Raw genomic sequence first — 106,679 nt, forward strand, 5'->3', positions numbered from 1 at the left:
GCGACGTTTGCGTCGTTGTTCCCAGTCAGTGGTGGCGCATTATAGGGACTTCTGAACGGCTGACAACCCCTAATTTAAAAAAACTTTTCAACCGCGCAAGTTTTCACCAAAAACCACATAATTGAGGATTAAATGCTCAACGCACGTAGTTCTGAGAAGCCTAAACGATGCAATACAGGCAAAAGCGCGTCGGTATCGCTATTTGTTTCTGTTGCATAGGCCAAATCATTTTCCGTGCTCAGCACATTTTCCTGATTAGCAATCAGCCAGGCCACACGACGGGCTATTGCGGCACCCGAATCAACTAAACGAGTCCCTGCGGGTAATACCGCTGCCAGTTCTTCGCGTAGTAAAGGAAAATGCGTACATCCTAGAACCACCGTATCTGGCGGTTCTGCCATCGACAACCAAGGACGCAGTATTTTTTTCAGCGCCGCATGATCAATCTCTTCACCATGCAACTTGGCCTCAGCCAGCTCCACCAGCTCAGCCGAGCCCAGCATTTTGATACTGCAATCTTTCGCAAAATGAGCAATCAAGTCGTGAGTATATGAACGCTGCACCGTCGCTCTCGTCGCTAACAAACCAACAACGCCGTTGCGCGTCAGCTTTGCCGCTGGTTTTATTGCGGGCACAACTCCAACGATAGGGCAGCTGAAGCGTTCGCGTAATGCAGGGAGCGTAATGGTGCTTGCGGTATTACAGGCGATGATAACAATAGAGAGAGGATGACGCTTTTGCACTTCGGCAACGGTTTTAACAACGCGGTCGATAATAAACGCTTCGTCTTTTTCCCCATAGGGGAATCCCTGATTGTCGAATGCATATATATAGTGGAGATCCGGAAGCAAATCACGGATCTCTTGATATACAGATAACCCACCCACGCCGGAGTCAAAAACCAGCGCAGTGGGTTTAGAAGTCGCTACATCATTAGAAGGTGTAGCTACCGGAGAGATAATATTCTCTACCTGCGGTTTGGTAGCCATAAGCCGTTTCATAATCTTTATCTAACAGGTTGGCGATTCTACCACGAACTGTTAGATGAGACGTAACGGGATAAGAGGCTGAAATATCGACGGTGCTGTAGCTTGGCAATACCTGTTGCGTATTGTTGTATTTAGACGTGTTGTTATCGTAACGACGACCATAATATTGATACGAGACATCCATATCGACATTAAACATGGTCCAGTCGAGCTGATATTTAGCCTGTCGTTTGGCACGACGCGCTAGTACTTCATCATTTTTATCATTACGCGGATCTAAATACTGCAATGTGACCTGATGTGTGAAGATCCCAGTATCAACGCTGCCCGTCCACTCGACGCCTTTAATCGTGGCAGAATCGATGTTGTCATAGCTACCCGCATAGGTGACAGGGTCGGAATAATAGGTAATCAGGTTTTCAATTTTGTAATGATACGCAGACAGACGCCAATCAAGTGGTCCAGTCAATCCCTCTAAACCTGCTTCCCACTGCTTCGACTCTTCAGGTTTTAAATTAGGGTTGGAATCAATGCCGAAACGCGTTGAACCAAATTGCTGTCCCAATGACGGAGCCAAGAATCCGGTGCCATAAGATAACGTAGCTCGATAGCCCGGCGTAAACTCCCAGCCCGCAGCCGTTTGCCAAGTACCGTGCCAGCCGAACTGCTCATCCTTGTCTTCGCGACCAGAGGCCTCCAACGTCACATCACCCAGTTTTTGCTGGCCACTTACATATAAACCGGTGTTATCACGTTTATAGGTATCTGACAGGCTGGTATCAGAAGATGTCAGACGCTGCTGTTGCCAATCCACACCCGCACTAATCTGACCATGCTCTAAGCTATAGGTATTACCCCATTGAATATTACGCTGGTCCATATCATCCAGCGTAGTGCCCTCGTGATAACGCCCGTACTCGCTACTGTAGTTATAAGCTTTTACTTTTTGATAGCTGCCCGTTAGCTGGGATGAATAAGCACCAGACAAATAGCGTAGACCCATATCGTAAGTGTGATTGTAGGTTTCGCTTTCATTTGCGCTATAAGCTGGGCTAGAGGGAGGACTGCCAAGGTCATAGTCACTATTGTTGGTATACCCATAACCACGAGCAAAGCCAGAAAACTCGTTGTTAAACTGGTGGTCTATACCGCCCCAGAAAGTCTTGGTGCGATAGCCATCATCATCATGATCGGGTTCGTACGTTGACCCCGGCTGCACGTTAAACCCTTTAGTGCTCTCATACGATCCCGCCAACGTAACCTTGGTGTTATCACTAATTTTCTGACGCACGCTTCCATCGTACTGCTGGAATCCTTTGGAGCCGACGCCAGCATTTATCTGCGCGCCTTCCTTATCGGTTTGCGTGATCACGTTGATAACCCCACCCATCGCCCCCGAGCCATACACGGCAGAACGTGGGCCACGAATATATTCAACGCGTTGAACCAGCGAAATTGGAATTTGATTGAAATCGGCCGTATTCGAAATTCCAGGACGAGCAACAGGAATGCCATCCACCAGCACGAGAACTTGGCTTGCGCTGGTCCCACGGATATACATCGATGCACTCTGCCCCATACCACCATTTTGGGCGATATCGACGCCGGGTAAACGCCGCATTACGTCATTGAGCGTTTTGGCCTGCCAGCGATCGATATCATCTCGAGTAACAATATCTGTAGGCGCTAGCACGGTGGAGACCGGCTGAGGAAAACGAGAAGCGGTGACGATGACATCGTCGTTAGTATTTGCGGATGATGATGAAAGTGTTTCGTTAGAATCTTGCGCCCAGCCAGAGAAAGCCGTGACAGACAAAGCCGCCATCAGCGCATTTTTTTTTATAGTCATAATAAGAGCATCCAAACTGAATTGGCAGGATGCCGCGAGCCGTGGCGTTAATTCGCGAAAACCACGTAAAGCGACGTGTACCGGCAGGTCTTCGGGCTTAGGATTTGTGCATCAATATTCATTGTTGAATACACACCAGGCAATGACTTCCCATCTATGATGACAGTGTCAAAATATCGCCGTGACTTCCCCATACCGCTGCGCGTCAGCTCCGGATTCAAACCGGATTCCCTTTTCACTCTCCACTGGAGACCGGGCCGCCATGCTAAGTGAAAACGTATTCAGGAGTCTAGACTTCTATGATTCGGATGTAGAATAAGTCACAAAGCTGGACATCATCATTCCATCGCCTACAATCGCCCCTCTATTATTATGCTAACGAGAATTGCCATGACACCGAACACGCTGCCAACCGATCAATATGATGCCCAACTCACGGAGAAGATCACCCGACTGGCCAACATGATGACCCCGTTTGCGGCACCGGAGATTGAGGCATTTCGCTCGCCGGCTAGCCACTACCGCATGCGCGCTGAATTCCGCGTTTGGCATGATGAAGGCGATCTCTACCACATCATGTTCGATCAGCAGACCAAACAACGCATTCGCGTCGATCAGTTTCCTGCCGCGAGCGAGCTGATTAACCGTTTGATGAGCGTGATGATGGATGAGCTAAAGCCAAACCACATTCTGCGCTTTAAGTTGTTCCAAATTGACTATCTGTCAACCATGAACAATAAAGTGGTGGTTTCTCTTCTTTATCACCGCAAGCTGGATGATGAATGGAAAGTGGAGGCTGAAGCACTTCGCGATCGCCTGCGTGCACAAGGTTTTGACTTGCAGCTTATTGGCCGAGCAACCAAAACAAAAATCTGTTTCGATCACGACTATGTTGATGAATGCCTACCTGTTGCTGGCCGTGACATGATCTATCGTCAGGTAGAAAACAGCTTTACCCAGCCTAACGCGGCCGTAAACATTAAGATGCTTGAGTGGGCGCTTGACGTTACACAGGATTCCAAAGGCGATCTGCTAGAGTTGTACTGTGGCAACGGCAACTTCTCCTTGGCACTTGCGCGTAACTTTAACCGCGTGCTCGCGACAGAAATTGCTAAACCTTCCGTAGCCGCTGCGCAGTTTAATATTGCGGCCAACCACATCGAGAATGTGCAAATCATTCGCATGGCGGCAGAAGATTTTACTCAGGCGATGAACGGCGTGCGCGAGTTCAAACGTTTGGAAGGTATCGATCTTAAAGGTTATCAGTGCGAAACCATTTTCGTCGATCCACCGCGTAGCGGCTTAGATGACGACACGTTGCGCATGGTTCAGGCGTATCCGCGGATCCTCTATATCTCATGCAACCCTGAAACGCTCAGCGCAAACCTAGAGACGCTGAACGAAACTCATCGGGTCACACGTTTGGCGCTGTTCGACCAGTTCCCGTATACCCATCATATGGAATGCGGCGTGTTGCTGGAAAAACGTGATTAAAAACGATTCAGATTAAAACGCAAAAAGGCAGCCAATGGCTGCCTTTTCTATTTGTATCGTCTATCAGTACGGCTCAGCATCACTCAGGATCGTGGAAGTCTTTTCCGCTATCAACCTCAGCGTTCTTCTTAAACGCCTTGATGCGATAGGCAATCCAGAAAACCAACACAATACACAGGAGGGTTGGCATAAAGTTAGAACCAATTTCTGGATACTCAACGCGAACAATGGCGCTATACATCAGCAAACCAAGCAGAAAACACGAAGAGGAAAGCACCGGCATACCTTCAGGCATAGAACAGTTCAGATATCGCTGATGCAGGCAATACACTGATAAAATCAGAGCCAGCAGGGGAAATACCGAAAATGATACGGCTGAGCTAAACAGTGCGGCAAAAGATCCGCTGATAGAAAGCCCCGCAACCAATGACAGAACCAATGTTCCCACATCCAAACGACTTTTAATCATGACCAACCCTATGCTTTAAATTTATTCCTGAGCCTGCTGCCCTGCATTTTCATGCAAATGCGCAATGTGTGCCTTCTCCTGCTCACGACGGTACCAATAATAAGCGCCCTTGGAAATCATCCGCAACTGCAAAACAAGACGTTCTTCCAACAAACGACGATGTTCCATATCAATATCTAACGCTTCGGCACCCGCGCTAAATACAATAGTCACCATCGCCTCGGCCTGTGCTTCAGTAAAACTGCGCGGCATGTGATTTTCGATTTCAAGGTAATCGGCAAGTTCCGCAATAAAGTGCTGAACCTCACGCTGCACCGCCGCACGGAACGCGGCAGAAGTACCGGAACGTTCCCGCAAAAGCAGGCGAAAAGCATTCGGGTTATTGCCAATAAATTCCATAAAAGTTGCTACTGATGTGCGGATAACGCTGCCACCTTTGGCAATACGTTGACGAGCCTGACGCATTAACTGGCGCAGCATCAGCCCACTTTCATCCACCATCGTTAATCCTAACTCGTCCACGTCACGAAAATGGCGATAGAAAGACGTTGGGGCAATACCAGCTTCACGGGATACTTCACGCAGGCTCAAACTCGCAAAGCTCCGCTCAGCGCTTAGCTGATTGAACGCCGCCTCGATCAGTGAACGACGAGTTCGTTCTTTTTGTTGCGCTCTGACACCCATATTAATATCCGGTTAAATGTAAGTTTCTTTATTCCACCGTCGGCTTTTTTTGATTTTGGCGCGGTAGTTCAGCGCCACTATATCAAACTTTACCCCAACCACGCTTCTATGACCTGTGATATGTATAGCTAGGATGACAAAAACAAGGTGCGTATTGCCATGAAAAGCGTAGGGGTGATTGGGGATGCGCGGTTATTATGTTAAGGTAACGTTGTATTTTTGTATAAGAAAGGCCTACCCTACATGCAACAGCACTATTCTTTTGATGCCATAGTGATTGGCTCAGGCCCCGGTGGTGAAGGCGCCGCCATGGGTCTGGTAAAACAGGGCGCGCGGGTTGCCGTTATAGAACGGCATTTTAGCGTTGGTGGCGGATGTACCCACTGGGGCACCATCCCTTCGAAAGCACTTCGCCACGCCGTTAGCCGCATAATCGAATTTAACCAAAATCCTCTCTACAGCGACAACTCTCGAATTCTTAAATCCACATTCCCTGATATTTTGCGTCATGCAGATAGCGTTATTAATCAGCAAACCCGCATGCGTCAGGGATTCTACGAGCGTAACCATTGCCAATTATTCTCCGGTGACGCCGAGTTTATTGATGCTAACACCCTCAGCGTTAGCTACCCAGACGGCACGCGCGATACCTTAACCGCCGATAACATCATTATCGCCTGTGGTTCACGCCCGTATCATCCGTCTGGCGTCGATTTCAAGCATCCGCGTATTTACGACAGCGACTCCATTCTGCAACTTAACCACGAACCGCAGCACATCATCATTTATGGTGCTGGCGTTATCGGCTGCGAATATGCGTCGATCTTCCGTGGATTAAGCGTGAAAGTGGATTTAGTCAATACCCGCGATCGCCTGCTTGCATTTCTCGATCAAGAAATGTCAGATGCACTCTCTTACCACTTCTGGAATAACGGCGTTGTTATCCGCCACAACGAAGAGTTCGAGCAGATTGAAGGCGTTGAAGATGGCGTCATCATGCATCTTAAATCCGGTAAAAAAGTGAAAGCCGATTGCCTGCTGTACGCCAATGGCCGTACAGGGAATACCGATGCGCTGAAACTGGAAAATGTCGGGCTTGAAGCCGATGGACGTGGCCTTCTGAAGGTCAATAGCATGTACCAAACGGCCATTTCACATATCTACGCCGTGGGTGACGTCATTGGCTATCCAAGTCTAGCTTCTGCGGCTTACGATCAAGGGCGCATCGCTGCTCAGGCCATTATGCAAGGCGAAGCTAACGTACATCTGGTCGAAGATATTCCTACCGGTATTTACACCATTCCTGAAATCAGCTCCGTGGGTAAAACCGAGCAGGAACTGACAGCAATGAAGGTGCCGTATGAGGTGGGCCGCGCACAGTTTAAACATCTGGCGCGCGCGCAAATCGCAGGCATGAGCGTGGGAAGTTTGAAGATCTTATTCCATCGCGAAACCAAACAGATCCTTGGGATCCACTGCTTTGGCGAACGTGCGGCTGAGATCATTCATATCGGCCAAGCGATCATGGAACAGAAAGGAGAAGGTAATACCATCGAGTATTTCGTTAATACCACCTTCAACTATCCAACCATGGCCGAGGCCTACCGCGTTGCTGCGTTAAACGGGCTAAACCGCCTGTTTTAAAGCGTTGCACTGCTGTGCCATGACGCCCTGCATATGCTCGCGGATCGCTTCCGCGAGCTGTTCATAGCGCGCGCGTAGCGGAGAGCCTGGACGATAAACTAACGCGATAGTTCGCTTCGGTTCAGGCTTATAGCATTGCAGATAGCAAATGCCATCGCGTTCACGTTCAGGTGGAACCGCTAATGCTGGCAGCAAAGTAATACCGCTCCCCGCAGCGACCATGTTGCGCAGCGTTTCTAAGCTGGTTGCACGGAAATGCGTATCTTCATCTGCCCCTGCTTGGAAACAGAATCCCATAGCCTGATCGCGCAGACAATGCCCGTCTTCCAGCATTAACAAATACTCACCGGCCAACTCAGACATCGCAATTTTATCTTTGTCTGCCAGAGGATGACCGTTATACACCGCTAGCTTCATAGGCTCATCAAACAATGGCACTTCAATAAATGCCTCGGTTTCTTTGACCAATGCCAGAATCGCACAATCCAATTTGCCGCTATCAAGCTGCGCTAACAATTGGTGGGTTTGCGCTTCATGCAAATACATTTCCAGCTTAGGGAAAGTCTTGTGCAGTGTTGGAATAATCTGTGGCAGTAAATAAGGCGCAACCGTTGGGATTAAGCCGATATGCAGTGGGCCGGACATCGCCTCACCCTGCTGGCTAGCCATCTCTTTAAGTACTTTAACCTCACGCAGAACCGTACGTGCCTGATCGACAAGTAATAATCCGGCTTGGGTGAACAGCACCTTACGGCTGGTACGCTCCAGAAGCATCACACCCAACTCATCTTCCAGCTTACGGATTTGACCACTCAGCGTAGGTTGGCTGACGTGGCATGAGTCGGCGGCGCGACGAAAATGGCGATGTTCAGACAGCGCCACTAGGTATTCTAAATCTCGAATATTCATATTTATCCTCCGAGCCATGATAGCTCATGGCGATAAATAAGATAGCAATGAACGATTAGAACTATCAAGCCTAAGAGTGAATAATGTCCATCAACGAACGGCGACATGCCAACACCAGTGATTTTTAATCTAATAATTAAAGGGTTAATCCATGTTTACTAGCCAAGAAGGTAAGAAAATTCCACAGGTAACTTTCCACACCCGTCAGGGCGACCAGTGGATTGACGTGACTACCGATGACCTGTTCAAAGACAAAACCGTTATCGTGTTTTCTCTGCCGGGCGCATTCACCCCAACCTGTTCATCAAGCCATCTGCCGCGTTATAACGAGCTGGCTCCCGTGTTCCATGAAAAAGGCGTCGACAGCATTCTGTGCGTTTCCGTTAACGACACCTTCGTAATGAATGCGTGGAAAGCTGACCAGAAAGCAGAGCACATCACTTTCGTTCCAGACGGCAACGGTGAATTTACCAAAGGCATGAACATGCTGGTCGAAAAAGCCGATCTCGGCTTTGGCCCACGCTCATGGCGCTATTCCATGCTGGTTCGTAACGGCGTGGTTGAAAAAATGTTTGTTGAACCTAACAAGCCAGGCGACCCGTTTGAAGTATCTGACGCAGATACCATGCTGAAATATTTAGCACCCGATTTCAAAGTGCAGGCTTCGGTTTCCCTGTTTACCAAACCAGGTTGCCCATACTGCGCTAAAGCTAAACAAATGCTGCAAGACCGCGGTATCCAATATGAAGAGATCGTGCTGGGTAAAGACGCGACCACCGTCAGCCTGCGCGCTGTGACTGGTCGAGCGACGGTTCCACAGGTTTACATCGGTGGACAACATATCGGTGGCAGCGATGACTTAGAAGTTTACCTGCAACAGGCATAATCACCTGCAAGTAGTCGTTATTATAAAAAAGTAAGCCAACATTTTGGCGGGCTCGTCCCGCCTTTTTTTCCGATTTCAGGAGATAGCTTCATGAAAGAACTCAATGTTGACGTGGCCGTTATCGGCGGCGGTACAGCAGGTTTAGGCGCCTATCGCGCAGCAAAACTCTCTACGCCAAGCGTTGTCATGATCGAAGGTGGCCCATTTGGCACAACCTGTGCTCGAGTTGGCTGTATGCCTTCCAAATTACTCATTGCCGCGGCAGAAGCCGTGCATCAAATCGAGCGCGCACCCAGTTTTGGCATTCACCCTCAGGGTGAAATAAAAATTGATGGCCGCGAAGTCATGGCTCGCGTTAAACGCGAACGCGACCGCTTCGTGGGTTTTGTGATGGAAGGCGTCATCAGTATTCCTGACAACGACAAAATTCTCGGTTACGCCCGTTTTATCGATGACAATACCCTACAAGTTGACGATCACACTCGTATCGTGGCAAAACGCATCGTTATCGCCACCGGTTCTCGCCCAACATGGCCAGCACCGTGGAACGACCTCGACGATCGCTTAATTATCAATGATGATGTATTCAACTGGGACGATCTACCTGAATCCGTTGCGGTATTTGGCCCCGGCGTTATCGGTTTAGAGATCGGCCAAGCGCTTCATCGTCTCGGCGTGAAAGTGAAAGTCTTTGGCGTCGGTGGTGCCGTAGGGCCCCTCACAGACAGCGATGTACGCGATTATGCTCGCCGCACTTTAGGCGAAGAGTTTTATCTCGATCCCGATGTGAAAGTCGAGATCATGCAACGCGAAGGCGATCGCGTATTTATTCGCTATCAGGATTTAGACGGTAAGCCACAGGAAATCATGGTGGACTACGTGCTGGCGGCCACCGGTCGCCGTCCAAACGTTGATAATCTCGCCATCGAAAATACGTCACTTGAGCTTGATGCACGCGGCGTTCCGGTCGCCGATCGACTGACCATGCAAACCAGCGTGCCGCATATCTTTATCGCTGGTGATGCAAGCAATCAGCTACCGCTGTTACACGAAGCCAGCGATCAGGCTCGAATTGCCGGTGATAATGCGGGTAGCTTCCCAGAAGTGAAGTCGGGACTGCGCCGTAGTTCGATTTCGGTGGTGTTCTCCGATCCGCAAATCGCCATGGTCGGTTCAACCTATCGTGAACTCAGCCAAAAATATGGTGCCTGTGGCTGCTTTGAGGTTGGCGAAGTCTCTTTCGAAAACCAAGGACGCTCTCGCGTTATGCTGCGGAACAAAGGCTTGTTGCATGTTTATGGCGAACAAGGAACGGGCAAATTCCTTGGTGCTGAAATGATGGGGCCGGAAGTTGAGCACATTGCACATCTGCTGGCATGGGCACATCAGCAAGGTATGACCGTCGATCAAATGCTGGATATGCCGTTCTATCATCCTGTAATAGAAGAAGGCTTGCGTACCGCATTGCGTGATTTACAAAGTAAGCTGCGCATCGGCGGCAGTGAAACCGAGCGCTGTATGCGTTGCCCGGGTGAATAACGTCGCGAATAGCTTCGCAAATTTCTCTACAAAACCGGGCATTGCCCGGTTTTTTTGTATAGTGCATTCCTAACTTAATCACTCCCGCTTGCCCCATTTCTTAACTCAGACACACTCACTTTCACTAAAATAATGCGATTGATTTAGTATCAATAACGATACTATTATGGAGGCAGTGTGAAGGAGCTTGGCGATCTTGCTGAAGAGTTACGTACACATTCAACCAACCTGTCTTTTAATGAGCTGGTCAAAGTCTGCATTCTGCTGTTTGGCCCACCGGGGCTGAATAGTGGGAGCCACAAAGTCTTTCATATGCCGTGGCATGGCGACCCCAGAATAAATATTCAGGCCGGCAAAAATGGCAAAGCCAAGATCTATCAAATTAAACAAGTTATTGCGGCAATAGAAAAATTGGAGCAGGCCTATCGTGACAACTCATAATCGCTTTACTGAGCACTATACTTATCGCATTACGTGGTCTGAAGAAGATAACGAATTCGTCGGGTTATGCAGTGAATTCCCGTCGCTGTCATGGTTAGCCGCTACGCGACAGGAGGCTCTAGATGGGATTATGGATCTGGTTTCCAGCGCGGTATCTGACATGTTAAGCAACGGAGAAATTCCGCCCGTAGCGCTGGCAGAGAAAAAATATAGCGGCAAGCTGGTATTACGTCTGGCTCCCGAACAACATCGACGCTTGGCTATTCTCGCCAGTGAAGAAGGCGTAAGTCTCAATCGATATCTATGCGCTAAGCTTTTAGGATAAAAAAACCGGGCATTGCCCGGTTTTTCATTGGTACAACGGCTGAACTAAAGCAGGCGCTGTTTTGCCTCGGCAATCGCCTGAGCGACCTGATGCGGAGAAACGCCACCTTTGGCACTGCGTTTATCCAAACAAGATTGCAGTGACAAAATAGGATAAACGTCATCGCCAATCACGCTGCTGAATTTCTGCAGTTCACTGAGGCTCAACGCTTCCAGAGCTTTACCCTGCTTAATCGCTCCCACCACCGCTTCACCCACAATATGGTGAGCTTCACGGAACGGAACGCCTTTCGCCACAAGGTAATCGGCTAATTCTGTTGCGTTAGCATATCCTTGTTCCGCGGCTTCTTGGCAACGAGGACGCTTCACTTGAATACCATCCAGCACCAGCGCCGCCATATGCAGACAGTCCATCCACGTATCCAGTGCGTCAAATAGGCCTTCTTTATCTTCTTGCATATCTTTGTTGTAGGCCAAAGGCAGGCCTTTCAACGTCATCATCATGCCGGTCAACGCGCCCTGCACGCGGCCACATTTGCCGCGAATCAGTTCTAATGCATCGGGATTTTTCTTCTGTGGCATCAACGATGAACCAGAAGTCACACGATCGGACAGCTCAACAAAGTTCGCTTCACCGCTGTTGAAAAAGATCAGATCTTCCGCAAAGCGCGACAAATGCACCATACCGATAGACGCATTAGAAAGCAGTTCCAATACGTGGTCGCGGTCAGAAACGCTATCCAAACTGTTGCGCGTTGCGCTAGCAAAACCTAGCCATTCCGCCAACTGTTCACGATCGATTGGATAAGCCGTGCCCGCCAAAGCCCCACACCCAAGCGGGCTCACATCCAAACGTTTCAACGTATCGTGCAAACGGCTTTCATCACGCGCTAGCATCTCGGCATACGCCAAACACCAGTGAGCAAAAGTCACGGGCTGGGCGCGTTGAAGATGGGTATAACCCGGCATCACCGCGTCCTGATTAGCTTCAGCCGTTACCACCAGTGCCTGCTGCAACTGCTGAACAGCCAATAACAACTCACCGATCTCATTCTTGCACCAGAGTTTCAGATCCGTGGCAACCTGATCGTTACGGCTACGCCCCGTGTGTAGTTTTTTACCTAAATCACCGACTTTATTAATCAGCTGCGTCTCAACCCAGCTGTGAATATCTTCTGCATCGCTGGCCAAAATCGCCTTAGGGTTTGCCTGAACTTCCTCCAGCAAAACACCTAACGCGTTTTCCAGCTTCTGCTGTTCTTCAACCGTTAAAACATTCACGGTCACCAGCGCCTTCGACCATGCCACCGAGCCGGTAATATCCTGCTCAGCCAATCGGTAATCAAACCGCAGTGAGTCATTAAATTGCTTAAACCGCTGGTCTGCCGCCTGACTGAACCGCCCGCCCCATAGTGCCATGTGATGCTCCGTTGAAATCGTAGTTTTCTTTAAGTACCCCCTCCCAACCTCCCCCTTCACAGGGGGAGGAGCAGAACTTGCTCTATGGCAAATTACAACTCGATCAGCCCCTCCCCTGCGAAGGGGAGGGTTGGGGTGGGGTCTTTCCTTTAATAAAATTATTTCTTCTCGTTCAGCGCACGAATACGTGATGACAACGAGAACAAGCGAATAAAGCCGCCCGCATGGCTGTGATCGTAAACGTCATCTTCGCCGAAGGTAGCAAACTCTTCGTTATACAGGCTGTTGCCAGATTTTTTCTGGATCGCCGTTGCCTGTCCTTTATACAACTTAATCACGACTTCGCCATTAACATCTTTGGCGATAGCGTCAGCGGCAGCCTGAATGGACTCACGCAGCGGCGCAAACCAACGACCATCGTATACAACATAGGACATTTCCTGACCAAGCTGCTCACGCCATTTAAAGCAATCACGATCCAGCACTAACTGCTCTACGCCGCGCAGTGCCGCCATCATAATGGTGCCCCCTGGGGTTTCGTAGCAGCCACGGGATTTGATCCCTACCAGACGGTTTTCCACGATATCAATACGGCCCACACCGTGTTTTGCACCCAAGACATTCAGCGCTTCTAAACAGGCAAACGGGCTCATTTTTTTGCCGTTAACCGCAACTACTTCGCCGTTTTCAACACCAACGGTCACTAATTCAGACTCATTTGGTGCATCCTCAGGGGAATTCGTCCAGACCCAGCAATCTTGGTTAGAGGCATTCCATGGGCTTTCAAGCACGCCGCCTTCGGTAGAAATATGCCAAGCATTGGCATCACGGCTGTAGATTTTTTCCAACGACGCGGTGGTTGGGATATCGCGCACTTTCAGATAATCCAGCAGCGCTTCACGCGAACGCAAATCCCACTCACGCCAAGGGGCAACCACTTTCAGCTGTGGAGCCAACGCGGTATAGGTTGTTTCGAAACGAACCTGATCGTTACCTTTACCGGTTGCACCGTGGCACAGCGCATCCGCTCCGAGTTTCAGGGCGAGTTCAACCTGCGCTTTGGCAATCAGCGGGCGCGCCATTGAGGTTCCCAGCAAATAGGTTCCTTCGTACAGCGCACCGGTTTTCAGCACAGGGTAAACATAATCTTTGATGAATTCTTCACGCAGATCGGCGATATAACAGGCTGAAGCACCAGAGCGCAGCGCTTTTTCTTCCACGCCAACCAAGTCTTCACGCTCTTGGCCGATATCTGCTACGAACGCGATGACTTCGCAGTCGCCGTAGTTTTCTTTCAGCCAAGGAATGATTGCCGACGTATCCAAGCCGCCAGAGTAAGCCAGAACGATTTTGCTGATGCCTTGCGTTGCCATAGTCTTTTCCTTTATCTCAATAACTTAAAATTATTTAGTTAGATTAGGTCGCTATTACCCTAAATTGACTGGTAATTAATTTGCGAGAATTCTGGTGCCTACCGGCACACCATTAAACAATGCCGGAAGTTTCTCGGCATGGCGCCAGCTTGCAATATCAACCGGCCTTCCCAGAGACCGAGCGGCATCAAGCGCAGCGTTTACTTTTACAATCATTCCATCGGTAATAATGCCTTGAACGATTAGTTGCTCTGCTTTGGCAGCCGTCATTTCTTCTATACGTTGCCCTTTACCATCCAGAATACCGCTAACGTCTGACAGCAAAATCAAATCCGCTCCTAAGGTTGCCGCCAATGCGGTAGCAGCCTGATCGGCATTCACATTCATCAATTCGCCTTCTGCGGTGATCCCGACCGAGCTGATAATCGGCAGGTAGCCTGTTGCTAACAGCGTTGTGACCAGCGCCGGTGAACCCGCTTTCGCTTTGCCCACATGACCAAGCTCTTCTGACAACTGGCTCACTTCAACCATATCGCCATCACCCAATGACAAACCTACCGCTGCAATTTTGTGTTTCTTGGCGCAGGCCAGCAGCGTTTTGTTTGCTGTGCCGGCGAGCGCACCGGTGATAATGCCGATCTGATCGGCTGGCGTAACGCGCAGTCCGTTCTTCTTCACTACCGGCAAATTGAGCTGTTTCATCAGATCATCCACCAAACAACCACCGCCATGAACAATCACCAGTGGTCGCTGATGGCTTTGGCGGTAAGCAACTAAAGCCTGAAACAAACGTTGCATCGCCTCTTCACTATCTAGCAGTACGCCACCTAACTTGATGATTAATGGATTATTCATAGCAGTCTCTTTTTAAAGTTAACGTTTGGTCGTTACAGCAATGATTGGGTTTCATTAAATCCAAAGCGAATATTCATGCATTGCACCGCTTGAGCCGCAGCGCCTTTCAGTAAGTTATCTTCGGCAGACACAATAATCAGGTGCTCGCCCTGAAGTGCAAAACCGATGTCGCAGAACGGCGTTCCCGCCACGTTTTTGATCGCCGGAACGCCTTTGTCATAGACGCGAACCAACGGCTTTTCTGCATACGCCTGCTGATAAACAACAGCGACCTGCTCAGCCGTTACACCCGCGGTTAATTTGCAGGTAATCGTGGCCAAAATGCCGCGAGGGAAATTGCCTAAGTGCGGAGTGAAAATCACCGGCGTTCCTAAATGAGTCGCGATTTCAGGCTGATGGCGATGAGTAAAAATGCCATAAGGCTGCAAACTTACTTCGCAAAAACTGGTCGTCATACTGGCTTTACGCCCTGCACCACTGACACCGCTAACGGCGTTGATAACCGGCCATTGGTTTAAATCGAGCAGACCCGCATCAATCAGCGGCTTTAATGCCAGCTGTGACGCTGTGGGATAGCAACCAGGAACGGCCACCAGTTGAGCCTGCTTAATATCTTCAGCACGCCACTCCGCCAATCCGTAAACCGCTTTGTCGAGCCAGTTGGCATGCTGGTGAGTAAATCCATAATAATCTTGGTAAAAACTGGCCTGATTTACCCGATAAGCACCGGACAGATCAAACACCACGCAGCCCATCTGTAAAAACTGAGGGGCGAGGTCATGGCTAACTTCATGCGCCGTAGCAAGAAAAACCACATCAACATCTTTTGCCATTGCCGCCACGTCGCTCATCGGCAACAACGGTAAATCAACAATGCCTTTCAACTGAGGGTGCAAATCAGAAAGCAACTTTCCCGCATCTGCACTTTGCGCTGAAACCGTTAAACCGGTTATGTTCATATGAGGATGGCGCTGCAGATAAGCGGCGAGTTCCGCGCCGGTATAACCGCTGGCTCCTACAATTAACCCGTTTAACGTAGACATGTATCGATTCCACCTTCTTAGTTTTTATGAAAGATTGTTGATCGGAAAAATTACATTTGGCGCTGCTCATCATAACTTTTACGGTTTCATTCGGCGAGCGCTTATTGTATTTTTATTCATAAATAATGCATGAATATTGATACTATCCTAACGAAAGGCTGTCAACAGTGAATATGAAATTACCGCCATTTATTGAGCTGTACCGTGCCCTGATCGCCACTCCATCCATTAGTGCAACGGACAGCGCGCTCGATCAAAGCAATGAAACATTAATCAACTTGCTCGCAGGCTGGTTTAGCGATCTTGGTTTTCGGGTTGAAGTGCAGGCCGTGCCACATACGCGTAACAAATTTAATCTCCTCGCCAGCTATGGTGAGGGAAGTGGCGGGCTGATGCTGGCGGGTCATACGGATACTGTGCCGTTTGATGATGGGCGCTGGACGCGCGATCCTTTCACACTTACCGAGCACGACAATAAGCTTTACGGGCTCGGCACCGCAGACATGAAAGGCTTTTTCGCTTTTATTCTGGATACGCTGCGCGATGTGGATTTGAGCCAGCTCAGCAAGCCGCTTTATATTTTGGCTACCGCCGATGAAGAAACCACCATGGCTGGCGCGCGTTATTTCGCCGCGACGACGCACCTTCGCCCCGACTGCGCCATCATCGGTGAGCCAACCTCACTCAAACCCGTGCGTGCGCACAAAGGACACTTATCAGAAGCGATCCGCATCACAGGACAATCTGGCCACTCCAGCGATCCCTCTCGCGGCGTAAACGCGATCGAACTGATGCATGATTCCATCGGCCATCTGCTGACGCTGCGTAACACGCTAAAAGATCGCTTCCACCACGATGCTTTTACCATTCCATATCCAACCATGAACCTTGGACATATTCACGGCGGCGATGCTCCTAACCGAATCTGCGCCTGCTGCGAATTGCATATGGATATCCGCCCGTTGCCGGGCATGACGCTTAACGATATCGACGAGTTACTCAATCAGGCACTTGCTCCAGTCAGTGAAAAATGGCCGGGCCGTTTAACCATCGAGCACATGCATGTGCCGATCCCTGGATATGAATGCCCAGTCCATGCCCCGCTGGTGCAGGTCATTGAGGGATTATTAGGCGAGCGTGCGGAAGTGGTGAACTATTGCACCGAAGCGCCATTTATTCAGGAAGTTTGTCCTACACTGGTCTTAGGGCCCGGCTCAATCGATCAGGCCCATCAGCCCGATGAATACTTAGCGACGTCGTTCATCCAGCCTACGCGTGATTTGATCGGCCAAGTGGTTAGACATTTTTGTAGATAATCGATGAATTACCGATCCGCGCTTTAATGAATTATTCGCAGTGAAAACGGCGGTGATATCACCCTATCGCCGCCGTTTGCAACGTAACTGTTATTAGAAACGTTAATTCCCGTCACCGTGTAATTAAATTTCAGTTAAATCACCAAATTCATGTCGTTTAGCAATAAATTGTGACAATTGACGTAGACAATGGAACGTGGCTTTATAAAAGAGGCGGTCTACGCCTTTCGGGTGAAAGAAATTTACATATTGGAGGGGTCAGGGGTCTTATGAACGAACAATATTCGGCAATGCGAAGTAACGTCAGTATGCTAGGGAAGCTGCTCGGCGACACCATCAAAGAAGCGCTGGGCGAGAATATCCTAGACCGCGTCGAGACTATCCGTAAATTATCAAAATCCTCACGTGCGGGTAACGATGCAAGCCGTCAGGAACTGTTAACGACGCTACAAAACTTGTCGAATGATGAGCTATTGCCGGTTGCCCGCGCATTTAGCCAATTCCTGAGTCTGACAAATACCGCCGAGCAATATCACAGCATTTCCCCTCATGGCGAAGCGGCAAGCAACCCTGAAGTGATGGCTCAACTCTTCACCCGTTTGAAAAACAACAATCTCAGCGATGAGCAGATCAAAAAAGCCGTAGACGATCTCTCCATTGAGTTAGTCCTCACCGCTCATCCTACTGAAATCACCCGCCGTACCCTGATTCATAAACTGGTTGAGGTTAACAACTGCCTTAGCCAGCTCGATCACAGCGATTTGGCCGATTACGAACGCAATCAAATCATGCGTCGTCTGCGCCAGCTCGTTGCTCAGTCATGGCATACCGATGAAATTCGTAAGAACCGCCCATCCCCAATTGATGAAGCGAAGTGGGGCTATGCCGTGGTGGAAAACAGCCTGTGGGAAGGGGTTCCTGCATTCTTACGCGAGTTTAACGAGCAGCTAGAAAATTCATTGGGTTACCAACTACCGGTTGAAGCTGTTCCCGTGCGTTTCACCGCATGGATGGGCGGCGACCGTGACGGTAACCCGAACGTGACTGCTGACATCACACGCCACGCTTTACTGTTAAGCCGTTGGAAAGCCACCGATCTGTTCCTGCGTGATATCGCCGTGCTGGTTTCTGAACTGTCGATGACAGAATGCACGCCAGAACTGCGTGCTCTGGCCGGTGGTGACGACGTTCAAGAGCCATACCGTGAGCTGATGAAAAAGCTGCGCACGCAGCTGACTGAAACTCAGGTTTATCTGGCCGCTAAAATCAAAGGCGAGCGCGCGACGCGCCCAGACAATCTGCTAGTGAAAAACGTGCAGCTTTGGGAACCACTGTACGCCTGTTACCAATCACTCAAAGCCTGCGGCATGGGTATTATCGCCAATGGCCAGTTGCTGGACACGTTGCGCCGCGTTCACTGCTTCGGCGTGCCGCTAGTGCGCATGGATGTTCGTCAAGAAAGCACTCGCCACTCTGAAGCCTTAGCTGAGCTCACCCGTTATTTAGGCCTCGGCGACTATGAAAGCTGGTCAGAAGCTGACAAACAGGCCTTCTTAGTACGTGAACTCAACTCCAAACGCCCACTGGTTCCACGCCAATGGGAGCCAAGCGCTGAAACTAAAGAAGTCTTTGATACCTGCCGCGTGATCGCGGAGGCACCTCAGGGCTCCATCGCCGCCTATGTTATTTCGATGGCGCGCACCCCTTCCGACGTTCTCGCTGTTCATCTGCTATTGAAAGAAGCAGGCTGCCCTTACGCGTTGCCTGTTGCTCCGCTGTTTGAAACTCTGGATGACTTAAATAATGCCGAAGACGTGATGACTCAGCTGTTGAGCATCGATTGGTATCGCGGCTTTATTCAGGGCAAGCAGATGGTGATGATCGGCTACTCTGACTCAGCAAAAGATGCAGGCGTGATGGCGGCATCATGGGCGCAATATCGTGCTCAAGAAGCCTTAGTCAACGTATGTGAAAAAGCAGGCGTGGCATTAACCCTGTTCCACGGGCGCGGCGGTTCAATCGGTCGCGGTGGTGCACCGGCTCATGCAGCTCTGCTTTCACAACCGCCGGGCAGCTTGAAAGGCGGTCTGCGTGTTACCGAGCAAGGCGAGATGATCCGCTTCAAACTCGGTTTACCACAGGTCACTATCAGCAGTCTGTCGCTGTACACCAACGCTATTCTGGAAGCTAACCTGTTGCCACCGCCGGCACCAAAACAGGAATGGCGTGATTTGATGGATGAGTTGTCAGACGTTTCCTGCGATATGTATCGTGGCTATGTACGTGAAAATAAGGACTTCGTGCCTTACTTCCGTTCTGCGACGCCTGAGCTTGAGCTTGGCAAACTGCCTTTGGGCTCTCGCCCTGCCAAACGTAAACCAAACGGTGGCGTAGAAAGCCTACGCGCCATTCCATGGATCTTCGCTTGGACGCAAAACCGTTTAATGCTGCCAGCTTGGCTGGGCGCAGGTGCTGCACTACAGGCCGCCGTTGATGAAGGAAAACAGTCAACGCTGGAAACCATGTGCCGCGACTGGCCGTTCTTCTCAACCCGCATTGGGATGCTAGAAATGGTGTTTGCGAAGTCAGATTTATGGCTGGCTGAATACTACGATCAGCGCTTGGTTGACGAAAAACTGTGGCCGCTAGGCAAACAGCTACGCGATCAGCTCTCGAAAGATATCAAAGTGGTACTCACCATCGCCAATGACGATCACTTGATGGAAGATCTGCCGTGGATTGCAGAGTCTATCGCGCTGCGCAATGTATATACCGATCCTTTAAACGTACTGCAGGCTGAATTGCTGCACCGTTCACGCTCGCTGCCGGAACCGGATGCTAACGTTGAACAAGCGCTGATGGTCACCATCGCAGGCGTTGCAGCCGGTATGCGCAATACAGGCTAATCTCCCCCTGACAATAGACGCGCTATCTCTTTAGGTAGCGCGTTTTTCTTCTAGCGCCCCACCAGATCATTCAAGTCCTCGCCAAACAACTGTACGTAATACTTTCCTTCAATGAAAAATCACAATACATAACGAACTTTTATTAAAAATTAGCATCTATTGTTACGAAAAAATAATATTGCTAGTATCGTCCGGTTTTATTGCAGCGCTTACTCGTTGTTCATTAATTCCGAGACACATGTTTATTGCGGTTTACTTAATCCGTTAATAAAAACTAAGGTTCCTTTAAGGTTAGATGACTAACATCCCCGCGGTGATATTCTCTGATAGGCTGAAATAATATGATTTCATCTCCAAACGCAGATAAGGCATTCAGCTGGAAAGCGTTATTCTGGCTTCTCCTGTTCTTTTGGTTTTTCTCTACAGTTCTTCAGGCTGTTATCCTCGTAACGGGATACAGCGGCTCCAACGGCATTCGCGATTCATTGCTGTACAGTTCCCTTTGGCTAATTCCCGTATTTTTATTCCCAAATAAAACCCGCATTATTGCTGCGGTTATTGGCATTATTTTATGGGCGGCCTCTCTGTGCTCCTTGGGCTATTACATCATCTACGGACAAGAGTTCTCCCAAAGCGTCCTGTTTGTGATGTTTGAATCGAATACCAGCGAAGCCGGAGAGTACTTCAGTCAATATTTCAGCCTTCATCTCGCTCTTCTATTGCTGGCTTATACCGTTGTTTGCGCGTTCTTATGGACTCGCGTACGCCCAGTATATATCCCATCATTCTGGCGTTATGTTATTCCAGCCGCGATCTTCTATGGCCTGATCGTTAATCCGCTGGCCTATAACATGGTGATTAAGAAACGTTCATTTGAAGATTCTTTACCGAGTCTAACGTCACGTATGGAGCCCGCGGCTCCATGGCAAATGATCACCGGCTATTTCGAATATCGTAACCAGCTTGCAAGCCTACAGGCGTTGATGAAAGAAAACAGCGCGTTGCCTCCGCTTGCAAACCTTACCGATACCAGTGGCAGCGCACCACGTACTCTGGTTCTGGTAATTGGCGAATCCACTCAGCGCGGCCACATGAGCCTGTACGGCTATCCGCGTGAGACTACGCCGCAGTTGGATGAAATCCATAAAACTGACAAGAATCTGACCGTGTTCAACGACGTGGTAACTTCCCGTCCTTACACCATCGAGATCTTGCAGCAGGCTCTGACGTTCGCTAACGAGAAGAATCCAGATTTGTATCTAACCCAACCTTCATTGATGAACATGATGAAGCAGGCGGGCTACAAAACCTTCTGGATCACTAACCAGCAAACCATGACCAAGCGTAATACCATGCTGACCCTGTTCTCCCAGCAGACAGATAAGCAGTATTACCTGAACCAACAGCGTACACAGAGTGCTCGTCAGTACGACGGCGACGTGCTGAAGCCGTTTAAAGAAGTAATGGCCGATCCTGCACCGAAGAAATTTATCGTGGTGCATCTGCTGGGTACACACATTAACTACAAATTCCGCTACCCAGAAGGATTTGATAAGTTTAATAACGCCGAAGGCGTGCCTCCAGGTTTAAGCCAGGATCAGATTGACTCTTATAACGAGTATGACAACGCTAACCTGTACAACGACTTCGTGGTTTCTAGCCTGATCAAAGACTACTCGGCAACGAACCCTAACGGCTTCCTGCTGTATTTCTCTGACCACGGTGAAGAAGTGTATGACACGCCTCCACACAACATTCAGGGACGTAACGAGGCGGCACCAACGCGCCATATGTACAGCATCCCGTTCATTCTGTGGACATCACCAAGCTGGCAGCAATCGCATCCGCGTGACTTTACTTCCATGACCAATCGTAAATACAGCAGCTCAGAGCTGATTCATACATGGTCTGACATGGCCGGTTTGAAATACGACCTGTTTAATCCAGAGAGAAGTTTGGTAAGTCCAAACTTTGTGGAAACGACACGTTGGATCGGCAACCCATATGCGAAGAAAGGTCTGCACGATTACGACAAATTGCCGTATGGCGATCAGGTAGGTAATCAGTAGTAGGTCATCAGTAAACGTAAAAAGCCTCTTCTTGAAGAGGCTTTTTTATTTATATGCCTATTTCACTGAATTTTAGGCAACAAAAAAGGCACCCTTAGGTGCCTTCTTCTTGAGCAAAAAGAATTACTTCTTAGTGCCTGGTACGCTGAAACGCTTGTTGAAGCGGTCAACACGACCACCGGTAGCAACATCACGCTGCTTGCCAGTATAGAACGGGTGGCAGTTACCACATACGTCCAGGTTCAGGTCGTGACCTGCGGTAGAATGAGTTTTAATCACGTTGCCGCAAGAGCAAGTTGCAGTGATTGCAACGTAGTTCGGGTGGATACCTTGTTTCATGGGATAACCTCAGTTAAGGCCGCGTCGCTATCCAGCCCTATTCCGCCAGACACCACGCGTGGTTGATAAATTTGGTTTGATAAAAAAGACTATCAAAGGCGGCGAATTATACAGAGATAAAACATCCACCGCAATCGAATTGCAAGTGGCTTTATTCATCTTCTATTACGACACGTAAAATCAGTGATATCAATTAAACTGATTCACTCCCCCCTCCCTGCATGTAAACTACGCATACATTTAGAAGCAGGATAAAACATGTCGGTCGCTCACGTAGCTTTACCCGTTCCATTGCCACGCACCTTTGATTACCTTCTGCCAGCAGGTGTGAAACCTGCCGTGGGTGTGCGGGTCAGTGTGCCTTTTGGACAGCGTAAAATGATCGGCATTATCACCGGGGTCAGCGAGCACAGCGAACTGCCGCTCGAAAATTTAAAGTCTATTCACCACATCATCGATGATGAATCGCTATTTTCCTCACGCATGTGGCACATGCTGCGCTGGGCAGCAGACTACTATCATTACCCGATCGGCGAGGTTTTATTTCATGCGCTACCGGTGATGCTACGTCAGGGGAAACCCGCCCAGCATGGGCAACTCTGGCAATGGGTAATCACGGAACAGGGCAAAGCGACCCTACCTGAGACACTCAAACGCGCCCCCAAACAGCAACAGGCACTCGCGATGCTGTTACAGCGCCCTCTGTACCGCCATCAGGTAGTTGAATGCGATCTCACCGATGCCGCACTACAAAGCATCAAAGCCAAAGGGCTGGCCGAGTTACGCGCTGAGTCGCCAGAGCTTCAAGACTGGCGTAAAAACTATGCGGTAAACGGCGAACGCTTAAAGCTAAACACCGAACAAGCCACCGCCGTGGGCGCAATTCGTAGCGAAGACAACCAGTTCAGCGCGTGGCTGCTGGCGGGCGTGACCGGCTCTGGTAAAACCGAAGTTTATTTAAGCGTCATCGAAAATATTCTGGCACAGGGCCGCCAAGCGCTGGTTTTAGTGCCTGAAATAGGACTCACCCCGCAAACTATTGCCCGTTTTAGAGAACGTTTCAACGCACCGGTTGACGTTCTTCACTCTGGTTTAAACGACAGCGAACGCCTCGCGGCTTGGCTACGTGCACGCAACGGCGAAAGCGCCATCGTTATTGGGACGCGCTCAGCGCTGTTTACGCCCTTTGCTCGCTTAGGCGTTATCATCATTGATGAAGAGCACGATGGCTCTTTTAAGCAGCAGGAAGGCTGGCGCTACCACGCGCGTGATTTAGCCGTATTCCGCGCACATCAGGAAGATATTCCAATCGTGCTGGGTTCGGCTACACCCGCATTAGAAACATTGCATAACGTTGAGTTGGGCAAATACCGTCGTTTGCGGCTCACGCAGCGAGCGGGAAACGCAAAACCAGCCACCCAACACTTGCTCGATTTAAAAGGCCTGCCGCTAAAAGCCGGTCTGGCACAGCCCTTGCTGCAACGCATGAAACAACACGTTGATGCCGGTAATCAGGTGATTTTATTTTTAAACCGCCGAGGTTTTGCTCCAGCGCTACTGTGCCATGAATGTGGCTGGATTGCCGAATGCCAGCGCTGCGATCATTACTACACCCTGCATCAGCAGCAACATCATTTACGCTGCCATCATTGCGACAGCCAAAAGCCAATCCCACGCCAGTGCCCACAGTGTGGTACCACCAATTTAGTGCCTGTTGGGTTAGGAACGGAACAATTAGAAACCGAGCTCGCAGCGCTTTTCCCTGATACGCCGATCACCCGCATTGACCGCGATACCACCAGCCGCAAGGGCGCGTTAGAACAACAATTGGCTGAAGTACACCGCGGCGGCGCTCGAATCTTGATCGGTACCCAAATGCTGGCGAAAGGCCATCACTTTCCGAACGTCACGCTGGTAGCTTTGCTTGACGTAGACGGCGCACTGTTTTCTGCTGATTTTCACTCTGCCGAACGTTTTGCCCAACTTTATACGCAGGTATCGGGACGCGCGGGGCGTGCAGGAAAACAGGGCGAAGTCATATTACAAACCCATCACCCAGAGCATCCTTTACTGCTGACGCTGCTTAATCAAGGCTATGACGCGTTTGCCGAGCAGGCCTTAAAAGAGCGCAAAAGCGTATTTCTTCCCCCGTATACCAGCCACATCATGGTACGCGCCGACGATCACGATAACCAAAATGCACCACAGTTTTTGCAGCAATTAAGAAATTTATTAGAAGCCAGCCCGCTGCGTGACGAATCATTCTGGATACTGGGGCCGGTGCCCGCGCTGCAACCCAAACGCGGAGGGCGATTCCGCTGGCAACTGCTGCTTCAGCATCCGTCTCGTGCTCGTTTACAGAAAATTGTTAAAGGCACACTGCCACTGATTGGCACCTTGCCAACGGTGAAAAAAGTGAAATGGACGGTGGACGTTGACCCTACCGATAACTGATCTGCCTTGATGAGAAAGACCATCAGACAGAGAGATAAAAATGATGATTTGCGATCCCGATCTAAAAAATCTATCTAGGTCACATTTCTCATGCAAATTAGGTAACAACAGCAGGGTGCATTCTGTTTAAAATGTGATCCATATGGTAATTCATGAACTGGTATGAGCATTCCAGACAATAAATTTGGGATGACGCAAGGAAGCTGGTTTTCATTCAGTAAAACAGGACGAGCAACACTCGCCGCGTCGGCGTTTCGCCAGACGCAAGGAGAACAGCGTTGGAAGAGAAGCAAAGCATGTCTGCTGCCACCATGAAAGATGTGGCTGAACACGCCGGTGTCTCAACGGCCACCGTTTCACGAGCATTGATGAACCCCGAGAAAGTCTCTGCGTCTACCCGTCAAAAAGTTGAACAGGCCGTATTAGCCGTTGGTTATTCTCCGCATGCGTTGGCCCGCAGCTCCAAGCGAAATGAATCGCGCACGATCCTGGTGATTGTGCCTGATATCTGCGATCCTTTTTTTGCCGAAGTGATCCAAGGCGTAGAACGCACCGCCGCTGAACATGGGTATTTAGTTTTACTAGGCGACTGTGCTCAGCAACAGCAGCAAGAAAAAACCTTCGTTAACCTTATTATCACTAAACAAATCGATGGCATGCTGCTGCTCGGCTCGAACGTTCCTTTTGATGCCAGCAAAGAAGAACAGAAAAATTTGCCACCGATGGTGATGGCTAACGAGTTCGCTCCCGAACTTGAACTTCCAACTGTCCATATCGATAACCTCACCGCAGCCTTTGAGGCCGTGCTCTATCTGCATGAGTTAGGTCATCATCGTATTGCCTGTATTGCTGGCCCTGAAAGTATGCCGCTGAGTAAATATCGCCTACGTGGCTATATTCAGGCATTGCGCCGCTGCGGTATAGCCGAAGAGAAAAGTTTTGTTGAGCGCGGCGACTTTACCTATGAAGCTGGCGCACAGGCCATGTATGCTCTTATGTCGCTGCCACAGCCACCAACGGCAATTTTCTGCCATAGTGATGTGATGGCGATTGGCGCGCTTTCTCAAGCCAAGCGCATGGGATTACGCGTACCCGACGACGTTTCTCTGGTAGGTTTTGACGATATCAAGCAGGCGCAGTACTGCGATCCTCCGCTGACCACCGTTTCTCAACCACGCTACCAAATTGGCCGAGAAGCGATGTTATTGCTGTTAGAACAGCTTCACAGTCGCTCTGTGGTAAGCGGTTCAAGACTGTTAGACAGCGAATTTATCGTCAGAGGAAGTACATCTGCGCCGAAACGCTAGTTAAATTGGGATGAGTTCAGTAACATGGCGCTCTTAATTCAAAATCACGATGTAGCGAAAAGACAGTGGCACAAAGAGACTATGTGAGCCGGGGCCGCTCATCAGGAGCGAAGCGCAAAACCAATACCCGGAAAAAGAAAAAATCATCTCGGGGTATCTCTAAAACCATGGTGGTTGTCGCCTTGGGGGTTTTAGTGACTTTCGCTGCCGGCCTTTATTTCCTGACTCACCATAAGCCAGACAGTGATGAACTGTTACCTACGCAGGCAAAACATGCGGGTAATGGTCTTCCTCCAAAACCGGAAGAGCGCTGGCGTTACATCAAAGAGCTTGAGAATCGTCAGGTTGGCGTTGCTACGCCTACAGATCCCACCAGTAGCGCAGCCACTGCACCTACGCAGCAGCCACAGCTGACCGCAGAACAGCGCCAGCTTCTCGACCAAATGCAGTCTGATATGCGTCAGCAGCCAACTCAGCTGTCTGAAGTGCCGTATAACGATCAAACGCAGATTGCACGTCGCGCGCCGCAAAATAGCCGGATGCCGGATCAAACCTATACCCAGCAACAGCCGGTCACGAGTTCGCAGCCACGCAATCCGTTCTCTCAGCAAAATACGGCACCTTCTCAGCCTCGCCAAGCCACCACTGAACCGGCACGTCCTGTGCGCGCAGCACCACCAGTGCAAACGACTCAGACACCGGTTCAGCAGCCGCATAAAGAAAAACCTGCGCCGGTAACGAGCGTGGCAGAACAGCCTGCGCCAGCAAAAGAGACCAAAACAGAAAAAGCGCCAGAGAAAGCACCTGAGAAAGAAAACACGCAGAAATGGATGGTGCAATGCGGTTCATTCCGCAGCACCGATCAGGCTGAATCAGTCAGAGCCCAGCTTGCCTTTGGCGGCGTTGAAAGCCGTATTACCGCTGGCGGTGGCTGGAATCGCGTTCTGTTAGGCCCATACACCAGCCGCGCTTCAGCAGACAAAATGCTGCAACGATTGAAGGGTGATGGGATGTCTGGCTGTATTGCCCTCTCCGTCGGGGGTTGAAAAGCAAAATATCCCCCCCATCTATCTGACAATGCCCCCACACAAAGGTGTGGGGTTCTTATTTCGTCAGCTACGGGGGTCTGCTCGTGACAACAATAGTAAGCGTACGCCGCAACGGTAAAGTGGTGATCGGTGGTGATGGTCAGGCGACCATGGGCAATACCGTGATGAAAGGTAATGTTCGTAAAGTGCGCCGTCTCTATAACGACCGCGTTATTGCCGGATTTGCTGGCGGCACCGCAGATGCCTTCACCCTGTTCGAACTCTTTGAGCGTAAACTGGAACTGCATCAGGGACATTTGGTTAAAGCCGCCGTTGAGCTTGCCAAAGACTGGCGCACCGACCGCATGCTGCGCAAACTCGAAGCGCTGCTGGCCGTCGCGGATGAAAACGCCTCCCTCATCATCACCGGTAACGGTGACGTTATTCAGCCTGAAAATGATTTAATCGCGATAGGTTCCGGCGGCCCGTATGCTCAGGCAGCCTCTCGCGCATTGCTAGAAAACACAGAACTGAGTGCCCGCGAAATCGTTGATAAAGCGCTGGGTATAGCTGGTGATATCTGCATCTACACCAATCAGTTCCACACCATTGAAGAATTAGACTCCAAAGCGTAAGGACTCCAAACATGTCTGAGATGACCCCACGCGAAATTGTCAGCGAACTCGACAGCTACATCATTGGCCAACACTCGGCAAAACGCGCCGTGGCAATTGCTCTGCGTAACCGCTGGCGTCGTATGCAGCTTAACGATGAGCTGCGCCATGAAGTGACACCAAAAAATATTCTGATGATTGGCCCAACCGGCGTCGGTAAAACCGAAATTGCCCGTCGTCTGGCTAAATTAGCCAACGCACCGTTCATCAAGGTTGAAGCCACCAAGTTCACTGAAGTGGGCTATGTGGGTAAAGAAGTTGACTCTATCATCCGTGATTTGACTGACTCTGCCATGAAAATGGTGCGCATGCAGTCCATCGAGAAGAACCGCTATCGCGCCGAAGAAATGGCCGAAGAGCGTATTCTGGACGTCTTGATCCCACCTGCAAAAAACAACTGGGGTCAGGCTGAGCAAAGCGCCGAGCCATCCGCTGCGCGCCAGAGCTTCCGCAAGAAACTGCGTGAAGGTCAGCTCGATGATAAAGAAATCGAATTAGAATTAGCCGCTTCACCGGTTGGCGTTGAAATCATGGCACCTCCTGGCATGGAAGAAATGACCAACCAGCTGCAGTCCATGTTCCAAAATCTGGGCGGACAAAAGCAGAAAGCGCGCAAAATCAAAATCAAAGAAGCGTTCAAGCTACTGATTGAAGAAGAAGCCGCAAAACTGGTTAATCCAGAAGAGCTGAAAGAGCAGGCGATTCACGCCGTTGAGCAAAACGGTATCGTATTTATCGATGAAATCGACAAAATCTGTAAGCGCGGTGAATCCTCTGGCCCAGACGTTTCCCGTGAAGGCGTTCAGCGTGACCTGTTGCCTCTGATCGAAGGCTGCACTGTTTCCACCAAGCACGGCATGGTGAAAACCGATCACATTCTGTTTATTGCTTCTGGTGCATTCCAGGTGTCCAGCCCATCGGATCTGATCCCAGAACTGCAGGGCCGTCTGCCAATTCGCGTTGAACTACAGGCGCTGACGACAGAAGACTTCGAACGCATCCTGACCGAACCAAGTGCGTCCCTGACAGAACAGTATCAGGCGTTAATGGCTACCGAAGGCCTGAGCATCAACTTTACCGCTGACGGCGTGCGTCATATTGCTGAAGCGGCATGGCGAGTTAACGAAAGCGCAGAAAACATCGGTGCACGTCGCTTACATACCATTCTGGAACGTCTGGTCGAAGAAATTTCCTTCGAAGCCAGCGACATGAGCGGTCAAACAGTGACGATTGATGCTGAATATGTGCGTAATCATCTTGATGAGCTCGTTGCAGATGAAGATCTGAGCCGGTTTATCCTATAATTCGTTTTAAGAACCGTCCCTATCGGTTGTCGTAAAAGGGAGGCTTTGGCCTCCTTTTTTTACGTCTATACCCTAAACTATTGGCGTTGCACGTCGCGGCTAACACCGAGGCAGCATCACGTATAACGGGTATACAATATCCATTTGATAAAATATGGTAGATTACCGACCTTAACTGGAACCCTCACCCGAATATTTCACGATGGGATCCCCTGAGCGACTGAAGCGAATAATGAGTTCATCAACAACAATTAGCAGGCCACGCGCCTGGTTGGAAAGTTTGCGCCTGCGTACCTTGCCGCTGGCTTTGGCATCCATTGTCACCGGTTCTGCCATTGCAGCTTGGCAACATACCTTTAAGGTCGAAATTGCCCTGCTTGCGCTACTGACGGCGGCGATGCTGCAAATCCTCTCCAATCTCGCCAATGACTATGGCGATGCCGTAAAAGGCAGCGATACCGAAGAGCGCATCGGGCCACTACGTGGTATGCAAAAAGGCGTGATAACCCAAGCGCAGATGAAGCGAGCGCTTGGCATTACCGTGGTGATCACCATTTTATCCGGCATTGCGCTAATTGCCGTCGCCTGCCAGAAGCCACAAGATATCATCGGCTTTTTGGTTTTAGGTTTGATGGCCATCGTCGCCGCGATTACCTACACCGTTGGCACTCGCCCTTATGGCTATATGGGCTTAGGCGATATTTCTGTGTTGGTGTTCTTTGGCTGGCTCAGCGTAGCCGGTACGTATTATCTACAAGCGGGGACTTTTGACAGCGTTGTCATGCTGCCAGCCACTGCCTGTGGTTTCTTAGCCACTGCGGTTTTGAATATCAATAACCTGCGCGATATCGAAAACGATGCGGTGAATGGCAAAAACACGCTCGCTGTACGTCTCGGGCCTATTAAAGCACGCGTCTACCACGTCGTTTTACTGATTGGCGCCGTGGTATGCCTAGCCTTGTTCGCCTTGGTGAATCTCAAAAGCGCGTTTGGCTGGCTGTTCGTTCTCGCTATCCCCATGCTGTATAAGCATGGCCGCTACGTTTTCACGCACCGCACGCCAGAAGCAATGCGACCGATGCTAGAAAACATGGTGAAAAGTGCCTTACTAGCCAACGTCTTATTCGCCATTGGCACCGTGCTCAGCTAATTCCCTTCTTTTCGCTGGCGCGCAAAACGTGCGCCAGCGCCGCGTTTAGCCATATTTAACAATTGGTGTTTTTGCAAACAACATGAATAAGGGGATATACTAGACCTCCCTGCGGCAAACAGACGTTAATCCTATGAAATACGATACTTCCGAACTATGCGACATTTATCATGAAGATGTGAATGTAGTAGAACCGTTGTTCTCCAACTTTGGTGGGCGTACTTCGTTTGGCGGGCAGATCACTACGGTGAAATGCTTTGAGGATAACGGCCTGCTCTATGAATTGCTGGAAGAAAACGGACGTGGACGCGTAATGGTCATCGACGGCGGCGGTTCTGTGCGTCGTGCTTTAATCAACGCGGAACTGGCTCGTCTTGCAACTCAGAATGAGTGGGAAGGCATTGTGGTTTACGGTGCCGTTCGTCAGGTCGACGACCTTGAGGAACTGGATATCGGAATTCAAGCAATGGCAGCCATTCCTGCTGGCGCAGACGGAGAAGGCATCGGCGAAAGCGATATTCGCGTCAATTTCGGCGGCGTAACCTTCTTCTCTGGTGATCATCTTTATGCAGATAACACCGGTATTATTCTTTCCGAAGAACCGTTGGATCTTGAATAATCCATCGCATTCTTTGTGAGAAAAGGCGCTCAATGAGCGCCTTTTTTATATTTTAACCATGAACAAAGATAGCTTAGTTAACTTCATCCATGCGGCCTAACAAAGAGCGCAGGCGCTCCTGCCATGCAGTTTGTTCTTCTTTAAGCTGTTCGTTTTCACGCACCAAAGACTCACGAGAGCCAGCGGCTTGCTGAACTTCTTGATTCAGTTGAGTGTTTTGTTCTTTCAGCTCTTCGATTTCCATCTGCAACAACGTAATGGTATCAATCGCCTGCTGAACTTTTGCTTCCAATTTTTCAAATACTTCAAATGACATTCTTCTGTCCCCTTATCATAGCCAGGCGTACATCTGCTGTAGTGAGTGCGTTTCTTTAGCACCCACTGCGAAAATATAGTTGCGCCCATAAACACAACGGCTGCTGTCACCTCAAGGCACGCAAGCCACTGCGCAATAAATTCGTTTCAACTCCGATTGTATGTACCCCATTCTCTACTGTCTAGCGCGATACAGAGGCAAAGTGCAGTCTGTAACAAATTCGCACCTTCTGCCTATCAGCAAATCCTTAAAAAACGCATTTTTCTCTACGATGTTGTTTTCACAATTATTTTACAAAATCGTGTCACCATGATCTGTGTCAGTGGTCAGATCACAAAAAATTTTCGCTAAAAGAGCACGAAATGCGCGGCTTCACTCATTTTTATGACGAAGCACACACATTTTGATTTCGCTATTTCTCGTTTTTGCTCGTTAACGATAAATTTACAACAAGCCCAAAATAAATAGATAAGGGCTGATCCTTACTCCCTACAATAATTCGTCGTTAGGACATCAAGTCATGAGCCAAACAGCTAGTTCAACGTTAAAAGGGCAATGCATCGCTGAGTTTCTTGGCACCGCGTTGCTGATATTTTTTGGATGTGGCTGCGTAGCCGCACTCAAGCTGGCGGGCGCAAGTTTTGGTCAGTGGGAAATAAGCGTCATTTGGGGCTTGGGTGTTGCCATGGCAATTTACCTTACCGCCGCCATTTCTGGTGCACACCTTAACCCTGCCGTGACCATCGCGTTATGGCTATTTGCCTGCTTCGATAAACGTAAGGTTGTGCCTTACATCATCGCGCAAATCGCAGGTGCATTTTGCGCGGCTGCGCTGGTGTATGGCTTATATCACAACCTGTTTGTCGATTTCGAACAAGCTAACCACATCGTGCGCGGCAGCGTAGCCAGCTTGGATCAGGCGGGCGTATTCTCAACTTACCCAAATCCACATATCTCGGTTGGACAAGCTTTCTTGGTTGAAACCGTGATTACCGCCATTCTGATGTGCTTGATCCTCGCCCTTACCGATGACGGCAACGGGATTCAGCGTGGGCCATTAGCGCCGCTGTTGATTGGTATCCTGATCGCGGTTATCGGTGCATCCATGGGGCCACTAACCGGATTTGCCCTAAATCCAGCACGTGATTTTGGTCCTAAAATCTTTGCCTATGTGGCAGGCTGGGGTGAAGTGGCCTTTACGGGTGCCCGTGATATTCCATACTTCTTAGTGCCTATCTTTGGCCCAATCGTCGGTGCATGTATTGGTGCCTTCGGTTACCGCTCATTGATTGGCCGCCACTTGCCATGTGATGTGTGCAAGTTAGAAGATGAGCCAGCAGCGAAACCCGAACAGCGTAAGGCTTAGTCATTCACCGGCGTAGGCGATGTCTGCGCCGGTTTTCATCTCTTTGAGACACCATGTCGTTTTCAGTTCATCAACGCAGGATTAATGTTATGACGACCGAAAAAAAATACATCGTCGCGCTCGACCAAGGAACCACCAGCTCACGAGCAGTGGTACTGGATCATGACGCTAATATCATCAGCGTCTCTCAGCGTGAATTTGAGCAAATCTATCCAAAAGCAGGATGGGTTGAACATGACCCAATGGAGATTTGGGCGACGCAAAGTTCTACTCTGGTCGAAGTTCTTGCGAAGGCAGATATTAGTTCAGATCAAATCGCCGGTATCGGTATCACCAACCAGCGTGAAACCACCATCGTGTGGGAAAAAGAAACCGGTAAGCCAATTTATAACGCTATCGTCTGGCAATGCCGCCGTACCGCTGACATTTGTGAAAAGCTGAAAAAAGCGGGCATGGAAGAGTACATTCGCCACAATACAGGCTTAGTGGTTGACCCGTATTTCTCCGGTACCAAAGTAAAATGGATTCTGGATCACGTTGAAGGTTCACGTGAACGTGCGAAGCGCGGCGAACTGCTATTCGGTACCGTGGATACGTGGCTGGTATGGAAAATGACTCAGGGGCGTGTTCACGTCACTGATTATACCAACGCCTCTCGTACCATGATGTTCAACATCCACACCCTTGAGTGGGATGAGCGCATGCTGGAAGCGCTGGATATCCCTCGCGAAATGCTGCCAACCGTACGCCCATCGTCAGAAATCTATGGCCAAACCAACATCGGTGGTAAAGGCGGGACTCGTATTCCAATCGCGGGCATCGCGGGTGACCAGCAGGCGGCGCTTTATGGCCAGCTGTGTGTTCAGGAAGGCATGGCGAAGAATACCTACGGTACTGGCTGCTTCCTCCTGATGAATACGGGCAAAGAAGCAGTTCCTTCTAAACACGGCCTGTTAACCACCATCGCCTGTGGCCCACGCGGTGAAGTTAACTATGCGCTGGAAGGTGCGGTATTTATCGGTGGTGCATCTATTCAATGGCTACGCGATGAGATGAAACTTATCAACGATGCAGCCGACTCTGAGTACTTTGCCACGAAAGTAAAAGACAGCAACGGCGTGTACGTTGTTCCCGCCTTCACCGGTTTGGGCGCACCGTATTGGGACCCGTATGCGCGTGGCGCTATCTTCGGTCTAACCCGCGGCGTCAACAGCAACCACATCATTCGTGCAACGTTGGAATCTATCGCCTATCAAACTCGTGATGTGCTGGACGCCATGCAGGCAGACTCCGGCACTCGCCTGAAAGCGCTGCGTGTCGACGGTGGTGCCGTTGCCAACAACTTCCTGATGCAGTTCCAGTCTGACATCCTTGGTACGCGTGTTGAGCGCCCTGAGGTGCTAGAAGTCACCGCATTGGGTGCTGCTTATCTGGCTGGCCTAGCCGTTGGTTTCTGGAGCGATCTGGAAGAGCTACGCAGCAAAGCGACTATCGAACGTGAATTCCGTCCAAGCATTGAAACCGTGGAACGTAACTATCGCTACAGCGGCTGGAAAAAAGCGGTGACGCGTGCTCAGGCGTGGGAAGAGCACGATTGATATTGAGCTCGCCAGTTATGTATAAAACTACGGTGTAAGATTTCGACCGCCTCTCAACGGCGGTACTCACATATAAGCTAAGGCGAAGGCGTCCGAGTTGGGTGCGCCAGCGCGCGCACCCAACACCCGCGCGCTTTTATCCGAGACGCCATCTCCGCTCCGGTTTGGTATCGCCCATCCAGGGCGCCCCAAACTCCGCCGGTATATCCCTGTACCGGCGGCTCTCTCTACCAAAGCTTAAACAATTAAAAGACAAGTGTGTCTTTTGCCTTTTGTCTTGTCCTGTTGAAAGAATGCATTTTAGAGCCGCCAGCAGGGATGCTGGTGGCAGGTTGAGGGCGCACAGGACGTGCGCTCCGAGACCGGTCGGCCAAACAGCTCGGTGAAAGCGCGCGAGTTGAGAGCCCCCGCGCAACGGGGCTCTCATCGGACGCCTACGCCGGCGTTCTCATAGGAACATTTGAGCTGACTGGCGTACGAAACCCCTCACAGGTCTAGCATGGAGATATAAAGCAGCGGTAATCGTTTTCCAATCCCCCCACTCACCTTGTGCTAAAATCCCCTCCCGTCTTTATCCTTCAAACTTTCAGTAACCAATACGGATCTACAATGAAACGTGAATTAGCCATCGAGTTCTCCCGCGTCACAGAAGCCGCAGCACTGGCAGGTTATAAATGGTTAGGTCGTGGTGACAAAAATGCCGCCGACGGCGCGGCCGTAAATGCGATGCGCATTATGCTCAACCAGGTCGATATCGACGGGGAAATCGTCATCGGCGAAGGCGAGATCGATGAAGCACCAATGTTATATATTGGCGAGCGTGTCGGTACCGGCAACGGCGATCAGGTTGATATCGCGGTAGATCCTATTGAAGGCACTCGCATGACGGCCATGGGGCAGTCAAATGCGCTCGCCGTGATGGCTGTCGGTGATAAGGGTACGTTTTTACGCGCGCCGGATATGTATATGGAAAAGTTAGTCGTTGGCCCCCAAGCTAAGGGCGTTATCGATTTAAATCGTCCATTGGCTGAAAACCTGCGTTTAGTGGCTGAAAAACTGGAAAAACCACTTCATGAACTGACCGTCATCACGCTGGCAAAACCTCGCCATGATGGCGTTATTGCGGAAATGCAGGCGATGGGCGTTAAAGTTTTTGCCATTCCTGACGGTGATGTTGCCGCCTCAATTCTAACCTGCATGCCTGAAAGCGAAGTCGATGTGATGTATGGCATCGGCGGTGCGCCTGAAGGCGTGGTATCAGCCGCCGTCATTCGTGCTCTGGATGGCGATATGCATGGCCGCCTGCTGGCACGTCACGACGTAAAAGGCGACACGCCTGAAAACCGTGCTTTAGGCGAGCAAGAGCTGAAGCGCTGCGCTGAAATGGGTATTGAAGCCGGTAAAGTGCTGCGTCTGGATGAAATGGCACGTAACGATAACGTGGTGTTCTCCGCAACGGGGATCACTAAGGGCGATTTGCTGGAGGGGATTTATCGTAAAGGCAATATGGCGACAACGGAAACGCTGCTGGTTCGCGGTAAGTCGCGCACTATTCGCCGTATTCGCTCAACGCATTATCTGGACCGTAAAGATCCGAAGATCTGCGAATTGATTATCTAGTTTTACTCGTTCAGCCTCCCATTCTCGAGGAGGCTGAACGATGTTAATTCAACGACTACGCCATATGCCCTTGCTGCTGCATTTTATGCGCCAGTGGCAGCCAACAAAGCAGAATCATCACGCCCATTGCCGTCATTAACATGCCTAAGCTGAATTGCCCCGTCTGAGGCAACAGCGCTGAAAACCACGCCATCGCACCAGAACCTACGTTTTGCAATCCACCCACTAAAGCACCCGCAGCACCCGCCAAGAATGGGAATGGCTCCATGGCACCGGTGGTCGCCAGTGGGAACAGCATTCCAGCGCCAAAGAAGAACAACGCCGCAGGCACAACCAGCGTCCAGATATTCATAATGCCGAACCAGCCTGGTATCCACATCATGAATCCGGCAACCAAACAGCTAATCACCGAATGCCACATCAACGTAGAGAAGCTTTTTCCCTGACGCCCTGCGTACCAAGCGCCGAAGAAGGCCGCAGGAATAGGCAGAATAAACAGAATACTGACGACAATACCGCTAAGCCCTAATACGCCGCCCATTAAGACGCCGGAACAAGCTTCAAATACTGCTACCCCAGCCAGTCCACCAACCAGCATAATCAGATAACAGCCAAACGAGCCATTAGTCAGCAACATCTTATAGCTGGCAAGCATATTCTTACGCGGCGCATTGGCAGGGCGAGTTTCTGGCAGAAAGCGATACATCGAAAACATGACGCAAACGCAAAGCAACAGCAGGAAGCCATAGCAAGCACGCCAGCCTAATATCGAATCCAACATGCCGCCGATTACCGGTGCCAGCAGCGGGCTGACCAGAATGCCCATGTTTAATAGGCTATTGGCATAACGCAGAGAAGGCCCTTCGTAAAGATCGCGCGGCATCGTTCGCGCCATCACACCGGCAACACCTGTTCCCATACCTTGCAAGGCACTCGCCATGATCAGCATGTCTAAATTGGTAGACAGCAATGCCCACAGCGCACCAGCGATGAAAATCCCCATACCCAGCAGAATAACGGGACGACGCCCCACCCGATCGGATATCGGACCGTAGATCAACTGCGAGCCACCATAGGTCAGTAAATACGCCGCCATTACGCCCTGCACCGCACCGCTACGCACGCCTAAATCGCGCGCCATATCGGCAATAGAAGGCACATAAATGGTTTGCGCCATCTGACCAACGGCGACTAATAGAATCAACATCACTAACAGATGAAAATTTTCGAGCTTTCTCATTATCTTACGCTTGCCGACGCATTAAATTAGTATAATCGACCATTCACTTGGTGAAAGTCAGGAAGTTAAACCCATAGATCGGCGCATAATCTAACAGATTGGTTTAAATAAACGAGAGAGTAAGGTTCTTTATCCTGGTGCGATTTGGCATATAAAAGTACCCGACTCGTAAAGAAAAAGTTACAGCAACATGTTCTTTCTGCGACGAGATTAAAAATAGAGAATATTAATCATTTAATAGCGATTTATAAGTTATTAAACTATATACCCACTTTCCAAAAGGATTTGAGTCATGAAGACACCAGAACTGATTATGCTGCAGTTGAAGAGCCTAGGCCCTCAATCAGCCAAAATGCTCGCAGATAGAATTTCTATCACGACTATGGGCATTCGCCAGCATTTACAGCAGCTCGAGCAACGTGAGCTTGTCTGTTATGAAGAGGCCAGAACCAAGGTAGGTCGCCCAACGCGTTATTGGTCATTAACCACCAAGGGCCACGGCCAATTCCCAGATCGTCATCAAGATCTGTCACGCGTGTTACTTGGCGCTGCACAGCAATTATTTGGTGATGAAGGCGTCGACAAACTCATTAACGTGCGCGAAGACTCTCTCTTCCAGCGTTATACGACCGAGCTTGAAAAGCATCCCGAAGGTGAGGAACGCTTTCAGGCCTTGGCTCGCCTGCGCCAAAACGACGGCTATATGGCCGAGTTGGAAGTCGAAGACGATGCCGTTGTCCTGATCGAAAACCACTGTCCGATTGGCGTTGCAGCCCATAACTGCGGTAACTTATGCAACTCAGAGCTGAGTTTATTGCATCGTCTTTTAGGGCCGAACTATGAAATCGACCGAGTCGAGCATATTATTTCCAACTCACGCCGCTGTGCATATCGCATTACACCTCGGGAGTTGTAACCATGGCAGAATGGGTAACGGGAACCATTACTCAAGTTCAACACTGGACAGATAATCTGTTCAGCATACAGGTGCAAGCACCGGTCAAAGCCTTTACGGCTGGCCAGTTTGCCAAACTCGGCTTAGACATCGACGGTGAGCGCGTGCAACGCGCTTACTCTTACGTCAACGCGCCGAGTGATAATAACTTAGAGTTTTATCTGGTGACCGTGCCTGATGGCAAGCTCAGCCCTCGCCTGCACAGCTTGCAGGCCGGAGATACTTTACAGGTGACTGAAGAGGCCGCAGGCTTCTTTGTTCTGGAAGAGGTGCCTGACTGCAATACGCTATGGATGCTCGCGACAGGGACCGCGCTGGGGCCTTATCTGTCGATTCTGCAGGAAGGCAAAGACCTAGAGCGCTTTGAAAATATCGTTTTGGTTCATGCCGCTCGCTTGGCGCAAGACCTAAGCTATTTGCCGCTGATGCAACAACTTGAACAGCGTTATAACGGTAAACTGCGGATTCAAACCGTAGTGAGCCGTGAGAATGCTGCGGGTTCACTGCAGGGTCGAGTTCCCGCACTAATTGAGGATGGCTCGCTGGAAGCCTCCGTCGGTCTGAAAATTGATGCCGATAACAGCCACATTATGTTGTGCGGTAATCCGCAGATGGTGCGCGATACCCAGCAGGTACTGAAGGAAACGCGTGGCATGCGTAAGCATCTGCGCCGTAAACCAGGTCATATCACCAGCGAGCATTACTGGTAATAGCGCCACGATCGGGTGCCGGATAATTTGTCCGGCACTTTTCTTGGTTTAACGCCCTGCGTTCTTAAAATCGACAGGTGTAGGCTCTGCGCCAAAACGGTTATCGCCTTCTGTGCCCACGAATGAGCCGCAGTCAATCAGCATCATCACGCCAATCAGCGTAGGGACAAAACGCCCAACGCCCCACTGCCAGATCTCGGCCAACATGCTCCAATTCCCCGCGGCTAACATCCATGCCAGTACCACTAAAAGCGCCCACCAGCCTGACTTATTGCGATCGTGCAAACGCTTCACCAGCACCGCAGCCGTTGGCCAAAGAGAAAATACCAAGCCAAATGCCGCCGTTTGCAGTGAAACCCAGCCGCTTCCCGCAATGGAAAAAATAATCACTAAAAGCAGCGCCCACAATCCCATCCAAATCCAGAAATCGCTCCGCCCGATTCGTCCGTTAAAAGAGAAACACCATTTTTGAATGGTCATTTTCCGACGTTACCTACGTAATTAAACCTAATGGCGGCAAAGTCTACCTTATCTCGATTGGCCATCGGGGAATTTTGCACACAATTTTGACAATCACCCTCCTAAAACGCTTTAATCAGGTATCAGGCGTGTGTATTACCAGCATTCAGAATAGTGAATTGGAAAATCAGACCAACAATGAAAAAAATGAGTTGCTACACATCCAACAAAGTTTTTCTCTTACCAATACTGCTTCTGTGGGCCTCCACCATTAGCTTCTCAGCTCATGCAGCAGATGAAAAACATTCTCTGAGTGACGAACTCCCTGCGGCGCCTTATCTGCTCCCAAACGCACCTACCTTTGATTTAACGCTGGTTGAGTTCCGGTCTAAGTACAATATTGAAAATCCAACGCTCATCATCAATGAATACCGTGCCATCAGCGTCAAAAATGAAGAAACCGCGATTACCCGCGCGGCAAGCAAAATCAATGACGACCTCTACTCTTCCGTAGTGCTGGAAAAAGGCACCGGTAAGATTAAAAGCTTACAGATTACTTATATCCCGCCCGTTCCCGTAAAAGATGAAAAAGAGAGCGGTAAAGCAGAGGATAAGAAAACGGTTAAACCGGACGACAAAGACAAAGCATCACGTGCGCTGGCTGTAAATTATATGGCCGCCATCATGCGTCATTTTTCGCCTACACTGTCCTTTGATCAATGCACCGCGAAGGTCTCCTCACTGCTGAATAAAGGGAAAGGCCAGCTCTATTTCGCCCAAAACGATGGGGCATTGCGCTATGTGGTGTCAGATAGCGCAGAAAAAGGTATTACTTTCGCTGTTGAACCGATTAAGCTGTCGTTATCAGATAATGTAACTTAGTCGCATCCTTTCGTATTTCATGATGGAAAACAAAACTTCTTAGTCGCGAGCTTTCTATACTGATTTACAGACAATGCCGTAAGGCAGACTTTTACGATTATGTGTTCCCGAATTGGAGAAATGAAAATGCGTCAACCATTAGTCATGGGCAACTGGAAACTCAACGGCAGCCACCACATGGTCAACGAACTGATCCTTGCGCTGCGTAACGAACTGAGCGAAGTGGCCAACTGTGACGTTGCTATCGCGCCACCAACTATCTATCTGGATCAGGCTGCACATACTCTGGCAGGCTCTCGTATCGCTCTGGGCGCGCAAGACGTTGGTATCAACGCATCTGGCGCATTCACTGGTGAAACCTCTGCTCAGATGCTGAAAGATGTTGGTGCTAAATACATCATTATCGGCCATTCAGAACGTCGTACTTACCACAAAGAAAGCGACGAATTCATTGCTGAGAAATTCGCAGCGGTTAAAGAAGCAGGTTTAATCCCTGTTCTGTGCATCGGTGAAACCGACGCAGAAAACGAAGCAGGCAAAACTCAGGAAGTTTGTGCGCGTCAGTTAGACGCCGTGCTGAAAACCATGGGCGCTCAGGTGTTCAAAGGTGCAGTCATCGCTTACGAACCAGTATGGGCAATCGGTACTGGCAAATCTGCAACTCCAGCACAGGCTCAGGCCGTTCACAAATTCATCCGTGATCATATCGCTAAACACAACGCTGAAGCCGCTGAAGAAGTAATCATTCAGTACGGTGGCTCTGTAAATGCCGCTAACGCTGCTGAGCTGTTCACCCAGCCAGACATCGATGGCGCGCTGGTTGGCGGTGCATCTCTGAAAGCTGACGCTTTCGCAGTTATCGTTAAAGCAGCAGCTGAAGCGAAAAAAGCCTAATCGCTTTTTTATGCTTTAAATGCAAAAACCCCGGATCTCCGGGGTTTTTTTATATCTGATATTTTATCGCTGCGAGATTTGATCAAACTCGCCGCCGGTTGAAAAGTGCTCTTTTTGCGCTTTCTGCCAGCCACCAAAGACTTGGTCAACGGTAAATAGCTTCAACTGTGGGAACTGCTGGCTGTATTGTTTGGCAATGGCCTCGTCGCGCGGACGGTAATAGTTCTTCGCCGCGATAGTTTGCCCTTCTGGTGAATACAGATACTTCAAATATTCATCAGCCACCTGACGCGTACCGCGCTTATCGACCACTTTATCGACAACCGATACCGTTGGCTCTGCAAGAATAGAAACGCTTGGCGTCACGATTTCAAACTGATCTTTGCCCAGCTCATGCTGCGCCAGCAACGCTTCGTTTTCCCATGCGATCAGCACATCACCAATGCCTCGCTCAACAAAGGTATTGGTTGCGCCACGCGCGCCAGAATCCAGCACCTCAACATTCTTATACAACGCCTTCACGAACTCTTTGGCTTTCGCCTGATCGTTGTTGTTGTTCTGCAATGCATAACCCCATGCGCCTAAATAGTTCCAGCGAGCGCCGCCTGAGGTTTTTGGGTTAGGCGTGATAATGGCAACGCCCGGCTTGATCAAATCATTCCAGTCGTGGATCTGTTTGGGATTGCCTTTACGTACCAAAAATACAATGGTCGAGGTGTAAGGTGCGGAGTTATCCGGTAGGCGTTTAATCCAGTTTTTATCAATGCGGCCGCGTTCAGCGATCGCGTCAACGTCATAAGCCAGCGCAAGCGTGACAACATCGGCTTCGATACCGTTGATGACCGAGGTCGCCTGCTTACCCGAGCCACCGTGAGACTGTCTGATCGTCACATTGTCGCCCGTTTCTTGCTTATAGTGTTTGCTGAAAGCCTCGTTGTATTGTTGATAAAGCTCTCGCGTTGGATCGTAAGAAACGTTTAGCAACTGAATATCTTTTGCCAGTGCACCGGTAGCCACCAGCAGTAACGACAGCCCAATCCCGAATTTATGCATCACCGCTCTCCAAAACTTTGTCCCCAAGAAGTTAAGGTAGAGCCTGCCAGAAACCCGCGAAATCATTAAAGAATAAAAAAGATACAGTTATACCTTCAAGGAATAATAAAAAGCGTTTTACTCAGGGGATTTATTCATAGAGATAAACAAAAAGCCCCAGAAAGGGGCTTTTAGAATCACATTCACTTTTGATTTGAGAAACGATTAGTACAGCACTTTCGCTGTTTCTAACCAGTCACCTTTAAACGGACGCTTCATGTTTTCAACGGCGTCGATGATGTCATGGTGAACCAGTTTTTCGTTCTGAATACCAACGCAACGGCCGCCATAGCCCTGCAGCAGCAGTTCAATAGAGTATGCGCCCATACGGGAAGCTAAAATACGGTCATAAGCAACCGGCGCACCACCGCGCTGGATGTGACCCAATACCGTTGCGCGAGTTTCGCGACCGGTCTCTTGCTCGATGTGTTTCGCCAACTCATCGATATCACAGATATGCTCGGTGATAGCCACAATCGCGTGTTTTTTGCCTTTGATGATGCCCGCTTTGATTTCGTTAACCAGATCTTCGCGTTTGAACTCAACTTCTGGCAGAACGATGAACTCACAGCCACCGGCAATCGCCGCCGCCAGAGTCAAATCGCCACAGTAGCGGCCCATCACTTCAACGATAGAGATACGCTGGTGAGAAGAAGAGGTATCACGCAGACGGTCAATCGCTTCAACCACGGTTTCTAACGCGGTGAAGTAACCGATGGTGTAGTCGGTACCGGCTACGTCGTTATCAATAGTGCCCGGCAAACCAATGCAAGGGAAACCCATTTCAGTGATGCGTTTCGCACCCATGTATGAACCATCACCACCGATAACAACCAATGCGTCTAAACCAACTTTACGCATGTTATCAACGGCTTTCTCACGTACTTTATCATCACGGAATTCTGGGAAACGCGCAGAACCCAAGAAAGTACCACCACGGTTAATCATGTCTGAAACACTAGAGCGATCCAGCTGCTTCATTCGACCTTCGTACAAGCCAAGGTAGCCGTCCTCAATACCGTAGACTTCTAACCCTTTCGCTAACGCTGCACGTACAACACCACGGATCGCAGCGTTCATACCTGGAGCGTCACCGCCACTCGTCAATACACCGATTTTCTTGATCATGACTACCTCTGAGCTTGTAGATGCTATTCTTAAGAATTGTTTTCGCCATCGCGCTAAACGTTATTATATGTGGTACAGGACACAGGTATAAAAAATGAACGTTTATCGCTGCTACTGCTGAATATTATATCAAAGTTATCCAGCTGAATTGATTCAGGTCAGTCTAGTTTGTGGTAAAAAAATTCCCAAGCACTTAAAGAATAAATTTAGAAACCCACCACACTAATAACATTATTTCTTATAGTTTAGCCGTGATTAGAGCTCCCAATGCCCTTTTTGCCCATCAGGCACCACTGAACAGGGGTCTTGATGGATAATCACGTCCGAACCAGGGAAACGCCGCAAAATCGCCTGCTCAACTTGTTCAGCAATGCCATGAGCCTGAATTAAAGGCAGGTTATCGTCCATCTCAATATGTAACTGAATAAAACGAGTCGGCCCCGACTGACGGGTTCTTAGATCATGCACGCCGCTAACGCCCGGCCAAGCGTGCACAATATCAATGATCGCTTGTCTTTCATCGTCGTCCAACGCCCGATCCAACAAAGACTGTACGGCTTCATATCCCATACGCAGCGCGCTATACAAGATATAAACCCCAATCCCCAACGCAAACAGGGAGTCTGCGCGAGTAAAGCCATACCAGCTCAGCCCCAGAGAAATAAGGATCGCGCCGTTCATCATCACATCAGACTGATAATGGAGCATATCGGCACGCACTGCCTGACTGCGCGTTTTACGCACTACCCAACGCTGGAAAGTGACCAATACCATCGTACAGGCTAAAGCAATAATGGTGACTCCAATCCCTAGGCCGGGATCGGTCATCGGCTCTGGATTGATAAGGTGCTGGAACCCAGTAAGGAATAAAAACAGCGCCGAACCAGAAATAAACATACTTTGAGCCAGCGCGGCCAGCGATTCGGCTTTACCGTGGCCAAACGTGTGTTCTTCATCAGCCGGCTGAAGGGAATAGCGAACCACAAACAGGTTTGTCAGCGAGGCTGCAATATCAACCACAGAATCCACCAGCGACGCCAATAGGCTCACCGAGCCAGTATGCCACCAGGCAAGCGTTTTAATAATAAGGAGAGCGGTGGCAGTAACCGTGGCTCCCAGCGCAGCGGTTTTGACTAACCGTGCATACTGCTGGTCCATGAAAATTTCCTTTAACGATTAGGGCTGTTCAGTATAGCGAATTAATGACAAAAAAAAGCCTGTTGGAAAATGACGTGGTTCAGGTCGGATTAGCATCATGCCATGTTACGTTTGGAAAGATATATCTGCTCGGCGACAGCTTGACCAACTCTCTCACTTCGATCATCTTAATTTGCCGCATCAATTGTTATCACCCAGACGGCCATATCCGCAAAATCGGCAACCACCGATATTTGAGCAGCTTTTAATCATTCTGATTTACATGCCATTGAATGACACAGCAACATGATGTGCTCTTCTATGAAATGAAATCGCCTGAGGCATAGATCATCATGGGCCAATTTCGCTCACCCGCATCACGCCAGCAGTCAAAGAGTTCAACGTTAAACCATTTTAAGCAAAGCCCTAAAACATGGTCATACAGCCTGCTTTTAGTCATCGTTGCAATTGTCATCCTTGGAGGCAATACGCTATCGGCCATCTATCCGGCAGTCGCCGCATTCAGTGCATTTATTTTTACTGTCGGCTTTTTCTATTTGCTTTCAGGTAGAGCCCTATTTGCCCTATCGATCAGTAGTCTTTTGGTTATCGTGCTGCAGTTTATTAACCAGCTAAAAGTCCACTACTACAAGGACCATTTAATGTTTCCTGACATCTATCTGGCTGCCGATCCCTCCAATACTGCCACGCTGCTGCATTACCCTTCAGCAGGGCTGGCCATATTCGGATTGCTGGTATGGATAGTGGCCACGGTGGTTGTGACATGGCGTGCAGCCCAGCGCAAGACGAACGTCCGCGTATGGTGGTCTGGGGCAGGAATGATCGTTGTCAGTGGGGCATTGGTCGCGCTGTGTGTCACACAGTATCAGCACGTTTGGGCCACAACGCTTCCAGGGGGAACTGGCGTTGTTTCAAACCTTGTGATGTCAGCCAGTGAAGTTGGCTATGAGCCTCCCACTTTTAGCGGCGAAACCGCCGAATATTTTAAACAACGAGCCGCTGCGTTAAATCTCCACACCGCTAGCAACAGCCAACATCCAGATATCATCGTCTTGCTACAAGAGTCTACGGTCGATCCTCGACTCTATTCAGTACCCGATCCGAAAATGATGCCAAGTCTCACCATGTTTGAGCATGGCGGTAATGTAAAAGCACATACGCCAATGCGCGTACAAACATTTGGTGGCGGTACGTGGCTATCTGAATTCGCCCTGTTAACCGGCTTACGCAGCGATGATTTTGGTGCCATGAAAAACTCCGTTTTCTATTCTGCTGTCGACCACGTTAATGACAGTTTATTTAAACAGATGAAAAACAATGGTTATTACACCATCGTGCTTACACCATTTAATAAATCAGCCTATAACGCGGGCCATGCTTACCACGAGATGGGAATTGACCAAATCCTTCAGCCACAAGAACTGGGATATCCCGGTAAACTTGAGGATAACCTTTGGCACATCAGCACCGCCGACATGTTGAAATACGTCAAGCAAATCATGTCGAAAAAAACAGATAAGCCACTGTTTATATATGCGTTAACCATGTATGAACACGGCCCTTATGATGAAAAGCACAGCGACGATTATCATCTAGCAAACTACGTAAAAAATAGTGGTTCTGCTGGCGAGTTCAGCCACTATGTGGAAAAAATAAAGACCTCTGATGCCGCACTAGCGGATTTCTTCCACTTTGTTGATACACGCCAGAAACCGACCATTTTTATGCACTTTGGCGATCACCAGCCTGCTATTGATTGGGCCAATGGCTACACCACCACGCTGTCAGACCCGATGCATTTAACCCAATTTAGCCTGCGTGATAACACCAACTCGCCAGCCGTTACCGATTTAGGGCGAATGACGGATATTGCTTTCCTAGGTGGGATGGTTTTAGAACATGCCAATTTAAACGTTTCGCCGTTTTATCGCGCAAATATTGAAATGCGCCACCTTTGCAAAGGTGAACTCAACGACTGCGCCGACCAAAAACTCGTGGATAGTTATAAGAACTATATCTACGGGGAACTACGCGCTGCATCAAGACACAGCAATCCGTAACCCTCAAAATACAGACAAAAAAAACCCCACCGTAAGGTGGGGAAGACAGGGATGGTGAAGAAACCCAATCAGTAACACAATGGAATAAAAGGATTTATTCTAATCTTCGTCTACATTTTGACTACACTTCGACAAAAGAATCCACAATACAACGAAAAAGCCCCGTTAAAAGTAAACGGGGCTTTTTATTTCTAGCGCTGGATTAATCTGACGATAAGTTCTCTGTGTTTGTCCAAAGGTCATAAAGGCTCCCTTTGACGTACACTTTTACGTGAGCTATTCCGCTAGTCCACCCCATCGAGACCACCTTATCGACACTCACCCCCTTCTTTGGCATAAAGCAAGATGTTTTGAATATCTCAGCCAGAGACTCTTTATCTTTGTGTTGAATTATTGACTGGAGTCTATTGAATTCATCCTCAGAAGTACAAGCTGGGTAATCTCCTTTCAGACTTGCGGCCAATGCCGCTCCCGACCCAAAAAGACCAGTGCAAATGATTAAAGCTGTGAGTGATTTTTTCATCCTTTCCCTACCGTTAGAATTGTTTTGTAATCATTGACGCATTTTTATTATTACTATTTTTTAAGCATTAAATCAAAAAGCCCCGAATGTTAACGGGGCTTTTGTCATAGAGATAGGCTTAATTGATCCCTTCCATAGTGGGACGCTGGAAAAGCATCACGGGGAATGAAATCAGGCGGTAACGGCGCAGTGCCTGCACGTTTTGTTACTTCCCTTTCCACGCTGTTTAGCGTGGTGAATGACCGGCTACACTCCATATTTTGACACTGGTGATATTGCCGGATTGTCATATCGGTTATTTTACGGCTAGTACGGGTGCGGGCCATAGCGCCGCAGAATGGACATCTGAACATAATGATGGCTCCCCTGTGGGAGTTGAACTCCATTTCATTTTATTCAGTTTCCGCTATCCAGTCAGGTATTTTTGCTTCCAGTTCAAGCCTGGTGGTAAAACCGTTGTCGTCAATGACGTGCTCAGCACGCGCAATGATCCAGTCCTGATTGTCTATTTCATCCTTAAAACCGCTAACCGTAACATGCATTTCGGGGTAAAGCTCAGCGCGGCCACGCGCCAGGGTGATCGAAAACTCTGCCGCACCACGCTGAAGCTGTTGCCACTTTGCCGCCGCTGCACGTTTTGCCGCTTCCTCATTCTGATAGGTCTTGCGCAGGACATAAACGTTACCGTCTGCACCCTCCATGTAATCGCCCTCACGGCTGCTGCTCTTCTCTTTTTTGGGCTTTGCAGGCTTGCGGCGCTTAACACTGACCTTTTTCTTTTTACCAAAATTGAGATCCAGCCAGTAAGCCCTAACGCCGGTATACGCATCCCGATCGGCAATACGAAAGCGGTGCCGATCGCCGCTCGTGCGATCAATGCTGGCAGAGGGAAGCGCCTTCCCGTCAGCGGCAACACCACCACCTGGCAAGATAAACAGCAGACTGCCGTTCTTAACGGTGGCAATTGCGCCCAGCATGTCCGCCATGCGGGTAAGGAATGACATATCGCTTTCCTGCGTCTGGTCGGCGTGATCAATCTCAATATCTATGAGCATTTCACTGATCTGCGCCTTCAGTCCGTATCGGTGCGCTATTGCCGACACAACGCGCTCAACGGTCACGTCATGCCATGAGACTTCGCGCTTCACGTTGAATTCTTCACGAAAATCAGCGCTGCGGGCGGTAACGCCGATAGTATCTGCCGGGCCTTCGTGAGAAACCTCGTCAACCGTGTACAGCCCTTTGTAAATCAGCGGTTCACCCAACCAGCCCAATGATACGGCAAGCTCAGCCCCGCGCGGCGGCAGTGCAACCATACCGTCACTGTCATCAATGGATATGGACAGCTGATCGGCATCAAACCCCCTGTTGTCAGTCAGTGACAACGACATGATCCGTTCGTCAAGCTGCGTCAGCACCTTGCCGCCCATCGTGATACTGAATCCCGGACTTTTTATCGCCTCGGTCAGTGAATCGTTATAACTGCTAACGGCGTCGTTAAGTGATTTTGTCAGGTCTGTAAGTGTCATATTCCCCCCCTTCTTCCGGCGAAGGATCCCACGCGCGCGGGAGAGACCAAATCGGTTTTTGTTGTCAGCGTCCGGCCAGACCCACAATAGCGTGAGTGCTCGGCAAACATGGGGGATTATCACTGCGAACTCAATAACGTAATGGTGGAAACTATGGCGGAAGATCGCTTTCATGGTGCCCGCATCCGGGAAAATACCGACCTTGTGGCGGCTATCAATGACATTGAATCGAATGTCATTGGGGTCGTCGCCGTGGCGGATGATGCCGATGCGGAAGCCTTTCCCCTGAATACCCCCGTGTTAGTGACGCGGGTTAACAACGTGCTGGGTAAGGCGGGTAAAACCGGCTCCCTGTACAAAACGCTTAAAGCCATCGCTGACCAGACCAGCCCAAAGGTGATCGTTGTGCGCGTGGCAGCAGCTACGGAAGAGGAAGGCGGTAAAACGCAGGCGCAGCTTATCATGGGCGGCACGGCAGAAGACGGCAGCTATACCGGCATGTACGCATTTCTGACGGCTGAACAGAAGGTCGGCTATCGTCCGCGCATTCTGGCGGCACCAGGCTACGACGCAGAGGAAGTGACCTCCGCGCTGTGCGTCATTGCACAGAACCTGCGCGCGTTTGTTTATGCCAGTTGCTACGGCTGCAAAACGATGGCGGAGGCTACCGCATATCGTGCAACCTTCGCCTACCGCGAACTCATGCTTATCTGGCCTGATTTTATCGCCTATAACCCGCTGACCGGTGAGAACGAAACCTTCCCTGCCCCAGCCTATGCCTGCGGGCTGCGTGCGATGATTGACAACAATCAGGGCTGGCATAAATCGCTTTCCAACGTGTCAGTCAAGAACGTGCTGGGTATTTCCCAAGATGTATTCTGGTCGCTTCAGGCCGAAGACAGTGACGCGAACGAACTGAACAATAAAGAGATCACAACGCTCATCAAGCGTAATGGTTTCCGGTTCTGGGGAAACCGCGTCACGGATACCAAAGATTACATCTTTGAAGTTTATACCCGTACCGCTCAGATTCTGGCTGACAGCATCGCGGAAGCGCAGTTTGAAGCCATTGATGAACCACTTACCCCGGCTAACGTCAAGGACGTGGTCAGCGGTATCAGCGGGAAACTCAGCTCACTGGTAACGCAGGGACGGCTCATCGGCGCTGAATGCTGGTTTGATATCGTGGATAACCCGACAACGGGTCTTCGTCAGGGTCAGGTGCGCATTCGCTATAAATATACGCCGGTTCCGCCTATGGAGGATCTGACGATGTACCAGACCTTCACCGATGAATACTTTGAATCGGCGTTCTCTTCGCTGGGAGGTGCCTAAATGGCGGTTCCTCACAAACTGCGTCTGTTCACCTGCTTTGTGAACGGCAGCAATTGCATCGGCAAAGTCTCTTCCGTGACGCTGCCAAAGCTGACACGCAAGACGGAAGACTTTCAGGGCGGCGGGATGATTGGCTCCGCTGCGGTGGATCTCGGTCTGGACAGTGGCGCACTGGACACCACGATGGTGGTTGGCGGTCTGGTTCAGTCGCTTTTGCTGAACTACTGCGGCGATATCGACGAGACCCGCTTCCGCTTCGCCGGTGAGTATTACACCGATGGTGAAAGCTTGTTGGTTGAAATCGAACTGCGCGGCCGTATCACCGAAATGGACGGAGGCGAAAGTAAGCAGGGAGAAGACACCTCCGTCAGTTACACGATGAAGAATACCTATTACAAGCTCACCATCGACGACAAGCCGCTGTTTGAGTTTGATCTGCTGAACTTCATCTATAAGAAAGACGGCAAGAATATCTATCCTGACCGCATCACGTCTGCGCTGGGAATGGGTAACTAATTAACCTGATGAGTGGCGGCACATCCGTGCCGCCCGGAGTATTCAACAATGAGCAAAAAAAACGACAACGCCATTACGTTGGCAAAACCTGTTGTTCGCGGCGATGAGAAAATTACTCAGGTAACGATCACGGATGCGATCAAACAGGCTGGCTCACTGCGCGGGCTGAAGCTGGTTAACGTGATGAACATGGATGTGGACTCTGTGGCTGTACTGCTGACTCGAGTCACGTCACCGCAGCTCAAACAGACCGAAATCAACGAAATGGATACCCGCGATTTTGTCAGCCTGTCAGAAGCGCTTGTCCCTTTTTTGACGCCTGCGGGGTCTGGAGCATCGAGCGAGGCGGAGACGGAGAATCAGTAACACTCCTGCGGTTCGACCTGATCGACGATCTGGTCGCTGATATCGCGGTTGTTTTCAACTGGCCGCCCTCTGAAGTCTTCACGATGGAACTGGGCGAAGTCATAGCCTGGCGTGAGCGGGCGGCTGTCCGAAGTGGAGCCAGTGACAGTGAAAAGCCTTAATATCCGCGTCGCGTTCAGCGCGATCGATAAACTTACCCGCCCGGTCAATGCCGCCCGCCAGAGTGCGGGCGGTTTGTCAGAATCTCTCAAAAAAACGCAGTCCAGCATTAAAGATCTGGACAGTCAGTCCCGCACGTTCAACCGCCTGCGCGACAGCGTACAAAAGACCTCCCGCAAAATTGACGACGCCAGCCGGACGCTTGAAGGGCTGAATCAGGCGCAGCGGGAAGGTACACTGCTTACAGACAAACAAAAAGCACATATGGCAGCGTTGGCCGCAAAGCTGGAGCGCCTGAACTCTGCACGCACGCAGGAAATGGTGAAGCTGCGCGCAGCCTCACAAGCACTACGCGGCCACGGCGTTTCGCTGGTCGGCAGCGATCGCACCATTCAGAGCGCCATACGTCGAACTGAACAGTACAACCAGACGTTAGAGCGGCAGCGGAGACAGCTTGCCGCTGTCACACAGGCACGTGCGCGCTACGACCAGATGCAGCAAACGGCGGGCAAACTTCGCGGAGGTGGCACGATGGCCGTTGCCGGGGCCACTGCTGCCGGTTACGTAGCTGGTCGCTTTTTATCCCCCGCCGTTGGGTTTGATCGGGAAATGTCCCGCGTGCAGGCGCTGACCCGCATAGATAAAAGCTCAGTAGACTTTTCCGCGCTTCGTGATCAGGCCAAAAAGCTGGGCGCAGAAACACAGTTCACTACGACTGACGCTGCCAGCGGGCAGGCATTTCTCGCTATGGCCGGTTTCACTCCGCAGGCCATTCAGGCCGCACTCCCCGGCGTGCTCAATATGGCGCTGGCCGGTGGTATGGATTTAGGCGAAAGCGCCGATATCAGCTCAAATATCCTGTCTCAGTTCCGCCTCGATCCCAAAGAAATGGATCGCGTCAGTGACGTATTAACCGGCGCGTTCACCCGTACCAACACCGATCTGCAAAATATCGGTGAGGCGATGAAGTACGCCGGGACAGGTCTTTCCAGTCTTGGCGTCAGCGTCGAACAGACCACGGCCATGATCGGCGTGATGGCGAACGTGGGTCTGCGCGGGAGCATAGCCGGTACAGGTTTACAGGCTACATTTTCACGCCTTGCCGCGCCAACCGGCAGGGCGAAAGATGCCCTTAAAGAATTGGGCGTACAGGTCGCTGACGCAACGGGGAAAATGCGCCCTGCTGAAGTGGTTCTAACCGATCTCTATAAAAAGATCAGCAAGTACGGGGATACCGATAAGCTCTCATTCTTCAAAGATATTGCCGGTGAAGAGGCGTCAAAGTCATTCCAAGCTCTGGTTATATCGGCCGGGAGCGGCGAACTTCAGAAGCTGCTGGGTGAACTGAAAAACGCCAAAGGTGAAGCACAGAAAGCCGCAAAAATAATGGCGGATAACCTTGATGGCGATCTCAAAAATCTGGACAGTGCCTGGGAAGGCTTCCGTATCCAGATTAACGATCTCGTCAACAATCAGCTTCGCGGCCTGACTCAGGGACTGAGTGACGTTGTGGGAAATATGACGCAGTGGGCGAAAGAGAATCCGAAACTCGCCCAATCCCTGCTGGTTGTCGGCGGTAGCATTCTAGCACTGACCGCCGCCATTGGCGGCACATCGCTAGCGATCGGTCTCCTGATGGGGCCGCTGGCTAAGCTCCAGTTAGGTTTTACCCTGCTGACAGGTGGCAGGGGCATAACCGGAACGATTGCCGCTCTGCGAACTCTCGGCACGGCTTCCGGCCCAGCAATGGCAAGCGTGCGCGGATGGGGGCCTGTTCTCGGCTCGTTAGCAGGGAAAATACGGGGAGTTTCAACCATCATACCCGCTATGCGTGGCGCACTTATGGGGGTATTTCTTGCCCCCGGTGCCGCGCTGGGAATGCTGGCTAAAAACATCGGAATGCTTGCTCTTCGCCTCACGGGTTTTACGACCATATGGAGCATTATCACAACTGCTGTCTCTGTGCTGGGTACTGCGCTGTCACTGCTGTTGAGTCCGATTGGCCTGATAGCGGCGGCGTTTATCGCTGCCGGGGTTCTTATCTGGCGTTATTGGGAGCCTCTTAAAGCATTTTTTGCGGGTGTATTTACCGGCATCATGGAAAGACTGGCCCCGTTACGTGAGACCTTCGCGCAGTTCAGCCCTATCTTTGATGCGATAAGCAGCGCTGTTAGCCAGGTCTTTAACTGGTTCAAATCTCTACTTTCCCCAATGGAATCCAGCAAAGAAACGCTGGATAAATGCGCCAGCGCCGGTGAGGTGTTCGGTAATGTCCTAGGCGGTGCGCTCCAGCTTGTCCTGGCTCCCGCAAAAATGCTGCTGGATACATTAGCTTGGATCCTTGAAAAACTCGGTGTTCTGCCAGATGAGGCCGAAAAAGCCAGGAAGAAGATCGAAGACGCACAGCGCATGGCCGTTCTTCAGGACAAAGTCGCCCTCCTGCAGGGAGATATCGCCAAGGTTGCGCCGAAAAAAGCTGAGGTGAAAAACACTCCCCCCGGAACACCACAACCCACATCACCGCTGACCGGCGATAATGGCACTATGCGCCGGTTGCAGAATATCGACAGCAACACCAAAGCGACAGCCGACAACACGAAGAAGATTGGCCCCGGCGATATTGTATTTAAAAACCTGCCGCGTGCGCTGGCCGTTCGTGGGGAATGGAAGGAATCACAGCTGGCCAGCACGGTCAGGAACAACGGGCTAAGCGCACGCCCCGCAGTAGTGGCGGCATCACTTCCCGTCAAGCAGGTGGAACTCCCGCCAGTCAGCCGCAGCGCCAGCAATATACCGGTTTCCACTGGCGGCTTTACGGGAGAAATCCACGTTCACCTGCACGGCGTTGACCGACAGGACGCGCGCGAAATTGGCCGGATTGCCGCTGACGCAGTAAATGCCGAAATGGCCCGCCTTGCGCGGCTCAATCGCGGCAGCTTTAAAGACAGAGATTAAGGGGAGGCAATATTATGATGATGATATACGGGATGTTCGTTTTTGAACTGAAGACACTGCCTTACCAGCAGTTACGCCACTCGCTGAACTGGCGTCATGTGAAGAATGACCGCATCAACCGATCGGCAAAATGGCAGTACATCGGCGCGGGGGAGACGCAGATTAACCTCGATGGCGTGCTTTACCCTGAAATTACGGGCGGAGACGTGTCTCTTACCGTCCTTGCAACGCAGGCATACACTGGGCGTCCGTGGCCTTTAATCAGCGGAGCGGGGCAGATTTACGGGATGTATGTACTGACCGGGCTACAGGCCACGCATACGGAGTTTGACCGCTACGGGAAGGCGAAAAAGATAGAGTTTTCGATAAGCTTCCAGCGTTGTGATGAGGATCTACGCGAACGTCTGCAAGCGTCGTCTGTTGGCGATCTGCTTTCCGGGCTGAAGGATAAAGCCACATCCGCCTATAACTCTGCCAGTAATACGCTGTCGGGTTTGTTCTGACAGCATCCATATAAAAACTAAAGCGGGCATTTGCCCGCTTCATCTTCCGGCACACACCGCCATAACTGACCATGCTGCAGCACCGTTAAAAATGACCGTACTCGATGCACATAGCCAGCACGGTTAAAACTGGCGGTGCTGATAGAATACATATTTATTCCGGCTTATCAGGCCAGTTAATATCTGGCGCAGTCGAGATATTAACCGCATCCAGCGCATCCAGATAATCCAGCCAGTCGTTATATTGTGCTTTCTCTGAATCTTTCAGACGTCCCATCGACGCTTTTCCGGGCCATTGCTTGCTGTTCATATATTCATTGGCTTGATCAATTAATAACTGCTTTTCTGCATTTGCTGCCGCCACCTGCTCTTTATGGGTCGGTGGAGGAATATCAGTCCACTCCGGATAACCATCCTTCCCCGCAACCCGCATTTTACCCGTTGGCGGGACCTGAAATTCTGCAAAAGTATCTTCATCAACCTCTACGCCATATTCAGGCCACACCTCAGCCGCTACATAAGCGTCTTTCATTGTGATCGGATAAAATGCGTTAGTTTTAGCATCGTAAATGTATTTCATTTTACTTTCCTATTGCTATCCAGTTTGCCCCAGCGCCGGTGCCTGACCCCACACGGGAACTCATCAAATAAAACGCCGTTGTTCCTACCGGGGTTGCAGCAAACGCCGGACAATCATTAGCGGCGTTTATTGCCGAATCAAAAGCAGCAACAACAGTAAAATTTGTTTGCGTAAAAGGGATAGGAAGAATGATCGTCGTTGGATAACCTTGAGAGCCAGATATAGAGATACCACGCTGGATAATTGTTCCGTCTGGAAATTTCACCCAGCCAGCCCCGGACGTAAATTCGCCATGCTGAACTGCATTAACGATACGACTGTCATTACCCTCCGCAACAGTATTAGCAGACGTTCCAACATTGCGCGTTGCTGAACTACCAAGCCCAAGATTAGTTCGCGCCTCTGAAGCATCTCTAGCACCTGTCCCACCGGATGATAATTGCAGTGCAATATTTCCAGCAGGAGGGTTTATGGAGTACGCTCCCCAACCACCATTCTGCACAAACACATATGATTTCCGGTCTGGTGACCAGATTCGGGTTTCGCTGGAGTCCTGATCAAATCTTCCCAGACCTAAATTTTTAACAAAAAGCGCAACATCAGAAATATCAGCACCATTCTGGTTTTTTTGCATAGACCCGGTAATGCGTGAATCATCCCCGGCTGCAACGGTATTTTGCGACGTACCCACATTGCAGGTCGCGCTTCCACCTAGCCCTAAGTTCTGGCGAGCAAGTGCCGAGTTTGGCAGGTCCGCCAGGTTGCGCTCCTTCGCCAGCCTCGTATTCGCATTATCCATCGCGATTTTTACGGCTTTTAACGTTGACGCCTGCGACTCGCTATCACTCGTTACGCTAGTGCTTAGCTGTACAAAACCCTTCTCTGTCGTGGATGCGTCCGGATGGTTACGTGACTGCTCATGTGCTCGCAACTGCTCGTCAACATAACTCCTGACCTCAATAACTTTACTGTCAACATACTGGCGAGTTGCCAGCACAACAGCGGGGTCAATCTTCAGCGTTACCGCTTCGGTACTGCTGACAATAAGGATCACGCGAATAACCTGCACGCGCCCGCTACCTTCCTGTAACAGCGGTTTATAGGTCTCTGCGCAGTTAGCGATAGCAATCATATCGCCATCTTTATCAAAAAGACCGATTTCACGGATCCACCATCCGCCCACATCTTCCGGTATAACCTGTTCCGCAATAATCTGGTTGGTGTTTACCGGGTCGATGGTCAGCATGTTAAGTTGTGCACGGCGCAGCTCATGCGTCAGCGCGGTTTGTGCTGGGTTCGGCGTCGGCAGCGCGCCATTGCCATCGCCCACGGCCATCTGGGTGATTTCAACCTTTGCACCCAATGCCGTGGCATTTGCCAGTTTTGCCGCCCCGATATTGGTTAACAGGGCAAAATATTTAGTCGCCACTTGCGATCTCCACGGTATCAATTAAATGGACTGCCGCGCCGGTGTAGTCACCACCGCCCACGGATATGGTTTCAGGAAAATAAGGATAAACGGTCAGCGTATCGCCGATATAACACCCGGCCCCGACTTCGATATAGCCCTGCGACTGAAGCGAAAGGGACAGACCAGTCAGGTGGCGACTTCTCGGCTTTGCATCGTCAATAAGGCGCTCAAGCTCAAGATAGGTTTCCTCCGTAATCCCTTGCTCCTGTATGCCGATTTCAAGCTTGAAGGTTCCCGGCTCTTCGCCGCTCTGCCACCACTCGATCACGCGCAACAGAAAGCCGAACGGTTCAACCACGCGGCGCAGAGCGGAAATAGTCCCTTTCTGACGGTGAACCAGCCAGGAGGCTTTAATCACCTGCCGCTTGGTCTGTTCTGACCAGTTCTTATCCCAACGGTCAACTGACAACGCCCAGGCGAGATAAGGCAGAAGATCAGCGGGGCATTCGTCCGGGTTCCACAGCTTGCGCAGGTCAACAGGAATATCGGTCAGCCGTTCCGTCACCTTCTCCGTACTGCGCATAAAACCGCTGACCGAAGGCGGCAGCATGTTGTTATTCATCGGTGCCCCCGGTCTCAATCGTGAAGGACTCACACCGCGCGGCCTGAGTATCAGCGATCACAATATCGCTGGCAGGCTCCAGCAGCTCCACCCTTTGCACGCCCTGAACATGCAGCGCCGCCATAATGGCTGAACGGGCAACGTCACGGCCAATCTTGCCCTGCTGATTCAGCCAGGACTGAAGCGCGTCCTGCGCGGCGGTATGGATTGGTTCAGACTCCGGGCCGGGGTAGAAATACAGCAGCGCATTGATCTGATAATTCACTATCTCCGCTGCCTGAACGGTCAGACGATCGGCAACGGGGCGCTTATCGTCAGCAGACAGCGCTTTATCCACCGTCGCCAGCAATTCCGCACTGGCAGCGCCGTCGCCTTCGGTGGACAGCACAGAGACCACCACCACGGCAGGCGACGGGCTGATCGCTTTGGCGTCCGCCACTTTGCCGCTGGCACTTTTAGCAAAATATTCATATGCGCCAGTTGGCCCCGCCACGCTTAGCCCTTCAAACGCAGCCTGCGCCCGCAAACGCAGTGCGGTATCACTTTCCGTTACCGCGTCAGTAGTTGCCGTCTCCGGGGTGATGATCAGGCGTTCGGTGTTCAGGTTGCCCGCGAGATTATCAAGATCGGACGATACAGCATGGCTCAACATACACGCCGCCGCACCGTCATTAATCCGCTGTCTGAGCATCATTTCACGGTAAGCAACCACCTGAGCGATCACGTTCAGCGGTTCGGACTCCAGCTCCAGCGCGGCGGCAACGGATGCCTGCTGTTCCTGCGGGAATGCCGCAAGCATGACGGCTTTGACCTCGCTGAGAATGACTTCAAAATCCAGCACTTCGATAATTTGCGGCTGCGGTAGCTGCGATAAATCAACTGTTGCCATTGCTGCCACTCCTTAGCGTCAGCGCACTGCCTGCCGTCTGCATGGTTTCAGTGATAATGCCGACCAGTTCAGCGGTAACAGCGCCATCCTTTGAATAACTGATATTGATGCCGTTCAGGGCAATACGCGGCTCCCACATCGTCAGGGCGATCACTGCCGCACTCATACATTGCAGGCGCGTTACTTCGTTCTGTGGTTCATCCAGCAGATCGGGGATCATGCTGCCGTAGTCCCTCCGCATAACCCGGCTTGCCAGCGGCGTGGTCAGTATGTCGCGTACTGAATTCCACAGCTGATCGGTATCGGTAAGCTGACCCGCGCCGTCCGGGTTCATCCCGGTATAGCGGACTGTCATTTCGGCCCTCCGGTGTTGCTGCTGCCACCCTGCACACCACCATGCACGTGCGAATGAACCGTCACCCCGTTAGACGAAAGCGATCCGCCAGAATGGGTAACATTGCCCTTCATCGTGCCCCCCTCCGACAGTTCGAACGTCCGCGCTTTCAGATGGTTGGTGCATTCCACAATCGGTGTTTCAAGCGTGACGCTGGCAGAGGCTTTGATATGTGCTGTCTTCATGCCCTGCGCTTCCAGCGCACTGGCTTCTGCGTCATAGCGGAAAGAGGCACCGTCTGGCGCTGTCAGCACAATCTCTTTCAGGCTGCTGCCCGGCGCAGGGTGGTCACTGCTGTAGAGACTGCCGATAATGACCGCCGTTTCAGGGTTGCCACCGATACAGCCCAGCCAGACCTGCTCACCCACGGAAGGCGGCACCCAGATACTGAATGCCCCGGCGCGCGTGGTGTTCCAGCGCAGCCAGTCGGTCTGAAGCTCGCCGCTTTGCACGCGCACGCGCCAGCTCTCTTCATCAACAGCAATAACGACACCGACGCGCAGGATATTTTCCAGTAGGCGGATCAATTCAGCGCTCATCGTGCGGCACTCCCTAGGCTGTTAACCACCTGTTCCGTAATCATCCGCTCATCGGCAGCGGTAAATCCCAACAGCTCACGCACCGGATATTTAGCAAATGCACTCGGCCCGACCTGATCGCGCTGGCCGTACTGGTGCACACGCGCAATGCGCGCCGCCACGCCGTCATAACCCACGGAGGTACCGCCCGCATCAGCGCGCATTTTGAGAAAGCGATAGCCACGCAACCGCTGAAACATTGGCACTTTCTTTGTGGTGCTGCGGCGCACTGAACGCGTATTGATCTCGATGTAACGTTCAATATCGTTGCGGTAAAACGTGCGAATATCGTTGCGCTCTTCGTCAAAGCCGGTAATGGTGCGCCCGTATTTTCCCCGGCCACCGTGCCAGTTTTTGAGGCGACGGATCTCCCCCTGCCAGACAAACACAATACCTTGCTGAGAACGTAGCACCCGGCGACGACGGGCAGGATATGGCGAGCCTTCAGGATTTTGCTGCGCTTTGATGCGCTGTTGCTGGCTCTTTCGCAGTGTCTGGCCAACCGCGCGGGCGGTGCGAACACGTCCGGCCTGCGAGGTGCCCGCCAGTATGTCGCTGAAAACCTGATCCAGTTCACGGAAGAGATCGTTACTCATGCGCGTCAGCCTCCCACGTCACATCCTCAAAGATCGCGCTCCAGTCGCCGTCTGCTGACGGAATGCGCGATTTAGGTTCCGGCAAATGTTCCGCGCGGGGGATACCGTTTTCATCCAGAGAAACCTTCACGCGCTCGCGCAGCGGCATTTCAAAAAGAATGTCGGCGGTATCATCGTTGTTGATAAGGGTCGTAAATTTAATGTCTCGGTTCTTCTCGGGGTTCAGCAGCAGATCGGGCTGGTTGTGCCAGAGCCATGCCATTAACGGTAATGTGAAATCATCAATATCACCGGCAAAGCTCATCACAAACAGCACTAGGGTATAACGGTACATAAACGACGGTGTTTCGCCGGTCGTCTCAATGCTCCCTTCTTCCACAAAAACGGTGAAGGCTTCAGGGTTAGCCCTGCACCATTTGTTTGCACGGGTCAGGGTTTCGCGTAGTGAATCAACTTTCAGCATGGTGATACCCTCTTAACGCCCGAAACGTTCAATCACGCCCGCAATGATCCATAAATAAATAAGCGTCCAGTAAGGATGAGCGCTCAGGTATTCGAATAAAGTCATTGTGTGGCCCTCGCGTGGTCAGTCAGTCTTTTTAGGCGGCGCAGATCGAGATCGGCTATCGCCGCCTTATCGGCATTGCAGGTATCCAGCGCATCACGCAGGTGATCACTCCAGATGGCTATTGCGCCCCACGTGACGGGGGCGAACAGTTCCGGCGCTGGCGTTGCTGCCGTCAGGCTTTCCGGTACCGGTTCGTGTACGATTTTCACTTGTGGCTGCGGCGGTACGGTGTTGCAGGCTGTTACTGACAGAAGCAGGCACAACAGTACTGGCACACGTATCGTCTTTGATGGCATCGCGCATATTTTCACGTCGCATTTCTCCCTGAGTGTTTCTTTGCTGTTCGGTTGCCCGCAACTGTGCAAGGACTTCACGGGCATCAGCTGTCAGCGCACGCAGTTCACCCAACACCTCACCATTGCTCTTCACCTCGCGGGAAAGCGCTTCATTGCGAACGGCGTCTTTACCTCGCTGATGTGTCTGCCAAAGCAGGCCACCAGAAGCCAGCGCCAGCAATACGCATAAAATAGCTATAATCTTCATTTCTCAGTTTCCACGTCACGCAGGCACCACGCCTTAAAATCCGTTCTCCGGTTAACCAGCCCCTGACTGCGTTTACCGCCGCTGTTTACAAAGTCCGTCAGCCGGTTACACATCGCCTGCCATTCATGCGCCTGCGCCTTTTTCCAGATGGTCGTGCGTTGTTTTCGCTTCTGGCTGTCCGTGAACCACATCAGGCCAGTGCACCCCACATTTAGACCTGCATCCGTCATGGCCTCAAAGGCAGACTGCGGCATATAACCGCCTTCAAAATTCTGGTTAATACAGTTTTCAGCGTGCCGCATATCGTTAATCCATCGGCCAGCAATCTCGCTGTCGCTGTACTCCCGCTTCTCAACGCGCCCTGTCGAACCTATTCCGACCGTTAGCACGCCAGCCGTGCAGTAATACGGTGTGTTCCGGCAATCTTCCCAGCCAGCAATCTTTTGCTGACCTTCAGGCGTTGTGCGCAGTGCGCTTGGACTCAATGTGATACCCAGCGCAACAATGGCCGCGATGGAGCACTTTTTAATAAGTTGTTTCATCTTCCGGCTCATTCTGTTGCAGAAGGTCAAGCGCCCGACGCTCTGACTCACTCATTTGCCTGTGCGCCGCCTGCTCAAGGATCTGGTTAATCAGTTCGTTGCGACGCTTCTGCCCCCGTTCGATGCGGGCACGATAGAGCCATCCACGGGCACCAAAAACCATCCCGACGAAAAGACCAGCCAGCGCAATCTTTTCGCTCAGTGTCATTACGCCGATACTCGTGACCATTGCTGACATAGTGAATGTCAGCCAGTCATTCAGGCGCTGAAAAAAACTTAACCCCATAGCTGCACCATCTCCTGTGTCGCTTTGCGCGTGATTTCCGGCAGTTCAATCTCTTGACCAGCATCAAGAAAAACCTGCTGGCTCAGTCCGGGATTGGCAGATAATACTTTTTCGGTCACGCCCTGCGTGGTGCCGTAGTGCCGCCAGCAAAGCAAATCCACCGTATCCCCCTGCAACGCCCTCACTTTCATCAGCAAAGCTCCGCATAGAGTCGCGGTGTGTCGCGAATGTCGGCGATACTCCAGCGAGCATCCCGCCAAAGGTCATCCCGTTGCAGGTCAAGTGCGGCGGCATCTTTGTCGCCTTTCGCTGTCGTATCAACGTCGCGATAACCTTCAAGTACCAGCGCCCTGGCAATCGAATAAACCGCACGCCGGAAGCGGTAGACCTTCACGTTTTCACCGTTGATCATCAGCTTTTCCATCTCACCTGATGGCAGGGCTGAAGGCACATCTTCCAGCGCGTGAAAACCTGCTTTGAGCTGACCGGCGCGCCAGTCCAGCAACTGCGCGGTAACATGGGCTACCGCTTCCGTGGTGACGTGCATCAGTCTGGACGTGGTGATACCACCAGTGATACGCGCGGCCAGACGGAGATCTGCCAGTTTAATCACCGGCCAGAAGTCCCCTGCGCTGACGGTGGTATCGCCATCATCAACATCGGGGGTATCGCTGTCGGCAGGCAACACGCGCTTATTTGCCACAAGACTGCTCATGCACTTATCTCCCATAAATCAGGCGGTGGGCGGGTGGTTAAAAGACCGTAAACGGGCAGATATCCACCCGCGCCGCCTGTCGGACGGGGCCGAAGTCGTTAATTCTTTTTCTGGCTGGCAGGTTTGCGTTTTGTCGCTTTGCCTGTTGCCGCCTTGGTCGTGGTTTTACGCGCCGTCGCTTTACCTGCTGCGCTGGCGGTGGTGGTCTTTTCAGGAACAGGCTCTGCAGTACTGTCAATTTTGTCGGTGCTGGACGCTTCGTTTTCACCTGCGCCGCCATCCGCAGAAAGCTTCTTAACTTCGCGGGCAAGCGTGGCTATCTCTTTTTTCACCCCGGCATTAGGGTTACGCGTCAGCGCCTCCCGGAACAGCGCCAGTGCCTCCGCTTTGGTCGTGATATCAGTCGCGCCACGGCGGGCAAGCGCACGGGCCTTGCACAACTTGGCGCGCACCACATCCGGCATATCGCTGTCAGCGACAATTTCTGCCACTTCGTCAAGCACGGTGATACCGGACGATAAATCAGCGTCAGCATCAGCGGCCGCGAGCGTCAACAGTGGTTTGCTTATTTCTTCGGTCAGGAAGGTGGCTGCTGTGCGGTTGAAGTTATCCGGCAACGTCAGCCCGTGTCGCACCACATAGCGCCCCAATCTCATCACAAGCGCATAATCACGACAGTCAATCGCCCAGACCATCAGTCTGGTAATAACTTCATCCTGTCGTCCGCTGTCGCCGTCGAGCGTGCCTTCAATCCATCCCTCGTATTCAGGCAGCATGGATTTTTTCATTTCGGCTTTGGTTTCTTCGGACTGCACGCCGCTGAGGCGGGACAAGTCCATACGCAGGCGATGCAGAATTTGCTCATGCGCGGTGCGCTGGATATCGGATTCTTCATCCGCCTGGCCCCGGCGTTCTGCCATGACCTTCTGAAAATGTCGTTGTGCCGGTGTTAACATCGTCACTTCTCCCCGTCATGGCGGGGCAATGCCCCGCCGCTTCTGTCACTCGCCTGCCGATTCGGCTTGGGCGAACTGAATGCCGTCAATGAACGCAACATTGCCGTAATCCTCAATGACAAAATCATCGTTTGAAGACTGGTAGGTTGCGATACGGTTGTATTCCGGCTCTTCTTTGATCGTCCGGCGCAGACCGCCACGCTGGTAGTAAATCGACAGGTTTTTGAACGGTGTGATCAACACGCCATTCACTGGGAAGTAAGGCGCGATAAAGGTCGGCATATTTCCTACACGCTCCTGCGCAACAATCAGCTGACCGGCCAGCATTTCGGTATTTGGGTTGGTCTGGCTTAACGCGTTGATGGCCGAGAAATTGCTGCTTGTCAGCAGGTCGCCCGCCAGAATCACCACGTTATCCGGGTTACGCTTGTGCCACTCATCCATGAGGCTGTTTTTAGCGTCGTACACCGCAGCGCCAATGTTGCCGTAAGTGCCTTTCGCGACGACTTTGTTATCCTCATCGCGCGAAGTGATCGTTACGCCTGAAATGACGCGGTGTGGCGCTTCTTTACGGATTTTTTCCAGCCAGCCAATGCCACAGTCCTGCAACAGCGGATTAGTGGCGCGGTCAGACGGATCGCTGTACTTAACACCGTTAAAGCCAATCATGATACGGTCAAGCGACATCTGACGAGCCATAGCCTTACTGATCAGCGGCTGGAACTCCGGCATATGCGACCACGCATCAAGCTGTTCATAGCTGATGCCGTAGTCATAGTTGACCTTGCGGCACATGTAGTCGAACGGCTCCATGGAATGACTTGAGCCGGGGTTGCGGCGACTGGTGACGCTGTTGTTTACGCCAGCCATCGGGCCTTTGCTGCCGATCAGGACTTTCTGTCCGATCTGCTGGTTAACGCCAAACACGTTAATCTTGCTCAGAAAAGAATCATCCTGCTGTGCGGCCTGCTCAAGGCGCTGCTGACGTGTCGGATCTACAGCGAATTTTGCAGCAATAGCGGCGGTGGAAACGCCGTTGAGCTGTGCCTGCCGGGCGATGTACTGATCAAACAGCTGGCGGGTATTGTTATCCATGTTCTCTGCTCTCTTTGTGAATATCAGTAATCAGCCAATTGCGCGTTAGCGCCACCGCTGGCGGGTTCCCGCTGGCTGAAATTGGCGTCTGTGCTTCCCAGCTTGCTGGTCAGCGCGGCAAGATCGGAGGTCAGCTTCTGGATGGCCTGGCTATCCCGCTCGCGGGCGCGGCTCAGGTCGTTAAAACTGTCCAGCAGATCGGCATGGGATTGGGCGACGTTCTCTACGGCGTCGCGCACCTGGCTGAACTGCTCACCGTCAGATTTACGGCCTTTGCCGATAATCCCCATGACGCGCCCGAACCACTGCTTACCTTCATCGCTGCGCTGCTCAGCCAGTTCGATAATTTCAGCCTCAATGGCATCGGTGAACAGCGGGGCTTCACCCTGCTGATTGTTGAAGGACATAACCTGCTGACGCTGCTGCGCGGCAAATTTCAGGCGCTCGGTACCGAGGCTTGCCGGGGTATCGGTCATAGCCAGCCCCATGACATACGCCTTGCCGTTAAGCGCAAACTGCGGGTGCAGTTCAATGCTGGAGTAAATTTTCTTACCTTCTTCCGTCAACTTCTTCATGCGCTCAGAAGGTTCAATCTCGGCGTAAAGCGCGGTGCGTCCGGCGAGCGGGCCTTCGCTGATATCTTCAGCACTCAGCGCCGTCACATCCCCCATCGCGCCGAAATCACTGCCGGGGAAAGGCGAAAGATAGTGCTCCACGTTGACGCGTGCGCCGTACACGTCCGGGCTGTAGTTTGCTGCTGCATCACGAAGGTGCTCAGGGCGAATCTCACGCCCGTCAACGGTGGCACCAGAGACAGCAACGCGGAATTTCTTACGGGCTGGTTTAGCTGCGCTAGCCATGTTGATAATCCTGTTGAGTGGTTTCTGTGCGGCCATGATGGCAGAGCGTAACTTGCTGTCTCAACGAGGTTTTGTTGTCTGAGGAAGGCCAGACCATAAAGAGGGCGATAGCGGGATCGCGCGCGGGGTAATCTTCACTCCATAAACGGTGGAGGGCAGATGATACAAGACGCTTTTGTACGTCAGAGGGCAAAACAACTTTACTGGCAGGGCTACCCGCCAGCGGAGATCGCGCGCCTGATGGGAATTAATCAGAACACAATTTACGCTTGGAAGAAACGCGATGAATGGGATGAGACCCCGCCTATTCAGCGTGTAACCCAGACCTTTGATGCACGCCTTATCCAGCTTGGCAAAAAGGACAACAAGACCGGAGGAGACTTCAAGGAAATTGATCTGCTGACCCGACAACTGAAAAAGCTGTCTGACGGACAACCGGCAGGGACTGATTTGGGTAAAAAACCACGCAAGCGCAAGCTGAAAAACCATTTCACCGAAGAACAGATCGTCGCGCTGCGAGAGAAAATACTGGATTCCCTTTCGTGGCATCAACGCTGCTGGTATGAGCAACGCCACCACCGAAACCGCATGATACTGAAGTCCCGCCAGATTGGTGCAACTTGGTACTTTGCACGCGAGGCGTTGCTTGATGCACTGCGCGACGATGTGAAATACCCGTACCAGCGCAACCAGATATTTCTGTCTGCATCTCGCCGTCAGGCGCACCAGTTCAGGGGGTTCATCCAGAAGGTAGCGGAAGAAGTAGACGTTGAGCTTAAGGGCGGTGACAAAATCGTACTCAGTAACGGCGCTGAACTGCATTTCCTCGGCACGTCCGCTGCGACGGCGCAGTCATATACAGGCAACCTGAAGTTCGACGAATTTTTCTGGGTCAGCAATTTCACCAACCTGCGAAAGGTTGCAGGTGCGATGGCAACGCTGAAGGGGCTGACGCGTACCTACTTTTCCACGCCGTCAGGCGAGACCCATGAGGCTTACCCGTTCTGGACGGGCGATCGCTGGAATGAGAAACGCCCGAAGGCACAGCGCAAAGCGTTTGATGTGGGCTGGAAAACGCTGAACAGCGGGCTGCTATGCCCGGATAAAACCTGGCGTCAGATTGTCACCCTGAAGGATGTGATAGAGCACGGCTGGGAGTATACCGATCTTGAAGAAATTCAGGATGAAAACAGCGAGGATGAATTCCGCAACCTGTACATGTGCGAGTTCGTTCGCGATGGTGAGTCCGCCTTCAACCTGAACGCACTGATTGGCTGCGGGGCAGATGGTTACGATGAATGGCCGGACTGGAAACCTTTCGCGTCCAGACCTATGGGTAATCGTCCGGTATGGATCGGTTATGACGCCAACGGCAGCAGCGGTAACGGTGATAGCGGCGCGATTTGCGTTGTGGTGCCACCACTGGTGCCGGGCGGTAAATTCCGCACGGTGGAAACGGAACAGGTGCGCGGCCTTGAGTTTGAAGAGCAGGCAAAAGTTATCGAAAATTTCACCTTCAAATACAACGTACAGCACGTTGGCATCGATGTGACGGGGGGTAACGGTGAGGCCGTTTACCAGATAGTGAAAAAGTTTTTCCCGATGGCGATGCCCTACACCATGTCAATGACGTCAAAACGCGCCCTAGTGCTGAAAATGCTACAGCTGATCCGCGCTGGACGCTGGGAATATGACCGCAGCGAACGCGCCCTGATCAATGCATTTAACTCTGTTCGCAAGGTCAAGACGCCAGGCGGATTCATCACCTATGACACTGACCGCGCGCGCGGTGTCAGCCACGGTGATTTAGCTTGGGCGAATATGCTCGCCATTATTAACGAACCGCTGGGCCAAGAGAGTGGCAGCGGCGGGTTTGCTATGGAGTTCTGATGAAGAAGCGCACCTACAAAAACAAACACACTGTCAGCAGTGACAGTGCCGGACAGCCTGATATTTCCGACGCGCTCAGAAGCGATCCGGCGCTCAGCGCCTTCACGTTTGACGGGCCATATTCGGTAACAGACGGCTATGATTTGCTGGACAGCATGTGTTGCGTCGATAACGGCCGTTACTACGAGACGCCAATAGACTGGAAAGGGTTAACCCGTGCATTCACACAATCCCCGCTGCATCAGTCGGCGCTTTACTTCAAGCGCAATGTGCTGACTGGGTGCTATATCCCACACCCTTTACTCTCACGACAAGCCTTCTCTGCGTTTGCACTGGACTGGTTTGTCTTCGGCAATGCCTATCTTGAGCGTCGGTCTAATCGTCTGGGAGATCCGCTCAAACTTAAGCATGTACCGGCACTGAACACGCGACGTGGAAGCGACCTTGATACCTACTGGTTTATCCGGCAGTGGAAGGACGAATACGAGTTCAAGGCGGGCGAAGTCTGCCACATCATGAACCCGGACATTCATCAGGAAATCTACGGTATGCCTGAATATATGGGTGCGTTACTGTCCGCCAGCCTGTCACACTCTGCCGATAAGTTCCGCAAACTCTACTATGACAACGGTTCTCACGCCGGATGTATTCTCTATGTTGGTTCGGAGAAGGTGGATCAGGAAAGCATCAAGGTGGTGCAAAAGACGCTGTCACAGGCCAGAGGGAAAGGCTCCTTCAAAAACGTACTGATACATGCACCGGGTGGCGGCAAAGACGGCGTGCAACTGTTGCCGTTCAGCCAGATATCGGCAAAGGATGAGTTTCTCAATATCAAATCAGCAACGCGAAACGATTTGCGCGACGCTCACCGCATCCCGCCGCAGTTGATGGGCGCAATGCCGGAAGGCAACGGCTCGCTCGGTGATGTTGAGAAGGCCGCGCGCGTCTTCGCCATCAACGAAATGTTGCCCGTGATGGAAGCCATGAAGGGCGTCAATGACTGGCTCGGACAGGAAGTGATCCGCTTTAATCCCTACGCTCTACTCAAAGACGAGTAACCAGATTCCCCGCCGCGCATCCTGCGGCGATTCTCCTTCAGTAATTTTCAATCCCCGCATGGTCTACCACCATCTGAGTACCATTCAGCATGACCTTTAGCGCCCCTCACTCAGAGCGCATGAGCGCCATTCTGGCAGGCGCAATTTGCAATCGACCCCGAACACATCCAGAAGCGAGAAAACGCGTGGAGAAGGCGGAAAAGGCTGAGTAATGACAATTAAAGGTATCACCTCCCTGCCCTCCGTCGCGTGGGCTGTTCCCCCGTCACCTGCGCGCGACTTTTGCTTCGTTTTTTGTGCATTTGCCAATCCGGAGCCAGACCGTGCCGCAACAGGGCGGAAAGGACATAAATAGCTTCAAAAAAATTGTGCAAATTTGTGCACTATTGTGCAGTGAATAAAACAGTCGTGGAGCGTGTTATTATTGCGCAAATGGTCGTTATACTTACGCTATAAATGCGGGCAATGGAAATGAATATGAAAACGGTAACTGACGCTGAATTTCGGGCAAATCTCGGCGACATGCTGGAGTATCTTCGCTCTGGTGGGAGTATTGCCATCACGGGGGAAGATCAGAAAAGTGTAATTCTGTCAGGCGCAGATCTTAACCCGGAATATCTTGCTGCCAATGAGGGGCTTCAGGAGTTCCGCGAAAGGGCAAAAAAAATGAGCCAACAACCGCTTGTTCAGGCTGTGCGCGATCTCGAAAAGCGCCACCCGGCACTATTTTCTCAGGGGAAAAAAGCGCTTTCCTTTGAAGACGCCATGAAGCGCACAAGGGAAAAGCACGCTGAAATCATCAAACGACTTGAGGACAACTAATGGATCTGGTTTTTCTGTCAAAGGAGGAAGTGGAGCGTATCCATGCAGAAACACTCCCGCAGAGTGGGAACGCTAACGCCGGTCTGCTTGAAGGTGCGCTAAATCGCGTCCAGACCCTGCACCACTATGAAGGTATTGATGATATTTATGCCCTAGCCGCCATGTATCTGATCGGCATAGCAAAGGCCCATGCCTTCCATGATGGCAATAAGCGTACTGCCTTTCAGGCTGCATCTATCTTTTTGATGATGAATGGCTCTGAGCTTTCAGCTTCACTTTTGCTGGTTAAATTAACTGTATTTGCAGCGATGGGCGCGGCCAGTCTGGAAGAAACCACCTTCGCCCTTAAGCTGCTTTCAGATTATGGAAATGAGCTAATCAATGACTATGAAGAAGACTATCTTTAACAGTGGAATATGTATGGCAAAACTTGATGAATTTGACGGATTTTAAGTCACCGTCCACCTGATAAGCCGCCAGCAATTGGCGGCATTTTCATTTAGTTGCGGTACAAATATCAAACTTTCATAAGATTTTTAATCACAATTCTGACTACATCACCGTTAGTTTCTTTCTCCTTAGCCAGTAGATAAGCCGTGTGCTCATCCTTAAGCGACACGGGGTCGGCGCAACTGGTTTCATCATGTTCAACGGTAACGGCACCATTACCGTTATAGATTGCATATCCCTTTGCATCGTATCCTTCAAAGTAGCTGATATAACCGGATTTCATACCAAAGTCTCCTTAACGTTGTTATTGCCCTTATAACCTTGCCCTTTCTCTGCCAGCGCCCTGATCGCCGGACGTGCTAACACCATGTTTTGACAGTGGTGAATGGCACGGCAAAACTCATCCCGTCCCATTGGATGCTCAACAGGCAATCCAAGGTAGAGATTCCACGCATCACCTAAAAGCTGGGCTACCTTCTGTTCTTCAACCGTCAGCAAACAAGCTGAATCACTAAACACCTGATATTCACCCATGATTACCCCCGTCGACTTCATTTAATGCCACCATGATCGCCAGCCGCTCAGCAGGCGGAAGGGCTGCATATTTCGCGCGCCACCGCTCAACCTTTCGCTTAATACGGTGCCGATCGTTGTAGTCTTTCCCGGCAAATGCGTGGGAATACGCGCGCCCCTCCGGGTAGTTCATCCAGATTTTTTCTGTTCGCACCCCGCCGCGCGTCATGGCCTGAAATTCTTTACTGCGCCAGCCCGTTAAAGTTTCGTCATAGAGCCGCGACGGATAGCCAGACAGGATCACGCTGACGTTTTCCGGTAAACTCATGAGGCAGACTAACAGGCGCTCATGATCGGCAACGGTATATTCATGACGGTAGCGGGCGCGACTGGTGCGCGTTTCAAGCAGATAGGGAGGATCGGAATAAACCAGCACGCGGCCATGTTGAGTAAAGTCTTCTCTTTCCAGAAAACCTACCGCATCACCGTGATATAGATTCCACCGAGGCGGCGTTTTCCCCATCTTTGACCAGCGATCCCGCGTTAATTTAAAAGCATTTTCATCCACATCAATTCCAATCGTCCTGGCTGCAAGCGGCTTGAAAAACATCACCGCACCGCTGCCCAGATGCGTTTCAATGTAGGTATCATGCGGCGGCATCTCGGCAATGATTTTTTGATAAACACCGCTACCGCCTTTACTCCCTAAATAACTCATCAGTAAAACCTCGCGTTACAGCTGCAGCACTGCCAAAAATGACGGTGCTCGATGCGTATGGCCAACATTGCCAAATCTAACAGTGCGCTACCCAATGAGCGCCACTTTGTGGCGCTAGCGGACTCTTTGCCGCCCGCGCCCGCAGAATCGCCACTCCCCGCGCAACAAGCTGCGCAGGTCATAACGATTGTCACCAAACCCATTGGCTCAGCACCTCATATAGCGTCTCACCAACAGCCCGAATACAGATCCAAGCGAATAAAACTACCGCTGCCGCAATCCATGCCGCCCGGCGCTTTGCTGGTACGTTCGTCCGCATCCAGTCATAGGCCGAAACCGCCAGCAAAAAACCGATAACATCCAGAATCGTTTTCATTTTTCCTCTCTTACTCCCCGCTATCTGCTGTCTTAACCGCCGCTTTCCAGCGGTCAACCAGCTCGCCAACCTTGTGTTTGGATATGGATTTACGCCACGGCTGATCAGTACCGGCGATAATCAACTCACCTGTAACCGGATGCGCGCGATACACGGTATCGAGTATCGTCACTTCATTACCGCGCGCCAGTTGCATGGCCTGCGGCTTACTGATCTGCACTTTCTTAATCTGCGCCCATGACTGAACCAGCCCCGCCAGACCAGCAATTGCCGGTGATAAAACCTGCTCTTGCTGCCTGATTGCGTGGGCGGCTTTGAGGTAACTTTCTGCCCGCTGGGTGTCATATTCGGAACAGTCGCCGCTGGTAATGCTGCGCGCCAGCTCCTCAAACTCATCAGCAGGCGATTTCTGCCGCTTAGGTTTGTGGTTATTAAGGCTTTCCCGTACCTGTTTTCGCTGTTCCTGGGTCAACTGACCGATCTCAAACTGTTCCGGCCCTTCCCGCTCATCTGGCACTGTCATTAATGACGGTGATCCGGGCGGTGAATTTGTTCGTTTTTTGACCTCAGTACAGTTATTGACACGAGTCCTAGAGGGCGCGGACGCGCCCCGAAGGTCAAAATCAAAGTCAACGGCCTGCCCGGAGTCGTCTAAAACCTCCGGTTTCTTACGCACAATGCGGTAGGTATGCAGGCGAGTTTCAATGGGTGGGATATGTACGGCTGGCATCATCAGGCCTTTGATAAGATCCCGATACTCGCCGTAATCATTAGGCTCTTCTTTCTGCTGGTACCAGATACGCAACGGCAGATCACGGCGGGCAACCAGTGCCCCGCCCTGCAATTGGGTGTATTGCTGCCAGTCGCCAGCATCCGCAGCGCGGTGCAGCTCAGCAAACAGCGGGTTTATCTTGTCGGCCTGTTCCTGATTGCGGAACCGGCGCAGCTCACGCCAGACAGATACCGGCGCGCCGCCCAAAAACTGAAACTGACGGATGCCCCAACAAGACGCCCAGGCGGTAGCATGTTTTGACGTTTCTTTCAGCGGCCTGCCGCTCTCGTCGTCGGTTTCACCGTCGAGCGCGTAGCCGTCAATATTCTTACTGATGTACTTCACCACGTAGCCGGTGGCGCTGCCGATTTCCTGATCGATCGGCTTCATATCAAAACGCGGCTGATTGCCGTGCTTACCCTGCAACTCTTCCGCATCCTCGCGGGTGGCATAGTCTTCCATCACTTCCAGCAGCTCGGCGGAATGTTCCGGCAGGGAGAACAGCAAGCCGTGCCAGTGCGGCGTACCATCGTGGTGTGACTCAGCCACTCGCAGGCCAAAGAGCGGAATTTCACGGCGGGCAAGCTCAGCACGAATCTTTTGCCATACCCGGTTAAGGTAGCGCTGCGTTGTTCTTGGGCTGGCACCGTTCCATTTGGCATTACGATGACCGAATACGGTATAGGCATGGTATTTGGATGGCGCTGTCAGAGTAAAAAACTGGCCTGAATAACCGCTTTCGGTGGCGACTTTCTCAAAGCCACCAATGCGGGTCATGAGTTCAACGCGGCGCAATGCCGGGTTAGAAATGCTCTTATCGATCTGCTCAATAAGTGAAATACGCTCTTTGGTGTCCTGGTCTTCCAGTTCAAGACGAGCCATGATCGCGCGGCTGCGTTTGCGTCTGGCATCCCACTCATCAACATGGTGCTTACTGCAATACGGTGCAGCGCCCCGCTTCACGTCACCAAAGGCAATGTGCAGGTGCTCACGCCAGCGCGCAGCGTACTTTTTCAGGTTACGGTGCCAATAGCGATCATCCAGCATCTTGCTGATGCCGGTAGTTGCTTCATCAATAAACAGCGCGCCCCGGCAATACTTTTCCCAGCTTGGAGGCGTCAGGAAGAAAAGCCGCGCGAGGATAGCCGCTTCGGTGTAAAGGTATTCTGCATATTTGCGATCACTCTGCGTCTCTACCGTTTCGTGAACTTCGCTCAGCACAGACCGCATATAGATAGCTATATCCTGAGCCAGCAGCTCAACATCTTCCGGCGTGAAGTCCGGCAGGTGGTTAAAACGCTCAACCAATCCGTGAAGAGTGTTAAACGTGTGGTAAAGCGGGTTTACCCCTTTGAATGCTGTATCAGCCTGAGATTTAGCCTCATCGGTCATCGCAATAGCGTATTGCTCATTCACCATGTTGATGGTCGGGAGATCCCTGCGAATGATATCGCGTAGCGCCAGACGGGCGATGTGCCTGCCCTTCATGGTGTGAATACTGTCAATGCGGGAAGCCAGACGCAGGCGAATAAAGCGAGGTAGCGCCGCAAGGGTAACTTTCACCCACGCCAAAAACTCCTGTTCTTGACCCAGTTCGACTAGATCAACAACGGGAGTCTTATCAACACAAATGGCAGCTTTCGGCTTCTGCCATTCGTAAGCGTACCGGGTGGCGTCTGGTGCACTACCCGGATACGGAGGGGCCGGCGTTGGGGCGCTGCGCCCACTTGCGGCGGTGGTCATCGTGCGCCCATGCACCGATCAATCATCTGGTGCTGAATATCCAGCCCCAACTTTTCAGCAAGCGCGTACTCTGCCTTTGCCCCAGCAGACCGTTGCCAACCGTCCAACATGAAGACGCCATCAGCGCAGCGAAGCATGGCAAGGCAGATATCCATATACTCGGCTTGCTCTAAGCCATCCGGCAGGATCGCCGGATTAAGAGCAACGTTTCCGCGCCGTACAATGTGCGCAGCAGCACGGTGAAACGCTGGGCGATTAAAGCCAGGCAATCCGCTCATTGGGCCAGCGATGTAGATCTTTGCCATCACTGAGCCTCCCGAACTTCAACGCTGAGCACTAATTCACGCCCATCTTTGAGGCTATAGACCCGATCTATTTTTTTTATATAAAGGCTCTCAGCCACAGCCTTACAGGCCATATCTGTAACATCCGCCTTTTGACCTACCCACATACCCTTTTCCGTATTCAAAGTTCCGTAGTAGATATTTCCGGTTAAAGGGCTTGCCCCCATGTGCTTAGTTTTCATTGCAATCCCCCACCATCGCGCTGTAAGTCGCATCACCACAACACGGCCCACAATCAGGACAACTCCCACCGCCAGCCCTTCCGCACCCTTCGCAAACTTTGAGGATGCCGATCACCTCTTTGGCCTTCTGGCGGTTGCTGGCATCAGTGCTAACGGAGCGCTGTACGTCGATTTCATGCAGGCGGAAGCGGTGGTAAATCTCGCGGGTCGTTTCGGTGTCACTGTTGGAAATGACAACCGGCGCGCCATATTTGCGGTTCACTTCCAGCAACTCCGCCGCTAACTGGCGATGGTGCTTCTCGGTGAATGGCTCGGTGTGGTATTGGGTGAAATTGGCGGTTTCGCTGGCAGGCAGGTACGGCGGATCGCAGTAGATGGCTTCATCCGCTCCGACCATTACTTTTAGGGTATTTTGAAACGAGCTGCACAAGAAAATAGTGTTGGTGTCGTTGGCCTTCTCCGCAAACTGGCGGATCTCCGCCTCCGGGAAGTAAGGCGCGCTTTTGTGCTGACCAAACGGCACGTTATAACCACCGCTCTGGTTGTAACGCACCACGCCGTTGTAGCCGTGGCGGTTGAGATAGAGAAATAGGGCCGCGCGGGCCACATCAAGCAAGCCTTTTGTACCGTTGAAAATGCGGCGGTTCTGTAAATATTCCTCTTTGGAATTGCCGGTCGCAAAGAGCGGGCGCGCAAGATCAATCACCAACTCAGGATTGCTTTTGACCTCACGATAAAGGCGGATCAGGTCTGGGTTGATATCCGCAAGAATATAGCGGCGATAATCGGTGTTGAGGAACACGGAAGCGCCGCCAACAAAAGGCTCAACGAGGCAACCAGCCTTTGGTAAATGCGGCAGCAGTTCAGGCATAACCCGGCTTTTACCACCGGGCCATTTGAGTAGCGATCGAATCATTATGTTCTCTCCTCAGCAGAGGCATTAACCTCCAGTAATTCCCGAGTTTTACTTGCCAGTTCAGCCACACAAGCAGACACACAGTCCGAACAAATTGCCCCGTTAGGCGAGACAATCAAGAGGCTAGATTTACGATGGTCTAGGCAAAAATCACATAAGCGCCGCTCGCTGGGTAAAATTAGGTGCATCTTGCTTTCTCCTGGGTGCAGGAAGCCTGGCGCAGTGATGCACCTGGCTACTGGTTAATCATTCAGTGGTTAATTGACTACGCCATTCGGCGCGGGTGGTGGTGATTCGCGTAACGCCTGAACCTCAAGGCGTGGCGCTGCATAGTCTGAGAACTCCCACGGCAACGCCGCAGCTAGTTCGGCAAGACGCTTAATCCCCAGCATCAGGCTGGCTTTGTCCTGTGAATCAAATTGTTCAAAAGGCAGCGCGAGATGTGAATGAGTCAGAGGCGGCAGGTCTTTGAAGCGCTGCGCGGCTTCGTTTGCCAGCAGAATGATCACCTTTTTCTGAGTTTCCCCCAGACGGTTGAAACGGTTCGCCATATCACTGGTGCGAGAAGCTGAAACGCTCGACTGCAAACGCGCACATTGCTCAAGGAACATTTGACGCCCGGTTACTGGTTTTTCTTGCCCGATACTCATAACCCTATCTCCCATCACTGCCGCTTATCAGGCGCGCCACTCGGAAGTAACGCCCCAGATAAGCACCGGCCTCCCGGTGCTTTTGGTTTTACTTCGCCACATCAATGGTGAAATTAATTACCTGAGGGAGCGGGCGAAGGAGATCGCACAGTGGGCAATCACATACCTTGCTCGCGGTGCAGTCTTCAATATGGCGCTCTTCAAACCATTGAGTTACCGCACGACCATCAGCAGCGCGGTAATGGATGTAATAGGAATTGCCACTTGAAATATATTTAGCACAAGCCTCAACGGTACCTTTTTCGCCGCTGGCTTTAATTAATACTTGCTGCCCTAATTCGAACTTAAGCATAATTAACCCCGTTATTTGGATGAGTGAATACACATCACTTAATAAAGTGATGACAGGTAGAAAAAGTTTTATCTGTTACTTAATTACTAAAGCAGTTTTCTAAATAACCTTGCTAAAGAACTAAATAAGCCTTTGTTTATCTTCTTCGTATAAACAAAAGGCTTACTCATTCCTTTAATGAAACGGACCTTATTTGGCTCTGGCTTAAAAAAACGTCCATCAGGGCATTCAATCCAGCCGCGAGTATTACGGTAGTGCGTGACCTGGCAACCGTGTTTTAGCAGGCTGGCAAGTGATGGGGAATTATTGTTCATATTGAATACCTGCTACAGTTGTCTGCGAGCCTTACGCTCAACTTCTTCTCGACGCCTTTTAAGCTCAGAAAGCGCCTTTAATTTCTGCTCTCTGATTTTTTCACTACGCCGCCTAATCAAGAATTGAGCGAAATTCAAACACAGCACTGCAAAAATAAAAAGACCAATGAACATTTCAACTTTCATAATCTTCACCACTCTTTAATTTATCTATTGTCCGTATTGCTTCAGCTAAAGCAAAGTCACGGCCATAATAATTATCAATACTTCCGTTATCATCGCGCTTATTTATCAAATATGAATTGCTTCGATTAAAAGCATTGCGTGAAGATTTGCGGATAGTGAATCCGGAATATACGTAAACATTTTTGCTTACCATAGTTAATCCCGGAATGCTTCCAGCATATGCCCCATGTTGTGAATAGCGCTTTTTCATAATCAAAGCCCAATCCACAGTAACCAAGCGTCGCGCTGCTCTTTCGGACGATTGAAATAAGCATCACGCATCGCACGGTTAAACTCAGGAATGAAGATCCAATTCTCAGAACGACCAGTTAGAGCTACTGGGTTCTTCATCTGAACCACTGGCAACTTGCCATCACGAACCATGTCACCCACTGCATTAGCTGATTTACCAATCATTTCGGCAAATTTTGGGGCAGGTACCGCATCCACTGGATGACGCAATTCAATGAAGCCCTCTGAGTATTTATCTTTCATGTGTAATAATCCTCTTTGATGTACAGCCGCTTCTAGCTGGCTGTAGCCGCCTCTAGCGGTGAATATTATGGATTACATGTAATCCCAACATTGAGGAGTTTAGATCACTTATGATCCAAAAAACAAGCATCGGCGAAAAAATCTTACTTATGAGGAAAGCCGAAGGGTTATCTCGTAGAGAAATGTCTGAGATCACAGGGATTTCAGCCAACAACCTGAAAAACTATGAATCTATAGGTAGGCAGATCCCCGGCGACTATCTGGCAATAATTCTCGAAAACCCACGATTTGAGAAATACACGCTCTGGTTAATGACAGGAAACACTGCACCAGACGCCGGACAAATTGCCCCGGCTCTCTCTCTTGATGGGCCAGAAACTGCGGCAACGTCACGCCGATCCGCCCGCAAGATTGGCTAACGCTGCACCATGATTTCATTGACTGGATAGATTCAATATCACTCTCTTCTACTGGAGGGCTTCACTATGTCGATTAAGAAGCTCGAAGGTGGTCAATACGAAGTAGACGTATACCCGCGTGGGCGTAATGGAAAACGCATCCGCAGGCGATTTGATAAGAAACAAGAGGCTGTGCTTTTCGAGCGGTATGTATTAGTCAACGCCGACAAAAAAGAATGGCTGGGCGCAAGCGTAGATCGCCGCACCTTAAGCGAGTTGCTAGATACCTGGTGGTTGCTGTACGGACAGACACAGGAAAATGGCGAGATTGAAAAGCGACACCTGAAAAAAACGATCAGGGCGTTAGGAGACCCAGCCGTTAATAGATTGAACAAACGCACTATAGCGCAGCACCGAGGCCAACGGCTGGAAGATGGGATAAGCGCGGCAACGATTAATCGGGATATTTACCGCTTTTCTGGCATGTTCAGCACACTGATAAAGCTGGAAGAGTTTAGGAAGGAAAATCCTTGCAAGGGCTTGGAACCACTGAAAGAAACGCCGCCAGCCATGACGTATCTAACGAAGTCGGAGATCGGCAGGCTGCTGGAAACGTTGAGCGGTGACGATCGACGCGTAGCGCTGATATGCCTCAGCACTGGCGCACGTTGGGGTGAGGGCAGCACGTTACGCGGCGAGCAGGTTAATCACGGGCGTGTGACGTTCCTCAAAACCAAAAACGGGAAAAGTCGAACGGTTCCGATATCGGAAGAACTGGAAGAAGAGATCAAGACCAGCGACACAGGGTTACTGTTCAAAGTTGATTATGAAAACTTCTGCGAACGGCTCAAAAAGGTTAAGCCCGATCTGCCACGGGGGCAGGCCACGCATGTACTACGGCATACGTTCGCAAGCTGGTTCATGATGAACGGGGGGAACATCATTGCGTTACAGCAGATTCTGGGGCACGCAAGCATACAACAGACGATGGTTTATGCTCACCTTGCACCTGATTATCTCAAGCACGCAGTAACGTTGAACCCACTTGGTGGAGGGGTGACGATTTGACTACACGTTGACTACGCCATTAAACACTATAACCCGTTGTAGCCGCTTCTGGCGGTTACACGGTCGTTTGATTTACAAGGGTTTTATTCTAAGTACCTGATAAAAAAAACCCCACCTTACGGTGGGGGAAGACAGGGATGGTGTCTATGGCAAGGAAAAACAGGGTGCTACTCTTTCGTACCTAACTTCAGGGCTGAAGTATTCTGCATGGTCGCTATCTGCTGCTGCCAATTGGCAATCCGCTGCTGGTAACGCTCATTTAACTGGGCCTTTTGCTCTGGAGTAAGCAGGTTGTACATCTGGTTGCGAATTTTCGCCATTTCAACCTGACGGTTTATACTCTCCTGAGCCATTTTTTCGGCTAACTGCCGCACTGCGGCTTCATCGAACTTTTCTGCCGTTACCAGATTATGCATGGCTTCAGCCTCCGCTATATCAACGCGGGGTAAATCATGTCGCGCTAGTTGCATCAAATCGCGCATTTGTTGACGCTGATGTTCGGTAAGATTCACACCGTCAAACATACGGTTATGATCCATACTTTGATACAACATACCGTTTTGTTGAGTGCCATCGGCAAATGCTGCGGTAGAGGCCATCGCAAGCATCAAAGTCATGGCTAACGAGGTTACTTTACGCATCATCTACTCCTTTGCTTTGGCTCGCTTATGTGAATCAACGAGAATCAGTGTAACTCGGGGCCTGAAAACTAGCGTCAGTGCATGTAAAACTAAGTAAAGTCATGGAATAGCGGCACTTGTTGTCGTATTTTGCGTCAGGAGGTAAACACCTATGAATAAAATTTTACTGGTTGATGACGATCGCGAACTGACGTCACTGTTGCAAGAACTGCTTGATTTAGAAGGTTTTAGCGTCGTGATAGCGCACGATGGCGAACAGGCTCTGGAACTTTTAGATTCCAGCATTGATTTATTATTGCTCGACGTAATGATGCCAAAGAAAAATGGCATCGATACTTTAAAAGAAGTGCGCCAGCATCATCAAACGCCGGTAATTATGCTCACGGCTCGCGGCAGCGAACTGGACCGCGTATTGGGTCTTGAGCTTGGTGCAGATGACTATCTGCCAAAACCATTTAACGATCGTGAACTGGTTGCGCGTATTCGTGCCATTCTGCGTCGCTCCAACTGGAACGAACAGCAGCAAAGCAACGAAAGCAATGCGCCAACGCTAGAAGTGGATCACCTGCTGCTTAATCCAGGGCGTCAGGAAGCCAGCTTTGATGGGGAAACCTTAGAGCTCACCGGCACTGAATTTACCTTGCTCTACTTGCTGGCACAGCATTTGGGTCAGGTAGTGTCACGTGAACATTTAAGCCAAGAAGTGCTCGGCAAACGCCTGACACCTTTTGACCGCGCAATTGATATGCATATTTCCAACCTGCGCCGTAAGCTGCCAGAGCGTAAAGATGGTCAGCCTTGGTTCAAAACACTGCGTGGTCGCGGTTATCTGATGGTGTCTGTTTCATGATTAATAGCCTTACGGCACGTATCTTTGCCATTTTCTGGTTAACGCTGGCGTTAGTTCTAATGGTGGTGCTCATGCTGCCAAAACTCGACTCGCGCCAGCTAACCTCATTACTGGACAGTGAACGCCGTCAAGGCATTATGCTGGAGCAGCACGTAGAAGCAGAGCTAGCTGTTGATCCGGCGAATGACTTGATGTGGTGGCGTCGTTTGTTCCGCGCCATTGATAAATGGTCACCTCCGGGTCAACGCCTTCTTCTGGTGACAAGCGAAGGGCGCGTTATTGGCGCTCAACGCAATGAAATGCAGATTGTACGTAACTTTATCGGCCAGTCTGATAACGCAGACCAGCCGAAAAAGAAAAAATATGGCCGACTCGAAATGCTCGGTCCATTCCCTATTCGTGATGGCGAAGATAACTACCAGCTCTATCTGGTTCGCCCCGCAAGCAGTCCTCAGTCTGATTTTATCAACCTGATGTTTGACCGACCGCTGCTGCTGCTGCTTGTCACCATGCTTATCAGCTCACCATTGCTGCTTTGGCTCGCATGGAGCCTTGCAAGCCCCGCTCGTAAGCTTAAAAACGCCGCCGATGATGTTGCCAGCGGTAACCTTAAACAGCATCCAGAACTGGAGGCTGGCCCACAGGAATTCTTAGCCACAGGCGCCAGCTTTAACCAAATGGTTAGCGCGCTAGAGCGTATGGTTAATGCACAGCAGCGTTTAATCTCTGATATTTCGCATGAGCTAAGAACGCCGCTCACACGCTTGCAGCTTGCCACTGCGCTGATGCGCCGTCGCCACGGTGAATACAACGAGCTTTCACGCATTGAGATGGAGGCACATCGCCTCGACAGCATGATTAACGACCTGTTGGCGCTATCACGCAATCAGCATAAAACCGAGCTAGAACGCGAGCATTTGAAAGCCGATGAGCTTTGGGATGACGTGCTAGACAACGCGAAGTTTGAGGCTGAGCAGGTTGGGAAAACGTTAGAGATCATCAGCCCTCCAGGGCCTTGGCCGCTATTTGGCAGCCATGCAGCTCTGGATAGTGCGGTTGAAAATATCGTGCGTAACGCGCTGCGTTACTCTCATCATCAGATTGCGGTGACGTTTAGCTGCGACAATCAGGGCATCACTATCCACGTTGATGATGATGGTCCAGGCGTTGCACCAGAAGATCGTGAGCAAATTTTCCGGCCGTTCTACCGCACCGATGAAGCGCGCGATCGCGAATCAGGAGGAACAGGCTTGGGCCTCGCCATCGTTGAAACCGTGGTTGAGCAGCATAACGGCTGGGTGAAAGCCGAAGACAGCCCGCTGGGCGGGTTACGCCTGACGCTTTGGCTTCCGCTTTATACGCGATAAGTTTGGAGTATAATGCGCCCCCTGACCTTGGGGGCGCATCACATGCTTAATATCGTTTTATTTGAACCTGAAATCCCACCGAATACCGGCAACATCATCCGTCTTTGCGCCAATACTGGCTTTAGCTTGCACCTCATTGAACCTTTAGGCTTCACATGGGATGACAAACGCCTACGCCGCGCAGGTTTGGACTATCACGAATTTGCTACGCTGAAGAAGCACCATGACTATCAAGCGTTTCTCGATAGCGAAAAACCAGAACGCCTGTTTGCATTGACCACTAAAGGTACTCCAGCGCACAGCGCCGTGAGCTATCAGGCCGGAGATTATCTGGTGTTTGGCCCAGAAACACGTGGCCTACCCGCCTACATTTTGGATGCACTTCCTGCACAGCAGAAGATCCGCATCCCAATGCTTGCTAGCAGCCGCAGCATGAACCTGTCTAACGCAGTTTCAGTGGTGGTTTACGAAGCATGGCGCCAATTAGGCTACGAAGGTGCTTTGCTCAAAGAGTAAGTTTTACTGTGATATGCGAGGCAGGCGAGTGTCTGCCCCGTAGAATGAAATGAACCTGCTGTTAAATTCCGTCGCCGAACTCAAAACCATCGTGTGAACCGTTAAACAACTGATCCATATCCATAGACGGCTTTTCACTTTCAGGACGCCCCACGATGCGCGCAGGCACACCCGCCGCCGTGGTATGAGCAGGAATAGGATGTAGAACCACCGAACCCGCACCAATCTTGGCTCCGCGACCCACTTCAATATTACCCAGAATTTTAGCGCCCGCGCCGATCATAACGCCTTCACGGATCTTCGGATGACGATCGCCCCCTTCTTTACCCGTACCACCCAGTGTTACGGATTGCAGAATAGACACGTCGTTTTCAACCACGGCCGTTTCGCCGATCACAATACCCGTCGCATGATCGAGCATGATCCCGCAGCCAATACGCGCCGCAGGATGAATATCAACGCCAAAGACAACCGAGATTTGATTTTGTAGGTAAATGGCTAGTGCTTTGCGATCTTGCGACCATAACCAATGACCAATACGGTAGGCCTGCAAGGCATGAAAACCTTTCAGGTAAAGCAATGGCGTGGAGTATTTATCTACCGCAGGATCTCGCTGGCGAACCGCGAGAATATCGCGTGCCGCGTAGTCGGTCATATTGGTGTCGGCGCGATACGCCTCTTCCACCACTTCGCGAATAGCAATCGCTGGCATAATGGCATTGGCCAGTTTATTCGCCAGAATATAGCTCAGCGCACTGCCCAAATTTTCATGCTTAAGGAGTGTTGCGTGATAGAAGCTAGCCAGCATCGGCTCACACTCGGCTAAACCACGCGCCTCGGTTTTGATGCATTGCCAGATTTGTTCTAGTTCTTCTATCGACATACAACACTCCCTTCAATCAATTTAATTGCTGCCGTTACTATATCAGCTATAGTTATAATTCAGACAACAATTAATCAGACCAGCCGTAGCATGGTCAAGCCTTGATGTTAAAAACTTGATCTCTAACGGCTGGTTTTTTCGTCTTTGCGCGCTCGGCCTAGCAGCGTCAACGCCGCTTCACGAGCATCTTTATGGCAATAAAGCACCTGATAGATTTGCTCAGTGATAGGCATCTCCACACCAAAGCGTTGGGCCAAGGCCATCACTTCTTTGGTATTTCGATAGCCTTCAACCACTTGGCCGATCTTATCCTGCGCTTCCTGCACGCCAACGCCCTGCCCCAGCATAATCCCAAAACGGCGGTTACGAGACTGGTTGTCAGTACAGGTCAGCACTAAGTCACCCAATCCAGACATCCCCATAAAGGTGGTTGGATCGGCACCCAGCGCAACGCCAAGACGACTCATTTCGGTCAACCCACGTGTGATCAACGCAGTTCTGGCGTTTGCACCAAAGCCGATGCCGTCAGACATGCCTGCGCCAATGGCAATCACGTTTTTTACCGCACCACCTAGCTGTACACCGATGAAATCAGGATTGCTATAAACACGGAAGCTTTTGCCGCAGTGTAGTAGCTGCTGTAAATCGTCGGTGAACTGTGCGTCAGTAGATGACAGTGCGATTGCAGTAGGTAAACCCGCAGCCAGTTCTTTGGCAAACGTTGGGCCTGACAGCGTAGCTAAAGGAATGTCAGGGCCAAGCGCTTCACGAGCAACATCTTGTAGCAAACGACCTGTTTCTGCTTCTAATCCCTTGGTTGCCCAAACGATTCGTGAATCAGTACGAAGGTATGGCTTCAGTTGACGCAGCACTTCACCAAACACATGGCTCGGTACAACGACCAGCACATCACGGCTTGCAGCCATTGCCTTCGCAAGATCGGTTTCCAGCGTCAGCGTATCGGGGAAAGGAACATCAGGCAGAAATGCCTGATTACAACGCGCGGCATCCAGTGCTTTGATATGTTTAGGGTCGTGACCCCATAACACCACTTGGTGCCCATTACGCGCTAGCGTAATTGCCAAAGCGGTGCCGTAAGAACCGGCACCGATGACGGTCATTGAAGCCGTAGGGTTATTCATTAGGCATCCTGAGGCTGCGGTTCAGCACCTTCTGCGCCTTCAGCCTGCTGCAAATAATTCATGAACAGTGCGTCGAAGTTCACTGGAGCCAGGTTCAACTGTGGGAAAGTACCACGAGAAACCAGGCTAGTGATGCATTCGCGTGCATACGGGAACAGGATGTTCGGGCAATAAGCACCCAGACAATGCGCCATCTGAGTTCCTTCGATGCCAGAAATAGTGAAGATACCTGCCTGCTGAACTTCACACAGGAATGCAGTTTCTTCGCCCAGAGTTGCCGTTACCGTTACGCGCAGCACCACTTCAAACACGCCGTCAGCCAGTTGAGTGGATGCAGTGTCCAGATCCAGTTTAACTTCTGGCTGCCAATCTTTCTGGAATACAGCTGGCGCATTTGGAGCTTCGAAAGAGATATCTTTGGTGTAAACACGTTGGATCTGGAAAGACATCTCTGAGTTGTTTTGTTCTGACATAGCGTTAATACCTTTTAAGTTAATATCCATAAATGGGAATTATGGGGCGAATACCGCACGGATTACAGCAACGGGTCGAGGCCGCCTTTTGCATCCAGCGCGTGTAAATCGTCACAGCCACCAATGTGCTGCCCATCAATAAAAATTTGTGGCACGGTTGTACGACCGCTGCGCTCAATCATTTCTTCGCGCTTTTTCGGATCGTTATCAATAGCAATTTCATTAAACTGAGCGCCTTTTGACTGCAACAGCGCTTTCGCACGATGACAGAAAGGACAGGTCGCTTTGGTATAGATCTCAATGTTTGCCATGATGAATTCCTTGCAAATTATTTGCCGCGAGCTAAAGGCAGATTCTCACCGCTCCAGCCTGCGATACCGTCTTTCAGCGTATAAACGCGCTCAAAGCCCGCTTTCACTAAATGCTCACCCGATTCACGAGAGCTCATGCCATTGGCGCAAACCACGATAACTGGCTGAGTTTTATGTTTCTCTAACTCACCAAAGCTGCCATTTTTCAGGTCGCTAGGCGTCAGATTCAGAGAGTTTGTCAGATGACCCTTGCGGAAATCTTCGCGAGTACGGGTATCAACAACAACGGCATCTTCTTTGTTAATCAGAAGAGTGGCTTCACCACGAGTAATTTCTTTTACTTTGGAGAAACGGCTTTTAAAGGTGGTGACCAGCACTGCTACAAACAGAACAATCCACGCTACGCTAAGTATGGGATGGGCACTCACAAATTGCATAATCTCTTGCATTTGCATGGGGTGTAACGACTCCCGTCAGTTAAGGGATAAAATCAAAGTGTCAGAGTATACCTGCGCAGTGCGTCAATTACAGCCAGAAGACCTGTTACTAAAAACGAATCTGCGGCATAACCCGAAATTTTTTATGTTTCAGACAGGATTTACCGGCTTGAAACAAGGTACAGAAACGATCATTTGATCTTTCTGCGCTCAATTCACCACAGACTGTAGTAAAATTACACTACTTTGAGTGCAAATAGCCGTGTATGTTATTCGGCCTTTGCTTAGGCACCGCTCTGCGGGCGTGTGAGTGATTCCGTTTTAACCTAAACGGCTATTCACACTTGAACGTATTTTGAACTCAAACTTTGAACTTATAAAGAAACGAGGTTGTTGCAATGTCGAGCGCCAAAAAACCAATGGTACTGGTAATTCTAGACGGTTATGGTTACCGCGAAGAAACCCAAGATAACGCGATTCTTAACGCTAAACGTCCAGTTATGGATCGTCTGTGGAAAGAGTATCCGCACACCCTGATTTCTGCTTCCGGTTTGGACGTGGGTCTGCCTGACGGCCAGATGGGTAACTCTGAAGTTGGTCATGTAAACCTTGGCGCAGGCCGCATCGTTTATCAAGATCTGACCCGTCTGGACAAAGAAATCAAAGACGGCGACTTCTTTGCTAATGAAGTTCTGGTCGGTGCGGTTGATAAAGCCGTATCTCTGGGCAAAGCCGTTCACATCATGGGTCTGATGTCTCCGGGTGGCGTTCATAGCCACGAAGAACATATTCTTGCTATGGTCGAGTTGGCTGCCAAGCGTGGCGCAGAAGCGATCTACCTGCACGCATTCTTGGATGGACGCGACACCCCGCCGCGTAGTGCTGAGAATACACTGAAACGATTCACCGAGAAATTTGCCGAATTGGGCAAAGGCCGCATCGCGTCCATCATTGGTCGTTACTATGCAATGGACCGTGATAACCGTTGGGATCGCGTTCAGTTAGCTTACGACCTGCTGACCGAAGCGAAAGGCGAATACACCGCAGAAAATGCGGTTGCCGGTCTTGAAGCGGCTTACGCTCGCGACGAAAACGACGAGTTTGTTAAACCAACCGTAATCAAAGCGGCAGGTGAAGCGGATGCCTCCATGAACGACGGCGATGCGCTGATCTTCATGAACTTCCGTGCTGACCGTGCTCGCCAGATCACTCGCACCTTCGTTAACGCTGACTTTGACGGTTTCAAACGCAACAAAGTGGTTAACTTCAGCAACTTCGTGATGTTGACTGAATATGCGGCTGACATCAAAGCGGCTTGCGCTTACCCACCATCTTCACTGGCAAACACCTTCGGTGAATGGCTGATGAAGCATGACAAAACTCAGCTGCGTATTTCTGAAACTGAAAAATATGCTCACGTGACCTTCTTCTACAACGGTGGCGTGGAAGAGCCGTTCAAAGGCGAAGACCGCATCCTGATCAACTCGCCAAAAGTGGCGACTTACGATCTGCAGCCAGAAATGAGCTCTGCTGAACTGACCGAAAAACTAGTTGGCGCTATCAACAGCGGTAAATACGATGCGATTATCTGTAACTACCCTAACGGCGACATGGTTGGCCACACCGGTATTTACGATGCCGCAGTAAAAGCCATTGAAACGCTGGATCAATGTGTTGGTCAGGTCGTCGAAGCCGTACAAAACGTAGGTGGCCAATTGCTGATCACTGCGGACCACGGTAACGCCGAGCTGATGCGCGATCAGGTTACTGGTGCTGCGTATACCGCTCACACCAACCTGCCAGTGCCATTAATCTACGTTGGCAAACCGGCTAAAGCTGTTGAAGGCGGGAAATTGTCTGACATCGCGGCCACCATGCTGACCATGATGGACATGGAAGTGCCTAAAGAGATGACTGGTAAGCCGCTGTTCATCGTGGAATAATCGATCCCCATGAGGGGAAAAGATCAATTTCACGAATCAAAGGTAGCCTTAGCGCTCAAAGCGGATAAAAACATCGGCGATAAACCAACTCGTTTGTCGCCTACTCCCGCAGCGTTTCGCATGTTACCGATACTGTGTGCCAGCGTACTCTATGCTGGCGCATGGTTTTCCTCATTCCCCACTCAGGCCGCTGATGACAACAAACAGCAGCTAAAATCTATTCAGCAAAACATTGCTGAAAAAGAAAAAGCCGTCAAACAGCAGCAACAACAGCGCAGTTCGCTGCAAGATCAGCTTAAAGCGCAGGAAAAAATCATTGCTCAGGCAAGCCGCTCTCTTCGAGAAACGCAGTCTGAACTGGCAACGCTAAGTGCCAACGTTACCAAGCTGACCGCATCGATTAAAAAACTGCAGTCGCAAGAAAACAAACACCTGAAGCTGCTCGAGCATCAGCTCGATATGGCTTTTCGTTTAGGCAAACATACCGGTATTCAGGTTTTACTGAGCGGTGAGGAAAGCCAGCGCAGTGAGCGTATTTTGGCTTACTTTGGTTATCTCAATGAAGCACGCCAAAAAAATATCGATAAGTTAAACCAAACCCGCACCGACTTAGCCAGCGAAAAGAAAGAGCTGGAAGCCGCACAGAATCAGCAAAAAGCGATTCTGGTTACGCAGCAGCAAGCGCAACAGCAACTGGAATCAGCCCGAGTTCAGCGCCAAAAAACCCTGTCATCATTGGAAAGCTCACTGGCTAAAGATCAGCAACAGCTCTCCGAAATGAAAGCGAACGAATCGCGCTTGCGCGATCAGATCGCCAAAGCCGAGCGTGAAGCAAAAGCTCGCGCCGAACGTGAAGCACGCGAAGCCGCCAAGCTTCAAGCCCAAATGAAGGCTAAAGAAGCGCAGGCGAAGAAAAAAGGCACGACGTATAAATACAAACCAACGGAAAGCGAGCGTTCACTGATAGCGCGTACCGGTGGTTTAGGACGTGGTAATGGTCAGGCGATGTGGCCCGTTCGTGGCCGAACCATTCACAGTTTCGGCGAAACGCTTCAAGGCGAACTGCGCTGGAAAGGGATGGTTATTGCCGCATCTGAAGGCAGTGAAGTGAAAGCCATCGCAGATGGTCGCGTACTGCTAGCCGATTGGCTGCAAGGTTATGGTCTGGTCGTTGTGGTTGAACACGGTAAAGGCGATATGAGTCTGTACGGCTATAACCAAAGCGCTTTGGTTAACGTCGGCGCACAGGTTCGCGCCGGACAGCCTATCGCACTGGTCGGTAATAGCGGTGGCCAAGGCCAGCCTGCTCTTTACTTTGAAATTCGCCGCCAAGGCCAAGCCGTCAACCCACTACCGTGGCTTGGACGTTAGCCCCAAGAGCCCTCATTCACCCGCAGTTACCGCTCCTGCAACAACAAGGGAAAACACATTGCGATTTTTCAATGCTGTCACCTCCGCACTTCTGATTTTCACCTGTAGCACGGTATCTGCCTATGCCGGAAAATTAGCCATCGTCATCGACGATTTTGGCTATCGCCCACAAGAAGAAAATAAAATCCTGCAAATGCCCTTGGCCATCTCGGTTGCCGTTTTACCCACCGCACCTCATGCACGTGAAATGGCAAACAAAGCGCATGCTCAGGGGCGCGAAATTCTGATCCACCTGCCAATGGCGCCCATTAGCAAACAACCGCTAGAAAAAGACACATTACAGCCCTCAATGAGCGAGGCTGAAATCCAGCGCATCATCCGCCAATCCGTAAACGCTGTGCCTTATGCCGTTGGGATGAACAACCATATGGGCAGCCTGATGACGTCAAACCTGCAGGGCATGCAGAAAGTCATGCGCACACTGGAGCAGTATCATTTTCTTTATTTTCTCGACAGCATGACGATCGGCAATAGCCAAGTGACAAACGCCTCTGCCGGCACTGGGATTAAGGTCATTAAGCGCAAAGTCTTTCTTGATGATTCTCAAAACGAAGCCGCTATCCGCCAACAGTTTAACCGCGCTATTCAAATCGCACGGAAAAGTGGGTCTGCAATAGCTATCGGTCACCCGCATCCATCAACGGTACGCGTATTACAACAAATGCTGCCGTCATTACCGACAGATATTGTATTGGTTCGCCCTAGTTCACTGCTTAATGGCGCTTCAGTGCCAGATAAGAATCCGCTGCCAACACAGCAAAAACCACGTAACCCATTCCGTGGTGTTAAACAATGCATCAGCAAAAAAGCGCCAGAGAAGGTGTATGCCACCGCCATGTTTGATGCTATTGGCACCAGCGTAGCAAATTCAGCTCCGGTGAAATTTATTCAGGCCCGCTGGCATTACTGGCTGTAATGGCGTCAGTATTAAATTAATTCATAATCCGGCATAATGTTGCATTGCGGATTATGAATTAATTACCAAACTAAAATGTATAAAAAAACACCTTACTTACTCTTTGGGAAAGAGTATTTACTGCTAATTATTAGCGTAGTTATTTTCAGTATTATCAATATACTGATGGCTCCCAACATTCACATGTCTTACCGCATTGTGACTTTCACTTTATCGTTATTATTTCTTAAAGCGATTCGGTCAACGCCTCTACGAATCATTCTAGCCTTACCGCTTCTGTTTCTTTGCTCCGCGGATATTAGCCTTAGCCTCTACTCTTGGTTTACTTTCAAAACGCCATTTAACGATGGCTTTGCTGCCAGCACACTTGAAAGTAATCCCATCGAGATGCTTGCAATGCTTGGCGTCTATATTCGCTTTGTCATTATCTGCCTAGCATTGCTTGTTTTGTTTATTTTGGCTATCCGCCCTGCACAGGGAAGAATGATCTCCAAAAAAATAACCGGAACTCTGCTGATTGTTATCTGTGCTATTGCACTGGCCTCTTCTGTGAAGTTCGTTAAAAAACGTCCAGCCAGTGAAGGCGCAAGCTCAGAGCTCAAAGTTGCTGCCCGATTCACAACCTACATGCCTTTCTTTAACATGAGCTATTTCCTGACAGCCATACAGGAAAGCCAAATCTTGAAGAATATTAGTGGGGCAGCACCGCGCTATAGTCTTAGCGTTAAAGATACAGGTATTGATACCTATGTATTGATTATTGGCGAATCAGAACGCGCTAAAAATATGAGTATTTACGGCTACCAAAAGCCAACTACGCCTCAGTTAGAAGCACAAGAACCGTATTTAAAACTGTTTAACCAAGCGATTAGCGGCGTGCCATTTACATCCGTTGCTGTACCTATGGCGCTGAGTGCAGACAATATTCATAATCATAATATTACAAACTATTCAGACAATATCATTAACTTAGCTAACCAAGCTGGCTTCCACACTATGTGGCTAAGTGCGCAAACAGCCTTTGGCAACTATGGCTCTTCTGTTGCAGGCATTGCCATGAATGCTGAAGATAAACTGTATATTAAAGGTTATGACAAAGAACTGCTGCCCCATCTAAAAAAGGCACTACAGAAACCAACGCATGATAAAAAACTTATTGTCCTGCATTTATATGGCAGTCATGAGCCTGCATGTAAAAGATACCCAGCAAACGAAACCGTATTTGATAAATCTAATGATATAGATGCTTGCTACGATAATTCAGTTCGATACACGGACAGTTTATTAGGCGAAGTATTTGGTTTGTTAAAGCAAAATAAAGCTTCGGTGTTTTATTTCTCTGACCATGCGTTAGAACGAGATCCAAGACAAAGTGCGCCTTATTTTCACGGTGGTATTACACCTAGCCAAGAGGCTTATCATGTACCTATGTTTATATGGTATAGCCCAGCATTAGCACCACAAGATAAAGATGAAACTGGGCAAGTCAACGCCGTTTTCTCAACCAGCTACAATGATATCCTCATCGCAACATGGCTAGGGGTTACCGATGCGCAGCGAGGGACATTCGCCAATATTAACGCTGTCATTGAGAAATTCGCAGGTGATTCCTCCGTTCTCGACAATCGCTACGAGAAATTGGATTACCACCAACTGAGAAAAACCGCTGAAGAGCCGTTATCTCACTAATAATAAAAGCCCCTGTTTGGGTAATACCGTTCACTTAAGCGTGATTTTAGGGGAAGTACACCGATGGGGTCGTAGCAGCTTTAGCTGCCGGAGCGCCCCGCGGTGTGCTAGCCCCGAGTATCTCGAGCTCTTAAACGAACGGCATTGCCCTATTTGGGGCTTTTACTCATATAAAGATCTTAATCCCAGCTCAGAACAACCTTGCCAGATTGGCCTGAACGCATGGCATCAAAACCTTTTTGGAAATCATCGATACCAAACTGGTGAGTGATGATAGGGCTCAAATCCAAGCCTGATTGCAGCAACGCGGCCATCTTGTACCACGTTTCAAACATCTCACGGCCATAAATGCCTTTGATGAACAGCCCTTTGAAAATCACCTGATTCCAATCAATGGCCATATCTGATGGTGGAATCCCCAGCATCGCAATTTTGCCACCGTGATTCATGGTGCTCAACATTGCACGGAACGCTGGCGGTGCTCCAGACATCTCCAAACCAACGTCAAAGCCTTCGGTCATACCAAGCTCATTCATCACATCAGTGAGGTTTTCTTTACTCACATTCACAGCACGGGTCACACCCATTTTACGGGCTAGATCCAGACGATATTCATTAACGTCGGTAATCACGACATTACGCGCACCAACGTGTTTACACACTGCGGCAGCCATAATGCCAATCGGCCCAGCACCGGAAACCAAAACGTCTTCACCCACTAAATCGAATGAAAGCGCGGTATGAACAGCATTGCCAAACGGGTCAAAAATGGCCGCTAATTCATCAGGAATATTGTCTGGAATTTTAAACGCGTTAAATGCAGGAATAACTAAATACTCAGCAAATGCGCCAGTGCGATTAACACCCACCCCCGTGGTATTTCGGCATAGATGCGTACGTCCGCCACGACAATTACGGCAGTGTCCGCAGGTGATGTGTCCCTCACCAGAAACACGTTCGCCAATCTTGTAGCCGGTGACCTCTTGCCCGATCGCAACAATCTCGCCCACGTATTCATGCCCAACGACCATCGGTACAGGAATCGTTTTTTGCGACCATTCATCCCAGTTGTAAATATGGACGTCAGTGCCACAAATCGCCGTTTTACGGATTTTAATCATGATATCGTTATGCCCAAGCTCTGGCTTAGGCACATCGGTCATCCAAATCCCTTCTTCCGCCTTCAGTTTTGACAATGCTTTCATAACGATGAGTTCCTTAGGCAATCACACCCAGCTGCTTGCCGATACGAATAAAGGCCGCGACTGCGCGTTCAATTTGTTCTGGTGTATGGTCAGCAGACATTTGGGTACGAATACGCGCCTGACCTTTAGGAACAACAGGGAAGAAGAATCCTGTTACATAGATGCCTTCTTTCAGTAATTCATTAGCAAATTCTTGCGCCAATTTTGCATCACCCAACATCACAGGGATAATGGCATGATCGGCACCCGCTAAAGTGAAGCCCGCCGCGCTCATTTTTTCACGGAATAAACGGGCGTTGCTCCACAGACGGTTGCGCAGTTCATCACCATCAGCCAGTAACTCAAGCACTTTGATTGATGCAGCAACGATGGCAGGCGCCAAAGAGTTGGAGAACAGATAAGGACGCGAACGCTGGCGCAGCCATTCGATCACTTCTTTGCGCCCTGCAGTGTAACCACCGGATGCACCACCTAATGCTTTCCCCAAAGTACCTGTGATGATGTCAACACGCCCCATCACTTCACAATATTCATGGGTGCCACGGCCATTTTCACCAACGAAGCCAACCGCATGGGAATCATCAACCATCACCAACGCACCATATTCATCGGCTAAATCGCACACCGATTTCAGATCGGCAATAACGCCATCCATTGAGAACACGCCGTCGGTCGCAATCATGATATGGCGAGCACCATCGGCCTTCGCCATTTCTAACTGGGCACGCAGTTCAGCCATATCGTTATTGGCGTAGCGATAGCGCTTGGCTTTACACAAACGCACGCCATCGATAATCGAAGCATGGTTCAACGCATCGGAAATAATGGCATCTTCAGGGCCTAACAGCGTTTCGAACAATCCGCCGTTAGCATCGAAGCAGGAAGAATATAAAATGGAGTCTTCCATACCTAAAAAATCAGCCAATCGCTGTTCTAGCTGCTTATGGCTATCTTGAGTGCCACAGATAAAACGCACAGATGCCATACCAAAACCATGAGAATCCATGCCTTCCTTCGCTGCTTGGATCAGTGCAGGGTGGTTAGCCAAACCTAAATAGTTGTTTGCACAGAAATTAATAACATGGCGGCCATCTGCAACCGCGATATCAGCCTGCTGTGCAGAAGTAATAATACGTTCATTTTTATACAGACCTTCGGAACGGGTCGTTTCTAATTGCTGGGTCAGCTGCTGGTAAAAATCCGCAGACATGGTGTTATCTCCTGGATGGGCAAGTTTGTGAAACATATTACTGCCTTGTTGCAAATGAAACGAGTTTGTAACTCACAGAATGTGAAAAATGCAGCAGATATCACGCTGTTGCAGGATTAAGGGAAATAATTACTTTCAGTTATGAATTAGTCGCCATGCACCACTCATGACAGTATGAGGCCTAATTTAGGGGCTTTTGATTCAGATTCATGCCCTATACGCTGAATGCTTAAGCATGAAATGCTATTATGAGGTCATATAACGTGGGGCGTTGTGCGCCACTGTTTCGTTTATTTAAAGGTAAATCTCATGATTATTGTAACCGGCGGCGCTGGCATGATCGGCAGCAACATCGTTAAGGCACTGAATAATAAAGGCTACAGCGACATTCTCGTGGTCGATAACCTTAAAGATGGCACTAAATTTGTTAATTTGGTCGATTTAGACATTACCGACTACATGGATAAAGAAGACTTTATTGCCAGCGTTGTGGCTGGCGATGATTTCGGCGATATCGAAGCCGTTTTCCATGAAGGTGCATGCTCATCCACGACCGAATGGGATGGCAAGTATATGATGGATAACAACTATCAATACTCTAAAGAACTGCTGCATTTCTGTTTGGAACGCCAGATCCCATTCTTGTACGCATCTTCCGCCGCCACTTATGGCTTAACGGAGCAATTTACCGAAGAACGCGAATTCGAAGGCCCATTAAACGTTTATGGCTACTCAAAATTCCTGTTCGATCAGTATGTTCGCCAGATCCTGCCAGAGGCAGAATCTCAGATTTGTGGCTTCCGCTACTTCAACGTTTATGGTCCTCGTGAAGGTCATAAAGGCAGCATGGCAAGCGTTGCATTCCATCTGAATAACCAAATCAACAACGGCGAAGATCCAAAGCTGTTTGAAGGCAGCGATGGCTTCAAACGTGACTTCATCTATGTAGGTGACGTTGCTGATGTGAACCTGTGGTTCTGGCAGAAAGGCATCTCAGGCATCTTTAACTGCGGTACTGGCCGTGCTGAATCATTCCAAGCCGTCGCTGACGCGGTTGTTGCCTATCATCAGAAAGGCAGCATCAGCTACATTCCTTTCCCAGACAAACTAAAAGGCCGCTATCAGGGTTTCACCAAAGCTGATACCACCAAACTACGTGCGGCTGGCTATGACAAACCGTTTAAAACCGTTGCTGAAGGCGTGAGCGAATATCTTGCGTGGCTGAATAACAAAGCCTAAACACGGCTCCACAACCGTAAGGAATGAAACACGGTATGAAAATACTGGTTATCGGCCCTTCATGGGTAGGCGACATGATGATGTCGCAAAGCTTGTATCGAACCCTGAAGGCCGAACATCCTGACGCTAAAATTGACGTGATGGCACCGAACTGGTGCCGTCCTTTGTTAGCGCGAATGCCTGAAGTTAACGAAGCGATCGCCATGCCCTTAGGGCATGGTTCTTTTGCGCTGGGCGAGCGCTACCACTTAGGCAAAAGCCTGCGTGATAAAGGCTATGATCGTGCCTACGTGCTGCCAAACTCGTTTAAATCTGCGTTAATCCCTTTCTTTGCTCGCATTCCAGCTAGGACTGGTTGGAAAGGTGAAATGCGCTATGGCTTGCTGACGGATGTCCGCCAGCTCGACAAAGTCGCATTCCCGTTAATGGTTGAACGGTATGTCGCGTTGGCTTACCCATCACAGCGGATAAAATCGGCTAAAGATTTGCCGCAGCCACTGCTTTGGCCAGCGCTCAGTGTTTCAGATGAAGAGATTGCTGAAACAGCGGCGGCGTTTAATCTGACAGACCACCGCCCAATTATTGGTTTCTGCCCTGGAGCAGAATTTGGTCCAGCCAAGAGATGGCCGCACTACCACTACGCTTCGCTAGCACAGAAGCTGATTGAGCAAGGCTATCAGGTTGCTCTTTTTGGCTCAGCCAAAGACCACGAAGCCGGTGAAGAGATTTGCCAAGCGCTTACGGAAGACGCCCGCGAATATTGTTTGAATGTCGCCGGGCAAACAAACTTAGATCAAGCCGTGATTTTAATTGCGGCATGCCAGGCAATTGTGACGAACGACTCCGGCTTAATGCACGTAGCCGCCGCGCTTAATAAACCACTGGTCGCGCTTTATGGTCCTAGCAGCCCAGATTTCACACCACCGCTGTCAAACAAAGCCAAAGTCATCCGCTTGATCACGGGCTATCTGAAAATACGCAAAGGTGATGCAAATCAAGGCTATCACCAGAGCCTGATCGATATTCAACCTGATGTTGTTATGCAAGCATTGAACGAGTTATTACCAAAGGATACCCAGCAGTAATGCATGTCTTGATTGTCAAAACCTCATCGATGGGCGATGTGCTGCACACGTTACCAGCACTGACAGATGCTATGCATGCCATTCCAGATATTAAATTTGATTGGGTGGTAGAAGAAGGGTTCGCGCAGATACCAAGCTGGCATCCTGCGGTCGATCGCGTGATCCCAGTGGCCATCCGCCGCTGGAGGAAGAACTGGTTTGGTGCTAATACACGTCAAGAACGCTGTGATTTCAAACGAGAAGTTCAACGCCGCACCTATGACGCCGTCATTGATGCTCAGGGGCTGATAAAAAGCGCAGCGTTAATCACCCGTATAGCAAAAGGCCCGCGCCACGGACAAGACTGTCAAAGCGCTCGTGAACCCTTCGCCAGCTGGTTCTTCAATCATCGCTACAGCATTAATAAAAAAATGCATGCGGTCGAAAGAACACGTGAGTTATTTGCACTGAGCTTAGGCTACACAAAACCAGAAAGCAGAGGGGACTACGCTATCTCTCAGCGTTTTCTCAGCCATCTCCCAGCGGATCACGGCCAGTATTTCGTGTTCTTACATGCAACAACGCGCGACGATAAGCACTGGCCTGAAGAACATTGGCGTGACCTTATTGCTCTGGTTGAGCCGACAGGTATGAAGATTAAATTACCTTGGGGGGCGGAACATGAGCACCAACGCGCTCAGCGCTTGGCTGAAGGTTTCAGTCATGTAGAGGTGTTGCCACGTTTATCGTTAGAACAGGTGGCAGAAGTACTCGCGGGCGCGAAGGCTGTCGTATCTGTCGATACTGGGCTAAGCCATCTCGCAGCCGCACTCGATCGACCAAATATTACGCTCTATGGCCCAACCGATCCGGGGTTGATTGGAGGATATGGAAAAAATCAGGTGGCGTGTTGTTCTCAGGATAAATCATTAACTAATTTGTCAGCTAATACTGTATTTAACGCTTTGGCTAAAATTTAATAAGAGTTGTTTTCTCTTCGGAGTATATATGAGTTCAGTACTACCAAATCAGAGATGGAACATCGATTGGCAGTCTATATGGAATAGATCTATTGTATTTTTATTTATAGTAACCTATTTTTTTGATGGGGTAAGTCGATACAAACATGCAATTAGCTACGCTATATACATAACTGGATTAGTTTATATCGTTAAGCAGAGGAAAAAAATATTCAGCATTTTCAAGAATAACCTTTTCTTATCTTTAACTATCTTTTGCATCGCAATAATATATGCAATAGCAATTTCAGTAGAACCATCGCTAAGCCTAAAGCGTGCTCTGAACACAGTTTTTGAAAAAATGCTTCTGGTATCCGTGATGATTGCAGCTGTTCTTCATAAAGAAGACAACAGCAAAATAGCCACTATGCTAATAGCGGCTCTAATCACAACGCTGGTTATCCTAACCGGAACAGAGATTAATCAATATATTGAAGAATACAAAATAGGTATTATTCCATTTACCAGCTTCGAACACCGCAGAATTTCTGACACTCTAATATTTATATTCCCAGCCATACTCACTTTATGGGTTATACCTGGAAAAAAGTACAAAATACTATTCTTTATACTTGCAGCAATTTTCGCTATTCTTATGCTTGGCACACTGCAACGAGGGACTTGGCTATCATTAGCAGTTCCCGCATTGATTTGGGCACTGATTAAACGCGAATGGAAGTTACCTTTGATAGCACTAGTCGTGATCGGTTTCGGCCTATTTGCCGCTCATCAAAAAGATCCACAGCAGGTCAAAACGTTATTCCACAAACTGCAACAAACTGACAGTAGTGGTCGTTATGAAAATGGTACGCAGGGTGCAGCACTCGATCTTATCCTAGAAAACCCTATCAAAGGCTATGGCTTTGGTAACGATCTTTATCATCATGTTTATAATGAACGCTCTCCAAGCTACCCTGACTGGCGTTTTAAACAATCTATCGGACCGCATAACTTAACGCTTTCAATTTGGTTCGCTGGAGGAATATTAGGGTTGTTTGCGCTTTACTATCTACTCGTATCTACACTAGTTTCTAGTATAAAAGGATATCGCTGTAGCACAGGTTTATCGCAAGAAGCATTCTTAATACTTACGTTGATATTTGTGGGTGATTTTTGTGTTCGAGCAGCGTTCGAAACTGTACGAATAGAAAACCTAACGATCATCATCTCTATTCTTTTTGCTCTACATGCAAAGAAATACTTATAAAATAATTAAGCAAAAAAAGAGCCCATTGGGCTCTTTTTTTACAATTAATTATTCTATTCATCAGCTTCAATATACGGTATGACGTTATAATCAATCGCAGTGTTATTCGATAAATTATAGATATTAATATCTGTAACGTTATCTCTCATAAATTGGAAGAAAGGAAGTATTTTTACTAAATCACGACTCAGTTCAGATGGCATAGAAAGCTCTCCATTCTTATCATAAAAGCGAGAGCACGAATCCACTAAATCTAGCCCAGAGCATATGATTTTTGTATAACGTAAACTATAGGCGATTTGGATTGCGGCATATGCCACGGTATGACAAGAACAATATCCATCACTAATATCTAAACTAAAGCCAACTAATCGTCTTCTTTTTGACATTGGCACGTCAATTAAAATATTTTTATTTCTCAGTGACAAAATTTTGAATTTTATCTTTTTAAAAAAACCACCCTTTTCTCTTTTATAAAGCATTTTCATGATGTGACAATTCTCTTGCAGAAATTGCTTGTCCTCTAAACTTGCTTTCTCAAATACATCACAATTAATTATAGTATGTTGGCTATTTTTAACAAAAAACTTAAAGTCGTCGTTTCTTTGTAATAAAAACCGGTCATCCGTTAATACATAAATAAATGGTTTAATTTCATTTTCAATGAGATAACGAGCAGAGCCATTTACCGCTATGACATCTGATTTATTGAGTAATGAAATTGGTGTATTTACCGATGTTGGGCCTGAAAGAAAAACAACTGCATTTTCATGCATTTTCTCTTTCATCAGCATATCTACATCATTTTTTGAAATGTATTGAGGATGATTCATAAAATTAACTTAGGCCTTACGTTTTTTAAACCCTAAAAACATTTTTATTTTTGCTTTAAAGGATTTTATTTTTTGACGCAAAATATTTTTATACACAACAGAATAATAAGCAAAATCATTAACAGAATTATCAATATTAAGATGTCTTTCCATATCTATTCTATCTTTGGCTTTCCGTTTTGCATTACACGCTTTGCCCGATAAGTCGATAATTCTTATTCCATCTTGTGATAAAATAAAATTGCCTTTATGCGGATCACCAGAAACCATATTATGCTGATGTAATTCATTCATTTTATTATTAATTTCAGCACGAATGTTTTCATTGAAATCTTCAACATCCGATAGTTCAATACCATCAACAAATTCAATTATCATGATAAATACGCTAGCGTAGTTAAATATTTTTTTCTCCGCTAACAGATAGAAATCATTCGGGAATGTAATTCCTTCATTTCTTACCCTATCAGTTTGAAGCAACAAATTCAGGTAGTAGTCGCCTTTAACAAAAGACTTAAAAAAACGTTCAACTTTTTTTTCTTTTGGCGCAAAAACCTTAAATACAAATTTTCCATGAGGAGTATTGATCAATGAAACCTTGGTGTCTTCGATACTGCGAAATACTTTTATGACATCAAGATCATTATTGAGAAAATCCCTGAATATGTTTTCATAAATTTCATTATTGTCTTTAATGTAGACTTTGAAATTTTTTATACTTTTACTAACAATCATGAAAATATCCGAATATTGATATTGAACTTCATCCAAACATCTTCTTTACAAAATACATAAAGTAAAAGTAGATGCCTTCAAAGGATTTATGCTGATTAAATTTATGTTTAGCACAGTAGCGAAGCTGGCTACTACTCTGAGGCTTTATTAGCGATGCCGTCCCCCAAGGGGAGTGCTTTTTCGCTTGATAAAACGGTGTCGCACTGGGGTATTGAGCCCATTCGTGCCAAGGTTTCGTTGGACCGATGTAGTGAATGAGTACCGTATTTTCGTCAACAGGGCTTTTACAATTCTTTTTTAGTTCATAATTTAAACTAAATTGTGTATTGTATTTCTTATCTAAGAACATTACCCGTCCAGCTAGGATTATATTGAGCACATCTTGATCGTAATAAGTCAGTTTGCTTCTTATATCACTATCGTTTAATGACTTCATAGCCTGCATGCTAACATCAAGTGCTTGCCATTCAGCTAAGTCAATTACCAAAACACCCGTATTAAAATACCCTTTGGCGATAAGATCATTCCCTAACACCTCAGCACGTTGAAGCCACCACTTCTCATCACGCTCAGTAACTGCAGCAACCACAGCGCCATTCAGAGGGAGATGAACAAGTTCTTGTATTGAACCATTGCATACAACATCAGAATCAATATATGTAATGCGTTCTAACTTTCCGCTAAAATAATCAGCAATAATGAATCTAAAGTAAATAGCATATGTCCAAAGCTTATTTTCTGGCAGAGATTTTAAACTATCTGCATTAACGAGATAAATAGAGATATTCGTTTTATATTGCTCGGCTAATGCTTTAAATTTTTCTCTATCGCTCTCAGAAAAAGAGTCGGTAAACACATGGAAATTAAATTTTAGCTCTGAATTATTGATAAGAAATGACGTGATTGATACTGCACAGCCAAACAAAAAATTTTTATCTGTACCGTAAGCAATATTCTGGTATTGGCTGCTATCGTCAGGTTTATTACCAATATATGTTATGACGTCCTTGATGTACTGCTCTTCATGGAAAAACATAGTTTCTCACTTATCCTCTCAATACACTGAAAGATCGGTCATAGCGATTTGCGTATAGTACGTTCTTTAATTTTTTCAGACTTAGTAATCGCTTTTTCTAGCAATTCCCGCTCTTGCGTCAATGTTTGACGCAACGGGGCATCAAAATAAATTTTAAGAAAATAAAGAATGTCTTTTTTACTCAGCCCAATATTGGAAGATGAGAAATATAAACCAATCAGATCTTTATCTCTCCAACGTTTCGGTACTTTGTCACGGATCTGCGATCGGTGTAAGTCGATAACCGATAATTTGAGCTGACTTTCATCGCCATCGAACGGCAAATGAAGTAAAAAATGGCAAATATAACAATCGCGATGATTTACTCCACCACGATGCATCTTCCTCACCATCGTTGCCAATCGCTTAATTAGCATACGCTTGATACGAAAATCAGGGGGGGTTTGCTCCCAATCAGCACAGTAATCTTCTAGGCTAATTGTGGGCGCCAAATCTTCAGTAATAATAAAAGATTTCCGCGTCAGTGGATTAGTTCCCGTTTGACCGAAGCCAATGCCTTTCATGGTATCAACGTCTAATTGGTACAAACGGTGAATCGCTTTCCACTCACGATCGGCTCCCAATACAGGTATACGGAAAGAAATCAGATTTTTCAAAACTTCCTTTAGCGTAGTGCCATAGTGAATTTTAATAAAATATGATTTCTCTGCTAAAGAAAAACGAAGCGTTTTACGAGTCTCCAAAGCACGAAAAACCTCCCCTTGAAGTTTCTCTACTTCAACAAAAGGATCTTTTCCCTTCCACAATGTGGTTAAGGGCTCTTTTAACTCAATCATTTTTACCACCTAAAATGAGATCCGCCGCCCTTTCTGGCAAGCTATACAGATCTTCTTTATCCGCATACGCTTTAGCGTGTTCGGACCATGTATCTCTTAGTTTTTTGTCATCTAGCCCGCGCGCTAAAACTTCATTTAACTGCTGTTGTTCGAATGGCTCAGAAATCACCACTCCACAATCCGCGCTAGCAACGTGATGAGCATAGCCACAAGTTTCTGTCGTAATAACCGGCAGCCCAGCCGCAATCGCCTCAATTAAAACGATACCCGCTGACTCTTGGTATGCAGGATGCATTAACACGTCCGCAGCAGCCATTAATTCAGGGATATCATCTCGGCCAGAGTAAAATTGAACCTGAGATAAAATATCCAACTTCGCGGCGAGTGCTTGATAACGCTTCGGCTTATCTTGCCCAACTACAATTAACTTTGTCTTTAATTTAACTGCCGTTGGCAATGCAGAGATTGCACGCAACGTCCGATCAACGCCTTTACGTTTAAAATCAGACCCCACCTGTAGCACCAGCAATTCATCTTCAGCAACAGCGTTGCGTTGACGAAATTCTTCACGAATATTAGCTGGACGATGATCGTACTTTCTATCTAAAGATATTCCTGGCGGAACAATATGAAAACGCTCAGGCGCAGTTTGATAGTGTCTTTTGAAATCTGCAATTTGCTTGCCGGTCAGCATTAGCAACTCAGCGTGGCTCTCATTTGAAAATACGGCTCGTTCAAACTCCGCATAATGCTTATAACGTGAAGTTAATCGGTAGAAAAATCCTTTTTCCTGTGCCACTTTTTCGGCATAACACACGTCTGCAGCATAGTAATAATCGAGCCCCGGCATCTTGTTGAAACCTACCACGATGTCGGCTGGATTAGTCTGCAGATCATGTGTTACCCAATCACTATATTCTTTATTTCGGCCATGGTTTGAATGTGAGCGAGTGGGCACTTGGATATATTCGAAATCTGCTGGACGTTCGCCCTCCCAAGACATCGCATAAACACGGATATGATGCCCACGAGCCTGACATGCCAGTGCAATACGTAGAAAGTCGCGCTGCAATCCACCAAACGGAAAATATTTATATAAACAGAACGCAATATTCATTATTCGCTATCCCTAGGCATGAGTTCATCTGAGCTATCCTTCAGAAGCTTTTCTGTAGCCTTAATAACGTCACTTGCTGGGATACAGGATAGATATTTACGATGACGATCCAGATTGTCTCGCGTAGGCATTGGCTGATAGTCACCCGCCCAAAACATAATGAAACTATCACTCCACGGACGCCAGAATCGGTGATCGGTGGCGCCAAATAAGCAAACAATTGGCGTTTTCAGTGCCGCAGCAATGTGCATCGGGGCAGAATCAACGCCAATAAACAGAGACGCATGATCAATCAGAGCCGCAAGCTCGGGGAACGATGTTTTACCGGCCAACGCTGTAACAGGCTTTATTTTGCAGTGCTCTTTAATTTTAGTTACGCAGGCAATATCAGCAGCGCTTGGCCCTGAGGTTAGCACCACGCTATACCCACGAGATTCTAATGAATCAATAACCTCTGAGAATTTTTCTTCATCCCAGCATTTAAACATCTGGCGAGCCGTTGGCTGAATGACAACATAATGCTGGCTATCTACACCGTTCTCAGAGAGCTGCTGCTGAATGGCAAACCAATGATCGGGCTGATAGCTCATCTTTGTTGCAGTGATGATTTTTTGCAAACCCAGAGGCGCAAGAGTCGATAAATTGCGCTCAACGATATGCATACCTTTCGGTTCGACCGATTCACTAAAGCAGCTTGTCCAAAATATCGATTTACGGTGGTGAAACTGCAGCGAAATTTTATCTTTAGCCTGTAAGCATTTAACTAAAAAAGCGACCGGCCACTGATCTGTCAGATTAATCACTAAATCGTAATTATTCTTCCTCAGCAAACTAATCGTCTTCGCTACATTTTGTAGTTTTTCGAATGCTGATGTTTTTCTATTTTTGATCCCGTAGAGTGCATTAACCTCAGGGTTTTCCGAGAGAATTGGCATAGTGTCTTCATATAATAAGACATCGATTTTAGCATCTGGATAGTTGAGCTTTAGCGTACTGATGACTGGAGTTGTCAGCAGCATGTCTCCATGAAACCTAAGCTTGATGACGAGTATTCTTTTATATTGTTTATCCACTTGCCGCTCTTATCTATCGGGTTATAAGACGCTGTATGCGAAAACTCATGCATAAAGGCGATCCGCGAATAGGCACGCTACCGCCCTTGGCTCTACAGCAACCAATTCACTGATAAAATCTTCTCTGTTTATATTTTGCTATTGTATCACTAGTTATTGCAGGTGCCGAATTCCTTATTTCCAACAAAAATTAATAAATCATTTAAAATCAAACTAATAAGAGAATTATCTATGACAAAAGAAAACGCGACCCTACAAAACATTATCTATCTAATTGATTTTATCAATTAATAATACAATCTTACGAAAACCACATTATTAACAATGAGTTGTAAGTGAATTCTCGGTTTTTCAGGTAGTTGAAGACCAAAAGTGATGGCTTTGCCTTAGTTAAATACTTAGAATCCCAACCAAGTTTACCTACCATACAAACCTCTTATGCTTCAAACGCTTTACACCATACTGCTTTACCTAATCCAGCCGCTCATTTGGATCAGATTGTGGATGCGTGGTCGTAAAGCTCCTGCCTATAGAAAGCGTTGGGCGGAGCGATATGGCTTTTGCTCAAACAAAATGCTTTCCGGTGGGATCATGTTGCACTCTGTTTCCGTAGGGGAAACGCTGGCGGCGATCCCGTTAGTTAGAGCCTTGCGCCATCGCTATCCAACGCTACCGATCACAGTAACCACCATGACGCCAACGGGCTCAGAGCGTGTGCAGTCAGCGTTTGGCAAGGACGTTCAGCATGTCTATTTGCCGTATGATCTACCAGGTTCAATTAATCGCTTTCTAGACCGCGTTAACCCGAAGTTAGTTCTCATCATGGAAACTGAACTGTGGCCAAACCTGATTACTGCGCTCAATAAACGCCAGATACCACTTGTTATCGCCAACGCACGTTTGTCTGCCCGCTCAGCAAAAGGTTACGCAAAACTCGGTGGTTTTATTCGTGATATCTTGCGTCGTATCACACTGATAGCCGCGCAAAACCAAGAAGACGGTGAGCGTTTTATCTCCTTGGGTTTAAAACCATCCCAATTAGCCGTCACTGGCAGTCTAAAGTTCGATATTTCTGTCACGCCACAGCTCGCCGCTAAAGCGGTGACACTTCGACGCCAGTGGGCACCTCATCGTCAAGTCTGGATTGCAACCAGCACCCACGAAGGCGAAGAAGCCATTTTGATTGATGCTCACAAACAGCTGCTAGAGCATTTCCCTGAGCTGCTACTTATTCTCGTCCCACGTCATCCTGAACGTTTCAACGACGCCATTAAGTTGACGCAGCAAGCAGACCTAAGCTACATCACTCGTTCATCTGGAGAAATTCCCACAGCCAAAACTCAAGTCGTTATTGGCGATACGATGGGCGAATTAATGTTGCTATACGGTATCGCCGATCTTGCCTTTGTCGGCGGAAGCTTAGTCGAACGAGGCGGGCACAATCCGCTGGAGCCCGCGGCGCACGCAATCCCTGTTCTTATGGGCCCACATACCATCAACTTTAAAGATATCTGTGCCAGACTAGAACAGGCCGATGGTTTAATTACCGTGACAGATGCAGCGTCTTTGGTAAAAGAGATCACGACGCTGTTAACTGATGAAGACTACCGTAGCTACTATGGTCGCCACGCCGTCGAAGTGCTATATCAGAATCAGGGTGCATTACAGAAATTATTACATCTGCTTGAACCTTATCTTCCCGTAAAGAACCATTGAGAGCGGTAACCATGGAAAAGCGCGCCATCTATCCCGGTACTTTTGATCCGATGACTAACGGTCATTTAGATTTAGTGACTCGTGCCGCTAACATGTTTGATCACGTTATTCTTGCGATTGCAGCTAGCCCAAGTAAAAAACCGATGTTCAGTCTCGAAGAACGTGTCGCCTTAGCAACTCAGGTGACAGCTCATCTGCCTAATGTGGAAGTTTTGGGGTTTAGCGAACTCATGGCGCATTTTGCTCAGCATCAAAATGCCAATATTTTGGTTCGTGGTCTCAGAGCTGTTTCTGATTTTGAATATGAAATGCAGCTCGCAAATATGAACCGCCATTTGATGCCGACGTTGGAAAGCGTTTTTCTTATGCCTTCCAAGGAATGGTCGTTTATCTCATCCTCTCTGGTGAAAGAAGTCGCTCGCCACGGCGGAGATATCGCTCCTTTCGTGCCTGAGATCATTGCTCAGGCACTGAGTGAAAAACTCATCTAGCGCCTACTTCTGGCAGCGTGGACAAAAAAACGTCGTGCGCTGCCCGTGCTTTCCGCTCAGTATTTTCGCACCACACACTCTGCATGCTTCCCCTGCTCGACCATAGACCTGCAGTTCCTGCGCAAAATATCCTGGCTTACCATCGGACTGCAAAAAATCTTTCAGAGTCGTACCACCTTGTTCTATCGAACGTAAAAGCACTGCTTTTACGGTAGCTACAAGCACATCGGCATCTTTTTTCGTTAATGAGCCGGCTGGCCGGTCGGGGCTAATACGAGCGGTAAACAATGATTCACTGGCATAAATATTTCCGACGCCCACTACCACCTTATTATCCATCAGCCACGCCTTTACGGCGGTCTTCTTATTACGTGACTTCTGGTACAGGTAATCACCGCCAAACTCGTCACTGAGCGGCTCAGGTCCAAGATGAGCCAACACGTTGGATGAGTCTAAATCTTTACACCATAGCCAAGCACCGAAACGCCGTGGATCGGTGTAACGCAGCATCATGCCACTCGACAAGATCATATCGACATGGTCATGTTTTTGAGGGGGTTCATCAGCGGGCAAGATACGAACGCTACCAGACATACCAAGATGAACAATAATCCATCCATCAGCTAACTCAATCAGCAAATACTTGGCACGGCGCTGCACGCTGAGCACCTGTTTATCGCTTAATCGAAGCAGCTCATCAGAGACTGGCCATCGGAGTTTAGGCTGGCGAACCACAAGATGTTCGATTGAATGGCCGACTAAAAAAGGTTCGATCCCTCGGCGGCTAGTTTCTACTTCTGGTAGTTCTGGCATTTTACTCCCCAACTCAAAGGCATTTGCCATCTGCTGATGGCTACAATCACCATGTGGGGGCATTTTAGAATAAAAAAAACCCAGCCGAAGCTGGGTTTTCTTAAATCCACTAAAATT

Annotated in this window: 113 protein-coding genes and 1 riboswitch; of the genes, 49 read left to right on the plus strand and 64 right to left on the minus strand. The window is 49.6% G+C overall.

Features of this window, described 5'->3' with window-relative positions:
- Positions 1-128: 128 nt before the first annotated feature.
- Positions 129-989, minus strand: coding sequence for a glutamate racemase (gene murI, locus RSC70_RS12750; protein WP_040045200.1), 861 nt, complete (start codon positions 987-989; stop codon positions 129-131).
- Entirely contained in the window at positions 934-2,838 is a 1,905-nt protein-coding gene (gene btuB / locus RSC70_RS12755; protein WP_332542638.1) for a TonB-dependent vitamin B12 receptor BtuB, read from the minus strand. Before btuB ends, murI begins: the two co-directional genes overlap by 56 nt.
- A 65-nt stretch (positions 2,839-2,903) precedes the next feature.
- Positions 2,904-3,110, minus strand: a riboswitch (cobalamin riboswitch).
- Between the two features lie 118 nt (positions 3,111-3,228).
- Here btuB and trmA point away from each other — a divergent pair.
- Positions 3,229-4,332, plus strand: coding sequence for a tRNA (uridine(54)-C5)-methyltransferase TrmA (gene trmA, locus RSC70_RS12760; RefSeq protein WP_332542639.1), 1,104 nt, complete (start codon positions 3,229-3,231; stop codon positions 4,330-4,332).
- A 79-nt stretch (positions 4,333-4,411) separates the two neighbouring features.
- Here trmA and RSC70_RS12765 read toward each other — a convergent pair whose 3' ends face one another.
- Both RSC70_RS12765 and fabR read right to left on the minus strand, forming a co-directional pair.
- Positions 4,412-4,801, minus strand: coding sequence for a YijD family membrane protein (locus tag RSC70_RS12765; protein ID WP_025801450.1), 390 nt, complete (start codon positions 4,799-4,801; stop codon positions 4,412-4,414).
- 21 nt (positions 4,802-4,822) lie between these two features.
- Positions 4,823-5,485 (minus strand): HTH-type transcriptional repressor FabR, encoded by a 663-nt coding sequence (gene fabR / locus RSC70_RS12770; RefSeq protein ID WP_282807985.1) that lies wholly within the window; start codon positions 5,483-5,485, stop codon positions 4,823-4,825.
- 243 nt (positions 5,486-5,728) lie between these two features.
- Between fabR and sthA the strand changes: the two genes are divergently transcribed.
- Complete coding sequence (gene sthA / locus RSC70_RS12775; protein ID WP_025801452.1) at positions 5,729-7,129, plus strand: Si-specific NAD(P)(+) transhydrogenase; 1,401 nt, start codon at positions 5,729-5,731, stop codon at positions 7,127-7,129.
- Here the strand turns inward: sthA and oxyR are convergent.
- Entirely contained in the window at positions 7,112-8,038 is a 927-nt protein-coding gene (gene oxyR, locus RSC70_RS12780; protein WP_332542640.1) for a DNA-binding transcriptional regulator OxyR, read from the minus strand. The two genes, sthA and oxyR, sit on opposite strands and share 18 nt — an antisense overlap.
- 151 nt (positions 8,039-8,189) lie before the next feature.
- On the opposite strand from oxyR, the gene RSC70_RS12785 reads away from it, so the two are divergent.
- The 4 genes from RSC70_RS12785 to RSC70_RS12800 all read left to right on the plus strand — a co-directional run bounded on the left by RSC70_RS12785 (position 8,190) and on the right by RSC70_RS12800 (position 11,229).
- The gene (locus RSC70_RS12785) at positions 8,190-8,924 is read left to right on the plus strand and encodes a glutathione peroxidase (RefSeq protein WP_025801454.1); all 735 of its coding nucleotides are present in this window, start codon (positions 8,190-8,192) and stop codon (positions 8,922-8,924) included.
- Between the two features lie 90 nt (positions 8,925-9,014).
- Entirely contained in the window at positions 9,015-10,463 is a 1,449-nt protein-coding gene (locus RSC70_RS12790; RefSeq protein ID WP_234619787.1) for a dihydrolipoyl dehydrogenase, read from the plus strand.
- 177 nt (positions 10,464-10,640) lie between these two features.
- On the plus strand, positions 10,641-10,904 hold the full coding sequence (locus tag RSC70_RS12795) for a toxin HicA (RefSeq protein WP_234619788.1): 264 nt from the start codon (positions 10,641-10,643) through the stop codon (positions 10,902-10,904).
- Positions 10,891-11,229, plus strand: coding sequence for a type II toxin-antitoxin system HicB family antitoxin (locus RSC70_RS12800; protein WP_063586071.1), 339 nt, complete (start codon positions 10,891-10,893; stop codon positions 11,227-11,229). Before RSC70_RS12795 ends, RSC70_RS12800 begins: the two co-directional genes overlap by 14 nt.
- A gap of 44 nt (positions 11,230-11,273) precedes the next feature.
- On the opposite strand, the gene argH is transcribed toward RSC70_RS12800, so the two are convergent.
- From argH to argC, 4 genes are all read right to left on the minus strand, one after another.
- Entirely contained in the window at positions 11,274-12,647 is a 1,374-nt protein-coding gene (argH, locus tag RSC70_RS12805) for an argininosuccinate lyase (protein ID WP_103008809.1), read from the minus strand.
- A gap of 158 nt (positions 12,648-12,805) precedes the next feature.
- Positions 12,806-14,020, minus strand: coding sequence for an argininosuccinate synthase (locus RSC70_RS12810; RefSeq protein WP_040045208.1), 1,215 nt, complete (start codon positions 14,018-14,020; stop codon positions 12,806-12,808).
- A gap of 75 nt (positions 14,021-14,095) precedes the next feature.
- On the minus strand, positions 14,096-14,875 hold the full coding sequence (gene argB, locus RSC70_RS12815) for an acetylglutamate kinase (RefSeq protein WP_025801458.1): 780 nt from the start codon (positions 14,873-14,875) through the stop codon (positions 14,096-14,098).
- Between the two features lie 32 nt (positions 14,876-14,907).
- Positions 14,908-15,918 carry an N-acetyl-gamma-glutamyl-phosphate reductase gene (argC, locus tag RSC70_RS12820; RefSeq protein WP_332542642.1) on the minus strand — a complete coding sequence of 337 codons (1,011 nt, stop codon included), beginning with the start codon at positions 15,916-15,918 and terminating at the stop codon, positions 14,908-14,910.
- 167 nt (positions 15,919-16,085) lie between these two features.
- Here argC and argE point away from each other — a divergent pair, with 167 nt between their 5' ends.
- From argE to RSC70_RS12835, 3 genes are all read left to right on the plus strand, one after another.
- The gene (gene argE / locus RSC70_RS12825; protein ID WP_130933653.1) at positions 16,086-17,234 is read left to right on the plus strand and encodes an acetylornithine deacetylase; all 1,149 of its coding nucleotides are present in this window, start codon (positions 16,086-16,088) and stop codon (positions 17,232-17,234) included.
- Between the two features lie 269 nt (positions 17,235-17,503).
- A complete protein-coding gene (ppc, locus tag RSC70_RS12830; protein ID WP_332542643.1) occupies positions 17,504-20,140 on the plus strand; it encodes a phosphoenolpyruvate carboxylase in 2,637 nt (878 codons plus the stop codon).
- Positions 20,141-20,481: 341 nt separating this feature from the next.
- Positions 20,482-22,209 (plus strand): phosphoethanolamine transferase CptA, encoded by a 1,728-nt coding sequence (locus tag RSC70_RS12835; RefSeq protein WP_332542644.1) that lies wholly within the window; start codon positions 20,482-20,484, stop codon positions 22,207-22,209.
- 123 nt (positions 22,210-22,332) lie between these two features.
- Here the strand turns inward: RSC70_RS12835 and rpmE are convergent, their stop codons facing one another.
- Positions 22,333-22,548: a 50S ribosomal protein L31 gene (gene rpmE, locus RSC70_RS12840; RefSeq protein ID WP_025801463.1), complete on the minus strand. Its 216-nt coding sequence runs from the start codon at positions 22,546-22,548 to the stop codon at positions 22,333-22,335.
- A gap of 258 nt (positions 22,549-22,806) precedes the next feature.
- Between rpmE and priA the strand changes: the two genes are divergently transcribed.
- The 7 genes from priA (at position 22,807) to rraA (ending at position 31,084) form a co-directional block, all read left to right on the plus strand.
- Complete coding sequence (gene priA / locus RSC70_RS12845) at positions 22,807-25,002, plus strand: primosomal protein N' (RefSeq protein WP_332542645.1); 2,196 nt, start codon at positions 22,807-22,809, stop codon at positions 25,000-25,002.
- A gap of 278 nt (positions 25,003-25,280) precedes the next feature.
- Positions 25,281-26,309: a DNA-binding transcriptional regulator CytR gene (gene cytR, locus RSC70_RS12850; RefSeq protein WP_040045214.1), complete on the plus strand. Its 1,029-nt coding sequence runs from the start codon at positions 25,281-25,283 to the stop codon at positions 26,307-26,309.
- 65 nt (positions 26,310-26,374) lie between these two features.
- On the plus strand, positions 26,375-27,355 hold the full coding sequence (gene ftsN / locus RSC70_RS12855) for a cell division protein FtsN (protein ID WP_332542646.1): 981 nt from the start codon (positions 26,375-26,377) through the stop codon (positions 27,353-27,355).
- An 86-nt stretch (positions 27,356-27,441) separates the two neighbouring features.
- On the plus strand, positions 27,442-27,972 hold the full coding sequence (gene hslV, locus RSC70_RS12860) for an ATP-dependent protease subunit HslV (RefSeq protein ID WP_025801467.1): 531 nt from the start codon (positions 27,442-27,444) through the stop codon (positions 27,970-27,972).
- Between the two features lie 11 nt (positions 27,973-27,983).
- On the plus strand, positions 27,984-29,315 hold the full coding sequence (gene hslU / locus RSC70_RS12865) for an HslU--HslV peptidase ATPase subunit (protein ID WP_040045216.1): 1,332 nt from the start codon (positions 27,984-27,986) through the stop codon (positions 29,313-29,315).
- Between the two features lie 232 nt (positions 29,316-29,547).
- The gene (locus RSC70_RS12870; RefSeq protein ID WP_046458888.1) at positions 29,548-30,465 is read left to right on the plus strand and encodes a 1,4-dihydroxy-2-naphthoate polyprenyltransferase; all 918 of its coding nucleotides are present in this window, start codon (positions 29,548-29,550) and stop codon (positions 30,463-30,465) included.
- Between the two features lie 133 nt (positions 30,466-30,598).
- Entirely contained in the window at positions 30,599-31,084 is a 486-nt protein-coding gene (gene rraA / locus RSC70_RS12875; protein WP_004094220.1) for a ribonuclease E activity regulator RraA, read from the plus strand.
- A gap of 73 nt (positions 31,085-31,157) precedes the next feature.
- Here rraA and zapB read toward each other — a convergent pair whose 3' ends face one another.
- Entirely contained in the window at positions 31,158-31,400 is a 243-nt protein-coding gene (gene zapB, locus RSC70_RS12880) for a cell division protein ZapB (RefSeq protein ID WP_025801471.1), read from the minus strand.
- Positions 31,401-31,920: 520 nt separating this feature from the next.
- Here zapB and RSC70_RS12885 point away from each other — a divergent pair.
- The 3 genes from RSC70_RS12885 to glpX all read left to right on the plus strand — a co-directional run bounded on the left by RSC70_RS12885 (position 31,921) and on the right by glpX (position 35,984).
- The gene (locus tag RSC70_RS12885) at positions 31,921-32,766 is read left to right on the plus strand and encodes an MIP/aquaporin family protein (protein WP_046360695.1); all 846 of its coding nucleotides are present in this window, start codon (positions 31,921-31,923) and stop codon (positions 32,764-32,766) included.
- A gap of 89 nt (positions 32,767-32,855) precedes the next feature.
- Positions 32,856-34,364, plus strand: coding sequence for a glycerol kinase GlpK (glpK, locus tag RSC70_RS12890; protein WP_040045218.1), 1,509 nt, complete (start codon positions 32,856-32,858; stop codon positions 34,362-34,364).
- Between the two features lie 609 nt (positions 34,365-34,973).
- On the plus strand, positions 34,974-35,984 hold the full coding sequence (gene glpX / locus RSC70_RS12895; RefSeq protein WP_040045219.1) for a class II fructose-bisphosphatase: 1,011 nt from the start codon (positions 34,974-34,976) through the stop codon (positions 35,982-35,984).
- 55 nt (positions 35,985-36,039) lie between these two features.
- On the opposite strand, the gene emrD is transcribed toward glpX, so the two are convergent.
- A complete protein-coding gene (emrD, locus tag RSC70_RS12900) occupies positions 36,040-37,224 on the minus strand; it encodes a multidrug efflux MFS transporter EmrD (protein ID WP_040045220.1) in 1,185 nt (394 codons plus the stop codon).
- A gap of 292 nt (positions 37,225-37,516) precedes the next feature.
- Between emrD and RSC70_RS12905 the strand changes: the two genes are divergently transcribed.
- Both RSC70_RS12905 and fpr read left to right on the plus strand, forming a co-directional pair.
- Positions 37,517-38,140 carry a helix-turn-helix transcriptional regulator gene (locus RSC70_RS12905; RefSeq protein ID WP_025801478.1) on the plus strand — a complete coding sequence of 208 codons (624 nt, stop codon included), beginning with the start codon at positions 37,517-37,519 and terminating at the stop codon, positions 38,138-38,140.
- Positions 38,141-38,142: 2 nt separating this feature from the next.
- On the plus strand, positions 38,143-38,889 hold the full coding sequence (fpr, locus tag RSC70_RS12910; RefSeq protein ID WP_332542651.1) for a ferredoxin--NADP(+) reductase: 747 nt from the start codon (positions 38,143-38,145) through the stop codon (positions 38,887-38,889).
- 48 nt (positions 38,890-38,937) lie between these two features.
- On the opposite strand, the gene RSC70_RS12915 is transcribed toward fpr, so the two are convergent.
- Positions 38,938-39,369 (minus strand): DUF805 domain-containing protein, encoded by a 432-nt coding sequence (locus tag RSC70_RS12915; RefSeq protein WP_332542652.1) that lies wholly within the window; start codon positions 39,367-39,369, stop codon positions 38,938-38,940.
- A 177-nt stretch (positions 39,370-39,546) separates the two neighbouring features.
- Between RSC70_RS12915 and RSC70_RS12920 the strand changes: the two genes are divergently transcribed.
- Together RSC70_RS12920 and tpiA are read left to right on the plus strand one after the other, a co-directional pair.
- Positions 39,547-40,230: a DUF1454 family protein gene (locus RSC70_RS12920; protein WP_332542721.1), complete on the plus strand. Its 684-nt coding sequence runs from the start codon at positions 39,547-39,549 to the stop codon at positions 40,228-40,230.
- Between the two features lie 126 nt (positions 40,231-40,356).
- The gene (gene tpiA / locus RSC70_RS12925; protein WP_025801482.1) at positions 40,357-41,124 is read left to right on the plus strand and encodes a triose-phosphate isomerase; all 768 of its coding nucleotides are present in this window, start codon (positions 40,357-40,359) and stop codon (positions 41,122-41,124) included.
- Positions 41,125-41,187: 63 nt separating this feature from the next.
- Here the strand turns inward: tpiA and RSC70_RS12930 are convergent, their stop codons facing one another.
- The 3 genes from RSC70_RS12930 to fieF form a co-directional block, all read right to left on the minus strand.
- Positions 41,188-42,177, minus strand: coding sequence for a sulfate ABC transporter substrate-binding protein (locus tag RSC70_RS12930; protein WP_040045222.1), 990 nt, complete (start codon positions 42,175-42,177; stop codon positions 41,188-41,190).
- A 204-nt stretch (positions 42,178-42,381) separates the two neighbouring features.
- Complete coding sequence (gene pfkA, locus RSC70_RS12935) at positions 42,382-43,344, minus strand: 6-phosphofructokinase (RefSeq protein WP_025801484.1); 963 nt, start codon at positions 43,342-43,344, stop codon at positions 42,382-42,384.
- Between the two features lie 255 nt (positions 43,345-43,599).
- On the minus strand, positions 43,600-44,502 hold the full coding sequence (gene fieF / locus RSC70_RS12940; protein ID WP_025801485.1) for a CDF family cation-efflux transporter FieF: 903 nt from the start codon (positions 44,500-44,502) through the stop codon (positions 43,600-43,602).
- 332 nt (positions 44,503-44,834) lie between these two features.
- On the opposite strand from fieF, the gene RSC70_RS12945 reads away from it, so the two are divergent.
- The gene (locus RSC70_RS12945) at positions 44,835-46,562 is read left to right on the plus strand and encodes an LTA synthase family protein (protein WP_149227540.1); all 1,728 of its coding nucleotides are present in this window, start codon (positions 44,835-44,837) and stop codon (positions 46,560-46,562) included.
- 627 nt (positions 46,563-47,189) lie between these two features.
- Here RSC70_RS12945 and RSC70_RS12950 read toward each other — a convergent pair.
- Positions 47,190-47,438 (minus strand): ogr/Delta-like zinc finger family protein, encoded by a 249-nt coding sequence (locus tag RSC70_RS12950; protein ID WP_332542655.1) that lies wholly within the window; start codon positions 47,436-47,438, stop codon positions 47,190-47,192.
- 39 nt (positions 47,439-47,477) lie between these two features.
- Positions 47,478-48,614, minus strand: coding sequence for a contractile injection system protein, VgrG/Pvc8 family (locus RSC70_RS12955; protein ID WP_332542658.1), 1,137 nt, complete (start codon positions 48,612-48,614; stop codon positions 47,478-47,480).
- A gap of 153 nt (positions 48,615-48,767) precedes the next feature.
- On the opposite strand from RSC70_RS12955, the gene RSC70_RS12960 reads away from it, so the two are divergent.
- From RSC70_RS12960 to RSC70_RS12985, 6 genes are read left to right on the plus strand one after another with little or no spacing between them, the layout of a single operon-like run.
- Complete coding sequence (locus RSC70_RS12960) at positions 48,768-49,949, plus strand: phage tail sheath family protein (protein WP_332542659.1); 1,182 nt, start codon at positions 48,768-48,770, stop codon at positions 49,947-49,949.
- Positions 49,950-50,465 carry a phage major tail tube protein gene (locus tag RSC70_RS12965; RefSeq protein WP_332542660.1) on the plus strand — a complete coding sequence of 172 codons (516 nt, stop codon included), beginning with the start codon at positions 49,950-49,952 and terminating at the stop codon, positions 50,463-50,465.
- Positions 50,466-50,513: 48 nt separating this feature from the next.
- Positions 50,514-50,831 carry a phage tail assembly protein gene (locus RSC70_RS12970; RefSeq protein WP_332542661.1) on the plus strand — a complete coding sequence of 106 codons (318 nt, stop codon included), beginning with the start codon at positions 50,514-50,516 and terminating at the stop codon, positions 50,829-50,831.
- A gap of 5 nt (positions 50,832-50,836) precedes the next feature.
- Positions 50,837-50,992 (plus strand): GpE family phage tail protein, encoded by a 156-nt coding sequence (locus RSC70_RS12975; protein ID WP_032424037.1) that lies wholly within the window; start codon positions 50,837-50,839, stop codon positions 50,990-50,992.
- Positions 50,979-53,945 carry a phage tail tape measure protein gene (locus tag RSC70_RS12980; protein WP_332542662.1) on the plus strand — a complete coding sequence of 989 codons (2,967 nt, stop codon included), beginning with the start codon at positions 50,979-50,981 and terminating at the stop codon, positions 53,943-53,945. The genes RSC70_RS12975 and RSC70_RS12980 overlap by 14 nt, the downstream gene beginning before the upstream one ends.
- A gap of 14 nt (positions 53,946-53,959) precedes the next feature.
- Positions 53,960-54,448 (plus strand): phage tail protein, encoded by a 489-nt coding sequence (locus RSC70_RS12985; RefSeq protein WP_006117901.1) that lies wholly within the window; start codon positions 53,960-53,962, stop codon positions 54,446-54,448.
- 154 nt (positions 54,449-54,602) lie between these two features.
- Here RSC70_RS12985 and RSC70_RS12990 read toward each other — a convergent pair whose 3' ends face one another.
- The 17 genes from RSC70_RS12990 to RSC70_RS13065 all read right to left on the minus strand — a co-directional run bounded on the left by RSC70_RS12990 (position 54,603) and on the right by RSC70_RS13065 (position 65,083).
- Positions 54,603-55,028, minus strand: a complete 426-nt coding sequence (locus tag RSC70_RS12990) for a tail fiber assembly protein (RefSeq protein ID WP_332542664.1) — start codon at positions 55,026-55,028, stop codon at positions 54,603-54,605.
- A 1-nt stretch (position 55,029) separates the two neighbouring features.
- A complete protein-coding gene (locus RSC70_RS12995) occupies positions 55,030-56,457 on the minus strand; it encodes a phage tail protein (protein ID WP_332542665.1) in 1,428 nt (475 codons plus the stop codon).
- Positions 56,447-57,061 (minus strand): phage tail protein I, encoded by a 615-nt coding sequence (locus tag RSC70_RS13000; protein ID WP_332542666.1) that lies wholly within the window; start codon positions 57,059-57,061, stop codon positions 56,447-56,449. The genes RSC70_RS12995 and RSC70_RS13000 overlap by 11 nt, the downstream gene beginning before the upstream one ends.
- Entirely contained in the window at positions 57,054-57,950 is an 897-nt protein-coding gene (locus RSC70_RS13005) for a baseplate assembly protein (protein WP_332542668.1), read from the minus strand. Before RSC70_RS13005 ends, RSC70_RS13000 begins: the two co-directional genes overlap by 8 nt.
- Positions 57,937-58,305 (minus strand): GPW/gp25 family protein, encoded by a 369-nt coding sequence (locus tag RSC70_RS13010; protein WP_332542669.1) that lies wholly within the window; start codon positions 58,303-58,305, stop codon positions 57,937-57,939. The genes RSC70_RS13005 and RSC70_RS13010 overlap by 14 nt, the downstream gene beginning before the upstream one ends.
- Positions 58,302-58,883 (minus strand): phage baseplate assembly protein V, encoded by a 582-nt coding sequence (locus tag RSC70_RS13015; RefSeq protein ID WP_137273396.1) that lies wholly within the window; start codon positions 58,881-58,883, stop codon positions 58,302-58,304. Before RSC70_RS13015 ends, RSC70_RS13010 begins: the two co-directional genes overlap by 4 nt.
- The gene (locus RSC70_RS13020; RefSeq protein ID WP_332542671.1) at positions 58,880-59,518 is read right to left on the minus strand and encodes a phage virion morphogenesis protein; all 639 of its coding nucleotides are present in this window, start codon (positions 59,516-59,518) and stop codon (positions 58,880-58,882) included. Before RSC70_RS13020 ends, RSC70_RS13015 begins: the two co-directional genes overlap by 4 nt.
- Positions 59,511-59,981, minus strand: coding sequence for a phage tail protein (locus RSC70_RS13025; protein ID WP_332542672.1), 471 nt, complete (start codon positions 59,979-59,981; stop codon positions 59,511-59,513). The genes RSC70_RS13020 and RSC70_RS13025 overlap by 8 nt, the downstream gene beginning before the upstream one ends.
- Before the next feature lie 101 nt (positions 59,982-60,082).
- Positions 60,083-60,295, minus strand: a complete 213-nt coding sequence (lysC, locus tag RSC70_RS21055) for an Rz1-like lysis system protein LysC (RefSeq protein WP_442904296.1) — start codon at positions 60,293-60,295, stop codon at positions 60,083-60,085.
- Complete coding sequence (locus tag RSC70_RS13030; protein ID WP_332542673.1) at positions 60,192-60,629, minus strand: DUF2570 domain-containing protein; 438 nt, start codon at positions 60,627-60,629, stop codon at positions 60,192-60,194. The genes lysC and RSC70_RS13030 overlap by 104 nt, the downstream gene beginning before the upstream one ends.
- Entirely contained in the window at positions 60,626-61,171 is a 546-nt protein-coding gene (locus RSC70_RS13035) for a lysozyme (RefSeq protein WP_332542674.1), read from the minus strand. The genes RSC70_RS13030 and RSC70_RS13035 overlap by 4 nt, the downstream gene beginning before the upstream one ends.
- Entirely contained in the window at positions 61,155-61,457 is a 303-nt protein-coding gene (locus RSC70_RS13040; protein WP_278399442.1) for a phage tail protein, read from the minus strand. The genes RSC70_RS13035 and RSC70_RS13040 overlap by 17 nt, the downstream gene beginning before the upstream one ends.
- Entirely contained in the window at positions 61,448-61,648 is a 201-nt protein-coding gene (locus tag RSC70_RS13045; protein ID WP_278399443.1) for a tail protein X, read from the minus strand. The genes RSC70_RS13040 and RSC70_RS13045 overlap by 10 nt, the downstream gene beginning before the upstream one ends.
- Positions 61,648-62,172: a head completion/stabilization protein gene (locus RSC70_RS13050; RefSeq protein ID WP_332542677.1), complete on the minus strand. Its 525-nt coding sequence runs from the start codon at positions 62,170-62,172 to the stop codon at positions 61,648-61,650. The genes RSC70_RS13045 and RSC70_RS13050 overlap by 1 nt, the downstream gene beginning before the upstream one ends.
- A 98-nt stretch (positions 62,173-62,270) precedes the next feature.
- Positions 62,271-63,128, minus strand: a complete 858-nt coding sequence (gpM, locus tag RSC70_RS13055; RefSeq protein ID WP_332542678.1) for a phage terminase small subunit — start codon at positions 63,126-63,128, stop codon at positions 62,271-62,273.
- Between the two features lie 45 nt (positions 63,129-63,173).
- Positions 63,174-64,223 carry a phage major capsid protein, P2 family gene (locus RSC70_RS13060; RefSeq protein ID WP_332542679.1) on the minus strand — a complete coding sequence of 350 codons (1,050 nt, stop codon included), beginning with the start codon at positions 64,221-64,223 and terminating at the stop codon, positions 63,174-63,176.
- A 23-nt stretch (positions 64,224-64,246) separates the two neighbouring features.
- Positions 64,247-65,083: a GPO family capsid scaffolding protein gene (locus tag RSC70_RS13065; protein ID WP_332542681.1), complete on the minus strand. Its 837-nt coding sequence runs from the start codon at positions 65,081-65,083 to the stop codon at positions 64,247-64,249.
- 159 nt (positions 65,084-65,242) lie between these two features.
- Here RSC70_RS13065 and RSC70_RS13070 point away from each other — a divergent pair, with 159 nt between their 5' ends.
- The 4 genes from RSC70_RS13070 to RSC70_RS13085 all read left to right on the plus strand — a co-directional run bounded on the left by RSC70_RS13070 (position 65,243) and on the right by RSC70_RS13085 (position 69,260).
- Positions 65,243-66,973 (plus strand): terminase large subunit domain-containing protein, encoded by a 1,731-nt coding sequence (locus tag RSC70_RS13070; RefSeq protein WP_332542682.1) that lies wholly within the window; start codon positions 65,243-65,245, stop codon positions 66,971-66,973.
- Positions 66,973-68,031: a phage portal protein gene (locus tag RSC70_RS13075; RefSeq protein WP_332542683.1), complete on the plus strand. Its 1,059-nt coding sequence runs from the start codon at positions 66,973-66,975 to the stop codon at positions 68,029-68,031. Before RSC70_RS13070 ends, RSC70_RS13075 begins: the two co-directional genes overlap by 1 nt.
- A 477-nt stretch (positions 68,032-68,508) precedes the next feature.
- Positions 68,509-68,853: a type II toxin-antitoxin system Phd/YefM family antitoxin gene (locus tag RSC70_RS13080; RefSeq protein WP_332542684.1), complete on the plus strand. Its 345-nt coding sequence runs from the start codon at positions 68,509-68,511 to the stop codon at positions 68,851-68,853.
- The gene (locus RSC70_RS13085) at positions 68,853-69,260 is read left to right on the plus strand and encodes a type II toxin-antitoxin system death-on-curing family toxin (RefSeq protein ID WP_219280618.1); all 408 of its coding nucleotides are present in this window, start codon (positions 68,853-68,855) and stop codon (positions 69,258-69,260) included. Before RSC70_RS13080 ends, RSC70_RS13085 begins: the two co-directional genes overlap by 1 nt.
- Positions 69,261-69,370: 110 nt before the next feature.
- Here RSC70_RS13085 and RSC70_RS13090 read toward each other — a convergent pair whose 3' ends face one another.
- The 14 genes from RSC70_RS13090 to RSC70_RS13155 form a co-directional block, all read right to left on the minus strand.
- On the minus strand, positions 69,371-69,586 hold the full coding sequence (locus tag RSC70_RS13090) for a hypothetical protein (RefSeq protein ID WP_332542685.1): 216 nt from the start codon (positions 69,584-69,586) through the stop codon (positions 69,371-69,373).
- Positions 69,583-69,837 carry a hypothetical protein gene (locus tag RSC70_RS13095; protein ID WP_332542686.1) on the minus strand — a complete coding sequence of 85 codons (255 nt, stop codon included), beginning with the start codon at positions 69,835-69,837 and terminating at the stop codon, positions 69,583-69,585. The genes RSC70_RS13090 and RSC70_RS13095 overlap by 4 nt, the downstream gene beginning before the upstream one ends.
- The gene (locus RSC70_RS13100; protein ID WP_332542687.1) at positions 69,830-70,534 is read right to left on the minus strand and encodes a DNA adenine methylase; all 705 of its coding nucleotides are present in this window, start codon (positions 70,532-70,534) and stop codon (positions 69,830-69,832) included. Before RSC70_RS13100 ends, RSC70_RS13095 begins: the two co-directional genes overlap by 8 nt.
- Before the next feature lie 190 nt (positions 70,535-70,724).
- Positions 70,725-70,910, minus strand: coding sequence for a hypothetical protein (locus RSC70_RS13105; RefSeq protein ID WP_332542688.1), 186 nt, complete (start codon positions 70,908-70,910; stop codon positions 70,725-70,727).
- 10 nt (positions 70,911-70,920) lie between these two features.
- On the minus strand, positions 70,921-73,245 hold the full coding sequence (locus RSC70_RS13110) for a replication endonuclease (protein ID WP_332542689.1): 2,325 nt from the start codon (positions 73,243-73,245) through the stop codon (positions 70,921-70,923).
- A 176-nt stretch (positions 73,246-73,421) separates the two neighbouring features.
- Entirely contained in the window at positions 73,422-73,730 is a 309-nt protein-coding gene (locus tag RSC70_RS13115; RefSeq protein WP_332542690.1) for a DUF4406 domain-containing protein, read from the minus strand.
- Complete coding sequence (locus RSC70_RS13120) at positions 73,730-73,951, minus strand: DUF7446 family protein (RefSeq protein ID WP_332542691.1); 222 nt, start codon at positions 73,949-73,951, stop codon at positions 73,730-73,732. Before RSC70_RS13120 ends, RSC70_RS13115 begins: the two co-directional genes overlap by 1 nt.
- Complete coding sequence (locus RSC70_RS13125) at positions 73,941-74,867, minus strand: DNA adenine methylase (protein WP_332542692.1); 927 nt, start codon at positions 74,865-74,867, stop codon at positions 73,941-73,943. Before RSC70_RS13125 ends, RSC70_RS13120 begins: the two co-directional genes overlap by 11 nt.
- 257 nt (positions 74,868-75,124) lie before the next feature.
- Positions 75,125-75,517: a hypothetical protein gene (locus RSC70_RS13130; RefSeq protein ID WP_332542693.1), complete on the minus strand. Its 393-nt coding sequence runs from the start codon at positions 75,515-75,517 to the stop codon at positions 75,125-75,127.
- A gap of 88 nt (positions 75,518-75,605) precedes the next feature.
- A complete protein-coding gene (locus RSC70_RS13135) occupies positions 75,606-75,869 on the minus strand; it encodes a hypothetical protein (RefSeq protein WP_332542695.1) in 264 nt (87 codons plus the stop codon).
- A gap of 86 nt (positions 75,870-75,955) precedes the next feature.
- On the minus strand, positions 75,956-76,183 hold the full coding sequence (locus tag RSC70_RS13140; RefSeq protein WP_332542697.1) for a phage filamentation protein Fil family protein: 228 nt from the start codon (positions 76,181-76,183) through the stop codon (positions 75,956-75,958).
- A gap of 12 nt (positions 76,184-76,195) precedes the next feature.
- Positions 76,196-76,369 carry a hypothetical protein gene (locus RSC70_RS13145; protein WP_332542698.1) on the minus strand — a complete coding sequence of 58 codons (174 nt, stop codon included), beginning with the start codon at positions 76,367-76,369 and terminating at the stop codon, positions 76,196-76,198.
- Positions 76,359-76,619, minus strand: coding sequence for a hypothetical protein (locus RSC70_RS13150; RefSeq protein ID WP_332542700.1), 261 nt, complete (start codon positions 76,617-76,619; stop codon positions 76,359-76,361). Before RSC70_RS13150 ends, RSC70_RS13145 begins: the two co-directional genes overlap by 11 nt.
- 2 nt (positions 76,620-76,621) lie before the next feature.
- A complete protein-coding gene (locus RSC70_RS13155) occupies positions 76,622-76,903 on the minus strand; it encodes a Cox family DNA-binding protein (protein ID WP_332542702.1) in 282 nt (93 codons plus the stop codon).
- 110 nt (positions 76,904-77,013) lie between these two features.
- Here RSC70_RS13155 and RSC70_RS13160 point away from each other — a divergent pair, with 110 nt between their 5' ends.
- Positions 77,014-77,322 (plus strand): helix-turn-helix domain-containing protein, encoded by a 309-nt coding sequence (locus RSC70_RS13160; RefSeq protein ID WP_332542703.1) that lies wholly within the window; start codon positions 77,014-77,016, stop codon positions 77,320-77,322.
- Between the two features lie 66 nt (positions 77,323-77,388).
- Positions 77,389-78,369 (plus strand): phage integrase, encoded by a 981-nt coding sequence (locus RSC70_RS13165; RefSeq protein ID WP_332542704.1) that lies wholly within the window; start codon positions 77,389-77,391, stop codon positions 78,367-78,369.
- 167 nt (positions 78,370-78,536) lie between these two features.
- Here RSC70_RS13165 and cpxP read toward each other — a convergent pair whose 3' ends face one another.
- On the minus strand, positions 78,537-79,010 hold the full coding sequence (gene cpxP, locus RSC70_RS13170) for a cell-envelope stress modulator CpxP (protein ID WP_332542705.1): 474 nt from the start codon (positions 79,008-79,010) through the stop codon (positions 78,537-78,539).
- A 151-nt stretch (positions 79,011-79,161) separates the two neighbouring features.
- Here cpxP and cpxR point away from each other — a divergent pair, with 151 nt between their 5' ends.
- From cpxR to trmL, 3 genes are read left to right on the plus strand one after another with little or no spacing between them, the layout of a single operon-like run.
- Entirely contained in the window at positions 79,162-79,860 is a 699-nt protein-coding gene (gene cpxR / locus RSC70_RS13175) for an envelope stress response regulator transcription factor CpxR (protein WP_332542707.1), read from the plus strand.
- Complete coding sequence (gene cpxA, locus RSC70_RS13180; protein WP_025801489.1) at positions 79,857-81,227, plus strand: envelope stress sensor histidine kinase CpxA; 1,371 nt, start codon at positions 79,857-79,859, stop codon at positions 81,225-81,227. The genes cpxR and cpxA overlap by 4 nt, the downstream gene beginning before the upstream one ends.
- Before the next feature lie 42 nt (positions 81,228-81,269).
- Entirely contained in the window at positions 81,270-81,743 is a 474-nt protein-coding gene (trmL, locus tag RSC70_RS13185) for a tRNA (uridine(34)/cytosine(34)/5-carboxymethylaminomethyluridine(34)-2'-O)-methyltransferase TrmL (RefSeq protein WP_040045302.1), read from the plus strand.
- 61 nt (positions 81,744-81,804) lie between these two features.
- On the opposite strand, the gene cysE is transcribed toward trmL, so the two are convergent.
- The 5 genes from cysE to RSC70_RS13210 all read right to left on the minus strand — a co-directional run bounded on the left by cysE (position 81,805) and on the right by RSC70_RS13210 (position 85,001).
- Positions 81,805-82,626, minus strand: coding sequence for a serine O-acetyltransferase (cysE, locus tag RSC70_RS13190; protein WP_040045225.1), 822 nt, complete (start codon positions 82,624-82,626; stop codon positions 81,805-81,807).
- Between the two features lie 122 nt (positions 82,627-82,748).
- A complete protein-coding gene (gene gpsA / locus RSC70_RS13195; protein WP_046457280.1) occupies positions 82,749-83,768 on the minus strand; it encodes an NAD(P)H-dependent glycerol-3-phosphate dehydrogenase in 1,020 nt (339 codons plus the stop codon).
- Entirely contained in the window at positions 83,768-84,241 is a 474-nt protein-coding gene (gene secB, locus RSC70_RS13200) for a protein-export chaperone SecB (RefSeq protein ID WP_040045303.1), read from the minus strand. The genes gpsA and secB overlap by 1 nt, the downstream gene beginning before the upstream one ends.
- A 62-nt stretch (positions 84,242-84,303) precedes the next feature.
- On the minus strand, positions 84,304-84,552 hold the full coding sequence (gene grxC, locus RSC70_RS13205; protein ID WP_025801494.1) for a glutaredoxin 3: 249 nt from the start codon (positions 84,550-84,552) through the stop codon (positions 84,304-84,306).
- Between the two features lie 17 nt (positions 84,553-84,569).
- Positions 84,570-85,001: a rhodanese-like domain-containing protein gene (locus RSC70_RS13210; RefSeq protein ID WP_332542724.1), complete on the minus strand. Its 432-nt coding sequence runs from the start codon at positions 84,999-85,001 to the stop codon at positions 84,570-84,572.
- Between the two features lie 386 nt (positions 85,002-85,387).
- On the opposite strand from RSC70_RS13210, the gene gpmM reads away from it, so the two are divergent.
- The 4 genes from gpmM to RSC70_RS13230 all read left to right on the plus strand — a co-directional run bounded on the left by gpmM (position 85,388) and on the right by RSC70_RS13230 (position 90,968).
- Positions 85,388-86,932: a 2,3-bisphosphoglycerate-independent phosphoglycerate mutase gene (gene gpmM, locus RSC70_RS13215; RefSeq protein WP_103008787.1), complete on the plus strand. Its 1,545-nt coding sequence runs from the start codon at positions 85,388-85,390 to the stop codon at positions 86,930-86,932.
- 9 nt (positions 86,933-86,941) lie between these two features.
- Positions 86,942-88,303 (plus strand): murein hydrolase activator EnvC, encoded by a 1,362-nt coding sequence (gene envC, locus RSC70_RS13220; RefSeq protein WP_063586084.1) that lies wholly within the window; start codon positions 86,942-86,944, stop codon positions 88,301-88,303.
- A 58-nt stretch (positions 88,304-88,361) separates the two neighbouring features.
- Positions 88,362-89,279 carry a divergent polysaccharide deacetylase family protein gene (locus tag RSC70_RS13225; protein WP_432707160.1) on the plus strand — a complete coding sequence of 306 codons (918 nt, stop codon included), beginning with the start codon at positions 88,362-88,364 and terminating at the stop codon, positions 89,277-89,279.
- 75 nt (positions 89,280-89,354) lie between these two features.
- Positions 89,355-90,968 (plus strand): phosphoethanolamine transferase, encoded by a 1,614-nt coding sequence (locus RSC70_RS13230; protein WP_332542710.1) that lies wholly within the window; start codon positions 89,355-89,357, stop codon positions 90,966-90,968.
- 179 nt (positions 90,969-91,147) lie between these two features.
- Here the strand turns inward: RSC70_RS13230 and tdh are convergent, their stop codons facing one another.
- Entirely contained in the window at positions 91,148-92,173 is a 1,026-nt protein-coding gene (tdh, locus tag RSC70_RS13235; RefSeq protein ID WP_025801499.1) for an L-threonine 3-dehydrogenase, read from the minus strand.
- Between the two features lie 13 nt (positions 92,174-92,186).
- Positions 92,187-93,383, minus strand: coding sequence for a glycine C-acetyltransferase (kbl, locus tag RSC70_RS13240; protein WP_043490096.1), 1,197 nt, complete (start codon positions 93,381-93,383; stop codon positions 92,187-92,189).
- 309 nt (positions 93,384-93,692) lie between these two features.
- Between kbl and rfaD the strand changes: the two genes are divergently transcribed.
- From rfaD to rfaL, 4 genes are read left to right on the plus strand one after another with little or no spacing between them, the layout of a single operon-like run.
- Positions 93,693-94,622 carry an ADP-glyceromanno-heptose 6-epimerase gene (rfaD, locus tag RSC70_RS13245; RefSeq protein ID WP_332542711.1) on the plus strand — a complete coding sequence of 310 codons (930 nt, stop codon included), beginning with the start codon at positions 93,693-93,695 and terminating at the stop codon, positions 94,620-94,622.
- Positions 94,623-94,657: 35 nt separating this feature from the next.
- Complete coding sequence (gene rfaF / locus RSC70_RS13250) at positions 94,658-95,707, plus strand: ADP-heptose--LPS heptosyltransferase RfaF (RefSeq protein ID WP_040045232.1); 1,050 nt, start codon at positions 94,658-94,660, stop codon at positions 95,705-95,707.
- Positions 95,707-96,666: a lipopolysaccharide heptosyltransferase RfaC gene (gene rfaC, locus RSC70_RS13255; RefSeq protein ID WP_282808002.1), complete on the plus strand. Its 960-nt coding sequence runs from the start codon at positions 95,707-95,709 to the stop codon at positions 96,664-96,666. Before rfaF ends, rfaC begins: the two co-directional genes overlap by 1 nt.
- A gap of 28 nt (positions 96,667-96,694) precedes the next feature.
- Complete coding sequence (rfaL, locus tag RSC70_RS13260; RefSeq protein WP_332542713.1) at positions 96,695-97,912, plus strand: O-antigen ligase RfaL; 1,218 nt, start codon at positions 96,695-96,697, stop codon at positions 97,910-97,912.
- A 53-nt stretch (positions 97,913-97,965) separates the two neighbouring features.
- Here rfaL and waaZ read toward each other — a convergent pair whose 3' ends face one another.
- The 6 genes from waaZ to rfaQ are packed head-to-tail and all read right to left on the minus strand — an operon-like array spanning position 97,966 to position 103,542.
- On the minus strand, positions 97,966-98,745 hold the full coding sequence (waaZ, locus tag RSC70_RS13265) for a 3-deoxy-D-manno-oct-2-ulosonate III transferase WaaZ (protein ID WP_282815121.1): 780 nt from the start codon (positions 98,743-98,745) through the stop codon (positions 97,966-97,968).
- A 9-nt stretch (positions 98,746-98,754) separates the two neighbouring features.
- Complete coding sequence (gene rfaY / locus RSC70_RS13270) at positions 98,755-99,480, minus strand: lipopolysaccharide core heptose(II) kinase RfaY (RefSeq protein WP_332542715.1); 726 nt, start codon at positions 99,478-99,480, stop codon at positions 98,755-98,757.
- Between the two features lie 28 nt (positions 99,481-99,508).
- Positions 99,509-100,516 carry a lipopolysaccharide 3-alpha-galactosyltransferase gene (gene waaO / locus RSC70_RS13275; RefSeq protein ID WP_304183812.1) on the minus strand — a complete coding sequence of 336 codons (1,008 nt, stop codon included), beginning with the start codon at positions 100,514-100,516 and terminating at the stop codon, positions 99,509-99,511.
- A 38-nt stretch (positions 100,517-100,554) separates the two neighbouring features.
- Positions 100,555-101,352, minus strand: coding sequence for a lipopolysaccharide core heptose(I) kinase RfaP (gene rfaP, locus RSC70_RS13280; RefSeq protein ID WP_332542718.1), 798 nt, complete (start codon positions 101,350-101,352; stop codon positions 100,555-100,557).
- Entirely contained in the window at positions 101,345-102,469 is a 1,125-nt protein-coding gene (locus RSC70_RS13285) for a glycosyltransferase family 4 protein (protein ID WP_332542719.1), read from the minus strand. The genes rfaP and RSC70_RS13285 overlap by 8 nt, the downstream gene beginning before the upstream one ends.
- Positions 102,469-103,542 (minus strand): lipopolysaccharide core heptosyltransferase RfaQ, encoded by a 1,074-nt coding sequence (gene rfaQ / locus RSC70_RS13290; protein ID WP_332542720.1) that lies wholly within the window; start codon positions 103,540-103,542, stop codon positions 102,469-102,471. Before rfaQ ends, RSC70_RS13285 begins: the two co-directional genes overlap by 1 nt.
- Before the next feature lie 438 nt (positions 103,543-103,980).
- Here rfaQ and waaA point away from each other — a divergent pair, with 438 nt between their 5' ends.
- Complete coding sequence (gene waaA / locus RSC70_RS13295; protein ID WP_234618865.1) at positions 103,981-105,258, plus strand: lipid IV(A) 3-deoxy-D-manno-octulosonic acid transferase; 1,278 nt, start codon at positions 103,981-103,983, stop codon at positions 105,256-105,258.
- A gap of 11 nt (positions 105,259-105,269) precedes the next feature.
- The gene (coaD, locus tag RSC70_RS13300) at positions 105,270-105,749 is read left to right on the plus strand and encodes a pantetheine-phosphate adenylyltransferase (RefSeq protein ID WP_025801513.1); all 480 of its coding nucleotides are present in this window, start codon (positions 105,270-105,272) and stop codon (positions 105,747-105,749) included.
- Between the two features lie 3 nt (positions 105,750-105,752).
- On the opposite strand, the gene mutM is transcribed toward coaD, so the two are convergent.
- Complete coding sequence (gene mutM / locus RSC70_RS13305) at positions 105,753-106,562, minus strand: bifunctional DNA-formamidopyrimidine glycosylase/DNA-(apurinic or apyrimidinic site) lyase (RefSeq protein WP_332542725.1); 810 nt, start codon at positions 106,560-106,562, stop codon at positions 105,753-105,755.
- Between the last annotated feature and the right edge of the window lie 117 nt (positions 106,563-106,679).

The sequence above is a fragment of the Hafnia sp. genome, assembly GCF_036648275.1.
GTDB classification, from domain to species: domain Bacteria; phylum Pseudomonadota; class Gammaproteobacteria; order Enterobacterales; family Enterobacteriaceae; genus Hafnia; species Hafnia alvei.

Coding starts and splice junctions, on each gene's coding strand:
- murI (WP_040045200.1), bottom strand. CDS start 989: ATGGCTACCAAACCGCAGGTAGAGAATATTATCTCTCCGGTAGCTACA.
- btuB (WP_332542638.1), bottom strand. CDS start 2,838: ATGACTATAAAAAAAAATGCGCTGATGGCGGCTTTGTCTGTCACGGCT.
- trmA (WP_332542639.1), top strand. CDS start 3,229: ATGACACCGAACACGCTGCCAACCGATCAATATGATGCCCAACTCACG.
- RSC70_RS12765 (WP_025801450.1), bottom strand. CDS start 4,801: ATGATTAAAAGTCGTTTGGATGTGGGAACATTGGTTCTGTCATTGGTT.
- fabR (WP_282807985.1), bottom strand. CDS start 5,485: ATGGGTGTCAGAGCGCAACAAAAAGAACGAACTCGTCGTTCACTGATC.
- sthA (WP_025801452.1), top strand. CDS start 5,729: ATGCAACAGCACTATTCTTTTGATGCCATAGTGATTGGCTCAGGCCCC.
- oxyR (WP_332542640.1), bottom strand. CDS start 8,038: ATGAATATTCGAGATTTAGAATACCTAGTGGCGCTGTCTGAACATCGC.
- RSC70_RS12785 (WP_025801454.1), top strand. CDS start 8,190: ATGTTTACTAGCCAAGAAGGTAAGAAAATTCCACAGGTAACTTTCCAC.
- RSC70_RS12790 (WP_234619787.1), top strand. CDS start 9,015: ATGAAAGAACTCAATGTTGACGTGGCCGTTATCGGCGGCGGTACAGCA.
- argH (WP_103008809.1), bottom strand. CDS start 12,647: ATGGCACTATGGGGCGGGCGGTTCAGTCAGGCGGCAGACCAGCGGTTT.
- RSC70_RS12810 (WP_040045208.1), bottom strand. CDS start 14,020: ATGGCAACGCAAGGCATCAGCAAAATCGTTCTGGCTTACTCTGGCGGC.
- argB (WP_025801458.1), bottom strand. CDS start 14,875: ATGAATAATCCATTAATCATCAAGTTAGGTGGCGTACTGCTAGATAGT.
- argC (WP_332542642.1), bottom strand. CDS start 15,918: ATGTCTACGTTAAACGGGTTAATTGTAGGAGCCAGCGGTTATACCGGC.
- ppc (WP_332542643.1), top strand. CDS start 17,504: ATGAACGAACAATATTCGGCAATGCGAAGTAACGTCAGTATGCTAGGG.
- RSC70_RS12835 (WP_332542644.1), top strand. CDS start 20,482: ATGATTTCATCTCCAAACGCAGATAAGGCATTCAGCTGGAAAGCGTTA.
- rpmE (WP_025801463.1), bottom strand. CDS start 22,548: ATGAAACAAGGTATCCACCCGAACTACGTTGCAATCACTGCAACTTGC.
- priA (WP_332542645.1), top strand. CDS start 22,807: ATGTCGGTCGCTCACGTAGCTTTACCCGTTCCATTGCCACGCACCTTT.
- hslU (WP_040045216.1), top strand. CDS start 27,984: ATGTCTGAGATGACCCCACGCGAAATTGTCAGCGAACTCGACAGCTAC.
- RSC70_RS12870 (WP_046458888.1), top strand. CDS start 29,548: ATGAGTTCATCAACAACAATTAGCAGGCCACGCGCCTGGTTGGAAAGT.
- rraA (WP_004094220.1), top strand. CDS start 30,599: ATGAAATACGATACTTCCGAACTATGCGACATTTATCATGAAGATGTG.
- zapB (WP_025801471.1), bottom strand. CDS start 31,400: ATGTCATTTGAAGTATTTGAAAAATTGGAAGCAAAAGTTCAGCAGGCG.
- RSC70_RS12885 (WP_046360695.1), top strand. CDS start 31,921: ATGAGCCAAACAGCTAGTTCAACGTTAAAAGGGCAATGCATCGCTGAG.
- glpK (WP_040045218.1), top strand. CDS start 32,856: ATGACGACCGAAAAAAAATACATCGTCGCGCTCGACCAAGGAACCACC.
- glpX (WP_040045219.1), top strand. CDS start 34,974: ATGAAACGTGAATTAGCCATCGAGTTCTCCCGCGTCACAGAAGCCGCA.
- emrD (WP_040045220.1), bottom strand. CDS start 37,224: ATGAGAAAGCTCGAAAATTTTCATCTGTTAGTGATGTTGATTCTATTA.
- RSC70_RS12905 (WP_025801478.1), top strand. CDS start 37,517: ATGAAGACACCAGAACTGATTATGCTGCAGTTGAAGAGCCTAGGCCCT.
- fpr (WP_332542651.1), top strand. CDS start 38,143: ATGGCAGAATGGGTAACGGGAACCATTACTCAAGTTCAACACTGGACA.
- RSC70_RS12915 (WP_332542652.1), bottom strand. CDS start 39,369: ATGACCATTCAAAAATGGTGTTTCTCTTTTAACGGACGAATCGGGCGG.
- RSC70_RS12920 (WP_332542721.1), top strand. CDS start 39,547: ATGAAAAAAATGAGTTGCTACACATCCAACAAAGTTTTTCTCTTACCA.
- tpiA (WP_025801482.1), top strand. CDS start 40,357: ATGCGTCAACCATTAGTCATGGGCAACTGGAAACTCAACGGCAGCCAC.
- RSC70_RS12930 (WP_040045222.1), bottom strand. CDS start 42,177: ATGCATAAATTCGGGATTGGGCTGTCGTTACTGCTGGTGGCTACCGGT.
- pfkA (WP_025801484.1), bottom strand. CDS start 43,344: ATGATCAAGAAAATCGGTGTATTGACGAGTGGCGGTGACGCTCCAGGT.
- fieF (WP_025801485.1), bottom strand. CDS start 44,502: ATGGACCAGCAGTATGCACGGTTAGTCAAAACCGCTGCGCTGGGAGCC.
- RSC70_RS12945 (WP_149227540.1), top strand. CDS start 44,835: ATGGGCCAATTTCGCTCACCCGCATCACGCCAGCAGTCAAAGAGTTCA.
- RSC70_RS12950 (WP_332542655.1), bottom strand. CDS start 47,438: ATGTTCAGATGTCCATTCTGCGGCGCTATGGCCCGCACCCGTACTAGC.
- RSC70_RS12955 (WP_332542658.1), bottom strand. CDS start 48,614: ATGACACTTACAGACCTGACAAAATCACTTAACGACGCCGTTAGCAGT.
- RSC70_RS12960 (WP_332542659.1), top strand. CDS start 48,768: ATGGCGGAAGATCGCTTTCATGGTGCCCGCATCCGGGAAAATACCGAC.
- RSC70_RS12965 (WP_332542660.1), top strand. CDS start 49,950: ATGGCGGTTCCTCACAAACTGCGTCTGTTCACCTGCTTTGTGAACGGC.
- RSC70_RS12970 (WP_332542661.1), top strand. CDS start 50,514: ATGAGCAAAAAAAACGACAACGCCATTACGTTGGCAAAACCTGTTGTT.
- RSC70_RS12985 (WP_006117901.1), top strand. CDS start 53,960: ATGATGATGATATACGGGATGTTCGTTTTTGAACTGAAGACACTGCCT.
- RSC70_RS12990 (WP_332542664.1), bottom strand. CDS start 55,028: ATGAAATACATTTACGATGCTAAAACTAACGCATTTTATCCGATCACA.
- RSC70_RS13000 (WP_332542666.1), bottom strand. CDS start 57,061: ATGAATAACAACATGCTGCCGCCTTCGGTCAGCGGTTTTATGCGCAGT.
- RSC70_RS13005 (WP_332542668.1), bottom strand. CDS start 57,950: ATGGCAACAGTTGATTTATCGCAGCTACCGCAGCCGCAAATTATCGAA.
- RSC70_RS13010 (WP_332542669.1), bottom strand. CDS start 58,305: ATGACAGTCCGCTATACCGGGATGAACCCGGACGGCGCGGGTCAGCTT.
- RSC70_RS13015 (WP_137273396.1), bottom strand. CDS start 58,883: ATGAGCGCTGAATTGATCCGCCTACTGGAAAATATCCTGCGCGTCGGT.
- RSC70_RS13020 (WP_332542671.1), bottom strand. CDS start 59,518: ATGAGTAACGATCTCTTCCGTGAACTGGATCAGGTTTTCAGCGACATA.
- RSC70_RS13025 (WP_332542672.1), bottom strand. CDS start 59,981: ATGCTGAAAGTTGATTCACTACGCGAAACCCTGACCCGTGCAAACAAA.
- RSC70_RS13030 (WP_332542673.1), bottom strand. CDS start 60,629: ATGAAGATTATAGCTATTTTATGCGTATTGCTGGCGCTGGCTTCTGGT.
- RSC70_RS13035 (WP_332542674.1), bottom strand. CDS start 61,171: ATGAAACAACTTATTAAAAAGTGCTCCATCGCGGCCATTGTTGCGCTG.
- RSC70_RS13040 (WP_278399442.1), bottom strand. CDS start 61,457: ATGGGGTTAAGTTTTTTTCAGCGCCTGAATGACTGGCTGACATTCACT.
- RSC70_RS13045 (WP_278399443.1), bottom strand. CDS start 61,648: ATGAAAGTGAGGGCGTTGCAGGGGGATACGGTGGATTTGCTTTGCTGG.
- RSC70_RS13050 (WP_332542677.1), bottom strand. CDS start 62,172: ATGAGCAGTCTTGTGGCAAATAAGCGCGTGTTGCCTGCCGACAGCGAT.
- gpM (WP_332542678.1), bottom strand. CDS start 63,128: ATGTTAACACCGGCACAACGACATTTTCAGAAGGTCATGGCAGAACGC.
- RSC70_RS13060 (WP_332542679.1), bottom strand. CDS start 64,223: ATGGATAACAATACCCGCCAGCTGTTTGATCAGTACATCGCCCGGCAG.
- RSC70_RS13065 (WP_332542681.1), bottom strand. CDS start 65,083: ATGGCTAGCGCAGCTAAACCAGCCCGTAAGAAATTCCGCGTTGCTGTC.
- RSC70_RS13070 (WP_332542682.1), top strand. CDS start 65,243: ATGATACAAGACGCTTTTGTACGTCAGAGGGCAAAACAACTTTACTGG.
- RSC70_RS13075 (WP_332542683.1), top strand. CDS start 66,973: ATGAAGAAGCGCACCTACAAAAACAAACACACTGTCAGCAGTGACAGT.
- RSC70_RS13080 (WP_332542684.1), top strand. CDS start 68,509: ATGAAAACGGTAACTGACGCTGAATTTCGGGCAAATCTCGGCGACATG.
- RSC70_RS13085 (WP_219280618.1), top strand. CDS start 68,853: ATGGATCTGGTTTTTCTGTCAAAGGAGGAAGTGGAGCGTATCCATGCA.
- RSC70_RS13090 (WP_332542685.1), bottom strand. CDS start 69,586: ATGAAATCCGGTTATATCAGCTACTTTGAAGGATACGATGCAAAGGGA.
- RSC70_RS13095 (WP_332542686.1), bottom strand. CDS start 69,837: ATGGGTGAATATCAGGTGTTTAGTGATTCAGCTTGTTTGCTGACGGTT.
- RSC70_RS13100 (WP_332542687.1), bottom strand. CDS start 70,534: ATGAGTTATTTAGGGAGTAAAGGCGGTAGCGGTGTTTATCAAAAAATC.
- RSC70_RS13105 (WP_332542688.1), bottom strand. CDS start 70,910: ATGAAAACGATTCTGGATGTTATCGGTTTTTTGCTGGCGGTTTCGGCC.
- RSC70_RS13115 (WP_332542690.1), bottom strand. CDS start 73,730: ATGGCAAAGATCTACATCGCTGGCCCAATGAGCGGATTGCCTGGCTTT.
- RSC70_RS13120 (WP_332542691.1), bottom strand. CDS start 73,951: ATGAAAACTAAGCACATGGGGGCAAGCCCTTTAACCGGAAATATCTAC.
- RSC70_RS13125 (WP_332542692.1), bottom strand. CDS start 74,867: ATGATTCGATCGCTACTCAAATGGCCCGGTGGTAAAAGCCGGGTTATG.
- RSC70_RS13130 (WP_332542693.1), bottom strand. CDS start 75,517: ATGAGTATCGGGCAAGAAAAACCAGTAACCGGGCGTCAAATGTTCCTT.
- RSC70_RS13135 (WP_332542695.1), bottom strand. CDS start 75,869: ATGCTTAAGTTCGAATTAGGGCAGCAAGTATTAATTAAAGCCAGCGGC.
- RSC70_RS13140 (WP_332542697.1), bottom strand. CDS start 76,183: ATGAACAATAATTCCCCATCACTTGCCAGCCTGCTAAAACACGGTTGC.
- RSC70_RS13145 (WP_332542698.1), bottom strand. CDS start 76,369: ATGAAAGTTGAAATGTTCATTGGTCTTTTTATTTTTGCAGTGCTGTGT.
- RSC70_RS13150 (WP_332542700.1), bottom strand. CDS start 76,619: ATGAAAAAGCGCTATTCACAACATGGGGCATATGCTGGAAGCATTCCG.
- RSC70_RS13155 (WP_332542702.1), bottom strand. CDS start 76,903: ATGAAAGATAAATACTCAGAGGGCTTCATTGAATTGCGTCATCCAGTG.
- RSC70_RS13160 (WP_332542703.1), top strand. CDS start 77,014: ATGATCCAAAAAACAAGCATCGGCGAAAAAATCTTACTTATGAGGAAA.
- RSC70_RS13165 (WP_332542704.1), top strand. CDS start 77,389: ATGTCGATTAAGAAGCTCGAAGGTGGTCAATACGAAGTAGACGTATAC.
- cpxP (WP_332542705.1), bottom strand. CDS start 79,010: ATGCGTAAAGTAACCTCGTTAGCCATGACTTTGATGCTTGCGATGGCC.
- cpxR (WP_332542707.1), top strand. CDS start 79,162: ATGAATAAAATTTTACTGGTTGATGACGATCGCGAACTGACGTCACTG.
- cpxA (WP_025801489.1), top strand. CDS start 79,857: ATGATTAATAGCCTTACGGCACGTATCTTTGCCATTTTCTGGTTAACG.
- trmL (WP_040045302.1), top strand. CDS start 81,270: ATGCTTAATATCGTTTTATTTGAACCTGAAATCCCACCGAATACCGGC.
- cysE (WP_040045225.1), bottom strand. CDS start 82,626: ATGTCGATAGAAGAACTAGAACAAATCTGGCAATGCATCAAAACCGAG.
- gpsA (WP_046457280.1), bottom strand. CDS start 83,768: ATGAATAACCCTACGGCTTCAATGACCGTCATCGGTGCCGGTTCTTAC.
- secB (WP_040045303.1), bottom strand. CDS start 84,241: ATGTCAGAACAAAACAACTCAGAGATGTCTTTCCAGATCCAACGTGTT.
- grxC (WP_025801494.1), bottom strand. CDS start 84,552: ATGGCAAACATTGAGATCTATACCAAAGCGACCTGTCCTTTCTGTCAT.
- RSC70_RS13210 (WP_332542724.1), bottom strand. CDS start 85,001: ATGCAAGAGATTATGCAATTTGTGAGTGCCCATCCCATACTTAGCGTA.
- gpmM (WP_103008787.1), top strand. CDS start 85,388: ATGTCGAGCGCCAAAAAACCAATGGTACTGGTAATTCTAGACGGTTAT.
- envC (WP_063586084.1), top strand. CDS start 86,942: ATGAGGGGAAAAGATCAATTTCACGAATCAAAGGTAGCCTTAGCGCTC.
- RSC70_RS13230 (WP_332542710.1), top strand. CDS start 89,355: ATGTATAAAAAAACACCTTACTTACTCTTTGGGAAAGAGTATTTACTG.
- tdh (WP_025801499.1), bottom strand. CDS start 92,173: ATGAAAGCATTGTCAAAACTGAAGGCGGAAGAAGGGATTTGGATGACC.
- kbl (WP_043490096.1), bottom strand. CDS start 93,383: ATGTCTGCGGATTTTTACCAGCAGCTGACCCAGCAATTAGAAACGACC.
- rfaD (WP_332542711.1), top strand. CDS start 93,693: ATGATTATTGTAACCGGCGGCGCTGGCATGATCGGCAGCAACATCGTT.
- rfaF (WP_040045232.1), top strand. CDS start 94,658: ATGAAAATACTGGTTATCGGCCCTTCATGGGTAGGCGACATGATGATG.
- rfaC (WP_282808002.1), top strand. CDS start 95,707: ATGCATGTCTTGATTGTCAAAACCTCATCGATGGGCGATGTGCTGCAC.
- rfaL (WP_332542713.1), top strand. CDS start 96,695: ATGAGTTCAGTACTACCAAATCAGAGATGGAACATCGATTGGCAGTCT.
- waaZ (WP_282815121.1), bottom strand. CDS start 98,745: ATGAATCATCCTCAATACATTTCAAAAAATGATGTAGATATGCTGATG.
- rfaY (WP_332542715.1), bottom strand. CDS start 99,480: ATGATTGTTAGTAAAAGTATAAAAAATTTCAAAGTCTACATTAAAGAC.
- waaO (WP_304183812.1), bottom strand. CDS start 100,516: ATGTTTTTCCATGAAGAGCAGTACATCAAGGACGTCATAACATATATT.
- rfaP (WP_332542718.1), bottom strand. CDS start 101,352: ATGATTGAGTTAAAAGAGCCCTTAACCACATTGTGGAAGGGAAAAGAT.
- RSC70_RS13285 (WP_332542719.1), bottom strand. CDS start 102,469: ATGAATATTGCGTTCTGTTTATATAAATATTTTCCGTTTGGTGGATTG.
- waaA (WP_234618865.1), top strand. CDS start 103,981: ATGCTTCAAACGCTTTACACCATACTGCTTTACCTAATCCAGCCGCTC.
- coaD (WP_025801513.1), top strand. CDS start 105,270: ATGGAAAAGCGCGCCATCTATCCCGGTACTTTTGATCCGATGACTAAC.
- mutM (WP_332542725.1), bottom strand. CDS start 106,562: ATGCCAGAACTACCAGAAGTAGAAACTAGCCGCCGAGGGATCGAACCT.